Annotated in this window: 110 protein-coding genes, 1 tRNA gene and 1 pseudogene (1 of these 112 running past the window's edge); 46 read left to right on the top strand and 66 right to left on the bottom strand. The window is 68.1% G+C overall.

From position 1 onward, the window contains the following. Positions 1–308, top strand: partial view of a response regulator gene (locus EDC64_RS12620; protein ID WP_132031823.1) — the 3' portion only. The gene continues 103 nt to the left of window position 1, outside the view; 308 of the gene's 411 nt are visible here — the last part of the coding sequence; its start codon lies beyond the left edge, outside the window; its stop codon occupies positions 306–308. Between the two features lie 16 nt (positions 309–324). Here the strand turns inward: EDC64_RS12620 and EDC64_RS12615 are convergent, their stop codons facing one another. Both EDC64_RS12615 and glmM read right to left on the bottom strand, forming a co-directional pair. After that, positions 325–999 carry an outer membrane protein gene (locus tag EDC64_RS12615; protein ID WP_132031821.1) on the bottom strand — a complete coding sequence of 225 codons (675 nt, stop codon included), beginning with the start codon at positions 997–999 and terminating at the stop codon, positions 325–327. Positions 1,000–1,105: 106 nt separating this feature from the next. Continuing rightward, on the bottom strand, positions 1,106–2,449 hold the full coding sequence (gene glmM, locus EDC64_RS12610; protein WP_132031819.1) for a phosphoglucosamine mutase: 1,344 nt from the start codon (positions 2,447–2,449) through the stop codon (positions 1,106–1,108). Positions 2,450–2,669: 220 nt separating this feature from the next. Between glmM and EDC64_RS12605 the strand changes: the two genes are divergently transcribed. Together EDC64_RS12605 and EDC64_RS12600 are read left to right on the top strand one after the other, a co-directional pair. Next, a complete protein-coding gene (locus tag EDC64_RS12605) occupies positions 2,670–3,671 on the top strand; it encodes an adenosine kinase (protein WP_132031817.1) in 1,002 nt (333 codons plus the stop codon). Next, a complete protein-coding gene (locus tag EDC64_RS12600; RefSeq protein ID WP_245504675.1) occupies positions 3,668–4,957 on the top strand; it encodes an ATP-dependent DNA helicase in 1,290 nt (429 codons plus the stop codon). Before EDC64_RS12605 ends, EDC64_RS12600 begins: the two co-directional genes overlap by 4 nt. Before the next feature lie 3 nt (positions 4,958–4,960). On the opposite strand, the gene EDC64_RS12595 is transcribed toward EDC64_RS12600, so the two are convergent. Next, complete coding sequence (locus EDC64_RS12595; RefSeq protein WP_245504674.1) at positions 4,961–5,314, bottom strand: MliC family protein; 354 nt, start codon at positions 5,312–5,314, stop codon at positions 4,961–4,963. A 291-nt stretch (positions 5,315–5,605) separates the two neighbouring features. On the opposite strand from EDC64_RS12595, the gene EDC64_RS12590 reads away from it, so the two are divergent. Together EDC64_RS12590 and EDC64_RS12585 are read left to right on the top strand one after the other, a co-directional pair. Then, a complete protein-coding gene (locus tag EDC64_RS12590) occupies positions 5,606–7,123 on the top strand; it encodes a sensor domain-containing diguanylate cyclase (RefSeq protein ID WP_132031815.1) in 1,518 nt (505 codons plus the stop codon). A gap of 199 nt (positions 7,124–7,322) precedes the next feature. Then, a complete protein-coding gene (locus EDC64_RS12585; RefSeq protein WP_132031813.1) occupies positions 7,323–8,807 on the top strand; it encodes a methyl-accepting chemotaxis protein in 1,485 nt (494 codons plus the stop codon). 92 nt (positions 8,808–8,899) lie between these two features. Here EDC64_RS12585 and EDC64_RS12580 read toward each other — a convergent pair whose 3' ends face one another. Beyond that, positions 8,900–9,208 (bottom strand): Dabb family protein, encoded by a 309-nt coding sequence (locus EDC64_RS12580; RefSeq protein ID WP_132031811.1) that lies wholly within the window; start codon positions 9,206–9,208, stop codon positions 8,900–8,902. A 219-nt stretch (positions 9,209–9,427) separates the two neighbouring features. Between EDC64_RS12580 and EDC64_RS12575 the strand changes: the two genes are divergently transcribed. Together EDC64_RS12575 and serA are read left to right on the top strand one after the other, a co-directional pair. Continuing rightward, positions 9,428–10,603, top strand: a complete 1,176-nt coding sequence (locus EDC64_RS12575) for a phosphoserine transaminase (RefSeq protein WP_132031809.1) — start codon at positions 9,428–9,430, stop codon at positions 10,601–10,603. 206 nt (positions 10,604–10,809) lie between these two features. After that, on the top strand, positions 10,810–12,396 hold the full coding sequence (serA, locus tag EDC64_RS12570; RefSeq protein ID WP_132031807.1) for a phosphoglycerate dehydrogenase: 1,587 nt from the start codon (positions 10,810–10,812) through the stop codon (positions 12,394–12,396). Between the two features lie 35 nt (positions 12,397–12,431). Here the strand turns inward: serA and EDC64_RS12565 are convergent, their stop codons facing one another. From EDC64_RS12565 to EDC64_RS23535, 3 genes are all read right to left on the bottom strand, one after another. Then, a complete protein-coding gene (locus EDC64_RS12565; RefSeq protein WP_132031805.1) occupies positions 12,432–13,406 on the bottom strand; it encodes a DMT family transporter in 975 nt (324 codons plus the stop codon). Positions 13,407–13,520: 114 nt separating this feature from the next. Continuing rightward, positions 13,521–14,096 (bottom strand): disulfide bond formation protein B, encoded by a 576-nt coding sequence (locus EDC64_RS12560; RefSeq protein ID WP_132031803.1) that lies wholly within the window; start codon positions 14,094–14,096, stop codon positions 13,521–13,523. Between the two features lie 11 nt (positions 14,097–14,107). Further along, complete coding sequence (locus tag EDC64_RS23535; RefSeq protein WP_165933744.1) at positions 14,108–14,263, bottom strand: DUF5993 family protein; 156 nt, start codon at positions 14,261–14,263, stop codon at positions 14,108–14,110. A 219-nt stretch (positions 14,264–14,482) separates the two neighbouring features. Here EDC64_RS23535 and EDC64_RS12555 point away from each other — a divergent pair, with 219 nt between their 5' ends. Further along, positions 14,483–16,438 (top strand): hypothetical protein, encoded by a 1,956-nt coding sequence (locus tag EDC64_RS12555; protein ID WP_132031801.1) that lies wholly within the window; start codon positions 14,483–14,485, stop codon positions 16,436–16,438. Between the two features lie 82 nt (positions 16,439–16,520). On the opposite strand, the gene EDC64_RS12550 is transcribed toward EDC64_RS12555, so the two are convergent. After that, positions 16,521–17,888, bottom strand: coding sequence for a PQQ-dependent sugar dehydrogenase (locus EDC64_RS12550; protein ID WP_132031799.1), 1,368 nt, complete (start codon positions 17,886–17,888; stop codon positions 16,521–16,523). 272 nt (positions 17,889–18,160) lie between these two features. Here EDC64_RS12550 and pqqA point away from each other — a divergent pair, with 272 nt between their 5' ends. The 4 genes and pseudogenes from pqqA (at position 18,161) to pqqE (ending at position 21,293) form a co-directional block, all read left to right on the top strand. Next, positions 18,161–18,304, top strand: a complete 144-nt coding sequence (gene pqqA, locus EDC64_RS12545; protein ID WP_132031797.1) for a pyrroloquinoline quinone precursor peptide PqqA — start codon at positions 18,161–18,163, stop codon at positions 18,302–18,304. Between the two features lie 16 nt (positions 18,305–18,320). After that, on the top strand, positions 18,321–19,205 hold the full coding sequence (gene pqqB, locus EDC64_RS12540; RefSeq protein WP_132031795.1) for a pyrroloquinoline quinone biosynthesis protein PqqB: 885 nt from the start codon (positions 18,321–18,323) through the stop codon (positions 19,203–19,205). Positions 19,206–19,213: 8 nt separating this feature from the next. Continuing rightward, positions 19,214–20,220: pseudogene (gene pqqC / locus EDC64_RS12535) on the top strand (pyrroloquinoline-quinone synthase PqqC). Then, a complete protein-coding gene (gene pqqE / locus EDC64_RS12530; protein ID WP_210234723.1) occupies positions 20,217–21,293 on the top strand; it encodes a pyrroloquinoline quinone biosynthesis protein PqqE in 1,077 nt (358 codons plus the stop codon). The pseudogene pqqC and the gene pqqE overlap by 4 nt, the downstream one beginning before the upstream one ends. Positions 21,294–21,419: 126 nt before the next feature. Here the strand turns inward: pqqE and EDC64_RS23840 are convergent, their stop codons facing one another. From EDC64_RS23840 to EDC64_RS12485, 9 genes are all read right to left on the bottom strand, one after another. After that, positions 21,420–22,412, bottom strand: a complete 993-nt coding sequence (locus EDC64_RS23840; protein ID WP_245504673.1) for an AraC family transcriptional regulator — start codon at positions 22,410–22,412, stop codon at positions 21,420–21,422. A 390-nt stretch (positions 22,413–22,802) separates the two neighbouring features. Next, entirely contained in the window at positions 22,803–22,988 is a 186-nt protein-coding gene (locus tag EDC64_RS12520; RefSeq protein ID WP_132031791.1) for a DUF3008 family protein, read from the bottom strand. Between the two features lie 169 nt (positions 22,989–23,157). Then, complete coding sequence (locus EDC64_RS12515; RefSeq protein WP_132031789.1) at positions 23,158–24,138, bottom strand: Bug family tripartite tricarboxylate transporter substrate binding protein; 981 nt, start codon at positions 24,136–24,138, stop codon at positions 23,158–23,160. A 67-nt stretch (positions 24,139–24,205) separates the two neighbouring features. Beyond that, positions 24,206–24,904, bottom strand: a complete 699-nt coding sequence (locus EDC64_RS12510; protein WP_132031787.1) for a 4-carboxy-4-hydroxy-2-oxoadipate aldolase/oxaloacetate decarboxylase — start codon at positions 24,902–24,904, stop codon at positions 24,206–24,208. Next, a complete protein-coding gene (locus EDC64_RS12505) occupies positions 24,901–25,623 on the bottom strand; it encodes a PIG-L deacetylase family protein (RefSeq protein ID WP_132031785.1) in 723 nt (240 codons plus the stop codon). Before EDC64_RS12505 ends, EDC64_RS12510 begins: the two co-directional genes overlap by 4 nt. Positions 25,624–25,646: 23 nt before the next feature. After that, positions 25,647–26,762 carry a 4-oxalomesaconate tautomerase gene (locus EDC64_RS12500; protein ID WP_132031783.1) on the bottom strand — a complete coding sequence of 372 codons (1,116 nt, stop codon included), beginning with the start codon at positions 26,760–26,762 and terminating at the stop codon, positions 25,647–25,649. Positions 26,763–26,845: 83 nt separating this feature from the next. Next, positions 26,846–27,724: an amidohydrolase family protein gene (locus EDC64_RS12495; protein WP_132031781.1), complete on the bottom strand. Its 879-nt coding sequence runs from the start codon at positions 27,722–27,724 to the stop codon at positions 26,846–26,848. After that, positions 27,721–28,569 (bottom strand): DUF1932 domain-containing protein, encoded by an 849-nt coding sequence (locus EDC64_RS12490; RefSeq protein WP_132031779.1) that lies wholly within the window; start codon positions 28,567–28,569, stop codon positions 27,721–27,723. The genes EDC64_RS12495 and EDC64_RS12490 overlap by 4 nt, the downstream gene beginning before the upstream one ends. A gap of 119 nt (positions 28,570–28,688) precedes the next feature. Beyond that, a complete protein-coding gene (locus EDC64_RS12485) occupies positions 28,689–29,612 on the bottom strand; it encodes a LysR family transcriptional regulator (RefSeq protein ID WP_132031777.1) in 924 nt (307 codons plus the stop codon). Between the two features lie 86 nt (positions 29,613–29,698). Between EDC64_RS12485 and EDC64_RS23700 the strand changes: the two genes are divergently transcribed. The 3 genes from EDC64_RS23700 to EDC64_RS24085 all read left to right on the top strand — a co-directional run bounded on the left by EDC64_RS23700 (position 29,699) and on the right by EDC64_RS24085 (position 30,981). Continuing rightward, positions 29,699–29,947: a hypothetical protein gene (locus EDC64_RS23700; protein ID WP_207916050.1), complete on the top strand. Its 249-nt coding sequence runs from the start codon at positions 29,699–29,701 to the stop codon at positions 29,945–29,947. Between the two features lie 11 nt (positions 29,948–29,958). After that, positions 29,959–30,369, top strand: coding sequence for a trypsin-like serine protease (locus tag EDC64_RS24090; protein WP_165933743.1), 411 nt, complete (start codon positions 29,959–29,961; stop codon positions 30,367–30,369). A 90-nt stretch (positions 30,370–30,459) separates the two neighbouring features. Then, complete coding sequence (locus EDC64_RS24085) at positions 30,460–30,981, top strand: S1 family peptidase (protein WP_165933742.1); 522 nt, start codon at positions 30,460–30,462, stop codon at positions 30,979–30,981. Positions 30,982–31,180: 199 nt separating this feature from the next. Here the strand turns inward: EDC64_RS24085 and EDC64_RS12470 are convergent, their stop codons facing one another. From EDC64_RS12470 to EDC64_RS12440, 7 genes are all read right to left on the bottom strand, one after another. Next, on the bottom strand, positions 31,181–31,885 hold the full coding sequence (locus EDC64_RS12470) for a response regulator (RefSeq protein ID WP_132031771.1): 705 nt from the start codon (positions 31,883–31,885) through the stop codon (positions 31,181–31,183). Further along, positions 31,882–34,605, bottom strand: a complete 2,724-nt coding sequence (locus EDC64_RS12465) for a sensor histidine kinase (protein WP_132031769.1) — start codon at positions 34,603–34,605, stop codon at positions 31,882–31,884. The genes EDC64_RS12470 and EDC64_RS12465 overlap by 4 nt, the downstream gene beginning before the upstream one ends. A 19-nt stretch (positions 34,606–34,624) precedes the next feature. Next, positions 34,625–35,215: a potassium-transporting ATPase subunit KdpC gene (gene kdpC / locus EDC64_RS12460; protein WP_132031767.1), complete on the bottom strand. Its 591-nt coding sequence runs from the start codon at positions 35,213–35,215 to the stop codon at positions 34,625–34,627. A gap of 14 nt (positions 35,216–35,229) precedes the next feature. Beyond that, positions 35,230–37,272 carry a potassium-transporting ATPase subunit KdpB gene (kdpB, locus tag EDC64_RS12455; RefSeq protein WP_132031765.1) on the bottom strand — a complete coding sequence of 681 codons (2,043 nt, stop codon included), beginning with the start codon at positions 37,270–37,272 and terminating at the stop codon, positions 35,230–35,232. Between the two features lie 8 nt (positions 37,273–37,280). Next, positions 37,281–38,972 carry a potassium-transporting ATPase subunit KdpA gene (gene kdpA / locus EDC64_RS12450; RefSeq protein WP_132031763.1) on the bottom strand — a complete coding sequence of 564 codons (1,692 nt, stop codon included), beginning with the start codon at positions 38,970–38,972 and terminating at the stop codon, positions 37,281–37,283. A gap of 12 nt (positions 38,973–38,984) precedes the next feature. Further along, positions 38,985–39,074: a K(+)-transporting ATPase subunit F gene (kdpF, locus tag EDC64_RS12445; protein ID WP_132031761.1), complete on the bottom strand. Its 90-nt coding sequence runs from the start codon at positions 39,072–39,074 to the stop codon at positions 38,985–38,987. A 363-nt stretch (positions 39,075–39,437) separates the two neighbouring features. Then, complete coding sequence (locus tag EDC64_RS12440; protein ID WP_132031759.1) at positions 39,438–39,707, bottom strand: cysteine rich repeat-containing protein; 270 nt, start codon at positions 39,705–39,707, stop codon at positions 39,438–39,440. A gap of 177 nt (positions 39,708–39,884) precedes the next feature. Here EDC64_RS12440 and EDC64_RS12435 point away from each other — a divergent pair, with 177 nt between their 5' ends. From EDC64_RS12435 to EDC64_RS12425, 3 genes are all read left to right on the top strand, one after another. Further along, complete coding sequence (locus tag EDC64_RS12435; protein WP_132031757.1) at positions 39,885–40,601, top strand: response regulator; 717 nt, start codon at positions 39,885–39,887, stop codon at positions 40,599–40,601. After that, the gene (locus EDC64_RS12430) at positions 40,594–41,922 is read left to right on the top strand and encodes an ATP-binding protein (RefSeq protein WP_165933741.1); all 1,329 of its coding nucleotides are present in this window, start codon (positions 40,594–40,596) and stop codon (positions 41,920–41,922) included. The genes EDC64_RS12435 and EDC64_RS12430 overlap by 8 nt, the downstream gene beginning before the upstream one ends. A 70-nt stretch (positions 41,923–41,992) precedes the next feature. Next, entirely contained in the window at positions 41,993–42,619 is a 627-nt protein-coding gene (locus tag EDC64_RS12425) for a Spy/CpxP family protein refolding chaperone (RefSeq protein ID WP_132031753.1), read from the top strand. A 127-nt stretch (positions 42,620–42,746) separates the two neighbouring features. Here EDC64_RS12425 and EDC64_RS23525 read toward each other — a convergent pair whose 3' ends face one another. The 4 genes from EDC64_RS23525 to EDC64_RS12405 all read right to left on the bottom strand — a co-directional run bounded on the left by EDC64_RS23525 (position 42,747) and on the right by EDC64_RS12405 (position 46,719). Continuing rightward, positions 42,747–43,265 carry a chromate transporter gene (locus tag EDC64_RS23525; protein WP_165933740.1) on the bottom strand — a complete coding sequence of 173 codons (519 nt, stop codon included), beginning with the start codon at positions 43,263–43,265 and terminating at the stop codon, positions 42,747–42,749. Then, entirely contained in the window at positions 43,262–43,873 is a 612-nt protein-coding gene (locus tag EDC64_RS12415; protein WP_132031749.1) for a chromate transporter, read from the bottom strand. Before EDC64_RS12415 ends, EDC64_RS23525 begins: the two co-directional genes overlap by 4 nt. 7 nt (positions 43,874–43,880) lie before the next feature. Beyond that, the gene (locus EDC64_RS12410) at positions 43,881–44,795 is read right to left on the bottom strand and encodes a hypothetical protein (RefSeq protein WP_132031747.1); all 915 of its coding nucleotides are present in this window, start codon (positions 44,793–44,795) and stop codon (positions 43,881–43,883) included. Positions 44,796–44,985: 190 nt separating this feature from the next. Then, the gene (locus EDC64_RS12405; RefSeq protein WP_207916048.1) at positions 44,986–46,719 is read right to left on the bottom strand and encodes a CocE/NonD family hydrolase; all 1,734 of its coding nucleotides are present in this window, start codon (positions 46,717–46,719) and stop codon (positions 44,986–44,988) included. Positions 46,720–46,926: 207 nt separating this feature from the next. On the opposite strand from EDC64_RS12405, the gene EDC64_RS12400 reads away from it, so the two are divergent. Continuing rightward, entirely contained in the window at positions 46,927–47,970 is a 1,044-nt protein-coding gene (locus tag EDC64_RS12400) for a Bug family tripartite tricarboxylate transporter substrate binding protein (RefSeq protein ID WP_132031745.1), read from the top strand. 33 nt (positions 47,971–48,003) lie between these two features. Here EDC64_RS12400 and EDC64_RS12395 read toward each other — a convergent pair whose 3' ends face one another. The 8 genes from EDC64_RS12395 to EDC64_RS12360 form a co-directional block, all read right to left on the bottom strand. Continuing rightward, positions 48,004–48,774 (bottom strand): ABC transporter permease, encoded by a 771-nt coding sequence (locus EDC64_RS12395; protein ID WP_132031743.1) that lies wholly within the window; start codon positions 48,772–48,774, stop codon positions 48,004–48,006. Beyond that, positions 48,771–49,550, bottom strand: coding sequence for an ABC transporter ATP-binding protein (locus tag EDC64_RS12390; protein ID WP_132031741.1), 780 nt, complete (start codon positions 49,548–49,550; stop codon positions 48,771–48,773). The genes EDC64_RS12395 and EDC64_RS12390 overlap by 4 nt, the downstream gene beginning before the upstream one ends. Positions 49,551–49,654: 104 nt before the next feature. After that, entirely contained in the window at positions 49,655–50,671 is a 1,017-nt protein-coding gene (locus EDC64_RS12385) for an ABC transporter substrate-binding protein (protein ID WP_132031739.1), read from the bottom strand. A gap of 494 nt (positions 50,672–51,165) precedes the next feature. Further along, entirely contained in the window at positions 51,166–51,864 is a 699-nt protein-coding gene (locus tag EDC64_RS12380; RefSeq protein WP_132031737.1) for an ABC transporter ATP-binding protein, read from the bottom strand. Next, positions 51,851–52,639, bottom strand: a complete 789-nt coding sequence (locus tag EDC64_RS12375; RefSeq protein ID WP_132031735.1) for an ABC transporter ATP-binding protein — start codon at positions 52,637–52,639, stop codon at positions 51,851–51,853. Before EDC64_RS12375 ends, EDC64_RS12380 begins: the two co-directional genes overlap by 14 nt. Continuing rightward, positions 52,636–53,583, bottom strand: coding sequence for a branched-chain amino acid ABC transporter permease (locus EDC64_RS12370; RefSeq protein WP_132031733.1), 948 nt, complete (start codon positions 53,581–53,583; stop codon positions 52,636–52,638). Before EDC64_RS12370 ends, EDC64_RS12375 begins: the two co-directional genes overlap by 4 nt. Then, complete coding sequence (locus tag EDC64_RS12365; RefSeq protein WP_132031732.1) at positions 53,583–54,455, bottom strand: branched-chain amino acid ABC transporter permease; 873 nt, start codon at positions 54,453–54,455, stop codon at positions 53,583–53,585. Before EDC64_RS12365 ends, EDC64_RS12370 begins: the two co-directional genes overlap by 1 nt. Positions 54,456–54,708: 253 nt before the next feature. Beyond that, positions 54,709–55,866, bottom strand: a complete 1,158-nt coding sequence (locus EDC64_RS12360) for an ABC transporter substrate-binding protein (protein ID WP_132031730.1) — start codon at positions 55,864–55,866, stop codon at positions 54,709–54,711. Positions 55,867–56,178: 312 nt separating this feature from the next. On the opposite strand from EDC64_RS12360, the gene EDC64_RS12355 reads away from it, so the two are divergent. After that, positions 56,179–56,871, top strand: a complete 693-nt coding sequence (locus EDC64_RS12355; RefSeq protein ID WP_132031727.1) for a TetR/AcrR family transcriptional regulator — start codon at positions 56,179–56,181, stop codon at positions 56,869–56,871. A 12-nt stretch (positions 56,872–56,883) separates the two neighbouring features. On the opposite strand, the gene EDC64_RS12350 is transcribed toward EDC64_RS12355, so the two are convergent. Next, positions 56,884–57,240 (bottom strand): ArsR/SmtB family transcription factor, encoded by a 357-nt coding sequence (locus EDC64_RS12350; protein WP_132032032.1) that lies wholly within the window; start codon positions 57,238–57,240, stop codon positions 56,884–56,886. A 50-nt stretch (positions 57,241–57,290) separates the two neighbouring features. Between EDC64_RS12350 and arsH the strand changes: the two genes are divergently transcribed. After that, positions 57,291–58,037 (top strand): arsenical resistance protein ArsH, encoded by a 747-nt coding sequence (gene arsH / locus EDC64_RS12345; protein ID WP_245504672.1) that lies wholly within the window; start codon positions 57,291–57,293, stop codon positions 58,035–58,037. Between the two features lie 19 nt (positions 58,038–58,056). On the opposite strand, the gene EDC64_RS12340 is transcribed toward arsH, so the two are convergent. The 3 genes from EDC64_RS12340 to EDC64_RS12330 all read right to left on the bottom strand — a co-directional run bounded on the left by EDC64_RS12340 (position 58,057) and on the right by EDC64_RS12330 (position 61,205). After that, the gene (locus tag EDC64_RS12340; RefSeq protein WP_132031723.1) at positions 58,057–59,400 is read right to left on the bottom strand and encodes an MmgE/PrpD family protein; all 1,344 of its coding nucleotides are present in this window, start codon (positions 59,398–59,400) and stop codon (positions 58,057–58,059) included. A gap of 14 nt (positions 59,401–59,414) precedes the next feature. After that, positions 59,415–60,326, bottom strand: coding sequence for an NAD(P)-dependent oxidoreductase (locus EDC64_RS12335; protein ID WP_132031721.1), 912 nt, complete (start codon positions 60,324–60,326; stop codon positions 59,415–59,417). 96 nt (positions 60,327–60,422) lie between these two features. Continuing rightward, the gene (locus EDC64_RS12330) at positions 60,423–61,205 is read right to left on the bottom strand and encodes an SDR family NAD(P)-dependent oxidoreductase (RefSeq protein ID WP_132031719.1); all 783 of its coding nucleotides are present in this window, start codon (positions 61,203–61,205) and stop codon (positions 60,423–60,425) included. A 598-nt stretch (positions 61,206–61,803) separates the two neighbouring features. Here EDC64_RS12330 and EDC64_RS12325 point away from each other — a divergent pair. The 6 genes from EDC64_RS12325 to EDC64_RS12300 all read left to right on the top strand — a co-directional run bounded on the left by EDC64_RS12325 (position 61,804) and on the right by EDC64_RS12300 (position 67,130). Next, the gene (locus tag EDC64_RS12325; protein WP_132031717.1) at positions 61,804–62,208 is read left to right on the top strand and encodes a carboxymuconolactone decarboxylase family protein; all 405 of its coding nucleotides are present in this window, start codon (positions 61,804–61,806) and stop codon (positions 62,206–62,208) included. A gap of 87 nt (positions 62,209–62,295) precedes the next feature. Then, complete coding sequence (locus tag EDC64_RS12320) at positions 62,296–63,012, top strand: GntR family transcriptional regulator (RefSeq protein WP_132031715.1); 717 nt, start codon at positions 62,296–62,298, stop codon at positions 63,010–63,012. A 208-nt stretch (positions 63,013–63,220) separates the two neighbouring features. Further along, positions 63,221–64,222 (top strand): Bug family tripartite tricarboxylate transporter substrate binding protein, encoded by a 1,002-nt coding sequence (locus EDC64_RS12315; RefSeq protein WP_132031713.1) that lies wholly within the window; start codon positions 63,221–63,223, stop codon positions 64,220–64,222. Between the two features lie 47 nt (positions 64,223–64,269). Further along, positions 64,270–65,700, top strand: coding sequence for a 3-isopropylmalate dehydratase large subunit (gene leuC, locus EDC64_RS12310; protein WP_132031711.1), 1,431 nt, complete (start codon positions 64,270–64,272; stop codon positions 65,698–65,700). 1 nt (position 65,701) lies between these two features. Beyond that, complete coding sequence (leuD, locus tag EDC64_RS12305) at positions 65,702–66,313, top strand: 3-isopropylmalate dehydratase small subunit (protein ID WP_132031709.1); 612 nt, start codon at positions 65,702–65,704, stop codon at positions 66,311–66,313. Positions 66,314–66,344: 31 nt separating this feature from the next. Beyond that, on the top strand, positions 66,345–67,130 hold the full coding sequence (locus EDC64_RS12300) for an SDR family oxidoreductase (RefSeq protein WP_132031707.1): 786 nt from the start codon (positions 66,345–66,347) through the stop codon (positions 67,128–67,130). Between the two features lie 70 nt (positions 67,131–67,200). On the opposite strand, the gene EDC64_RS12295 is transcribed toward EDC64_RS12300, so the two are convergent. Then, on the bottom strand, positions 67,201–68,175 hold the full coding sequence (locus EDC64_RS12295; RefSeq protein WP_132031705.1) for a Bug family tripartite tricarboxylate transporter substrate binding protein: 975 nt from the start codon (positions 68,173–68,175) through the stop codon (positions 67,201–67,203). A gap of 179 nt (positions 68,176–68,354) precedes the next feature. Beyond that, positions 68,355–69,143 (bottom strand): hypothetical protein, encoded by a 789-nt coding sequence (locus EDC64_RS12290; protein WP_132031703.1) that lies wholly within the window; start codon positions 69,141–69,143, stop codon positions 68,355–68,357. Between the two features lie 323 nt (positions 69,144–69,466). Between EDC64_RS12290 and paaX the strand changes: the two genes are divergently transcribed. After that, positions 69,467–70,318: a phenylacetic acid degradation operon negative regulatory protein PaaX gene (gene paaX, locus EDC64_RS12285; RefSeq protein WP_132031701.1), complete on the top strand. Its 852-nt coding sequence runs from the start codon at positions 69,467–69,469 to the stop codon at positions 70,316–70,318. 116 nt (positions 70,319–70,434) lie between these two features. Continuing rightward, positions 70,435–71,574 (top strand): iron-containing alcohol dehydrogenase, encoded by a 1,140-nt coding sequence (locus EDC64_RS12280; protein WP_132031699.1) that lies wholly within the window; start codon positions 70,435–70,437, stop codon positions 71,572–71,574. A 53-nt stretch (positions 71,575–71,627) separates the two neighbouring features. Here EDC64_RS12280 and EDC64_RS12275 read toward each other — a convergent pair whose 3' ends face one another. Continuing rightward, positions 71,628–72,626 carry a LysR family transcriptional regulator gene (locus tag EDC64_RS12275; protein ID WP_132031697.1) on the bottom strand — a complete coding sequence of 333 codons (999 nt, stop codon included), beginning with the start codon at positions 72,624–72,626 and terminating at the stop codon, positions 71,628–71,630. Between the two features lie 297 nt (positions 72,627–72,923). On the opposite strand from EDC64_RS12275, the gene EDC64_RS12270 reads away from it, so the two are divergent. The 4 genes from EDC64_RS12270 (at position 72,924) to EDC64_RS12255 (ending at position 76,250) form a co-directional block, all read left to right on the top strand. Next, positions 72,924–73,421: a TRAP transporter small permease gene (locus EDC64_RS12270; protein ID WP_165933739.1), complete on the top strand. Its 498-nt coding sequence runs from the start codon at positions 72,924–72,926 to the stop codon at positions 73,419–73,421. Next, positions 73,418–74,695: a TRAP transporter large permease gene (locus tag EDC64_RS12265; RefSeq protein ID WP_132031693.1), complete on the top strand. Its 1,278-nt coding sequence runs from the start codon at positions 73,418–73,420 to the stop codon at positions 74,693–74,695. Before EDC64_RS12270 ends, EDC64_RS12265 begins: the two co-directional genes overlap by 4 nt. An 18-nt stretch (positions 74,696–74,713) precedes the next feature. Beyond that, positions 74,714–75,703, top strand: coding sequence for a TRAP transporter substrate-binding protein (locus tag EDC64_RS12260; protein ID WP_132031691.1), 990 nt, complete (start codon positions 74,714–74,716; stop codon positions 75,701–75,703). A gap of 76 nt (positions 75,704–75,779) precedes the next feature. After that, positions 75,780–76,250: a hypothetical protein gene (locus EDC64_RS12255; protein ID WP_132031689.1), complete on the top strand. Its 471-nt coding sequence runs from the start codon at positions 75,780–75,782 to the stop codon at positions 76,248–76,250. 114 nt (positions 76,251–76,364) lie between these two features. On the opposite strand, the gene EDC64_RS12250 is transcribed toward EDC64_RS12255, so the two are convergent. The 8 genes from EDC64_RS12250 to EDC64_RS12215 all read right to left on the bottom strand — a co-directional run bounded on the left by EDC64_RS12250 (position 76,365) and on the right by EDC64_RS12215 (position 87,208). After that, positions 76,365–77,729 (bottom strand): sulfatase family protein, encoded by a 1,365-nt coding sequence (locus EDC64_RS12250; RefSeq protein ID WP_274594949.1) that lies wholly within the window; start codon positions 77,727–77,729, stop codon positions 76,365–76,367. Between the two features lie 42 nt (positions 77,730–77,771). Then, positions 77,772–78,380, bottom strand: coding sequence for a sulfotransferase family 2 domain-containing protein (locus tag EDC64_RS24105; protein WP_132031685.1), 609 nt, complete (start codon positions 78,378–78,380; stop codon positions 77,772–77,774). A gap of 193 nt (positions 78,381–78,573) precedes the next feature. Further along, the gene (gene glgX, locus EDC64_RS12240; RefSeq protein WP_132031683.1) at positions 78,574–80,688 is read right to left on the bottom strand and encodes a glycogen debranching protein GlgX; all 2,115 of its coding nucleotides are present in this window, start codon (positions 80,686–80,688) and stop codon (positions 78,574–78,576) included. Between the two features lie 139 nt (positions 80,689–80,827). Beyond that, positions 80,828–82,087, bottom strand: coding sequence for a threonine/serine exporter family protein (locus EDC64_RS12235; RefSeq protein WP_245504671.1), 1,260 nt, complete (start codon positions 82,085–82,087; stop codon positions 80,828–80,830). A 37-nt stretch (positions 82,088–82,124) separates the two neighbouring features. After that, positions 82,125–83,750, bottom strand: a complete 1,626-nt coding sequence (locus EDC64_RS12230; RefSeq protein WP_132031681.1) for an NAD-dependent malic enzyme — start codon at positions 83,748–83,750, stop codon at positions 82,125–82,127. 98 nt (positions 83,751–83,848) lie between these two features. Then, positions 83,849–85,258 carry a class II fumarate hydratase gene (gene fumC, locus EDC64_RS12225; RefSeq protein ID WP_132031679.1) on the bottom strand — a complete coding sequence of 470 codons (1,410 nt, stop codon included), beginning with the start codon at positions 85,256–85,258 and terminating at the stop codon, positions 83,849–83,851. Positions 85,259–85,473: 215 nt separating this feature from the next. Further along, positions 85,474–86,394: a polyphosphate kinase 2 gene (gene ppk2 / locus EDC64_RS12220; protein ID WP_132031678.1), complete on the bottom strand. Its 921-nt coding sequence runs from the start codon at positions 86,392–86,394 to the stop codon at positions 85,474–85,476. A 130-nt stretch (positions 86,395–86,524) separates the two neighbouring features. After that, positions 86,525–87,208 carry a S1 family peptidase gene (locus EDC64_RS12215; protein ID WP_274594951.1) on the bottom strand — a complete coding sequence of 228 codons (684 nt, stop codon included), beginning with the start codon at positions 87,206–87,208 and terminating at the stop codon, positions 86,525–86,527. Positions 87,209–87,236: 28 nt separating this feature from the next. Between EDC64_RS12215 and EDC64_RS12210 the strand changes: the two genes are divergently transcribed. From EDC64_RS12210 to paaE, 8 genes are all read left to right on the top strand, one after another. Beyond that, positions 87,237–87,815, top strand: a complete 579-nt coding sequence (locus EDC64_RS12210) for a hypothetical protein (protein WP_207916045.1) — start codon at positions 87,237–87,239, stop codon at positions 87,813–87,815. Continuing rightward, complete coding sequence (locus EDC64_RS23520; RefSeq protein WP_165933738.1) at positions 87,812–88,033, top strand: hypothetical protein; 222 nt, start codon at positions 87,812–87,814, stop codon at positions 88,031–88,033. The genes EDC64_RS12210 and EDC64_RS23520 overlap by 4 nt, the downstream gene beginning before the upstream one ends. Positions 88,034–88,093: 60 nt before the next feature. Continuing rightward, the gene (locus EDC64_RS12205; protein WP_132031672.1) at positions 88,094–89,887 is read left to right on the top strand and encodes a sulfatase family protein; all 1,794 of its coding nucleotides are present in this window, start codon (positions 88,094–88,096) and stop codon (positions 89,885–89,887) included. 295 nt (positions 89,888–90,182) lie between these two features. After that, entirely contained in the window at positions 90,183–91,181 is a 999-nt protein-coding gene (gene paaA, locus EDC64_RS12200) for a 1,2-phenylacetyl-CoA epoxidase subunit PaaA (protein WP_132031670.1), read from the top strand. Positions 91,182–91,191: 10 nt separating this feature from the next. Next, positions 91,192–91,479, top strand: coding sequence for a 1,2-phenylacetyl-CoA epoxidase subunit PaaB (paaB, locus tag EDC64_RS12195; RefSeq protein ID WP_132031668.1), 288 nt, complete (start codon positions 91,192–91,194; stop codon positions 91,477–91,479). 135 nt (positions 91,480–91,614) lie between these two features. Next, positions 91,615–92,391 carry a 1,2-phenylacetyl-CoA epoxidase subunit PaaC gene (gene paaC, locus EDC64_RS12190; RefSeq protein WP_132031666.1) on the top strand — a complete coding sequence of 259 codons (777 nt, stop codon included), beginning with the start codon at positions 91,615–91,617 and terminating at the stop codon, positions 92,389–92,391. 77 nt (positions 92,392–92,468) lie between these two features. Next, positions 92,469–92,942 (top strand): 1,2-phenylacetyl-CoA epoxidase subunit PaaD, encoded by a 474-nt coding sequence (gene paaD, locus EDC64_RS12185; RefSeq protein WP_132032028.1) that lies wholly within the window; start codon positions 92,469–92,471, stop codon positions 92,940–92,942. Between the two features lie 11 nt (positions 92,943–92,953). Beyond that, a complete protein-coding gene (gene paaE / locus EDC64_RS12180; RefSeq protein WP_132031664.1) occupies positions 92,954–94,153 on the top strand; it encodes a 1,2-phenylacetyl-CoA epoxidase subunit PaaE in 1,200 nt (399 codons plus the stop codon). A gap of 221 nt (positions 94,154–94,374) precedes the next feature. Here paaE and rpsU read toward each other — a convergent pair whose 3' ends face one another. From rpsU to aroA, 3 genes are all read right to left on the bottom strand, one after another. Beyond that, on the bottom strand, positions 94,375–94,605 hold the full coding sequence (gene rpsU / locus EDC64_RS12175; protein WP_132031662.1) for a 30S ribosomal protein S21: 231 nt from the start codon (positions 94,603–94,605) through the stop codon (positions 94,375–94,377). Positions 94,606–94,771: 166 nt separating this feature from the next. Continuing rightward, positions 94,772–95,404, bottom strand: a complete 633-nt coding sequence (cmk, locus tag EDC64_RS12170) for a (d)CMP kinase (RefSeq protein ID WP_132031660.1) — start codon at positions 95,402–95,404, stop codon at positions 94,772–94,774. After that, positions 95,401–96,771, bottom strand: a complete 1,371-nt coding sequence (aroA, locus tag EDC64_RS12165) for a 3-phosphoshikimate 1-carboxyvinyltransferase (RefSeq protein ID WP_132031658.1) — start codon at positions 96,769–96,771, stop codon at positions 95,401–95,403. Before aroA ends, cmk begins: the two co-directional genes overlap by 4 nt. A 155-nt stretch (positions 96,772–96,926) precedes the next feature. On the opposite strand from aroA, the gene EDC64_RS12160 reads away from it, so the two are divergent. Further along, entirely contained in the window at positions 96,927–97,337 is a 411-nt protein-coding gene (locus EDC64_RS12160; RefSeq protein WP_132031656.1) for a TIGR02300 family protein, read from the top strand. 112 nt (positions 97,338–97,449) lie between these two features. Then, positions 97,450–97,525: transfer RNA gene (locus EDC64_RS12155), tRNA-Ala, on the top strand. A 140-nt stretch (positions 97,526–97,665) separates the two neighbouring features. Here the strand turns inward: EDC64_RS12155 and EDC64_RS12150 are convergent. The 10 genes from EDC64_RS12150 to EDC64_RS12105 form a co-directional block, all read right to left on the bottom strand. Further along, positions 97,666–98,583, bottom strand: a complete 918-nt coding sequence (locus tag EDC64_RS12150) for a phosphoenolpyruvate carboxykinase (ATP) (RefSeq protein ID WP_132031654.1) — start codon at positions 98,581–98,583, stop codon at positions 97,666–97,668. Between the two features lie 139 nt (positions 98,584–98,722). Then, a complete protein-coding gene (gene cnbZ / locus EDC64_RS12145; protein ID WP_132031652.1) occupies positions 98,723–99,469 on the bottom strand; it encodes a 2-amino-5-chloromuconate deaminase CnbZ in 747 nt (248 codons plus the stop codon). Positions 99,470–99,472: 3 nt separating this feature from the next. Continuing rightward, on the bottom strand, positions 99,473–99,991 hold the full coding sequence (locus EDC64_RS12140) for a (2Fe-2S)-binding protein (RefSeq protein WP_207916043.1): 519 nt from the start codon (positions 99,989–99,991) through the stop codon (positions 99,473–99,475). Then, positions 99,988–100,824: an FAD binding domain-containing protein gene (locus EDC64_RS12135; RefSeq protein WP_132031650.1), complete on the bottom strand. Its 837-nt coding sequence runs from the start codon at positions 100,822–100,824 to the stop codon at positions 99,988–99,990. The genes EDC64_RS12140 and EDC64_RS12135 overlap by 4 nt, the downstream gene beginning before the upstream one ends. Further along, positions 100,821–103,187 (bottom strand): xanthine dehydrogenase family protein molybdopterin-binding subunit, encoded by a 2,367-nt coding sequence (locus tag EDC64_RS12130; protein ID WP_132031648.1) that lies wholly within the window; start codon positions 103,185–103,187, stop codon positions 100,821–100,823. The genes EDC64_RS12135 and EDC64_RS12130 overlap by 4 nt, the downstream gene beginning before the upstream one ends. Beyond that, entirely contained in the window at positions 103,184–103,909 is a 726-nt protein-coding gene (locus tag EDC64_RS12125; protein ID WP_165933753.1) for an ABC transporter ATP-binding protein, read from the bottom strand. Before EDC64_RS12125 ends, EDC64_RS12130 begins: the two co-directional genes overlap by 4 nt. Then, entirely contained in the window at positions 103,909–104,673 is a 765-nt protein-coding gene (locus EDC64_RS12120; RefSeq protein ID WP_132031644.1) for an ABC transporter ATP-binding protein, read from the bottom strand. The genes EDC64_RS12125 and EDC64_RS12120 overlap by 1 nt, the downstream gene beginning before the upstream one ends. Beyond that, positions 104,670–105,608 (bottom strand): branched-chain amino acid ABC transporter permease, encoded by a 939-nt coding sequence (locus EDC64_RS12115; RefSeq protein ID WP_132031642.1) that lies wholly within the window; start codon positions 105,606–105,608, stop codon positions 104,670–104,672. Before EDC64_RS12115 ends, EDC64_RS12120 begins: the two co-directional genes overlap by 4 nt. Beyond that, the gene (locus tag EDC64_RS12110; RefSeq protein ID WP_132031640.1) at positions 105,605–106,471 is read right to left on the bottom strand and encodes a branched-chain amino acid ABC transporter permease; all 867 of its coding nucleotides are present in this window, start codon (positions 106,469–106,471) and stop codon (positions 105,605–105,607) included. The genes EDC64_RS12115 and EDC64_RS12110 overlap by 4 nt, the downstream gene beginning before the upstream one ends. Positions 106,472–106,621: 150 nt before the next feature. Further along, positions 106,622–107,818 carry an amino acid ABC transporter substrate-binding protein gene (locus tag EDC64_RS12105; protein ID WP_132031638.1) on the bottom strand — a complete coding sequence of 399 codons (1,197 nt, stop codon included), beginning with the start codon at positions 107,816–107,818 and terminating at the stop codon, positions 106,622–106,624. Between the two features lie 145 nt (positions 107,819–107,963). On the opposite strand from EDC64_RS12105, the gene EDC64_RS12100 reads away from it, so the two are divergent. The 3 genes from EDC64_RS12100 to EDC64_RS12090 all read left to right on the top strand — a co-directional run bounded on the left by EDC64_RS12100 (position 107,964) and on the right by EDC64_RS12090 (position 111,266). Beyond that, complete coding sequence (locus EDC64_RS12100) at positions 107,964–108,866, top strand: LysR family transcriptional regulator (protein WP_132031636.1); 903 nt, start codon at positions 107,964–107,966, stop codon at positions 108,864–108,866. Positions 108,867–109,003: 137 nt separating this feature from the next. Continuing rightward, positions 109,004–110,698, top strand: a complete 1,695-nt coding sequence (locus EDC64_RS12095; protein ID WP_132031634.1) for a PDC sensor domain-containing protein — start codon at positions 109,004–109,006, stop codon at positions 110,696–110,698. A 7-nt stretch (positions 110,699–110,705) separates the two neighbouring features. Then, a complete protein-coding gene (locus EDC64_RS12090; RefSeq protein WP_132031632.1) occupies positions 110,706–111,266 on the top strand; it encodes a hypothetical protein in 561 nt (186 codons plus the stop codon). Between the two features lie 22 nt (positions 111,267–111,288). Here EDC64_RS12090 and EDC64_RS12085 read toward each other — a convergent pair whose 3' ends face one another. Beyond that, positions 111,289–111,798: a hypothetical protein gene (locus tag EDC64_RS12085; protein ID WP_132031630.1), complete on the bottom strand. Its 510-nt coding sequence runs from the start codon at positions 111,796–111,798 to the stop codon at positions 111,289–111,291. Positions 111,799–111,872: 74 nt separating this feature from the next. After that, the gene (locus EDC64_RS12080) at positions 111,873–112,106 is read right to left on the bottom strand and encodes a hypothetical protein (RefSeq protein WP_132031628.1); all 234 of its coding nucleotides are present in this window, start codon (positions 112,104–112,106) and stop codon (positions 111,873–111,875) included. Positions 112,107–112,520: the final 414 nt, after the last annotated feature.

The raw sequence follows: 112,520 nt of genomic DNA, 5'->3' as shown, positions 1-112,520 counted from the left end.
GCTATCAGGTGGTCGAGGCGGCGTCCTCGGACGAGGCGCGCGCGATCCTCGAACATGGCGACCCTGCGGTGGACACGCTGCTGATCGACATGGGCGCGCCCGGGACATTGACCGGCTTTTCCTTTGCCCGCGAGATGCGCACCCGCTTTCCCGCGCTGGACGTGGTTCTCGCGGGGACGCCGAGCAAGGCGGTGAACGAGGCATCGGATCTCTGCGAGGAGGGGCCCCATCTGGCGCGGCCCTATGAGCCGCAGCTCGTGCTCGACGAAATCAAGCGGCTTGCCGCCGCGCGAACGCGCAAGGCCTGAGCCGGCGGCGGACGGTTCAATTGAGAGCGTAGCGAAAACCGATGCGCACTTGGTGCGCCTGGCGTCCAGACAGCGACACCCCCCAGAGCGCGGGCATCGAATTGGAGGGCGTGCCGAAATCGAGGAAGCGGTAACCGGCGTCGAGGCTGACCTGCGGGGCCGGCGTCCAGGCGATGCCGGCGGAGACATTCCAGCCAAAGCTCCAGCCGTCCACATCGAGAGGTGCGAAGGCGAAGCCGTTGGACTTCGTCCACCCGATCCCCGCACCGGCTCCGACATAGGGTGTGAGGCCCGCCACAGTGGCGATGTCCCAATAGACATTGCCCATCAGGGAAAGGGCCCGCGCCGAACCTCCTGTCAGATAGTCCAACGTGAGGTCGGTGCGGATGTGCGGCACGACCCGATATCCGACGCCCGCGCCGGCGGTCCATCCCCTCTGGCCGTCGGGAGCGCCGAGGCCGGCTTGGTGGACGGCGTCGCGGGACACGAAATTCGCGCCGATATCCGCCCGCAGATACCAGCCGGCCAGCGCCGCGCCGGCCTCGTCGAGTTCGGGTGCCGCGAGCGTAAAATCCCCCGGCCGGCCGAGTTCCGACAGGATCGGATCAGCAGCCCGGGCAGGCGCGCCCGCGCCCGCAACGGTGGCAATCAACACGGCGGCGGTGGAAAGACGGGGGTGAAGCGGGGGCATGGCGGCGTCCGGTGCCGCATCTGGGCGGCGAGGGCGAACGCTCGCACGGCATCCTTAAGCCGAGGTTAACCCTAACAGAGTCTTTCGCGTCGCGCCGGCCGCAGGCTCAGGCGGCGACGCGCTGCAAAGCGTCGATCACCTCGTCGACCACGGCCTCCACCAGATCGCGATCGTCGCCTTCCCCCATCACCCGAATCACCGGTTCGGTTCCGGAGGGGCGGATCAGAAGCCGCCCGTGATTGGCGAGCCGCAATTCCGCGCCGGCGATGGCGGTGATGACCCCGGCATCTTCGAGCGGGCGTCCAGAACGGTATCGGACATTCTTCAGCACCTGCGGCAACGGATCGAACCGGTGGCACACTTCCGAAACCGGGCGGTTGCGGCGGGCCACCACCGCGAGGACCTGGAGCGCCGCGAGCAGGCCGTCGCCGGTGGTGGAATAATCCGACAGGATGATATGTCCCGATTGCTCGCCGCCGACATTGTAGCCGTCGCTGCGCATCCGCTCGAGCACATAGCGGTCCCCGACCGCGGTGCGGGCGAGGGTGAGCCCGACATCGCGCAGATGCCGCTCCAGCCCGAGATTGGACATCACCGTCGCGACGATGCCATCCCGCGAGAGGCGTCCGTCTTCCTTGAAGCTCTCCGCCACCACCGCCATGATCTGATCGCCGTCGACCACATGGCCCCGTTCATCGACGATGATGACGCGGTCGGCGTCGCCGTCCAGCGCGATGCCGATATCGGCGCGCACCTCGTGAACCTTGGCGGCGAGCGCAGCGGGGGAGGTCGATCCCACGTCGCGGTTGATGTTGAGCCCGTCCGGCTCGGTTCCGATCGCGACCACATCCGCCCCGAGTTCCCACAGGGCTTCGGGCGCGACCCGATAGGCGGCACCGTTGGCGCAGTCGACCACCACGCGCAGGCCGTCAAAGGACTGGTTCCGCGGCAAAGTGCGCTTGGCATATTCGATGTAGCGGGCATGCACGCCTTCGAGCCGGCGGGCTCGGCCGATCTCGGCGGGCTTGGCGAGCTTCTTCGACAATTCCTGGTCGATCAGTTCCTCGATCTCCTGCTCGATCGCGTCCGACAGCTTGAAGCCGTCGGGTCCGAACAGCTTGATCCCGTTGTCGTCGAACGGATTGTGCGAGGCCGAGATCATCACCCCGAGATCGGCCCGCATCGAGCGCGTCAGCATCCCCACCGCCGGGGTCGGCATCGGTCCGAGCAGCAGCACGTCCATGCCGACCGAGGTGAAGCCCGCCACCATTGCATTCTCCAGCATGTAGCCGGAGAGCCGCGTATCCTTGCCGATGACGACACGGTGGCGATGTTCGCCGCGCCGGAAGACGAGGCCGGCGGCCATGCCGACACGCAGAGCGAGATCGGCCGTCAAGGTCGCATTCGCGCGGCCGCGCACGCCGTCGGTGCCGAAATACTTTCGCGCCATACTCTCATTCCCCTCGGGACCCGCCCCAGCAGCGCCGGAAAATGACCGATTCCCAGCATGCGCGCCGCTCAAGTTTTATAAGCGAACGTCACATTGCGGGGCGTCGGCGCCTTTTCAAGGGAAATATGCCGGCGAATGTCGCGACGTCCGGTGCGCGCGTTGCGGCAGCCGGGCGGAGGGTGCTAGGGCTGCGCGTCCTCATCCCCGGAGAAACCGGCCCGTGTCCACCGCTCGCCTCGACGTTCTCACCATCGGAAATGCCATCGTCGACGTCCTTTCGCGGGCGGAGGAAGACTTCCTCGCCGGGCACGCCATGCCAAAAGGTTCGATGACGCTCATCGACGAGGCCCGTGCGGTGGCGATCTACGACGCGATGGGGCCGGGCATCGAGGTGTCGGGGGGCTCCGCCGCCAATACCGCAGCAGGCATCGCCTCGCTCGGCGGCAAGGCCGGGTTCGTCGGTCTGGTGCGCGACGATCTGCTCGGCACGGTATTCGCCCACGATATTCGCGCCGCGGGCGTCGCGTATGCGACCGCCGCCGCGAGCTCCGGCCCGGCGACCGCCCGCTGCCTGATCCTGGTGACGCCGGACGGCGAGCGCACCATGAACACCTATCTCGGCGCGGCACAGAATCTCACGACCGACCATATCGACCGCGCGACGGTCGAGGCGGCGACGATCACCTATCTCGAAGGCTATCTGTGGGATCCGCCGGCCGCCAAAGCGGCGTTTCTGGACGCCGCCGGCATCGCCCATGCCGCCGGCCGCCAGGTCGCGCTGACCCTGTCCGACGCCTTCTGCGTCGGGCGCTATCGCGACGAATTCCTGGATCTGATGCGGCGCGGCGTTGTCGACCTCGTCTTCGCCAACGAGGCGGAGGTGAAGGCGCTCTATTCGACCGCCGATTTCGACGACGCTTTGGTGCAGTTGCGCGCCGACGCGAAGCAGGCGGTGGTCACGCGCAGCGAGAAGGGCGCCCTGTTCACGGCGGCGGGTGCCACCGTGACCGTGCCGGCGCATCCGGTGGCCGAAGTGGTCGACACGACGGGTGCCGGCGACCTGTTTGCGGCCGGCTTCCTGTTCGGCCATGCGCGCGGCATCGATGCGGCGACTGCGCTGCGGATCGGCGCGCTCGCCGCGGCCGAGGTGATCTCGCACATCGGCGCGCGGCCACAGAAGACGCTGGCGGACCTTGCCGCCGGAGCCGGCCTGATCCGGTGAGCGCGCTTCCCGATCCCGCCGACGGCGTATCGCGGGCGCGGCGCCACATCGCGGCGGGCGCCGGGACCGTCATGGTCCTGGGCGGGGCCGGCACGGGAAAGACCACCTTCCTGCACGATCTGCGCAAGACCGGAGGACGCCAGGTCTTCCTTGCGCCAACCGGGGTCGCCGCGTTGCAGCTCGGCGGGCAGACCATCCATTCCTTCCTCGGCATCCCGCCCCGCATCCTCAATCCCGACGAGGTCAAACCGCGGGTCCAGGTCCGGCGCCTGGTGAAGCGGCTCGAACGTCTGGTGATCGACGAGATTTCCATGGTGCGGGCCGATCTGCTCGATACCGTGGACCGCACGCTGCGCCTCGCGCGTGACGTCGATGCGCCGTTCGGCGGGGTGCAGATGGTGCTGGTGGGGGACTTCTTCCAGCTTCCGCCCGTGGTGCCGTTCGCCGAACAGGAGATGCTGGCCCGCATGGGCTATGGCGGACCGTTCGCCTTCGACGCCAAGGTCCTCGCCGAGCGCGCGCTGGCCCGCGTGCCGTTCACCCGGGTGCACCGGCAGTCGGATCCGGCGTTCATCGCCATGCTCGGCGCGCTGCGCTCCGGGCTCGGGCTGCGCGACGCGATGGAGGCGCTGAACGAGGCTTGCGTGCGGCCGCACCGGCCCGGTGTTCAGCCCGTCCTGCTCACCCCGACCAATGCGCGGGCCGACGCCTACAATCAACGCGGCCTCGCCGCGCTCGGCGGGGAGGAGCGGGTGTTTTCCGGCCTGCTGAAGGGCGAGTTCGGGCTCGAGGGCGACCGGCTGCCGGTGCCGGAGCGGCTCGCTTTGAAGCCCGGCGCGCGGGTGATGGCGCTGCGCAACGATCCCTCGCGGCGCTGGGTGAACGGCTCGGTCGGCACCATCATCGGCATCGGCGCGCACGCCGCCTTGGTGCGGCTCGATGCCGGACCCACGGTCGAGATCGAGAGCTTCACCTGGGAACGGCTGCGGTATGGATGGGACGAGGCCGCCGGTCGGATCGAAGCCCAGGTGGTCGGCACCTACAGTCAGCTCCCCCTCGCCCCCGCTTGGGCCATGACCATGCACAAGGCGCAAGGCCTGACGCTGGAAGACGTCCGCATCGATTTCGAGAGCGGCGCCTTTGCCGCCGGCCAGGCCTATGTGGCGCTCTCGCGGGCGCGTTCCCTCGAAGGTCTGTCGCTGGTCCGGCCCGTGCGGCCTTCGGACATCCGCTTCGACCGCAGGGTCGCGGCCTTCGTCGCGGCGTTCGAAGCGGCGACCGACTGACCGTTATTGGCGCTCGCTGCACTGGATCGGCGCCGCCTCCTCGCCCTTGCGCAGATCGTGCAGCGCCGCGGTTGTTCCATTCGTCCACCAGACATAGGGGCCGGCGGCATAGCGCGCGCCGGAGGCGGCGAGGACGTTCACGAAGACGAGCGGCTTGCCGTCGACCGGCAGAAGGGCCAGCGCCACGTCACCGGCATTGATATAGTCCACCGTCACCGGACCGAGGCCGACGCACTGATAGCTGGCCTTGAGACTTTGAACTTTGGTGCCCTTCGGAATCGGCAGGACGATAGTCTCGGCGTGGGCGGGGAGGGTGGCGACGGCCAACGCGGCGCTTGCGAACAAGATGGTCTTCACAGGGCCTCCCGCGCCGCACGGCGCTCGGACTCGAGGACGGTCGGATCGCGCGGACGATCGCCTTTCGCGGAGGATATCGCAAGCGCGCGCCGCGGTTCCCCCGAGGCGGATGGCTGTCAGCCAAGCCCCAAGCGAGGAGACTCTGTCGATAGGTATCATCGGCTGCCGCGGTCGAGCCCGGTTTGTGCCAAACTCACGCCACGTCACGCTGAAGAGAACGGCGGTCGGACGGTGGTTCAGCAGCCGTTCGAGGTCCCGATCTCGCGGGCTCCAGCGGCGGGAGAGGTTCAAGTGTCGCGATCGGCGCCAAGAGGTGCGGCGGAGTCCGAATTCGACAAGCCGGCGACGCCGCGGATCGCGCATCTGCTCGTCATCGGCACGGTTCTCGCCTGTTTGGCGATCCTCGGCGTCGTCGGAGCGACGCTGCTTCAGGCGCGCAACGACGTCTGGCAGCGGGCGGCCCAGACCTCGGAGAACATGCTGCACGGCGTTGTCGGACATATCGACCGGCACATGCGGCTCTATGCCTTCGGCCTCGGCCTCGCTGCCGATGCGCTCGCCGACGCGGAAGTCAACGCGATGACCGAGTCCATGAAGCAGCGCATGCTGACGACGATCGCTCGCAGCATCGATTTCGTAGGATCCATGCTGGTGCTCGATGCAGCGGGCGATATCGTCCTCGATTCCGACACCACCGAGCCGCGCCGGGGAAACTTTGCCGACCGCGACTATTTCACAGTTCACCGTACGGGTTCGGAGCAGGGAACTTACGTCAGCCAGCCTTATCGGAGCCGGCTGCGCAACAACGATCTCAGCGTCGCTCTGAGCCGGCGTCTCGAAAACCCGGACGGCAGCTTTGCGGGTGTCGTGATGATTGCGATCCGCCTTGCATATGTCGATGCCTTCCTCTCCGGGATGGAGGTGGGGTCAAACGGAAAGCTGGAATTGCTGAGCGGGGAGGGACGGCTGCTCGCGCACGTGCCGGTGGAGGCTGGCGGAGACATCGAATCGTCCGTCTCGGCCGGCCCGCTGTTTCAGCGCATGCGGCAGGAGGAGGCGGGCACGTACGTTGCGACCGATCCGGCCGATGGCGTCGAACGCCTCTTCACCTTCGCCCGTGTGCCCAACGAAATGCTCATCGCGGTGGTCGGTCTGTCGACCCACGATCTTTTTGCGGATTGGTGGCGCCGCTCGCTGGCCATCGGCGCGATCACCCTCGTTGCCTGCGCGGCGATGCTGATCCTGGCGCTGATCCTGCACCGCGAGTTGCAGCGCCGCGCCGTGGCGGAGGCAGACCTTGCCTTTCTGTCGGTGACGGATGGGCTCACCGGTCTCGCCAATCGCCGCCGCTTCGACGAGGTGATCCAGCGGGAATGGCGGCGCACCGGTCGGGCCGGCGCCTCCCTTGCGCTGCTGATGATCGATGTCGACCGCTTCAAGAGCCTGAACGACCGCCACGGCCATTCGCGCGGCGACGAGGTGCTGAAGGCGTTGGCGCGGGTGATCGACGGGGCCATTCGCCGTCCCGGCGATCTCGGCGCGCGCTATGGCGGCGAGGAATTCGCCGTGATCCTGCCCGACACCGACAACAATGCCGCGATGGGGATCGCCGAGACCATCCGCGCGCGCTGCGAACTGCTGGAAGCGGCGGGCGACGGGGTAAAGCTGCCGAAATTCACGGTGAGCATCGGCGTCGCCGCGCTGCGCCCCTCGCCCGCTGCGTCGCTCGACGCCATGATCGATGCCGCCGACGCGGCCCTGTACCGCGCCAAGGCGGAAGGACGGAGCCGGGTCGTCCTGGCGGTGTGACAGGTCCGCATCCGACGTCAAATGCGGTCCCGCGGCGTTCGCGTGGCCTCGCATCCGGATTTGCGCGGCTTGCTCAAGGCGCGCCCGGTCCGAGCGGGCCGGTCTGGCGCCCCGGCTCCGGGGGAACCGGCCAAGCCCCGCGCAAGCTTGCACGCGCACGGTCTTTGGCGTGATCCGTTTCATGCCAAGGACTTGATAGATGACAGCCAAGCCGCTCGCTACCGCTCCGCGAGGGGCCGTGGTGCCCTCGATCGACACCCGCCTTCTCGACCACCTTCCGGTGGCGGTCCTGCTCTGCGACCCGCTCGGTCTCGTCGTCTCCTATGCCAACGCGGCGGCCGTCGCGCGCCTTCGCCATCTCGACCCTCTTCTGCCCGTCACGTCGGCTTCCCTGACCGGCACGTCGCTCGAACTGTTCGACAAGAAGATCAGGCAGGCTCTGCGCGGCTTCGACACCAACGCGGCCGGCCGGGCGCTCGCCTTCGAGATCGCCGGCGAAAGCTTCGAGGTCCATGCGAGCCCGGTGCGCGATGCCCGCCAGCGTCTCGCCTTCGTGCAGTTGACCTTCGCGGGGCATTCGCGCGCCGAGGCGGATGCGGACGTGCGCACGCAGCGGCTGCTCCAGATGGTCGACGACATGCCGATTAATGTCATGACCTGCGATCCCCACACCTTCACGATCGACTATGCCAACAAAGCGAGCATCGAGACGCTGCGGCGGATCGAATCGCATCTGCCGATCCGTGCGGACCAGCTCGTCGGTTCCTCGATCGACGTGTTCCACAAGCACCCCGCGCACCAGCGTGCCATGCTGGCGGATCCGAAGAATCTGCCGCATTTCGCCCGCATCCGGGTCGGTCCCGAGACGCTCGACCTCCGGGTCAGCGCGATGCGCACCGCCGATGGCGGCTATGCCGGCCCCATGCTGACCTGGTCGCTGATGACCGAGAGCGTCGCGATCGCCGCGAGCGTGACCGAAGTCGTCGAGGCGATGACGCTGACCTCGCAGACCGTGCAATCCTCGAGCGAAAGCCTGCTGACGCTGACCGAGCGGTCCGAGCAGATGGCGTCCGGCGTGTCTGCGGCGGCGGTCGAGATGTCGGCCTCGTTCGATGAGATTTTCAGCCGGATCCGCGATGCGAGCGCGATGTCGCGCGACACGGCGGAGCGCGCCGGCGTCACCGACCGCCTCGTGGGAGGCCTCTCCGAGAGCGTCGAGAAGATCGGCACCGTGACCGCTCTGATCGAAAAGATCGCGTCGCAGACCAATCTGCTCGCGCTCAATGCGACGATCGAGGCGGCGCGTGTCGGCGAGATGGGCAAGGGCTTCGCCGTCGTCGCCCAGGAGGTCAAGGCCCTGGCGCTTCAGACCGCCAAGGCCACGCAGGACATCCGCCTGCAGATCGAGGCGGTGCAGGGGGCGAGCGGCGCTGCCGCCAAGGCGGTTTCCGACATCACCCAGAATGTCGCCACGATGAGCGAAGTGTTCGTCGCGCTGTCCGCCGGCATGGAGGAGCAGTCCGCCACCAGCCGCTCGGTCAGCGCCAGCATCACCGGGGTCTCGCAGGCCTCCGGCCAGATCCGGGATGCCGCTCTCGGGGTGCGCGGCATCGCCACCGAAGTCTCCGGCTTTGCCGAGCGCCTGCGCGGCGAGACCGCCAATCTGGTGAGCCGCCGCTCGTAGAGCGCGGCAGGTTCCGGCGGGCGCATCGGCGCCCGTATCCGCCCGTCCCATGTCCCAAGGGCGCCCTCCACAAGGGCGCCGGGCAGCCCGGGTCAGTAAGCGAAGTCCGCGACCGCCAGTCCGTCCGCACCGCCGACGGTCACGGCGAGGAGCCGCGCGGCGGCGGCTTTGTGCGCGGGATGGTCGAGATAGACGTCCCGTGCCGCTTCGTCCGGGAAGTCGCACATGAAGACGTGGCTATAGCCGCGGTCGAGGTGCTCCGGGCTGACATTGCGGCCCCGGACGAACCCGGTCATCCCGGGTACCACCCCAGCCAGCTCCGCCAATTGGGCGAGAACAGCTTCGATTTCGGCTGCGTCGACATCCTCCCGCATGCGAACGAACACAATGTGGCGGATCATGGGGTGCCCCGGTTTTGCGATGGCGGCGAGGCCGCGCCCGCAAGGTAGCGCAATCCGCCATCGGCGGGGAGCCGTGCCCGCCCGGAACGGCGCGGAGGCTTGGTGCAGGAGACCGCTGCCGCTTTTCCCCGCCCTTGCTTTCGCATGTCCCCGGGCGTATACGCCGCAGCGGGACACGCCTCCCCAACGAGGCGCGCCCATCTGTAAGGATGGACTGACATGACGATGAACGATGCTCCGGCGACCCGCCCGGAGAACCCCAATTTTTCCTCGGGCCCCTGTGCCAAGCGTCCCGGATGGACGCTCGACGCGCTCCGCGATGCGCCCCTCGGCCGCTCGCACCGCGCGAAAGTCGGCAAGGCGAAGCTGAAGGAAGCCATCGATCTCACCCGCGACGTGCTGGAAGTGCCGGCGGACTACCGCATCGGCATCGTGCCCGCCTCCGACACCGGCGCGGTGGAGATGGTGCTGTGGTCCATGCTGGGCGCGCGTCCGGTGGACCTCCTCGCGTGGGAAAGCTTCGGCGAAGGCTGGGTGACGGACGTCGTCAAGCAGCTCAAGTTGGCCGATGCCCGCGTCCTCACCGCCCCCTACGGCGAATTGCCGGACCTGAAGGCGGTCGATTTCAGCCGTGACGTGGTCTTCACCTGGAACGGCACCACCTCCGGCGTGATGGTGCCGGATGCGGAGTGGATCCCGGCGGACCGAGCCGGCCTCACCATCTGCGACGCGACCTCGGCGGCCTTCGCCCAGAAGCTCGATTTCGCCAAGCTCGATGTCGTCACCTTCTCCTGGCAGAAGGTGCTCGGCGGCGAGGCGGCGCACGGCATGCTCATCCTCTCGCCGCGCGCGGTGGAGCGGCTCGAAACCTACAAGCCGGCCTGGCCGCTGCCGAAGATCTTCCGCCTCACCAAGGGCGGCAAGCTGATCGAGGGGATCTTCCAGGGCGAGACCATCAACACGCCCTCGATGCTGTGCGTGGAGGATTATCTCGACGCGCTGCATTGGTCGAAGCGGATCGGCGGGCTCGCCGCGCTGCAGGAGCGCTCGAACCGCAATTTCGAGGCGATCGCCCAATGGGTGCATGTCACGCCCTGGGTCGATTTTCTCGCGACGGATCCGGTCACCCGCTCCAATACCAGCGTCTGCCTGAAGGTGGTGGACCCGCAGGTTCTCGCGCTGCCGGCTGACGCTCAGGCGGCCTTCGCCAAGGCGATCGCTTCCGGCCTGGAGAAGGGCGGCATCGCCTACGATATCGGCTCGTACCGCGACGCCCCCGCGGGCCTGCGCATCTGGTGCGGCGCGACGATCGAGCGCGCGGATGTCGAGGCGCTGACGCACTGGCTCGACTGGGCCTATGGCGTCGCCAGGGGCTCGCTGTCCGAAGCGGCCTGAGGCCTTCTCCCTTCCCCGCAAGGGAAGGGGCCGCCTGTGGCGGCACCGATTTCCCGCACCTCATCGCCGTCATGCCGGGATTGTCCCGGCCGTCCACGGGGACGCCGAGGCAAACGCCGACGCGCAGCCCCGCAGGCCCGGCCAAGCCGGCGTGACGGGCGAACGAGGCGGCGGTTCCCAGATCCCTCTCATTCCGGAGCCCCATCATGGCCCCCCGCGTCCTCATCTCCGACAAGCTCTCCGCCGCCGCCGTCCAGATCTTCAAAGACCGCGGGGTGGAGGTGGATTTCCAGCCCGACCTCGGCAAGGACAAGGAAAAGCTCGCCGAAATCATCGGCAATTATGACGGTCTCGCCATCCGTTCGGCGACCAAGGTGACGCCGAAGATCCTGGAGAAGGCGACGCGCCTGAAGGTGATCGGCCGTGCCGGCATCGGCGTCGACAATGTCGACATCCCGGCGGCCACCGCCAAGGGCGTGATCGTCATGAACACGCCGTTCGGCAATTCCATCACCACCGCCGAGCACGCCATTGCCATGATGTTCGCGTTGGCGCGCCAGATTCCCCAGGCGGACGCCTCTACGCAGGCCGGGAAATGGGAGAAGAACCGCTTCATGGGGGTGGAACTCACCGCCAAGACGCTCGGCATCATCGGGTGCGGCAATATCGGCTCGATCGTCGCGGAGCGCGGCGTCGGTCTGAAGATGAAGGTGATCGCCTATGATCCCTTCCTCTCGGCGGAGCGCGCCCTCGATCTCGGCGTGGAGAAGGTCGAACTGGACGATCTGTTGGCTCGCGCCGACGTGATCACGCTGCATACCCCGCTCACCGAGAAGACCAAGAACGTGCTCTCGGCCGAGAACATCGCCAAGGCCAAGAAGGGCGTGCGGATCATCAATTGCGCCCGCGGCGGCCTCGTCGACGAGGTCGCGCTGCGCGCGGCGCTCGACAGCGGGCATGTCGCCGGCGCCGCTTTCGACGTGTTCTCCGAGGAACCCGCCGAGGCCAATCCGCTGTTCGGGCATCCCAACGTCGTCTGCACGCCGCATCTCGGCGCCGCCACCAGCGAGGCGCAGGAGAATGTCGCCCTTCAGGTGGCCGAGCAGATGAGCGACTATCTGCTGTCCGGCGCCATCTCCAATGCGGTGAATTTCCCCTCCATCACGGCGGAAGAGGCCCCCAAGCTGAAGCCGTTCGTGGAACTGGCGGAAAAGCTCGGTTCGTTCGCCGGCCAGCTCACCGAGACCGACATCAAGACCGTCCGCATCACCTATGAGGGGGCCGTGGCGGACTTGAAGGTGAAGGCGCTCACCAGCGCCGCGGTCGCAGGCCTGCTGCGCCCGGCGCTCGCCGATATCAATGTCGTCTCCGCGCCGAGCGTTGCGAAGGAGCGCGGCATCGTGGTGGAGGAGACCACCCGCGCCGCCACGGGCGATTTCGACAGCCTGATCACCCTGACCGTGGTGACGGACACCTATGAGCGCTCGGTGTCGGGCACCGTCTTCGCCGATGGCCACCCGCGCATCGTCTCGATCAAGGGGATCAAGGTGGACGCGGAATTCGCCCCCTCGATGCTGTATGTGACCAATGAGGACAAGCCCGGCTTCATCGGCCGGTTCGCGAGCCTTCTGGGCGATGCCGGAATCAATATCGCGACCTTCGCTCTCGGCCGGGACCGGCAGGGCGGCGATGCGATCGCGCTCATCGAAGTCGATGGCGCGATGCCGGCCGAGGTGCTGACCGAGGTCCAGTCGCTGCCGCATGTGAAGCAGGCCCGTCCGCTGCGCTTCTGAGCGCAGCGCCCCGCCGGCTCCGGCCGGCGGGGTCGTTACGTCTTCGGGTCCGGTTTCGGGGCGGGGATCGGCTTGGTCGATGCGCTCTTGGCCGATGCGCTCTTGGCCCGGGTCGCGGTCACGATGCCGGCGATCACCAGGGCATAGCCGACGCCGTGGTACCAGGCGAAGATCTCGCCGAGGAACAGGATGGCGAGGGCCGAGCCGAACACCGGCATGAGATGGAAGAAGGGGGCGGCACGGTTCGCTCCGACCAGTTCGACCCCGCGATTGAAGCACAGATAGGCAACCAAAGCGGGAAAAATGCTGACATACAGCACCACGGCGCCGTTGAACGGCGTGAAGGCGAACGCCTGCCCGCTGGCGGCTTCCCAGAGCGCGAACGGAATCAACTGAATCGCGCCGATTCCCATGGTGACGGCGAGAAAGGACAGCGGGCCGAGTGGCGGGCGGATGCGCAGGATCGCGGCATAGAAGCAATAGATGATCAGCGCCAGCAACAGCCAGAGGTCGCCGACATTGGGCTTCAGGTGCAACAGCACGTCGAGGTCGCCGCGGCAGATGATCACCGTGACGCCGAGCAGGGAGAGCAGAATCCCGGCGATCTGGCCGCGCGATAGCCGATCTCGGAACAGGACCAAGGTCCAGAGGGCGATCAGCAGCGGCGAGCTCGACTGGATCAGGAGCCCGTTCAATGCCTGGGTATATTGCAGGCCGTAATAGCTCATCGCATTGTAGCAGGCGATGCCGGTCGCCGCGAGCAGGATGAGCGCGGGGATATTGCGCAGGATGATCGGGGCATCCATGGACAGCTGCCGCCAAGCGAAGGGCAGGATGAGCAGCGTCGCGAGCGCCCAGCGCAGGCACGCCAGCGTCAGAGGCGGAATGTGTCCGGCCACATAGCGGCCGAGGACCATGTTGCTGGCCCAGAAGAACGCGGTGCAGGTCAGAAGAAGGTAAGGCGCGTCGTAGAGGCGGCGGCCGAGCCGGGCGAGCGGAGAGACGGACATGGCATTTCCTGGCGTGAAGGCGGTTTAGCCGCCGCCGCCGCGCCAGAGAAGCCAAAGTTTCGGGGGGGACTCATCACGAGCTCTGATCAATCCGCATGGCAGCGGGGCTGAATCCTACCGCGCCGGGCCGGTTCCGCCCCGCCAGGCGTCCAGCAATTGGTACGAGGTGGGATTGTCGGGGCACAGGCCGCCGCCGCATTCGAGCACGGTGGACGCGCCGTTTGCGAAGGCCATGAGCAGGGCGAGACCGAGGCTCGCGAGCGCCAGCGCCGACAGGCGGGCGGGCACCTGAGGCGGCGTTTCGAACTGCCGGTCGAACAGCAGCATGACCGCGCCACCGACCACGATCACCGCGAACAAGGTCGCCGCCCAGGCATAGAAATGCAGGCCGAAAAAGGCGTCGCCATACGCACCTTCGCCGGGGACGATGTGCAGCAGGGTCTGGCGCGTGGCCATCACGCCGCCGGCGACCGCGCCCAGAATCAACATCGCGTAATGGCTCGGCCGCGGGCCGAACTTCACGTTGAGCGCGAGCCCGAAGCCGCAGACGACGAAGCCGGCGCGTTGCAGCAGGCAGAGCGGGCACGGCAGGTCGCCGAACACCAATTGGTCGAAGAACGCCGCGATCAGGACCGTGGAGACGGCGAGAAGACCGAGCGCATTGAGCGTGCGCGAGAGGGCGGGGGTCATGGGTGCAGCCCTCACAACGCGATATTGAGGGGGTCGGTCGCGTGCAGCTTGAAGAGCACGAGCAGCATCACGAACGAGGCGCCGAACACCACGATCGAGGCGGTGCGGCGGCCCGCCATCACCAAAGCGAGCGCGAGAAAGATCCCGAAAAACGGCAGGCTCATCATGTGGCAACCCCCAGCGCCCGGACGAATCGCCCAACATTAGGCGCGGGATGCCGGCGAGGTCATCAAAAAATGCCAAGGTCCCAAGGCCTTGCGATGGTGCGCCGCGGCAAGGCGGGGGGCGACCGGGCTCGATCGTTTCAGCGGTTTGTCACCGCGGCGGCTCAAATCCGGCTATAGTTGAAGTCGCAACTCTTGCGATAACAAAAAACGCCGGATCCCATGGCATCGGTTGCATCCGTCTGTCTGAGTGCCCTGGTGGCGGTGGCGATGTGGACCGGCGTCGGCTGGGCCATCGGGCGTCGCCTCGGGTTGCCGGCTGTGCTGGTCCTGCCGGTGGCGCCGACGCTCGGCTGGGCGGTGCAGACCGTCGCGAGCCTGACCGCCGCGAGCGTCTTCGGCCTCGATGGCTGGACCGTCCTTCTCCCGGTGGTCGCGCTTCTCCTTCTGGCCGCCTTGCCCAGCCGGCGCATCCCAGCGCGGCAGAAGGTTCTCGGCGCTTGGACCTATCTCGCGGTCGCCGTGCTGGCAGCCGTTCCCGCCGCGGCGATCCTGCCGAAGGTGACGGCGGAAGGGGTATTTCTCGCCGCGCCGATTTTCGACCATGCCATGATCGCCTTGGTCGACGAAATCGTGCGCGACGGCGTCCCTCCGGGCAATCCCGTGTTCGGGCAGGGTGGCACGGCGGGGGCGGTGGCCTATCCTTATCTCTGGCATTTCGGCGCGGCTCAACTTGCGCTCCTCACGGGGGCGTCCGGATGGGAGGCGGACGCCGCAGCGACCTGGTTCACGGCCTTCGCCTCCCTCCTTCTGATTTGCGGCCTTGCCCGGCATTTGTACGGGGCGTGGTGGACAAGTCTGTTTGTCCTGATCCTCTCGGTCGGCGGGTCGCTGCGTCCGGTGATCGGCCTTCTGATCGGGGCGCCGCAGATGGCGGCTTGGCTCGAGCCGCCGACGGGGTTTGCCAGTTGGGCGTTTCAGGCGAGTTGGAGCCCGCACAACGTGCAATCGGCCGCCTGCGTCTTGATCGCCGTGCTGCTGATGGTGCGGCTCGCCGTGCGGCCTGCGCTCGGCCCCTCGCTTGGGCTCGCCTTCGTGCTCGCAGCCGGCGCGGAAAGCTCGCTCTGGATCGGTGGCGTCGGAGCGGTGCTGTCCGGCACGATCGTGGCCGCCCTCCTCATCGCCCGGATGGACGGGCGGCGCCTCGGCTTTGTGCTGGCCTGCGGGGGGGCCGCACTCTGCGCGGCGGCGCTCGCGTCCCCGTTCCTCAGCGATTTTGTGCATCGGGCCGGGGTCGCACGCGACGCCTTCCCGATTGGTTTGCACCTCTTCCCGGTGCTCGGGCCGGGCGTGCCGGACACGGTGCGCCGCGTCCTCGACCCGCCGGCCTATTGGCTGATTCAACTGGTCTTGGAGTTTCCCGCCATCGCCCTCCCGGGCGGGTATTTTCTGATCCGGATGCTCCGCCGCGCCCGCGGCGAGCGCGCCTTGCTTCTCACGGCCTTGGCCGGCCTTGCCGGGGCGAGCCTCTTCGGCGGCTGGGTGCTTGCGAGCACGGCGGGACAGAACAACGATCTCGGCTGGCGGATCGTGCTGCCCGGCATTTTCGTGCTCACCGCCTGCTCCGCCGCGGGGGTGGCGCGGGCGCTCACGCGCGGCGGCCCAGCGCCGGTCGCGGTGGTGCTGGTGCTCGCCATGTTTGCCCTGCCCGCCGGGACCCAGCTTGCCGCGTCGAACCTGACAGGCCGCGCCAACCCTCAGGCCTTCGCCTTTACGCAGGCGCCGGAGGTCTGGGCCGCCGTGCGCGCCCACACCCCCGTCGATGCGCGGGTCGCCAGCAATCCGCGTGCCTTTGCCGAGATGACCCCCTGGCCGATCAACATTTCCTGGGCATTGATGGCGGACCGCCGGTCGTGCTTCGCCGGCATTGAAATGGCGCGGGCCCTCGCCCCCCTGTCGCCGGTGCGGCGGACGGAGCTTTCCGCGCAGTTCGACCGGGTGTTTTCTGGCGAGGGCGGTCCGGCCGATATTTCCGAACTGCGCTTTCTCTACGGGTGCCGGGTGGTCGTGGTGACCCCGGCGGACGGAGCCTGGACGCGCGACCCGTTCCGGGCGAGCCTTCTCTACCGCCTGGTGGACGAGCGGGCCGATGCGTGGCGGATCTACCAGGCGAGGTAACGCGCCCTTGCGCGGGCAGTGCCGTTACCTGCCCCACGCTCTTTCTTTGCAGCGCCCCAGTCGACCTCGGCGCGAGCGGATCTCAACGTGCCGTGGACCCGGGCGACGACACGGTCGCTGCCTGCGTATCGGCGCGCACCCGCCAGACCACATTGCCGACATCGTCGGCCACGAGGAGACCGCCGCGGGAATCGGTGAGGACGCCGACCGGCCGCCCCATGGCCTCGCCCTCGGAATTTACGAACCCGGTGAGAAGGTCCTGTGGCATGCCCGAGGGCGCACCGTCGACGAACGGGACGAAGATCACGCGGTAGCCGGAAGGCGGATCGCGGTTCCAGGAGCCATGCTGGCCGACAATGACGCCCCCCGCATAAGCCGGCGCGAATCGCCCCTCATCCACAAACGTCAGGCCGAGCGAGGCGGTATGCGCGCCGAGTGCGTAATCGGGCTTGATCGCCTTGGCCACGAGGTCGGGTGCCGGCGGCTCCACCCGGGTGTCGACATGCTGGCCGAAATACGAATAGGGCCAGCCGTAGAATCCGCCCTCCTGAACCGAGGTCATGTAGTCCGGAACCAGATCGTTGCCGATCTCGTCGCGCTCGTTCACCGCCACCCAGAGCTGGCCGGTGGCGGGATTGAAATCCATGCCGACCGGGTTGCGCAGCCCGCCCGCATAGATGCGGGTGTCGCCGCTGGCCGCATCGATCTCCAAGATGGCCGCTCGGTTTTCCTCTTCCGCCATGCCGTTCTCGGCGACGTTGGAGTTCGAGCCGACGCCGACATAGAGCTTCGCGCCGTCCGGGCCCGCGACGAGGCTCTTGGTCCAATGGTGATTGCGACCCGCCGGAAGGTCAGCCACCTTTTCGCCGGGCGCGGTGATTTGCGTTGTCCCCGGCTCATAGGGAAAGCGCATCAGAGCATCGGCGTTGGCGACGTAGAACGTGTCGCCCACAAGCGCCATTCCGAACGGGGACGTGAGGTTTTCCAGAAACGCCGCGCGCGTTTCCGCGACCCCGTCGCCGTCGGCGTCGCGCAACAGGGTGATCCTGTCGGCGCTCGGCACACGGGCGCCCGCTTCCGCCATCACCAGACCCTTGATCCAGGCCTTGATGCCGCCCTCTTTGCCCTCCGGCTTGGGCGGTGCGTTGCTTTCGGCCACCAGGATGTCGCCGTTCGGCAATTCGTAGAGCCAGCGTGGATGGTCGAGCCCCTTGGCGAAGGCGGTGACTTGCAATCCGTCCGCCGGCCGGGGGGTGCGGTCCTCGGGCCAGCCCACGGCCGGCGCGATATCCATGACCGGGATCCAGGACGGATTGGGTTCGGGGAGCTGCGGATTGGGGCCGTACCCGGCTTGCTCGGGCAGGGCGGTCTGGTCGCAGGCGGCCAGCAGCAGCGACAAGCTGGCCAGCACGAGGATGGGGGCCGTGGGGCGGGCGCAGGATCGGGGCATCGAATCTTCCTCGCAGCGAGCTGTCTTCCGCAGTCAACGCCCAGCGCCGCATTGGGTTCGTTCACGCCCATGTGGGGTGCGTCGGCAGCCGTCGCCGGTGCAGGATCACCGTGGCCCTTCGGTCCGACCGATCAGGTGAATTTGCTCTTCACGGCAAGTTTCACGGCAAATTGTCCTCCGGCGGTGAACCCGCCGGACGGTGGGTCGTTGACCTCGGACATCCGTGTGGGGCGTCGCATGCGCCCGCCTGCGGCGCTTTTAAGGAGAGATCCATGACCGACATCCTCGTCCGCGATATCCCCGCCACCGAGTCCGGGACGGCTGCGCCGGCGTGGCAGGCGCCTGTCCTCGAAGAGATGCGGGTGGGGATGGAAGTGACCAGCTACGAATCGGCAGATTTCCCGCTGGAGCATTGAGCGCCCCGCGCCATTCATGAAGATCATCGTGCTCGGGTCCGCCGCCGGCGGCGGGGTTCCCCAGTGGAACTGCCGCTGCCGGGTGTGCGAATTGGCGCGCGCGGGCGACCCGCGCGTGCGTGCCCGTTCCCAATGCGGCCTCGCGGTGAGCCGCGACGGGGAAGACTGGCTGCTGGTCAATGCCTCGCCGGACCTGCGCACGCAGATCCTCGCGACACCCGCACTCGCGCCGCGGGCGGGATTGCGCTCCAGCCCGATCGCGGCGGTGGTGCTGACGAATGGCGAGATCGACCATGTCGCCGGCCTTCTGGCGCTGCGCGAGCGCCAGCCGTTTCATCTGTGTGCCACGCCCGGCGTGTTCCGGCTGCTCGATGCCAATCCGATGTTTTCCGTTCTGTCCCCGGATGTGGTGCGGCGCATCGAATTGGTCGGCGACCTGCCGTCCGATCTCTGCGGCCTTCGGGTGACGCCCTTCGGCGTGCCGGGCAAGATGCCGCTTTATGCCGAGGGCGAGGGGCCGATGGAGGAGGAGATCCTCGGGCTCGACATTTCGGCCGACGGGGGGCGATGCCTCGTCGTCCCGAACTGCGCCCGGATCGATCCCGCTTTGTGCAAGAGGCTTGATGGGGCCGACCTTCTCTTGTTCGACGGCACCACCTATAGCGACGACGAAATGATCCGCCTCGGCCTGTCGGAAAAGAGCGCGGCCCGCATGGGCCATGTCGCGATGGCGGGAGAGGGGGGCGCCCTGGCGGGCCTCGCCGGAGTCTCTGCCAAGCGTAAGGTGTTCATCCACATCAACAACAGCAATCCCGCTTTGATCGAGGACGGGCCGGAGCGCCGCTGCCTGCGCGCCGCCGGCTGGGATCTGGCGCAGGACGGGATGGAGATCGATCTGTGACCGAAGCCATGGCCGCAGCACCGCTGTCCCGCGCCGAGCTGGAGGTCGCGCTCCGTGCGATCGGGGCCGAGCGCTACCATAATCGCCATCCGTTCCATCGCCGGCTGCACGGCGGAGACTGTTCCAAGAGCGAGGTCAAGGCCTGGGCGCTGAACCGGTATTTCTATCAGGCCATGATCCCGGTGAAGGACGCGGCGATCCTCGGTTCCATGCCGGACCCCGCGCTGCGGCGGGAGTGGCGGCGGCGGATCGCGGACCATGACGGCAGCGCGGCGGGGGAGGGCGGCATCGCGCGCTGGCTCGCCTTGACCGACGCCCTCGGGCTCGACCGGGACCTCGTGGTCTCGACCCGGGGCATCCTGCCCGGCACCCGGTTCGCGGTGGAGGCCTATGTCGCCTTCTGCCGGACCCGTCCGCTCCTGGAGGCGATCGCCGCCTCGCTCACCGAACTGTTTTCGCCGGCGCTCATCGGCGAGCGGGTGGCGGGGATGCTGGCGCATTACGATTTCGTGGACGCGGGCGCTTTGGCCTATTTTGCCGCCCGGCCGCCCCAGGCGGCCGAGGACTCGGCCTTCGCGCTCGCTTATGTCCTTGATCATGCACGAACTTCCGAGGCGCAGCAGGCGGCTTTGGCGGCGCTGCGGTTCAAGACGGACGTGCTGTGGGCGCAGCTCGACGCGCTGTGGCTGGCTTATGTCGATGGCCGGGTTCCGCCCGGGGCCTGGAGGCCGGAGCCATGAGCGCGGCCATTCCAGCCGCCGCCCGTCCCCGCCTCGCGCGCGGGGTGCGGCTGCGCGAGGATCCCCGGCGCGGCTGGATCCTGCTGGCGCCGGAAACCGTGTTCGCGGCCAAAGGCAGCGCGGCGGACATCCTCGCTCTGTGCGACGGGACGCGCACCTTCGGCGATCTGGTGGCCACGTTGAGCACGCGATTTTGCGTGGCGCCGGAACGGGTTGCGGCCGATGCGGAGGCGCTTTTGGCGCGCCTGCGAGACCAGAGGCTCGTCGATCTTTGACCCCGGCGCCCGTCGGCCTGCTCGCCGAACTCACCCATCGCTGCCCTTTGGCCTGTCCCTATTGCTCCAACCCTCTGGACCTGGACCCGAAGCGCAACGAGCTCGACACCGCGGCCTGGCAGCGGGTGTTCGCGGAGGCGGCGGGGCTCGGGGTTCTGCACGTCCATCTCTCCGGGGGAGAGCCGGCGGCGCGGCCGGATCTCGAGGCTTTGGTCGCGACATGTGCCGCGAACACGCTCTATTCCAACCTGATCACGTCCGGAATCGGCCTATCTCCCGCACGTATTACGGCGCTGGCCGCGGCGGGGCTCGACCATGTCCAGCTTTCGATCCAGCACGCCGACGCGGCGCCCGCCGACCGCATCGCCGGTTATCGCGGCGCCGCGGCGCGCAAGGCGGAGGTCGCGCGCGCGGTGGTCGCGGCCGGGCTGCCGCTGACGGTGAACGTGGTGCTGCACCGGGCCAATCTCGAGGCCGTCGCGGAGATCGCCGCGCTGGCCGAGCGGATGGGCGCCCGGCGGCTCGAACTCGCCCATGCGCAATATTACGGCTGGGGCCTCGCCAATCGGGCGGCGCTGCAGGGGCCGCGGGCGAAGGTGCTGGCGGCGGTGCGGGAGGTCGAAGGCCTGAAGGCCCGCTATGCCGGCCGGCTGGTGATCGACCATGTCCTGCCGGACTATTTCGCCCGCCACCCCAAGGCCTGCATGGGCGGGTGGGGGCGGCGCAGCCTGAACGTCACGCCCTCCGGCAAGGTGCTGCCCTGCCATGGCGCGGAACGCATTCCCGGGCTCGACGTCTGGTCGGTGGCCGACCATGCGCTCGGCGACATCTGGACCTCCTCGCCGGCCTTCAACGCGTTTCGCGGGACGTCCTGGATGCAGGAGCCCTGCGCGTCCTGTCCGCGCCGCGAGGTCGATTTCGGCGGCTGCCGGTGTCAGGCGCTCGCGCTGGCCGGGGATGCCCGCGCCACCGATCCGGTCTGCGTCTATTCGCCGAAGCGGGCGGAGATCGACCGCCTCCTCTCGCAGGAGGCGCAGGCCCCGCCGCCTTACCGGTACCGCGCCCGCGTCTGAGGCTTTGGAGAACGCGCCGATCAGCCCGCATCGCAAGCTGATCGGAAACCGCGTTCTCCAACAAATGATGAGAGAGCGATCCCCCGATCAGGGCGATTCACCCTGATCGGATCAGGCTCGAGCCCTTCAGCGGCCGATGGTTTCGGACGGCAGTTCGCCGTATCGCGCCTTATACATGCGGGCGAACTCGCCCATATTGCTGAAATACAAGCCGGCGATCGACGTTACAGTCTCGCCCTGCTGGGCGGAGAGGAGCTTCTGGTGCACCACCTCCAGCCGCCGCTCGATAATCCATCGTGTCGGCGTCCTCCCCATGACCGTCTGGAAGGAATATTGCAGACTGCGTGCGGACAGGCCGCTGAGCTTTTCCAGTTCGGTCAGCGTGATCTTGCGGGTCAGATTGGCGTCGATGTAGTCGCAGATCTGGCTGACCCTGGCCCTTACCCCGTTCCGGCCCTCGGAGCCGGCCTGAAAGAGCAGAGACGGGGCCAGCAGCATGACCATTGCGCGCAGGATCATCTCGTCGAGGCCGGAGCGCTCGATCGAAGCCGGGTCGCCGCCCATCGCGTTCACCAGCGCGAAATGCTGCTGGAAGAGACACTCGAAATCCACGCCGTTTCGGCCGAGCCCCAAGGCCCGCGGCGCCTCAAGGTCGAGCGGACTGTCCTCTTCGAGGTCGGGTCCCGCCATGGCGCGCGCGATGTCTTGCAGGCGGCCCGCCTCGACGTCGATCGCGACGGCCAAGCGGGCCTTGCTTTCGCCCCGGGAGCCGCCGGGCGGTAGATAGAGCGCGCCTTGCCCGCGTCCCCATTCGATCCAGGTTCCGTTCGAGCGGGTGATCGTGCTGCCCGCCAGGGGAATGATGATGACGCCTTTGGGAAAATCGGACGCGGAGAATTGCATGGCCGAATTGGCCGCCGCCACCATTCGAAACGACTCCGCCCGTACCTCGGAAAGCGCCATTTCGAACAAGGGCTGAGACTTGGCGGCAATATATTCGAGTTTCGCCGCGCCGCTTTCCGTCAGACGCTCGGAGATGACCGCAGCATCGGTGAAGCGAACGGCGCGCTCGCGCCCGAACGGCAACAGCGGGATCATGGATCCGGATGGTCGCGCCATGATCGGCCCCAAACCCCCAAGGCGAAGGCTGCTTCTCTCTCTTCACGTGTATGCGTGTGTGGTGAGATTGCACCGTTCACACCTTAGGTCAAGCCAAGCCCGTCGGCGTCGTTGCGCCACCGCACCGGCGGGCAGGGATCCGGCGCTGCGCGTCCTCCGACATTCGGATGCGGTTCGCGCTTGGCGCGCCCCGCCCGGCCCGTGCCGGAAGATCATTCCGCCCCGACTGTCGCGCTTTGACAAGAATCTTTTATCAATCAATGAATTGAGAGAGATCCGCAGGTCGTTCCGGCCGCCGTGATCGGACCGGGCGCTCCGTCCAGAGCATGTCGGCGAGCGGATCCGATCAGATCGCTGCGACCCGATCGGATCCGGGTCGGGGGCGGCGCCTCACGATTTCGAGATGTGCTCGGGCTTGGCCTTGCGCTTGGTCGAGGCCATCTCGTCGAGCTGGTCCTCGGTCATGGAGAGCATGGATTTCGAGGCGCCGCGAAGCTTGCTCTTCGGCGTGTCGCCGCGTTTGGCGGCGAGGGCCGCACCGGCGGCCTTCTGCTGGGCAGCGGACTTTGCAGGCATAGGAGGTCTCCCTTGGCGGGCCGCCGCGCCGATCGGCGGCGGCATCCGACGTGGCGCGGCGGGGCCGAAGCATCGACCGCCGGGTGCGCGACGTCTCCACCCAGCAACGTGCCGCCGGGCGCCCGGTTCCGGGAGCGGTGCCGGGCGCCTCGCGACGCCCGGAGCCCGATCACTGCTTCTCGATGTTCGCCTTGGTGATCACCGCCGACCATTTGGCGATGTCGGAGGTGAGGCGGTCTTCCAGTTCCTGCGGCGTGCTGGCTTTCGCCTCGATGCCGAGTTCGAGCAGGCGCTTCTTGACGTCCGGCATGGCGAGGACGTCGCGGATCGCGGAATTCAGGGTTGCGACGATCTCCTTCGATGTGCCGGCCGGGGCGAAGATCGCGTTCCAGGAGGTGACCTCGAACCCCTTCACGCCGCTCTCGTCCACTGTCACGAGATCCGGCAGCACCGGCGAGCGCGTCAGGCCCGAGGAGGCGAGGGCGCGGATTTTCTTGTCCGCCAGCATCGCCTTGGCCGAGGCATAGCTGTCGATCATCAGGTCGACGTCGTTGCGGGTGGTGGCGAGGACGAGGTCGGGCGTGCCCTTGTAGGGGATGATGGTGAAGTCGATTCCGGCCATCGACTTGAACAGTTCGGCCGAGAGGTTCTGGCTGGAGCCGACATTGACCGTGCCGACATTGAGCGCGCCGGCATTGGCCTTGGCGAAGGCGACCAGTTCCGCGACCGACTTGTATTTCGACGCGCCGTTGGTGAGGAAGAGGAAGTCGAAATAGCCGAGGCTGGAGACCGGGGTGAAGTCCTTCACCGGGTCGAAGGGCAGCTTCTTGAACAGCGGCACCGAAATCGCCGTGCCGTTGGAGAGCAGCGCCAGCGTATAGCCGTCCGTCCCGCCCTGGATCGCGGCGCGGGCCGCCGTGATGCCGCCGGCCCCCGGCTGGTTCTCGATCACGAATTGCTGGCCGAGCTTTTCGGTGAGCTTCTCGGCCACCACGCGCACCGTGATGTCGGCGATGCCGCCCGCGCCGAACGGGACGATGATGCGGACCGGCCGGGTCGGGTAGGCGGTCTGGGCTGCGGCGGGGAGCAGGCTCGCCCCGAGCGCGAAGGCCAGCGCGCAGCCGGCGGCGAAGGTTGCAAGACGTTTCATGGCTTTCCTCTCTCGATAAGGGACGGCGCCGGTTCCCCCCGGCGTCCGGTGACGCGGAACTTGCGGGTCACGTCTCGTCGTCGGGCAGGTCGTCGACATAGACGAGCCCGGCCGCCGCGAGAGGGTCGCGCATCTGGTACATGTCGAGGCCGAGCACGCCGGAGGCGAGCTTGGCGCGTTTTTCGCCTTCATTGGCCTCGCGCGCGGCCGCCTTCGCGGCGACCTCCGCGGCGCGGCCACGCGGCACGACGACGACGCCGTCATCGTCCGCCACCACCACGTCGCCCGGCCGGACCAGCGCTCCGGCGCAGACCACCGGGACGTTCACCGAGCCGAGCGTCGCCTTCACCGTCCCCTTGGCGGAGACGGCGCGCGGCCACACCGGAAAGCCCATTTCGGTCAGCACCTTCACGTCGCGGCAGCCGGCATCGATGACGAGGCCGACCGCGCCGCGCGCCTTGAAGGAGGTGGCGAGCAGATCGCCGAACATGCCGTCGGTATTGTCGGCGGTGCAGGCGACCACCACGAGGTCGCCCGGCCGGATCTGCTCGGCGGCGACGTGCAGCATCCAATTGTCGCCCGGCTGGGCGAGAACCGTGATCGCGCTGCCGGCGATCTGTGCGCCGGGATAGATCGGCCGCAGATAGGTCTTCATCAGACCGAGGCGGCCCATCGCCTCGTGGACGGTGGCCACGCCGAAGCCGGCGAGGGCGTCGATCACGCTCTGCTCGGCCCGGCGGACGGTGCGGACGACGAGGCCGGTCATGCCAGTTCCTCCACGATCATGGGGAACACCCGCTGATAGGCCTCGCCATAGGTCATGGCGCGTCCGGAATTGCGCCCGCCCTGGACGCCGCGATTGAGCGCGACGCGGGTGTAATAGTCCCAGAGATGCTTCTGGGCCGCGAGCACCTCGAAGGCCTTGCGCTTGGTCTCCCAGACGTCGGTGATGTTGAGGATGACGTTGGGCTTGAAGTCGCATTGCTCGGGCTGGTGCGGCTCGAACAGGAAGACCGGCGGCGCGGAATAGGCCCGGCTCGGGTCCGGCTTGTGGCCGGCGGCCTGGGCGATGATGCGGGCGTCCTGGGCGAAGCGGGTCGCCTCCGGATGGTCCATATTGTAGGGGTCGGCGAGCGCGTGGGTCAGCACGAAAGCCGGCTTCTCCTCGCGATAAATGTCGACCATGCGGTCGAACATCGCCTCGGTGAGCTTCAGCGGATAGTCGCCGGCATCGAAGAATTCGATCGACGCGCCGAGGATCGCGGCGGCCTCCTCGGCCTCCGCCTTGCGCTGGGCCTTGACCTCGTCCATCGCGACGCCGGCGGTCTTCCAGGCGAATTGGCTCTCGCCGCGCTCGCCGAACGACAGGCAGACGATTTTCACCCGATACCCTTTGCGCACATGCAGCGCGATGGCGCCGCCGGCGCGCCAGACGAAGTCGCCGGGATGGGCGGTGACGATGAGGGCGGTCTTCTGGTCGGACATGATGGCCTCTTTCCTCGAAGTCTCTATTCGGCCGCGATGCGCCCGGCGTCCTGCGCCGCGACCCGCGCGGGCACGAGCACGCGGCCGTCGAACAGCGCGCGGGCGGTGCGCAGCAGGCCGGCGCGTTCGACCATTGGGCGCTCCGGCGTGCCGCCGAGCTCGATCCGCACAGTGAATTCCCCGGTCGGATGCTCCACCGACAGCGTCTTCTCCCGGCCCTCCGGCAGCACCGCGACCCGGTTGGCGGGCGAGCCGGGCAAGGTCGCGGCGGTCGCCACCGTCACGGCCGCGAACACGCCGATCGAGGCGTGGCATTCGTGCGGGATGAAGGAACGGGTGGAGAGGTGGCCGCCTTTGGCAGGGGGCGCCACCAGGATCATTTTCGGCACCACCTTGGCGGCGACATCGCCGAGATTCATCAGCGGGCCGGCGGCGCGCCGGATCTCCTCCAGGCGGGCCTTCAGCGCAGCATCCGTGTCGAGTGCGTCGCGGCTCTCATAGCCGGTGCGCCCGACCGCCTGCGCCGCCAGCACCACGCAGGGCATGCCGTTGTCGATCAAGGTGACCTCGACGCCCGCCACCACGTCCACGGCATTGCCGGTGGGCAGCAGTGCGCCGCAGACCGAGCCGGCGGCGTCGAGGAAGTCGATCGGGATCGGCGCCGCGGTTCCGGGCACGCCGTCGATCCGCGCGTCGCCGTCATAATCGACCGCGCCGTCGGGGGTCCGCACGGTGAGTTCGGCCAGCGTGCCGGTATTGAGCGTGCGCACCTTGACGCGGGTTTCCTCGCCGGTCGCGGCGAGAAGCCCGCGCTCGAGCGCGAAGGGCGCCACGCCGGCGAGGATATTGCCGCAATTCGGGGTGGTGTCGACCAGCGCCTTGTCCACGACCACCTGGCAGAACAGGAAGTCGATATCGCAGCCGGGGAGGGTGGAGCGGGAGACGATCGCGACCTTGCTGGTGAGCGGATGGGCACCGCCGACCCCGTCCACCTGGCGCGGATCGGGCGAGCCCATCGCGGCGAGCAGGATCGCGTCGCGCGCGGCGGGATCTTCCGGCAGATCGGATGCGAGGAAATAGGCGCCCTTCGACGTGCCGCCGCGCATCAGCATGCAGGGGATCGAAACCTGGCGGGCCATTCGCGCCTCCTTCTCAATCGACGTCCGCAACGGGCGGGAGCCGCCGCGTCCGGTCTGAAGCTTCCACGCACGCGCCGCGCGGCTCAGGGCAGATCGAACCCGAACAGCCGCGCCGGGTTGGCGACCAGGATCTTGTGCTGAAGCTCCGGTTCCGGCGCGAACAAAGGGATGATGTCCACGAGGTCGCCGTCGTTCGGCATCACCTTCACATTGGGATGCGGCCAGTCGGTGCCCCAGATGATCCGGTCGGGCGCGGTCTCGGCCAGCTTGCGGGCGAACGGCACGGCATCGTGGAACGGCGCGCCAGCAGAGGAGACGCGCTCCGCGCCGCACACCTTCACCCAGCATTTCTCGTCCGAGGCGAGCAGGTCGACCAGGATGCGGAACGGCTCCTGGTCGAGCCCGTCCGCGGCCTTCACCCGGCCCATATGGTCGATCGTATAGGGCAGCGGCAGGCGCGCCAGCATGGGGGCATATTCGGGCAGATCGATCGCGTCGAAATGCAGGTCGATGTGCCAGCCGAGCGGCGCCACCATGGCGACGAGGCGGTCGAACACCTTCATGTCCGGCACGCCGCCGAGATGGCGCACGAAATTGAAGCGGCAGCCGCGGAAGCCGCCTTTGTCCAAAGCCTCCAGGCCCTTCTCGTCGATCGTGCCGTCGAGATTGGCGACCGCGCGATAGGCCCCGTTGCTCTGGGCGATGGCGTCGAGCGCCACCCTATTGTCGGTGCCATGGACGCTGGCATTGACGATCACGGCCCGCCCCACGCCGATCTTGGCGTGCAGCGCGCGGAACATGTCGAGCGGCGCGTCCGGCGGCGTGTAGGAGCGCTTCGGATCGTAGGGATAGAGATGGCCCGGCCCGAAAATGTGGCAGTGCGTGTCGCAGGACAGCGGCGGCAGCGTGAAGGTGGGGGTGCGCGTGTCCGGGTCCGGCCCCGGAATGGTCCTGATCGTCATGCGCGAACGGCTCTCTCTTGCGGTTCGGAAGGAAGGGCGGAGGCCGCGCCGCGCGCCTGCGCCGCGGCCACGGCGCGCACCAGAGCGGGATCGAGGCCGAGATCGGCGACCATGTCGGCGGCCTCCCGCATCTCGGCCGCGCGGCGCACGCCGTGCTGGCGCACGCGCCCCGCCATGGTCTGCGCGAGCTTGGCGAAATCGACGCCGGGGAAAGTGTCCTCCAGCGAGGCATAGACCTCCGCCTCGACGTCGAAGGCGGCGGCGGCGCGGGCGCAGTCGAGCATCAGCGCCTCGATCCCCTTGATCATGATCGAGCGGCAGAGCTTCATCGCCGAGGCGCGGCCGTGGACGTCCGAGACCGGCCGCAGCCGCATGCCGAGGGCGTTGAGCAGATCCGCCGCCGCCGCCGCCTTCGGTCCGCCGGCGAGGATCGGCACGGCGAGCCGCGGCCCGGTGATCGGCGCCATGACCGCGCCCTCGACATAGTCCGCGCCCGACGCCTCGACCGCGCGGGCGGCGGCTTTCTTGGTCTCGGGGGAGGCCGAATTGACGTCGAAGAAGATCTGTCCCGGGGCGAGATGCGGCGCGAGCCCTTCGGCGACCGCCAGGACCGCATCGGCGGTCACCGCGGAGACGACGAGGTCGCAGCCGGACGCGGCGTCGGCGGCGGAGGCGGCGAGCCGCACGCCGGCGGCCTGCGCCTTGGCGCGCAGCGCCGGGGCGAAGCGGGGATCGTCCAGCTTGATGTCGTAGGCGGCGAGGGCGGCCGCGCCGGCGCGGAGAAGATCGGCGCCGAAAATGCCGCCCACCTCGCCATATCCGATCAAAGCGATGCGGATCGCCATGCCTGTCCCTCCCGGGTCCCATTCTGTGTTGGGGGGACCATGGGGCGGGCGAACTCATGAATCAAATGACATGAATTCAGAGTTATATGAATTTCATGCAGGTATGGGCGGCGCCCGGCTCAGCCCCGCAACTGCGCCTTCACCAGTTTCAGCAGCAGTTTGGCCGGCTCCGACAGAGAATGGCCGCGCCGGGTGATGACGCCGAGCGAGCGCGTGACGCTCGGATTGCGCAGGCCGAGGGCGACGAGGCCCGGCGTGCCGCCGATGCTCATGGCGAGCTTCGGCACCACGGTCAGGCCGATGCCCTCGGCGACCAGGCTGGCGGCGGTCTGGACGTGCTGGACCTCGTAGCGCCAGTTGAGGCTTTCGCGCCGGCTGCCGAGCGCGTCGTCGATCAAGGCGCGGTTGCCGGCCTGGGGGCTGATGCGGATCAGCGGCGCGCCTTCGATCTGCGACCAGTTCACCGCGCCGAGCGTGGCGAAGGGGTGGTCGCTCCGGCACAGCAGCACGAACGGCTCCTTGCGGATCGGCGCGATGTCGAGATCGAAGGCATGGACCGAGACGATGCCGATGCCGAACTCCGCCTCGCCACGCTGCACCAGAGCGGCGATCTCCGAGGCGGAATTGTCGAACACCTTCACCGCGACGTCGGGATGGCGGTCGCGGAAGGCGGAGAGCGCGCGCGGCAGATGATAGGCGGCGATGGTCGGCAGGCAGCCGAAGGCGACGCGCTCCTGCCGCGCCTCCGCCTGGCCGCGCAGCGCCGCGATCGCGCCGTCGAGTTCGGCCATCAGCCGGCGCGCCTTGGGCAGCAGGTCCTGGCCCGCCGCCGTCAGGCTGATCTGGCGCGTCGTGCGGGCGAGCAATTGGACGCCGAGATCCTCTTCCAGCTTGCGCATGCGGTGGGAGAGCGCGGTCTGGGACAGGTTGAGATAGGCGGCGGCGCGCAAGAAGGAGCCGCGCTCGGCGATCGCGACAAAGGCCTCCAGCCCCAGGAAATCGACGCGCATGAAGTCCGACCCGCGAAAGTGCCTGATCCCCATCCTCGTCTACTCCATTCGGGGGACGACGCGCATCTCTCTCCCGGCTACCGGTTCACGGCGGGAGAGCGCAGATGGGGAGAAGGCAGATGAGAGGTCTGGCGATCGCCGGCGTGGTGACGGCTGCGATGATGCTCCCAGGCGCCGCGATGGCGCAGGGAGCGCCTTGGGCCTCGGGCTGCCAATTGTCCAATGGACGGATCGTGTGCGAGAATTACGGGGGCATCAATGCGCCCGCAGGCTGTCAATTCGGCAGCCGCTTGCTGTGCACGATGAGCGCCTGTGCCTTCACCGCTTTGTTCGATGTCCGCGACAAAAGCATTGTTTGTCGTCGGTAGGGGCGCCGGCAGTGAAAGCTGGAAACTTCAAACATAAACGCGCGTTCCGTCGCGCTCTTTTCGCCGTTGGTCTTTGTTTCCCCGCTGCAAGTCTGTTTTTGGATGCGCCAGCCCAGGCTTTCAAGTCTGGCCATTTAACCGCTCAAGCGAGCAATGGGGCATCGGCTGCGCCCTTTGCGCAGGACGTCCTTTACAAATCAAAGACGATTCAAAGCGATAAAACTCGCCAGAAGGCCTTGTTTCTGGTGCAAATGGAAATCAAGAAAAGCGACGGTGTCAGTTATCGCTGTACGGGCGCGCTCATAACGCAAGACGTTGTCCTGACCGCGGGGCATTGCTTGGTGGATGCGCAGGTCGTGACCGTTCTCGTCATGCAGAAGTTTTCGCCCCTGAAGCAGCAGCGCATCGAAGCGGAAAAGTGAGTCTATCATAAAGACTATAATGGGGGCTACGAAGTCACCGACAAGGAACCGACTTTAAAACGTTTGGCGCCTCACACGGCCGATAAATTTGTGGATCTTGGCTTGATTTCTCTGCCATTCAAAGTCGAAAACAATCCTCCGATGCGTTTTTCCAGCATTAATTTGGATCCAGGTGCCGGAGATTACTATATTTATGTTTTCGGCTTGGGCCGAAAGAAAGATTTCGAGATCAATGATCAACTTCATTACATTCCGCTTGACCATTCGGAGCGGGTCGCAAAATCCTCGCTTTACAGCGGGGATATCCCGCTCGGCAGCGGCTGGTGTACCGGCGATTCGGGCGGCCCGGTGAGCGTGATTTTTTCGCCTCCCGAAGAGCCTAAAAAAATTTACCATTATCTGATCGGCGTCGCGTTTTCTTTCATAAATCTGATCAACGAGCGCAACACCAAAGCAATGGCCGAAATTTGGGGCGGGGCTGAGAACGTGCCGCGCTGTGGGAATAAGATCTATTATACCCGGGTCACGCCCTACATTCCCTGGATCGAAGAGCAAATCAAAGTGTTGTTTAATGACAATGAAAAACGTGAGCTAAATATATTTGTCGAATAAGGATCGTTTTCGTCTGACGGGGGAGAGAAGAGGCACTCTTGCCGCGCCGATTGCGCCTGCGGTGGCGGAGTGCGGTCCGGGACAGGGTGAGATCGGCGGCGGCGCGCAAGACGGCGCCGCGCGCGGCGAACGCGACCAAGGCCGCGCGGCCGAGAAAATCCGCCCGCATCGCGGCCTGTTCCGCCCGGCGGGGCGCCGCTCACCCCTCCACCAGCCGATAGCCGACCCCTGGCTCTGTGATGATGAAGCGCGGATCGGCGGCATCGTCGCCGAGCTTGTCGCGGATATGGCCGATGGCGATGCGCAGATAATGCGTGTCCTCGGCATGCGCCGCGCCCCAGACCGTGGTGAGGAACTGGCGGTGGGCGATCAGCCGGCCGGGATGGCGCGCCAGCAGCGCGAGCACGTCGTATTCCTTGCGCGTCAGCTTCACCTCGCGCCCGTCCAGCGTCACGGTGCGGCTGGCGAAATTGACCGTGAGCGGGCCGATCGCCTGGACCGCCGGCTCGCGTGTCCGGTCGAGGCGGCCGCGCATCAACGCCCGCAGCCGCGCCAGGAGTTCGCCGGTCGCGAACGGCTTGGTGACGTAATCGTCGGCCCCGGCATCGAGCGCGGCGATCTTCTCGGCCTCCGCGTCGCGCACCGAGAGGACCAGGATCGGCACGCGCGACCAGGCGCGGATTGCCGCGATCACCGCCTTGCCGTCCATATCGGGCAGGCCGAGATCGAGCACGACGCAATCGGGGGCGGCGGTGGCGGCCAATTCGATCCCGGTCCGCCCGCGCTCGGCTTCGAGCGTGGCGAAGCCGGCGCTGCCGAGGGCGATGCGCAAAAAGCGGCGGATCGGCGCGTCGTCCTCGACCACCAGGATGCGCGGCGGGGCGGCGGTCTCGGGCGCGCTCATGGCTCCTCGCTCAAGGACGGGGCGGCAAGCGGAAGGGTGAGGACGATGGCCGCGCCGCGTCCGTTCGGCCCGGCCTCGGCCGAAGCGGTGCCGCCATGCGCTTCAACCAGGCCGCGCACGATGGCGAGGCCGAGCCCGGTCCCGGCAGGCCGCGCATCGCCCTGCGCGGCGCGGTGGAACAGATCGAACACGCGTTCGCGCTCGCCCTCCGGAATGCCCGGCCCTTCGTCCGACACTTCGATCCGCGCCTGTCCGCCGCTGGCCGCGGCGGCGATGGTGATGGTGGAGCCGAGCGGGGCATATTTGGCGGCGTTCTCCACGACATTGGTCAAAGCCTGGCCGATCAGCACGGGGTCGACGTCCAGCATGGGCATGTCGCGCGGGATCGTCACCGCCACGCGATGGCCGGCGAGGGTGCGGGCGAGGTCGGCGCGCACCCGGCCGACGATCTCCCGCAGCTCCACCGGCGCCCGGCGCAGCCGCAGCGCGCCATGGCCGAGCCGCGTCATGCCGAGCAGATTCTGCACATAGCGGTCGAGCCGGCGGGCTTCGTCGAGCGCGGTCGTGGCGAGGTCGCGCCGGTCTGCGGCGGCGAGCTCGCCGTCGTCCTCGGCGAGAGCCGAGACGGCGCCGATCACCGTGACGAGGGGCGTGCGCAGATCGTGGCTGACGGAATTCAGCAGCGCCGCGCGCAGCCGCTCGCCCTCCGCCGAGACCCGCGCATCCGCCAGCTCCTCGGCGAGGCGCGCGCGCTCCACCACCACCGCCACCTGATCCTCGACCGCGAGCAGCAGCCGCCGGGTCTCGGGATCGAGGCTGCGGCCGGGATCGGCGAAGCGCACCCCGATCACGCCGAGCGGCCGGTCGCCGGTGGCGAGCGGCACGAACAACCAGTCGCTGGTCGGCAGGGTCGCGGTGCCGGCCCCGGCCGGCGCATTGCGCTCGAACGCCCAGCGCGCCGCGCCTTCGGCGCGCGCGTCCAGCTCCTCGATGGAGGGATGGCCCTGCACCTGATCGAGCCCGCCCTCGGCGTTCGGCATCAGGATCAGCGACCGGCAGTCGAGCGTCGCCGCGATATGGAAGGCGGCGGCCCAGAGCACGTCGTCGGTATTGTTGGCCGAGGCGATCTTGCGGGCGAAATCGTAGAGCGTCTCGGTCCGGCGCTGGGTGGCGCGCATGCTCTCCACCTGCGCCTTCAGCCGGCCCGCCAGCGTGCCGGTGAACACCGCGCCGACGAGGAAGACGAGGATCGAGACGACGTCCTCGGGATGGCTCATGGCGAGGGTGTAATAGGGCGCGGTGTAGAAGAAATTATAGGCCGCCGAGCCGAGCAGCGTCGCCACCAGCGAGGCGCCAAGGCCGTGCCGTGCCCCCACCACCAGAACCGCGGTGAGATAGATGGCCGAGATCGCGCCGCCGGGCACGGCCTCCCAGGCGCCGATCGGCCAGGCGAGGAGGGTGGCGGCGGCGATCGCGGCGAGCGCCGCCGCATAGCCGCGCCAGGCGGGGCGCAGATCGAGCCCGGCGTGCCAGGCCTGCGCCGCCGGCTTGGCCTGGGCGGTCACGACGGTCACCTCGAAATCGCGCGCGGCGTCGAGCAGCCGGTCGGCCACCGGCTCGCGCAGCAGACCAGCGATCTTCCACCAGAACCCGCCGCCCGCGCGCGGCCGGCCGATGACGAGGCGGGACGCGTTGCGGCTGCGGGCATAGCGCAGGATTTCGGCGGCGGCGTCGGATTCCGCGTGCAGCGTGACGGTTTCGGCGCCCAAAGTCTCGGCGAGCCGCAGCGCCTCCATGGTGGCGGCGCGGGCCCCGGCCGGCAGGGTCTCGTGCCGCGGCGTCAGGACGGTGACGACGATCCAGGGGATGCGGGCGCGCTCCGCCATGCGCTTGCCGGCGCGCACCAGGCTTTTCGCCACCGGCGCCTCGTTGATGCAGACCAGAAGGCGCTCCTCGGTCGGCCAGGGGCCTTTGACCGCATTGGCCTGCATGTAAGCGAGCATTTCGGCGTCGACCCGGCTCGCGGCGGTGCGCAGCGCCAGTTCGCGCAGCGCCGTGAGGTTGCCCTTGCCGAAGAAATTCTCGAGCGCCTGGCCGATCTGCTGGCTGACATAGACTTTGCCCTCCTTCAGCCGCTTGATCAGTTCCTCCGGGGGCAGATCGATCAGTTCGATATCGTCGGCGCGCTGGAGCACCTGGTCGGGCACCGTCTCGTGCACCCGGACCCCGGTGATGCGGGCGACGATGTCGTTCAGGCTCTCGATATGCTGGATGTTGAGCGTCGTGGTGACGTCGATGCCGGCCTCCAGCACTTCGAGAACATCCTGCCAGCGCTTGGGATGGCGGGAGCCGGGGGCATTGCTGTGGGCGAGCTCGTCGATCAGAGCGAGCTGCGGGTGGCGGGCGAGCAGCGCATCGAGATCGAGTTCGCTCAGCCATTGGCCGCGATAGGCGACCGGACGGCGCGGCATTTGCTCCAGCGAGCCGAGCAGCGCGGCGGTCTCGGCGCGGCCATGGGTCTCGACCAGCGCCACCACCACGTCGACGCCCGCGCGCTGGCGCGTGCGGGCCTCCTCGATCATCGCATAGGTCTTGCCGACGCCGGGCGAGGCGCCGAGGAAGATCTTCAGCCGCCCCGGGCTGCCGCGGCCGCGCGCCTCGGTGCGGGCCTCCTCCAGGAAGGCTTCGGGCGCGGGGCGCTCCTCAATGCTGCCGACCATTCCGATTGGAGCCTTTCCCTCACGGCGCCCGGCCGTCCAGCGCGAGGTTGAGCGCGAGGACGTTGACGCGCGGCGACCCGAGAACGCCGAACAGACGCGGGCTGACGTGCCGGTCGACAATGGCCTGAACCTGCGCCGGCGTCAGCCCCCGCGCCTGCGCCACGCGCGGCACCTGGAAGGCGGCCGCTGCGGGCGAGATGTCGGGGTCGAGGCCCGATGCCGAGGCGGTCGCGAGGTCGGCCGGCACCGGCCCGCCGCCGAGCGCCGCGACCCGCGCCGCCACCGCTTCCTGCAGCGCCGCCGCGCTCGGGCCGAGATTCGACCCGCCGGAACTGGCCGCATTGTAGGGCTGCGCGATGCTTTTGGCGGGATCCTGCGGATCGGCGCCGGTCGTGGCGGAGGGGCGGCCGTGGAAATAGCGCGCCGCGGTGAAGGACTGGCCGACCAGGCTTGAGCCGACGACCTGCCCGGCCACGACGACCGGCGAGCCGTTGGCGGCGGCGGGGAAGGCGGCCTGGGCGAGGCCGGTGACGAGGAGGGGATAGAGAAGGCCGGTGAGCGCCGTGAACAGCGCGAGCAGCACGACGGCCGGACGCAGATAGGAGGTCATGGCAGGCTCCGACTTCAGGCGAGATGGAGGAGATCGACCAGCAGGTCGATCAGCTTGATGCCGACGAACGGCGCGAGAAGGCCGCCCAGCCCGTAGACCAGCAGGTTGCGCGACAGCAAAGTGGCGGCCGAGGCCGGGCGGTAGCGCACCCCCTTCAGCGCGATCGGGATCAAGGCGACGATCACCAGCGCGTTGAAGATGATCGCCGACAGGATCGCCGATTGCGGCGAGCCGAGCCCCATCACGTCGAGCGCGGCGAGGCCGGGATAGGCGCCGACGAACAGCGCCGGCAGGATGGCGAAATATTTCGCCACGTCGTTCGCCACCGAGAAGGTGGTGAGCGCGCCGCGCGAGATCAGCAATTGTTTGCCGACCATGACGATCTCGATGAGCTTGGTCGGGTCGCTGTCGAGGTCGATGAGATTGCCCGCCTCCTTGGCCGCCGCCGTGCCGGTGTTCATGGCGACGCCGACATCGGCCTGGGCGAGAGCGGGGGCGTCGTTCGAGCCGTCGCCGCACATCGCGACGAGGCGGCCAGCGGCCTGCTCCTTGCGGATCAGCTCCAGTTTCTTCTCCGGCGTCGCCTCGGCGAGCACGTCGTCGACCCCCGCCTCGGCGGCGATGGCGGCGGCGGTCAAGGGGTTGTCGCCGGTGATCATCACGGTGCGGATGCCCATGCGGCGCAGTTCGGCGAAGCGTTCGCGGATCGCCGGCTTCACCACGTCCTTCAGATGGATGACGCCGAGCACCTTGCGGTCCTGCGCCACCACCAGCGGCGTGCCGCCGGACGAGGCGATGCGCTTGACGATCTGGTCCACCGCCGGGGCCAGCGGCGCGCCGGAGAGCGCGGCCATCGCGTCCGAGGCGCCCTTGCGGAGCGAGACGCCGCCCGGCAGATCGACGCCGGACATGCGGGTATGGGCGCTGAAGGGCACGATATGGGCATCCTTCGCCGCGTCCGGCGAGAAGCCGAAGCTGCGCAGGGCGAGGTCGACGATCGACTTGCCCTCCGGCGTGTCGTCCGCCAGCGAGGCGAGGAAAGCGGCCTCCGCCAGCATGCGCGGGGCGACGCCCGGCGCCGGCTCGAAGGCGTCCGCCATGCGGTTGCCGAAGGTGATGGTGCCGGTCTTGTCGAGCAGAAGCACGTCGATGTCGCCCGCCGCCTCGACCGCGCGGCCGGATTTCGCGACCACGTTCGCCTTCACCAGCCGGTCCATGCCGGCTATGCCGATGGCCGAGAGCAGGCCGCCGATCGTGGTCGGGATCAGGGTCACGAACAAAGCGGCGAGATAGATGACCGGCAGCGTCGTGCCGGACCAGGACGCGAAGGCCGGCAGGGTCGCCACCACCAGCAGGAAGACCAAAGTCAGCCCGGCCAGCAGGATATCGAGGGCGATCTCGTTCGGCGTCTTCTGGCGCCGCGCGCCCTCGACCAGAGCGATCATGCGGTCGAGGAAAGTCTCGCCCGGCTTGGCGGTGACGCGCACCACCAGCCAGTCGGAGACGAGGCGCGTGCCGCCGGTGACGGAGGACCGATCGCCGCCGGATTCGCGGATGACCGGGGCGGATTCGCCGGTGATCGCGCTCTCGTCGACCGAGGCGACGCCCGCGACGACGGTGCCGTCGGTGGGGATGGTGTCGCCCGCCTCGACCAGGATGAGCTGGCCCGGCTCGACCTGCGCGATGTCGGTCGGCCGGGTGCGGCTGCGGTCTGCGGGATCCTCCAGCAGCTTCGCCTTGGCGGAGGTGCGGGTGCTGCGGAACGCATCGGCGCGCGCCTTGCCGCGCCCTTCGGCGACGGCTTCGGCGAAGTTGGCGAACAGCACGGTGAACCAGAGCCAGATCGCGATCTGGAGGCCGGTCCAGACCGCCGGACCGCTTTGCAGCGCCTCGCGGGCGACGAGGACGGTCGAGAGCAGGCTGACGAGCGCGGTGGAGAAGATCACCGGGTTCCGCGCCAGGCTGCGCGGATCGAGTTTGCGGACGGCCTGACCGATGGCCGGGCCGAGGATGCGGGGCGACATAAGGCCGATTTCGGCGGGAGGATGCTTGCTCATGGGAAGCCTCAGAAGGTCCGGCCGGCGGCGAGCGACACCTGCTCGGCGATCGGACCGAGGGCGAGGACCGGAAGGAAGGTGAGGGCGCCGACGATCAGGATCGTGGCGAGGAGGAGGGTGACGAACAGCGCGCCGTGCGTCGGGAAGGTGCCGGGGCCGGCGGGCGCGGCGGTCTTGCCGGCGAGGCTGCCGGCGATCGCCAGGATCGGCACGATGTAGCCGAACCGGCCCAGCATCATGGCGATGCCGAGGGCGATGTTGTGCCATTCGGTATTGGCGGAGAAGCCGGCAAAGGCCGAGCCGTTATTGCCGGTGGCCGAGGAATAGGCATAAAGCAGCTCCGACAGGCCGTGCGGCCCCGGCGTCAGGACCGCGGTTTCGGCGGTGCCGGCGAGGATCGATGCGGCGCTCGCGACCAGCACGCCGAGCGGCATGACGAGCAGCGTCAGCGCGGCGAGCTTGACCTCCCGCGCCTCGATCTTCTTGCCGAGATATTCCGGCGTGCGGCCCACCATGAGGCCGGCGAGGAAGACGGTGAGGACGACGAACAGCAGCATGCCGGTGAGCCCGACCCCGACGCCGCCGAACACCACTTCGCCGAGCTGGATGTTCAGCATGGCGACGAGGCCGCCGAGCGGGGTGAAGCTGTCATGCATGGCATTGACCGAGCCGTTGGACGCGGCCGTTGTGGCCGCCGCCCAGAGGGTCGAGCCGAGCACGCCGAAGCGCACCTCCTTGCCCTCCATATTGCCGGTGCCCGGATCGACCAGCCCGGCCTGGAGCGGGTTGCCGGCGGCCTCCGCCGCATAGATCGCGGCGAAGCCGGCGAGGAACAGCAGCCCCATGGCGGCGAACAGCGCGATGCCCTGGCGCCGGTCGCCGACCATGCGGCCATAGGTGAAGCAGAAGGCGGCCGGGATGGCGAGGATGGCGAGGGTCGAGAGCAAATTGGTGAGCGCGGTGGGGTTTTCCAGGGGATGGGCGGAATTGACGTTGAAGAAGCCGCCGCCATTGGTGCCGAGCTGCTTGATCGCGACCTGGCTCGCCGCCGGGCCGACCGCGATGGTCTGGGTGCCCGCGTCGAGGGTCGCGGCGTCGAACGCCGCGGCGAGGGTCTGGGGGATGCCGGAGGCGGCGAAGACCAGCGCCAGACCCAGCGCGCCGGGCAGGAGGATATAGAGCGTCGCCCGGGTGAGGTCGGTCCAGAAATTGCCGAGCACACGGGTCCGCCGCGCCGCCAAACCCCGCGCCACCGCCGCCGCGACCGCCATGCCGGAGGCGGCCGAGACGAAGTTCTGCGTCGTCAGGCCGACCATCTGGCTGAAGTTCGACATCGTCGTCTCGCCGCCATAGGCCTGCCAGTTCGTGTTGGTCACGAACGAGAGCGCGGTGTTGAAGGCGAGCGGGGCGGAAAGCCCGTCGAAGCCCTGCGGGTTGAGCGGCAGCAGGTTCTGGAACCGCAGAATCAGGAACAGCAGCACGAAGCCCGCCGCGTTGAAGGCGAGCAGCGAGAGGGCGTAGGCGGTCCAGCGCTGGTCCTGCCGCACCGCCGCCCCGGCACCGGCGGCAAGCGCCCGCTCGACCGGCGCGAGGAAGCGCACCTCGCCGGCGAACACCGCCGCCATATAGGCGCCGAGCGGCACCGCGACGGCGATGAGCAGCCCGGCGAAGAGCGCGAACTGAAGGAGATCGTCGGTCATGACGCCGCTCCCTCAGAACAGTTCGGGGCGCAGCAGCGCCACCAGGAGATAGGCGAACAGGCCGAGCGCGGTGGCGAGGCCGAGGGCGAGATCGAGCGGCATGGCTGCGCCCCTCACAGCAGGTCCGCGGCCAGCACGGCTACGGCGCAGAGGGCGAACAGGCCGAGGCCGCCGCCGAGACAAACGAGATCGGGGATCATGACCAACTCCGGTTCAGACCGGAGCGTTTGTCGGCCTGCCGGGCATAAAGTCGCCATGCGCAAACGGGCCTGGGCCGTAAAGCGGGCGTAAAGGGCGGGGGCCGGGAACGGGTTTGGACTTGGACCCCCCTCGGCCGTGGGCGGGCCGAAGGGGGCCATCCGGTGGGCGCCACAGCAACCGACGGGGGCGGTGCCGGGGCTGGACGCCCGCCGGAATCCGATCCGGCGCCGTGTCAGGCGGCGCCGGGGACGGATCGGGGATCGGTCATTGCGCGGCGCGGGCGGCGGCGAGGCTCGCCATCACGTCCTTGCAGGGCGGCGAGACGGCGTCCGCATTGGCCCGCATGCAGGCGACGATGCGGCCTTCGCCCGGCTGCACCCCGGCGCAGAGGCGGCGGATGTCGGTGCGGCAGGCGGTGCGCACCGCCTCCATCTGCTGCGGGGTGATGGCGGGCGCCGCGGCGATCTCGGCACGCGGGACGAAGCTCGCAGCGAGGAGCAGCAGGCCGCCGGCCGGGAACAGAAGTCGGGTCATCCGGGGTCTCTCCGTCTGGGGGCCGGCCGATGCGGCGAACCGATCGGCCGGCGTATGAGACGGATCCTGCGCGCGCCGTTTTGCTGCGATGTTTCGGGAAGGGCGGCGCATATTACAGTTTGTTGCCGCGGATCGGATGCCGTTGCGCGGCGCTGGCGGAGCCGGCATGAGCGGAGCATGGACACGGCCACTGTTCTCATCGTCGAGGATGACGGCGAGATTCGCTCGCTGCTGATCGACCTCCTCAACCGCAACGGCTATCTCGCCGAGGGCGTCGACGGCGGCGTCGCGCTGGACCGCCGGCTGCGCGCCGGCATGCCGGACCTCATCGTCCTCGACATCATGCTGCCGGGCGAGGACGGCCTCTCCATCTGCCGCCGCCTGCGCGCCCGCTCCGGCGTGCCGATCCTGATGCTCACGGCGCGGTGGGACGAGGTGGACCGCATCGTCGGGCTCGAAATCGGCGCCGATGACTATCTCGGCAAGCCGTTCAATCCGCGCGAATTCCTCGCCCGCGTCCGGGCCATCCTGCGGCGCGCGAAGCTGACCCGCGATAGCGCCACCGAAGCGCGGCGGCGCAAGCGGGTCGGCGGCCTGCTGATCGACATCGACGCGCGCACCGTGACCGACCCCGCGGGCGCGCCGGTGAAGCTGACCACCGCCGAGTTCGACCTGCTGCTGTGCTTTCTCGATCGGCCGCGGCGGGTGCTGTCGCGGGACCAATTGCTCGACTGGACGCGGGGGCGCAATGCCGACCCGTTCGACCGTGCGGTCGACGTCACGGTCTCGCGCCTGCGTGCCAAGCTCGCCGCCTGCCTCGGCCCGGATGCGAGCCCGATCACCACGGTCCGCAATGCCGGCTATCTGTTCGCGGTGGATGTCGAAGATGCGTGACCGGATCCCGCCGCTCGGCCTGCTGGCGCGGATCCTCTTGATCGTCGCGGCGGCGATCCTCGCCTTCCAGGCGGCGGCGGTCGTGGTGTTCTTCGGCTTCCAACGCCCCAAGCCGCCCGACGAGCCGAAAGGGTTCTCGGGGCATGTGGCGGCGCTGGTGCTGCTGCTCGACGCGGTGACGCCGGCCCGCTGGGACACGGTGTTCGCGGCGCTGCCGCCCGAAGGGCCGACGGCGACCATCGTGCCGGCGCTGCCGCCGGACCTTCCGGCGGTCACCGGGATGGTGCGCATCGAGACCGGGATCGCGGCGGCACTGCGCTCCGCCGGGGTGTCGGGCCGCACGATCCGCGCCGTCCCGGACGGCGCCGGCGAGATGCGGGTGTTCGTCGAACTCGCGTCCGGGGCCTTTCTGTCGTTCCGCTTCGCCGATCCCGTGACGGTCCATCTGCTCGGCATCCCGATCGGCTTCTTCGCCGGCCTGCTCGGCATTGCCGTCGGCGTGGTGGCGCTGATCGCCGTGGCGCGCGAGACCAAGCCGCTGACGCGGCTCGCCCAGGAGCTCGACGCGCGCGGCACGCGGCTCGATCCGCTGCCGGTGCCGGCGCGCGGCGCGCGCGAAATCCGCATTCTGGTGCGCGCCATCGGCGCGATGCAGGGGCGCATCGCCGACCTCGTGAACAGCCGGACGCTGGCGCTCGGCGCGATCTCGCACGATTTGCGCACTTCCCTGACCCGGCTGCGGCTGCGGCTGGAACTGATGCCGGACAGCCCGCAATGCGCGCGGGCGGTCGCCGATGTCGAGACCATGCAGCAGCTTCTGGAGGAGGCGCTGGATTTCGCCCGGGTCGCGACGGCGCCGCGCGCGCCCGGCGGGGCCGATCTCGGCGCCCTGCTGCGCGAGATCGTCGCGGAACGCGGACGCGATGCGCCGATTTCCCTCGAGCCCATGCCGCCGCCGCCGCCGGTCGCCTTGAGCGGGACCGCGCTGCGGCGCGTGGTGAAAAATCTGATCGACAACGCGCTGCGCTACGGCAACCGGGCCGACATCCGCGCCTGGCGGGACGGCGATTGCGTGCTGCTGCGGGTCGAGGATCGCGGGCCGGGCATCCCCGCCGAGGCGCGGGTGCGGGTGTTCGAGCCGTTCGTCCGCCTGGAGACCTCGCGCAACCGCGACAGCGGCGGCACCGGGCTCGGCCTCACCATCGTCAAGCAGATCCTCGACATCCATGGCGGGGCGGTGGAGATCGCCGACCGGCCGGGCGGCGGCGCCTGCGTGCTGGTGCGCCTGCCGATCGAGACGGGGCCGGCCGTTACAATCTGAAATCTGCCGACCGACGCGTGCAAACCGCGCCGCCTAGGGTCGCCCGGTCGATCACGACAGGGAGATCCCCATGACCAGAGCTTTTGTCGCCGGCCTCGCTGTGAGCCTGCTTCTCGGTACCGCCTGGACCGCGCCCGCCGCCGCCCAGCCCGCGCCGCCGCCGCCCCGCGCCGAAATGGCCCCGCCCCCGCCGCCCCCCGGTCCGCCGCCGGGACCCTTGGGCGGCTTCGCGCCGGGCGGCCCCGGCGGCTTTCCCTGGGGTGGTCCCGGCGCCTGCGGCCATGTCCCGGGCGACATCGCCGACATGTACAATCCCGCCCGCGCCCGCCTGATCGTCGCCATCCTGCTCGGCGGCCAGGAGATCGCCATCGGCATCACGCCCGAACAGTCCGCCGCGTGGCGCGCTTACACCGATGCGGTCATCGCCATGCTGCCGACCGGGGCGCGCCTCGCGGCGTTCCAGGCGCGGGAGCACGACGCGCCGGCCACGCCGTTCGCTTTGCCCGAAGCGGTGGCCGACGCCATTCTCGCCAATGCCGACGCGGCGCGCCGCCTGAAGGATGCCGTCGTCGCTTTGCGCGCCACGCTGACGCCGGAGCAGATGGCCCGCGCCGAGCTGCCGCGCGAGCTGATGATGCAGCGCCTCGCCGCCACCCTGTCCGACCGCTTCGCGCCGCCCGACTGCGCCGCCTATTGAGGCGGTCGCTCGAGAGGCGAGAAATCGGGCGCACGCTTCGTTCAGATGGCGCCGCCGTCGGGACGGAGCGCGCTCCGGAGCAGGCAGGACGCATGTGCCTGCGCGGTTCCATTGCGCACTGGCCGCTCTAGAAAGCGAGATAGCCGGCGATCGCGGCGACCAGGATCAGCGGGATCGGGTTGATCCGGGTCGTGACCAGGGTGGCGAACATCGCGGCGGCGATGGCGATGCTGGCCCAGCCGATGAGCGCGCCCTTGGAAATGCTGATCGCCCCCGCCAGCAGCAGGCCGATCGAGACCGGGGCGAGGCCGCGCTGGATCGCCGCGCGCCAGGGCCAATGGTCGAGCCGCTTCCAGAGCCGGCCGACCCACAGGGTGAACAGGCCGGTCGGCAGGAAGAAGGCGATCACCACGACCAGCGCGCCGACCGGCCCGGCGACCCATTGGCCGATCCCGGCGATCATCATCATGTTCGGGCCGGGGGCCATCTGGCCGATGCTGTAGAGATGGATGAGCTGGGGGAAGGTCATCCAATGGTGGGTGTCGACCACCAGGCTCTTCATCTCCGGGAACGCCGCCATGCCGCCGCCGACGGTGAGCAGCGAGAGATAGGCGAAGACCGCGATCAGGCCGGGAAGCTGGCTCACGGGGCACGTCCGGTCTCGGGCGCGCGGCGCGGCCGGTACCACCAGATGGCGAGCGCACCGACCACCGCGAGCACCAGGAGGACCGACTGGTGCAGGACATTGACGCCGATCACGGTGAGGATGACGAAGGCGAAGTCGGCATAATGGATGAGCGTCTTGCGGCCGAGCTGGAAGGTGACGGCGAGCACCAGCCCCACCGCGGCGGCCGAGACGCCGTGAAGCACCGCATTGACGGCGGTGCCGCTGCCCTGCGCGGCGGAATAGGCGCTCGCGGCGGCCACCATCAGCAGCGCGCCGGGCAGGCAGATGCCGGCGAGCGCCACCGCGGCGCCGGCGGTGCCGCGCAGCCTGTCCCCCACCAGAATCGCCATGTTGGAGGCGTTGAGGCCGGGCAGGGTCTGGCAGATCGACAGCAATTCGACGAAGGTTTCGTCGTCCACCCAATGGCGGCGCCCGACCAGTCCGGAGCGCAGATAGGCGACGACGCCGCCGCCGAAGCTGGTGGCGCCGATGACCAGGAAGCCCCAGAAGATCGCCGGCAGGCTCACCCGGGGCGGCACGCTCGGCGCGGGCGCCGGCGCGGGGGGCGGCACGGCTTCGTCATGCATGGCTTCGTCATTCATGGCTTTGGGGCGGATTGCCCTTCAGCCGGTAGACCGCCCCGGTCTTGGTGGTGCCGAGCGAGATCCAGTCCTTCGCCTCCTCCTGCAGCGCGCGGAAGAAGGTGTCGGCGCGCTGCAGCGCCTTGGCGTTGAGGTCCTCGCGCTTGAGGAAGCGCACCTGATAGGAGAATTCGCCGACCAGCTGGTTCTGGTCGCCGCGGGTGCGCCAGACCGAGACGTTGCAGGGCGCGATCAGGCCCTTGCCGAAATCCAGCATGCCGAGCTGCTGGAGCACCTCCTCGACCGCGGTCCGGTTCACCAATTGCACGTGCTTGCGGGTGCCCGACAGAACCGGGCCGAGGGCGGGGAAGACGTGGATCAGGGTGGATGCAGCGGTCGGATCCATCACGCCGCGCGGATGGTATTCGAACTCGACATTGTGCGAAAACAGCGCGCGCACGCCGCCGAGCCGGTCCTTCAGCGGCAGTGCCTCTTCCTTGAACTTGATGCGGTAGTCGCCGGGGATCTGGGGACGCACGTCGAGCGCGGCGGCGGTGTCGCGGTCGGGATGGCGGAACTTGAAGACGATCTCCGGATTGCCGACCGGGAAGCCGTCCTCGTACATGATGCGCCGGCGCAGGATGAAGGAATGATTGTAGAGCAGGAAGTCCTGGGTATCCAGGAACAGGACTTCGCGGATCTGCGGGCGGACGCCCTTGGCGGTGTGCGGCTCGAAATCGACCTCGCAGCGCTTGGCCACGCGGGCGACGATCTTGGCGAATTCGAAGAAGCTCTGAACCGAAGTGAAGCGCAGACCGCTCAGGATGATCTTCGATTCGATGTAGTGCACGTCATCCAGCGGATGACCGTCGGCATAGAGGCGCTCCGGCGCCGTGCTGCCGGGCGATTGGGTCCCGTCCTCAGCCACGCATCTCTCCCCACGACGCCTTGGTCCGGCTCCGGCGGTCTGCTCGACCCCCCGGACTCATTCTTGCGTCCGGAAACCACTCGACCATATCCGTCAGCGACTTGCAAAGCGGACGTGCGCGGGGCGCCGCACGCCCGCCTGCGCGGCGGGGACGACGGCCCGCGCGGGGTGCGCGCGGGCCGTGCGGCGGTCAGGCCGGGATGATGGGGAGCAGCAGATAGGGCTCGCGGCCGGCTTCGAAATGCAGCGTGTTGCGGCCGCCGAACACCTCTTTCGGTCGATCCTCCGGGATATCGTGGAGGAACGGCCCGATGCCCTTCATCGGATACATGGCGTTCGACACCCCGGCCTCGCCGAGGCCGTGGTCGTAATCGTTGCCCTTCACCGTCACCGCGATGCGATAGCCCTTCGGCACCACGATCGAGGTCGGCCAGATCTCGACGTCGAGATCGACCGGCGCGCCGGGGGTGAGCGGCTGCAACTCGTCATGGCTGTGATAGGGCCGGTAGGGCTGCGACTTCGCCGGGTCGAGCTTGCGGTGCGAGGCGCGCAGCCAGCCGAGGCCGACCGGCACGCGCGGATCGTTCGAGCCGATGAACAGCACCTCCTGGCCCGCGGGGTCGAACACCCGCAGGGCGACGAACACGTCGGCATCGGTGGTGTCGGAGGACAGGGTCAGCCGCGCCGCGACCGGGCCGGTGATCTCGATCTCCTGCGCCAGCGGCCCGGTCGTGAAGGTCACGCCCTCGCCGGTGGTCTCGTAGGTGACGGCCTCGCCCGCCGCCGCCTCGGGGCCGAAGCCGCCGCCGGGCGTGAGGTAGTATTTGGTCCATTTCGTGCGGGCGAGGGGCCATTCGTTTTCGGCGCGGGCGACGAATTTTTCGCCGGGATGGCGGACCTGAAGCTCGACCTTCGGACGCGCGGTCCAGCCGTTCTGCTCGCCCTTCAGATAATAGCCGAGGAACTGCTTCTGGAGCGCGACGCCGGCATCCCGGTAGAAGGGCGAGAAGTGGGAATCGCCGTGCACTTCCAGCCATTTCTCGGCGCTCGCGGCGCCCAGATAGCCCTCGAAATTGCCGCGCGGATGCAGGCCCATGCCGCCCCAGTTCGCCGAGGAGAGGAGCGGAGTGACGACCTTCGACAGATCGGCGGTGCGGGAGCGGTAATAGTCGTCCTCGAGCGGCCGGGCGAGGATCTCGATGCCGGGATCGACCCGGTTCTGCGCCAATTCCTCCTTCGACAGGGTCGGCGGGCCGGCGACCGTCTCCCCGGTCACCGGGGAGCGGAAGCCGTTATCGCCGACGCCGTGCTGCACCCGGGCCACCTGGCGGTTGAACCAGGCGGTGAGGAAGCGGCAGAGGATGCCGCCATGGCGGGAGAATTCCCGGTAATAATCGTGCGCGCCTTCCCAGACGCAGATCGCCGCGAGATGCGGCGGCTGGAGCGCCGCGACGTGCCATTGGTTCATGGCGTAATAGGAGATGCCGTTGATGCCGACCTTGCCGTTGGACCAGGGCTGGACGCCGGCCCATTCCACGCATTCATAGAGGTCCTGGGTCTCGCGCGGCGACCAGACGTCGAGGAAGCCGGGGGAGCGGCCGGAGCCGCGCGAATCGATGCGCAGGCAGACATAGCCGTCCGGCACCCATTTCTCGGGATCGACCAGTTCCCAATTCTGGTACTTGTTCGTGGTGCCTTCCATGATCTCCGGGAAGGCGGCGACCATGCGGTCCCAATTGCCCTTGAAGCCCTCCTGGAAGGACAGGCCCTTGGCATAGGGGCCGTGGCTCAGCACCACGGGATAATGGCCGTCGGCGATCGGCCGGAACACGTCGGCGCGCAGCACCACGCCGTCGCTCATCTCGATCGGCACGTCCCAGTCGATCCGCATGCCGTCGGCGACGACGCTCTGCTCCTGCTGCATGGACTTCCTCCTCGCTGCGTCCCTGACGCCGTCCATCGGCGCGGGACCATTTGATCTTGACGTATTCAAACGTTTGTTTACGAATAAACATTCGTTTGTATATGTCAATCGGGGTCGCGCGCCGCAGCGGCGGGTCCGGTTGAACCAACGATTGATCAGTCCAGGTCAACGAAGCAAACGTGGGGTAACGGTCAAGGAGAAGGTGAAATGACGATGTCGAATGCAGTCGGTCTCCGCGAGTCTTACGCAAAATCCAACCACGCCGTGCGCTTTGGCGCGGCGTTTGCTGTCGGACTGTCTTGCCTGTTCGCAGGCGTTACAGGCGTCGCGGCGCAGGAGCCGTATCCCAACCACACGATCAAGATCGTCATCCCCTTCGCCGCCGGCGGTCCGATCGACTCGGTGGGGCGCCCCGTGGCAGAGGTGATGAGCAAGGATTTCGGCGTTCCGGTCGTGATCGAGAACAAGCCGGGCGCCAACGGCATCGTCGCCGCAGGCGGGGTCACCCGCTCCGCCCCGGACGGCTACACCCTGCTGCTGACGACCGGGTCCCACACCGCCAATCCGAGCGTGGTGAAAGACCTGCCCTATGACCCGATCAAGGATTTCACGCCCGTCAGCCTGCTGGCGGAGGCGCCCTATGGGCAGGTTCTGGTGGTGCGCAACTCGCTGCCGGTGAAGAGCGTGGCGGACCTGATCGCACTGGCCAAGAAGGAGCCGGGCAAGATCCTGTTCGGCCATGCCGGGGTCGGCAACGTCACCCACATCACCGGCGAGATGTTCCAGCACGCCGCCGGCGTCACCTTCCAGCCCGTGCCCTATCGCGGCACGCCGCTGATCATCACCGATCTGATCGGCGGGCATGTCGATGTCGGCTTCGTGCTGACCTCGGCGGCGGTGCCCCTGATCAAGGACGGCAAGATCCGCGCGCTCGCCAATACCGGCACCAAGCGCGCCCCGGCACTGCCCGACGTGCCGACCTTCACCGAGATCGGCCTGCCCGGCGTGGTGATGACCGGCTTCTTCGGCTTCCTGCTGCCGGGCAAGGCGCCGCAGGAGATCGTCGACAAGCTGGCCAAGGAGGCCGCCAAGGCGGTGCACCAGCCGGAGGTGGTGCGCGCTTTCACCCTCAACGATCTCGTGCCGGTCGGCTCGACCCCGGCGGAGTTCAAGGCCTATCTGGAAAAGGATCTCGCCTATCAGCGCGAACTGACCCAGCGCATCGGTTTCAAGCCGATCGCCATCCAATAGGCCGCGCCGGCCCTCCGCCGTCGCGGCGGAGGGTCAGCCCGCCGCGCTCATGGAGGAGCGGAAGGCCCAGCTCACCATCCGCTTCTCCATCACGGCGAACACCGCGTACATCAGGATGCCCTCGATCGCGAGCGCCATCAGGCCGGCGAACACCAGCGGCATCTGGAAGTTCGAGCCTGCCTGGACCATGAGATGGCCGAGCCCCGCATTGGCGCCGATGGTCTCCGACACCACCGCGCCGACAAAGGCGAGGGTGATCGCCACTTTCAGCGCGCCGAACAGATAGGGCCCGGTGCGCGGGATGCCGACCTTGCGCATGATGTCGAGCTTGGAGGCGCCGAGGGCGCGCAGCACGTCCTCCAGTTCCGGCTCGGTGGTGGCGAGGCCGGTGGCGACATTGACCACGATCGGGAAGAAGGAAATCAGGAAGGCGGTCAGGATGGCCGGGATCTCGCCGATGCCGAACCACATGATCAGGATCGGCACCACCGCGACCTTCGGGATCGAGTTGAAGCCGATCATCACGGGATAGAGGCCGCGATAGATCGCCCGCGACCAGCCGACGACGACGCCGAGCCCGATGCCGAAGGCGACCGCGAGCAGGAAGCCCGCCGCCGTGGTCCAGAGCGTGACGAAAGAATTGCGCAGCAGCGGCCCCCAATACTGCACCATGGCGGCGAAGATCTGGCTCGGCGCCGGCAGGATGAAGCTGTCGATGCGGAACAACAGGCAGGCCGCTTCCCAGAGCACGAACAGCGCCACGGTGAAGGCGACGGGGGTGATGTCCTCGGCCGCGATTTTCATGCCTGCCTGACCTCGGCGATCTTGTTGCGGAGCGAATGGACGAGGTCCGTGAAGGCGGGGTCGTAGAGCACGTCGAGCGGCCGTGGCCGCGGGAAGGCGACGCGGCGGGTCTCGACGATCTGGCCGGGGCGGGCGCTCATGACGTGGATCGTGTCGGCGAGGAAGCCGGCCTCGCGCAGGTCGTGGGTGACGAGGACCACCGTGAAGCCGAGGCGCTGCCACAGATCGCGCAGCACCACCCACAATTCCTCGCGGGTGAAGGCGTCGAGCGCGGCGAAGGGCTCGTCGAGCATCAGCAGTTCCGGCTCGTGGATCAGCGACCGGCAGAGCGAGGCGCGCTGCTGCATGCCGCCGGACATTTCCCAGGGATAGCGGTCGGCGAAGTCGCGCAGGCCGACCACGCCGAGCAGATCGAGGGCGCGGGTGCGGTACGCGTCCCTCTCGCGCCCGAGCCGGCCGCGATGCGGCGCGACGATTTCGAGCGGCAGCATCACATTGTCGAGCACGCTGCGCCAGGGCAGGAGATTGGCGGCCTGGAACGCCATGCCGGCGATCTTGACCGGCCCCGTCACTTCGGCCCCGTCCACCTCCACCTTGCCCTTGGTCGGGCGGATGAGGCCGGTGACCAGCTTCATCAAGGTGGATTTGCCGCAGCCCGAGGGGCCGACCACCGCCGCGAACTCGCCCTTGCCCACGGCGAGGGAGGTGTGGGCGAGCGCGGTAACCTCGCCGGCCCGGCCGCGATAGGAGAGGGTGACGTCGTGGAGGCGGATCACGGACAGGCCCTTGCCGCTGGGGTGCGCCGAAACATGCTGCCGGTTTCGACCGCGCCCGTCCCGGCAAGCAAGGAAGGGCGCGGGGCGTCAGGGGCGCCGAGCCGTCACTTGAGCTTTCGCTCGGCGGCGGGGGGCAGATAATCGGAGACGAAGATGTCGACGGCCGCCGGCTTCGGACCCTTGAAGTCGTAGGTCACGGCGATCTGCTCGATCGCCTTGGTCATGCGGTCGCGGTCGATGCCGCCGATGCCGTTGGCGGTCACCCATTCGGTGGCGATATTGTCCTTGATCGCCATTTTGAGCCGCGCCAGCTCGACCTTCTCGTCGCCGGTCTCGTTGCGCTTCATCACCGATTTGATCGCGTCCTCGGGATTGGCGACGGTATAGGCGATGCCCTTGATGGTGGCGCGCACGAAGCCCTCGACCGCCTTCGGATTGGCCTTGGCCCAGGTCTCGTTGACCACGACGGCATTGCCGTAGAGGACGAGGCCGTAATCGGCCATCAGCATCACCTTGATCTCGTCGGGCTTGATGCCCTTCTGCATCAGGTTGAAATAAGAGGAGAAGGAGAAGCCGGTGATGGCGTCGACCTTGCCGTCGGCGAGCATCGGCTCGCGCACCGGGAAGCCGACATTCTCGATCTTCACCTTTTCGGCCTCGATGCCGTTCTCCTTCACGAACGCCTTCCATTGGGCATAGGCGCCGTCCGGGGCCGGAGCGCCGAGCACCTTGCCTTCCAGATCCTTCGGCTTGGCGATGCCGGTCTTGGTCAAGGTGACGATGGCGAAGGGCGGCTTGTCATAGACCATCAGCACGGCCTTGACGCCCTTGTCGGGATTCTGGTCGCGGAACTTGACCAGCGAATTGATGTCGAAGAAGCCCAGCGGATAGGTGCCGGCGGCGATCCGGGCGATGCCGGCGACCGAGCCGGGCCCGGAATCGATCGTGACGTTCAGCCCCTCGGCCTTGTAGAAGCCCTTGTCGATGGCGACGAAATAGGGCGCGGACGGCCCCTCGAACTTCCAGTCCAGCGCGAATTTGATGTCGGTGTCGGCCCGCGCCGGCACCGCGACGCCCATCAGCGCGACGGCGCCGGCCACGGCGGAAATCCAGGACCTCATGGTGCTCTCCCTGTTTGGGAAAGACGAAGCAAGCCATGTGCCAGCGATTGCGTCCTGCCCCCGCGCACCCTTCCCCAAGGGAGTGGGTCCGCTTTGCTCAAAAAAGCGCCAATCCGCGCGCTGCGCGGCGTTTCCGGAGGCGGGGGGATGGAGGGCGATGGCGGGTCTGACGCGGGGTGTTCGGGGAATCGCGCGCATAAGATTTTTTTCACGCAGGTCATGCTGCATCCGCCTCCCGGAATCTTCCCACCTCCCGTGCTTCCCCTTCCTCCCGTGCTGCCCCCTGCCTCGCCCTCTCCCGCTTGCAGGGGAGGGGGAAGGCACAGGCCTCCGCGCGCGCCCGAAAACCGTCCCGGCCGCACGTCGACACATGCGGCCACCCCATCATGCATCGTGATATAGGAATTATATCCGAAACCCTCTCGCCCTCCTCCATCCCTGCGCAGGCGCACGGACGGTGAAAGGCGGCGTTGTCGGACGCGCGGTCGGCGGCGTCACAGGCCGAGATAGGCTTCGCGCACCTTCGGATCCGCCAGCAGGGCGGCGCCCGCGCCTTCCAGCACCACCCGGCCGGTCTCCAGCACATAGCCGCGATCGGCGATGGCGAGGGCGGCGGAGGCGTTCTGCTCGACCAGCAGCACCGTCATCCCTTCGGCCTTTAGGCGCACCACGGCGGCGAGGATCTGGTCGACCAAAAGCGGCGCGAGGCCGAGCGAGGGCTCGTCGAGCAGAAGCAGCTTCGGCGCCGCCATCAAAGCGCGGCCGATGGCCAGCATCTGCTGCTGCCCCCCCGACAGGCTCATGGCGGGGATGTGCCGCTTCTCCTTCAGAACCGGGAACAGGTCGAAGACGCGGGCCAGGGTGTCGCCGTGCGGGCTGCGGCGGCGATAGGCGCCGAGCGCGAGATTGTCGGCGACGCTCAACGGGCCGAACACCTGCCGGCCCTCGGGCGACTGGGCGATGCCGCGCGCCACCCGGACATGCGCCTCCAGCCGCTCGATCGGCGCGCCCTCGAACAGGATCCGGCCGGACGCGGCCGGCTGAACGCCCGACACGGTGCGCAGCAAGGTGGTCTTGCCGGCGCCGTTCGAGCCGACCAAAGCGACGATCTCGCCGGTCTTCACCGCGAGCGAGACGTCGTGCAGGGCGACGATGCGGCCATAGGCCGAGCAGAGCCGGTCAAGCGCCAGCACGGTCGGCCTCCCGTGCGCCATGGTCGCCGAGATAGGCGGCGATCACGTCGGGATTCTCGCGCACGTCACGCGGCGGACCCTCGGCGAGCCGCCGGCCCTGGGCGAGCACCAGAACGCGGTCGGAAATCTTCATCACCAGCTTCATGTCGTGCTCGATCAGCACCACGCCGACGCCGCTTTTGGCGATGTCGGCGATCAGATGGTCGATCGCCTCGGTCTCGACCGCGTTGCAGCCGGCGGCGGGCTCGTCGAGCAGCAGGACTTTCGGCTCGGCGGCGAGGGCGCGGGCGATTTCCAGCCGCTTCAGCGCGCCATAAGGCAGCGCGCCGGCGAGCGTGTCGGCGACGGCGCCAAGCCCGACCCGTTCGAGCAGCACCCGGGCGGCATCGCGGGTGGCGCGGTTCTGCCGGCTCGAGGCCGGCAGGCCGAAGAGATCGGAGAGCAGCGAGGTCCGCTCCGACAGGTGCCGGCCGACCATCACGTTCTCGAGCGCCGTCATGCGGAAGAAGATCTGCAGGTTCTGGAAGGTGCGCGACATGCCGCGCCGCGCCAGAAGGTGGGGGGCAAGGCCCGTCAGGGTCTCGCCCGCCATGGTCACGCGCCCGCGGTGCGGCGTGTAGATGCCGGTGACGAGGTTGAACAAGGTGGTCTTGCCGGCGCCGTTCGGGCCGATGATGGAGAAGACCTGGCCCGGCTCGACGCGAAAGCCGACGCCGTCCACGGCGATCACGCCGCCGAACGAGATGCCGAGATCCTCGACAGCGAGCAGGCTCATGACAGGCGCTCCAGCAGCCATTTGCGCAGCGTCGGCACGATCCCGGCCGGCAGGAAGATCATGAACACCATGATCAGCAGGCCGAGCACCGCCTGCTCATATTCCTGCAGGACGGTCAGCGCCTGGGGCAGGACGACCAGGAAGGCCGCGCCGACCACCGCGCCCAGCACCGAGCCGAGGCCGCCGATGATCACCATGGCGACGAGTTCGATGGAATGCATGAAGCTCGCGGCGTCGGGCGTGATCAGCCCGTTCATCGCCGCCAGCAGGCCCCCGGCGAAGGCGGCATAGATCGCGCCGATGACGAAGGCCGCGAGCTTCTTGCGGCCGACATCGATGCCGGCCCCGGCCGCCGCGACCTCGCTGTCGTGCAGCGCCTTCAGCGCGCGGCCGGTCGGGCTCGCCTCGATATTGAGGGCGAGGAAGGCGCCGATCAGAAGCGCGCCGGCCGTCACCCAATACCAGGTCGCGGCGCCCGCGAGCCGCGTGCCGAACACGGTGACGCGCGCCACCGCCATGCCATCCGGCCCGCCGGTCCAGTCGCTCTCGCTGTGGAACACCAGAGCGAGGATGACGCCGAAGCCGAGCGTGGCGATGGCGAGATAATAGCCCTTCAGCCGCAGGATCGGCCGCCCGACGAGAAAGGCGAGGGCGCCGGCGAGCGCCGCGCCGAGGAACAGGCAGAGCACCGGGTCGAGCCCGAAGCGCGCCGGGCCGATCGCCACCGCATAGCCGCCGAGGCCGAGAAAGCCGGCATGGCCCAGGCTGACCTGCCCGGCATAGCCCATCAAAATGGTCAGGCCGAGCGCCGCGAGGGCGAACACCCACACCACCGCCGCCACCCGCAGATAGAAAGCGGAGGGCGCGAGATAGGGCACCGCGATCATGATCGCGGCGAGGAGGAAGAGGGTCGCGTAGCGCGCGCGCAGCAGCCGGCCGAGCATCACACCCGCTCCACCGTACGCCCGCCGAACAGGCCGCGCGGCAGGAAGAACAGGACCAGCAGGATAACGACGAAGGCCACCGCATCCTTATAGGTCGAGGAGATGTAGCCGGCGCCGAAGGCTTCCAGCAGGCCGATCAGCAGCCCGCCCACCACGGCGCCGAGCGGATGGCCCATGCCGCCCACCATGGCGGCGGCGAAGCCCTTCAACGCGAACAGGGTGCCGACATCGTAGCGGGTCAGAGTGATCGGGGTGACGACGACCCCGGCGATCGCGCCGATCGCCGCCGACACGCCGAAGGCGAGTGCCAGGATGATCGTCACATTCACCCCGACGAGCCGCGCGGCGAGGCGGTTCGCCGCCGTGGCGCGCAGCGCCTTGCCGAGAAGGGTCTTCTCCAGGAACAGATAGAGCGCGACGAACAGCGCCAAAGCGACCCCCATCACCCACAGGCTCTGCGGCAGCAGGGTGGCGCCGCCGAGCGCGATCGGCGCATCGCCGGAAAAGGCGGGGAGGGAATGGAACTGCTTGTCGAACACCAATTGCGCCACGCCCTTGATGAAGATGGAGGCGCCGATCGTGATCATGATGAGCGCCACCGGCGAGGCGCCGCGCGCCGGCTCGATGGCGAGGCGGTGCAGCAGCAGGCCGACGATCACCGCCGCGACGATCGCCATCAAGGCGGCGAGCGGCAGCGCGATCCCGGCTGCGGCGAGGAACACCGTGCCCATGCCGCCGATCATGACGAAATCGCCCTGGGCGAAATTGATCACGTCGGAGGCGTTGTAGATCAGGGTGAAGCCGAGCGCGACCAGCGCATAGACCGCGCCCACCGTCAGCCCGGAAAACACCAGTTGCAGGAACTCGGCCATCGGTGCGTGACATCCTGTTGGAAGCGGATGAGGGGAGCCGGAAGCGACAGGGCACGCGCGACGCGGGGCGTTGCGCCGGGCCTCGCAATGTCTGGCGGGTTCCCCTCTCCCGCTTGCGGGGGAGGGCCGGATGGGGCGGCCCGGGGACAGGCCCGGAGAGGCAGGCGCCGCGCCCGGCTCTTCCCCTCCCCAACCCTCCCCCGCTTTCGCGGGAGAGGGAGTTTTCGCGCCCCGGCCGCCAGCCTCGAGGCCGCTATTTGGCTTCCATCACCCAGTCGCCGCCCTTGATCTGGAGCATGCGGAAGCTGTCCGTGCCGAGGCCGAGATGGTCGGTGGGCGACATGGTGTAGATGCCGGTGACGCCGACATAATCCTTGGTCGCCTCGATGGCGTCGCGGATCTTCTGCGGGTCGGTCGACTTGGCGCGCGCGATCGCCTGGGTCAGGATCTGGATGCCGTCGAAGCCGTAGCCGCCGAAGGTCGAGACCGGCTGGCCGGTGGCCTTCTCGTAGGCGGCCTTGTATGCGCTGCCGATCGCCTTCTGGCGGTCGTCGGCGGGGAGCTTGTCGACCACGAGCAGAGCGGGGGCGGGCAGACGGACGCCCTCGGCGGCGGGGCCGGCGAGTTCGACATAGCTCTTGGAAGCGACGCCATGGCTCTCATAGAGCGGCAGCGCGATGCCGAGCTGGGCATAATTGCGCGTCACGATCGCCGGGCCCTGACCGAAGCCGGGATTGAGCACCGCCTGGATGCCGGCCGTGTTCTTGATCTTGTTGAGCTGCGGCGTCATGTCGGAATCGGTCGCGCCGTAATTCTCGTCGGCGAGGACCGTGATGCCGTATTCGCCGATCACCTTCAGGCACTGATTGCGCATCGACTTGCCGAAGCCGTCGGTGCCCGAGATCATGCCGATCTTGGTGATGCCCTTGGCCTTCATGTCCTCGAAGATCTTCTGGCACGCGGTCTTGTCGGTGTGCGGCGTCTTGAAGACGAAGGCGCGCATCGGCTCGACGATCTCGATCGCGCCGGCGAGCGAAATGAACGGGATCTTGGCGTCCTCGAACACCGGGATCATGGCCATTGTGGTGCCGGTCGTGGTGCCGCCGACCATGGCGACCACCTTATCGTCCTCGATCAGGCGGGTGGCGAAGGTGCGGGCCTTGTTGGCGTCGCCGCCATCGTCATAGAGCACCAGCTCCACGGGGCGGCCGAGCAGCCCGCCTTTCTTGTTCAGTTCCTCGACATAGAGCTTCAGCGTCTTCGCCTCCGGATCGCCGAGAAAGGCGGCGGGGCCGGTCGCGGAGACCACCGAGCCGATCTTGACCGGGTCGGCGGCGAAGGCGGCGGACGTCATGAAGGCGGCGAGGGCGACGGCGCGCAGCGCCCACCGTCGGGAGACGGTCGTTCCCATGTGGCGTTCCTCCCAAAAGGGTGCGGTCGATGAGGAGCGGGTTGGCCCGCCTCCGTCCGTCGCGGACCTTACGGAAGCGCGGCGGCAGAGGCAATCTATGATTAACCGACCGATTGGTCAATCTTATCCTGGCGCGGTGCGACGGGCGGGGTTAGATTGATCGACCAACCGGACAATCTTTGATATTCCGGACCGATATCGGCGACCTTGGAGCCCGCTCGGTCGAATTGCATCGCGGTTCGACCGGCTTGCGCCTCCAGGCGCGCCACGCGGGGAGGCCCTCGCCTCGCCCGCGAAGCTGGATGGAACAGGATGGCTCGCACCCGCGCTCAGGATTACGACACCAAGCGGCTCGCCATTTTGCACCGATCGGCGGAGCTGTTCGCCCAATACGGCTATTCCGGCACCTCGATCACCATGATCGCGGACGCCGTCGGGGTCTCCAAGGCGCTGCTCTACCATTATTATTCCGACAAGGAAGCGGTGCTGTTCGACATCATCTCGACCCATCTCGAGGAGCTGATCGCGGTGGTCGAGGCGGCGGCGGCCGGCGCCTCGGACGCCGAAGACCGCCTCTACGCCATTTCCGCGGCCTTGCTCGAAGCCTATCGGAACGCCGACGCCGAGCATCAGATCCAGATCGCCAATCTGAAGCTGCTGCCCGAGGAGCGGCAAAACGTGCTCCGCGACATGGAGCGCACGCTGGTCGTGCTGTTCTCCGACGCGATCGCCGCGGCGGTGCCGGAGATCGGCCGGGGGCCGCTGCTGAAGCCCGTCACCATGTCGCTGTTCGGCATGCTGAACTGGCACTATCTGTGGTTCCGCGAGGGCAAGGGCCTCACCCGCGCCGAATATGCCCGCCTCGTCACGGCGCTGATCGCGGGCGGCGCGGCGCAGGCGGTGGCGGCGGTGGGCGCCGAGCGGGAGGGCGCCGCGAAATCCGCGCGTCGTCTGGCCAAGCAAGAGTCCGACGCGTCCAAGGCAAAGATTTCGGCGAAGATGTAAGCGCGTCTCGGCTCAGCCGGGCGGCGGTTTGGACGGGCCGGCGCAGGTCGGAACCGCCAGGGCGGCGGGCGCGCAGACCTCGGGATGCCCCTGGCAGCAATCGCGCATCAGGAACCCGACGAGATCGCCGAGCGCGCCATAGACCGCGCGGTAGATGATGGACCGGGATTGCCGGCGGGACTGGATCAGCCCGGCGCGCTCCAGCTCCTTCAGGTGAAAGGACAGGTTGGACGTGGAGGCGTCGACCGCCTGCGCGATCGCGCCGGCCGCCATGCCCTCCGGCCCGGCCTCCACCAGGCGGCGCACGATGCGCAGGCGCGTCGCTTGCGACAAAGCGGCGAAGGCGGAGAGGGCTTGCGGTTCGTCGATCATCGGTTCAATATTTCAATAATTATTGAATGATAGGCGACGAAGCGACCGTGAGCAACACCCCTCCCAGCCCCTCCGATGGCTTGCCCAATCTGGTATCGCCGGTTTTCGAGGCGCCCACGCCCGACCGGTTCGCCGGCGCCGGCACGCGCCGCCATGCGCCGCGCTTCCTGATCCTCTACGGGTCCCTGCGGCCGCGCTCGTTCAGCCGGTTTCTGGCCTATGAGGCCGCCCGCCTGCTCGCCCATATGGGGGGCGAGGTGCGGATCTACGACGCCCATGGACTGCCCCTGCCGGACGATGCCGCGCCCGACCATCCCAAGGTCCGCGAATTGCGCGACCTTTCGCTCTGGTCGGAAGGGCAGGTCTGGGTGAGCCCCGAGCGTCACGGCACCCTGACCGGGGTGATGAAGAGCCAGATCGACTGGATTCCGCTGGCGGAGGGCGCGGTGCGGCCGACCCAGGGCCGCACCCTCGCCGTGATGCAGGTCTCGGGCGGGTCGCAATCCTTCAACGCGGTGAACGCCATGCGGGTGCTCGGCCGCTGGATGCGGATGATCACGATCCCCAACCAGTCCTCCGTGCCGAAGGCCTACGAGGTATTCGACGCGGACGGCCGCATGAAGCCCGGCCCGCTGTACGACCGGGTGGTGGACGTGTGCGAGGAATTGTTCAAATTCACGCTGCTCACCCGCGACCATGCCGATTATCTGGTGGATCGCTACAGCGAGCGGAAGGAGCGGGCGCCCGAGAGGCTGGACGCCGTCGCCGCCGACATCGGCTTTGTGAAACGCTGAGGCCGCCCTTCCGGCCGGCTCAGGGGCGGGCGTGGGCCATCAGGGCGCCGGCGTCCGCGGCGCGATCGAGCGACCAGACGGCGCCGATCAATGCTTCGGCGTCGATACCGGTGACCTGCTTCGCCAGCACGCGCAGCTTGGCTTCGATATCGGCATCGCTGAGCGGGTTGGTCTCGCTGCCGAAGGCGGTCTCGACCAAGGTCTCCAGCACGCGGCCGTCCTCCAGCGTGATGGCGAGGCGCGCGGCTTCCACCGGCATAAACGGGTCGTCGCGCACGCCGACCTTGGCGCCGAGCGCCTTGACCACGGGATCGTTCACCCGGGCGTCGCTATATTGCGCGAGCCCCGCCGCGCCGTCGATCAGGGCCGCGGCGACGGTATGCTGAAGGCTGACCTGCGCCTCGCGGCCGGTCCGCACGTCGGGCCGGTCGGTGCGCTGGCGCAGAAGCGGATGGCCGGTGGCGAGGATCGCGCGGATGCGGGAGACGTCGAAGCCGTCCTGCCGGCGCAGGATCAGGCACGCGTCGGTGACGGGATGCAGCACCACGCCGGAGGGATAGGGCTTGTAGGTGTTGCGGGCGAATTCCCAGCTCTCGCCGAGCCCGTCGGTGATCTTGCCGAAGTCCGGATCGTCGGCGGTGACGGTGGCGAAGCCTCTGATCCCTTCCAGCGGGCGCGCCGGGCCGCCGATGCCGTGCGCCGCGCCGAGTGCCGCGACCAGGCCGCCGCGCGCGGCATTGCCCACGCCGAGGCTTTTCGCGCCGGTGCCGAGCGCTTCCACCAGCCCGCAGGACTGGGAGGCGGCATTGCCCAGCGCATCGCGCACGCGCCGGGCGTCGAGGCCGAGGATCTTGGCGACGGCCACTGCCGCGCCGAACACCCCGCAGGTGGCGGTGATGTGCCAGCCGCGGGCATAATGGCCGGGCGAAACGGCATTGCCGATCCGGCACTCCGCCTCCGCACCCAAAATGAAGGCGTGGATCAGGTCCGCGCCGCGCAGGGGCCGGGTCTCGGCGAGCGCGAACAAAGCCGGGGCGACCGGGGCGGTGGGATGGATCACCGTGCCGGGATGCGTGTCGTCATAGTCGAACACATTGGCGCTGATGGCGTTGAGGAACGCGGCGCCGAGGGCGTCGGTGCGCGCGCTGCGGCCGATCACCGTGGAGGTCGGCGCACCGGCGAACGGCGCCAGCGTCGCCACCGCGGATTCGATCACCGGATCGGTGGCACCCGCCAGCGCCACGGCGAAGAAGTTCAGCAGCGAACGCTTGGCCTCGTGCCGGACCTTTTCCGGCACATCCTCGATCCGCGAGGCGGCGATGAACTCGGCGAGCGTCGTGCTCGCCCCGACCGGGTTCGTCATGGAATGTCTCCCGCTCAGGCCTTGTTCGCCGCTTTGCCGCGCACCTCGACGCCGGCCCAGTTCTCGACCGTGCGGATCATGCTGGTCATGTCCGCCTCGGGTCCGAACAGTTCGCGGGTGATGGTCAGCATCTGGCGCACCGCGCTGCCCACGACCATCGGGACGCCCATCGCCTCGGCCTCTTCCAGGCACAGGCGGGAATCCTTGGCGGCCAGGCCGACGGCGAAGCCGAAGTCGAAGGTGCGGGGCAGGACGAAGTTGGGGATCTTGTCGGCGGAGGCGCTGTTGCGCCCGCTGCCGGCATTCAGGACTTCGATCATCACGTCGGCATCGAGCCCGGCTTTGGTGCCCAGCACCATGGCCTCGGAGGTGATCGCGAGCGCCGCGACGGACACCATATTGTTGATCAGCTTCATGGTCTGCGCCTGGCCCGGCTTCTCGCCGACATAGGTGACGCGGCCGAGATGGGCGAACACCGCCTTCAGCGCCTCGAACACCGCCGGCGTGCCGGCCGCCATCATCGCGAGCTTGCCGGCCTTGGCGCCCGCCACCCCGCCGCTGACCGGGCAATCCACCATCTCGATGCCCTTTTGGGCGAGACCGGCCGCGACATCCGCTTCCACGCGCGGGCCGGTGGTGGAGAGGTCCACGAACACCTTCACGGATGTGCCCTCGGCGACGCCGTTCGGGCCGAGCGCCACCAGCTTCACGACGTCGGGGGTCGGGAGCGAGGCGAGGACCCATTCCGCCGCCGAGGCGACCGCCTTCGGCGAGGCCGCCGCCTTCGCGCCCTTGGCCACGAGTTCGGCGATGGCGGCGGCGTTGGTGTCGCACACCGTCACGTCGTAGCCGGCCTCCACGAGGCGCCCGGCCATGGGAGCGCCCATCCGGCCGAGGCCGATGAAGCCGATGCTTGGTTGGGTCATGATGTCTTCCTCGGGTGGTCGCGCCGGTCGGGCGCGCAATTCGGCTTGCGGGTGTCGGGTTGCGGGTGTCGGGTTGCGGGTGTGGGATTGCGGGGGTCAGCTCGCGGTCCAGGCCGCGTCCACGGGCAGGGCGGCGCCGTTCACGTCGCGCGCCTCCGGGCTGCAGAGATAGAGCAGAAGGCTGGTCACGGCGTCGTAGGAGATGAAGCGTCCGCCCGGCTGCCGGTCGGCGAGATATTCCCGCGTCGCCTCCGCGTCGGAGACGCCCTTTTTGGCGGCGATGGCGTCGATGCGGATCTGGATCGCCGGGGTCGGCAGGGTTCCGGGGCACAGCGCGTTGCAGGTGATGTCGGTGCCCGACAATTCCAGCGCGATGGCGCGCGTCATGCCGATGATCGCGGTCTTGCTGGTGATGTAGTCCACCCGGTTCGGGGCGCCGAAGAAGCTGTGCACCGAGCCGAGATTGACAATCCGGCCCCAATTCTTCGCGCGCATCCCGGGCACCGCGAGCCGGATGAGATGGAACGGCGCGGAGATATTGACCGCCAGCGCCTCGTCCCACCGCGCCGCGGGAAACGCCTCCACCGGCGAGAAATGCCGCACCACCGCATTGTTCACGAGAATGTCGATGGGACCGAGACGCGCCTGCGCCTGCGCCATCATCGCCTCGATCGCGGCGACGTCGCGCAGGTCGGCGCGATGATAGACGGCGAGGCCCGGCCCCGCCGAGAGGCGGGCGATGGTCTCGGCGACCTCGTCCTCCGGCGCGATGCCGCTGATGACAACCTTGCAGCCTTGGGCGACGAGGCGTTCGGCGATGGCGAGGCCGAGCCCGCCGGTCGCGCCGGTGACCAGCGCCGTGCGCTCTGCAATGCTCATGTCGGCGTTTCCTCTAACACGTCACGCGGGAGAAGGTCGGGGCCGTGCCGTGACGCACGGCGATGCCGGCCAATGCGGCCGACCCTGCGGGACAGAGCCGCATCACCGGCAGGGCATGGCCCGGGATCGCAGGGGCGGGCGACCCCGCCGGGCGGTCGCCCAGGGGCAGCCCGCCGGACATATTCGCGTCTCGGACCGCAGTCAGCTCGAACGGTTCCATGCCGGTTGCGCCCCATCCCCTATCGTTCTTGAAGGCGTTCTGAAGTCGAGAGTCAGGCGGGAAAATCGTATGATGATACGACTATCATACAATTTTGTTGACCGTCAATGTCGGGCGCCTTATGAGCATGAGACGCCTTTGGCGGGATATCCGAAAGGGCCTTCATTGCCGTCTCGGCCGCAGATTTGAACCGTCGCGATCAACGGCATCCAGCCTTTTCACCGATGCCCCATCCGCGGCCGCGTCACGGGGGCCTGCAAACGAGTCCGGCGGCTCCGGAGACCGACCCGGCCGCGGCCCCTGGCGCGGGCCGGCCGACCGCTTCCCCGGATGCGCCGGTGCGGCGCTCCTCCCCTCCATCCGACACGAGAGGCTTCCATGGCAACGCGCCCCGAATTTGAGACCGAACTGTTCGAGAAGGGCGTCGCGATGCGGCGCGACGTGCTGGGCGCGGCCCATGTCGACCGCTCGATCGCCGCGGTGGACGATTACAACGTGCCGGTCCAGAAGCTCGTGACCGAATGGTGCTGGGGCGAAGTGTGGAACCGGCCGGGGCTCGAGCGCCGCACCCGCAGCTTTCTCAATCTCGCCATGCTGATCGCCCTGAACCGCCCGCATGAATTCCGCCTGCACGTGCGCGGCGCGCTCAATAACGGCATCACGGCCGAGGAAATCCGCGAGGTCGTCCTGCAGGCGGCCATCTATTGCGGCGTCCCGGCGGCGCTCGACGCCATGCGGAACGTGACGGAGATTTTGAAGGAAGAGGGCGTCATTCCCAAATGAGCCGGCCATGACGCGAATCGGCGCGCATGCTAATGTCGCGGCGGCATGCGGCGGGGTGGTCCGCGCCGTGGAGGTGTCGGTTCGAGCATGGACGACAGGGTCGTGAAGCCTAGCGCAGCGTTCGAGCACGATTTCAAGGTGGCGCGCCTTGCCGCCCCCTTGCGCCACAGCGTGGTCGACAGCATCCGCAACGCCATCGCGGTGGGTCGCTTCAAGGTGGGCGAGCGCCTGCCGGAGCGGGGTCTGTGCGAGATGACCGGGGTCAGCCGCACCTTGGTCCGCGAGGCGCTGCGCCAGCTCGAATCCGAAGGCCTCATCACCGTCGTGCCGCATCGCGGGCCGGTGGTGGCCGGCGTCACCCCCGAGCAGGCGGAGGGCATCTACCAGGTGCGCGCGCAGCTCGAGGGGCTGGCCTGCGAGCTGTTCGTCGCCAAGGCCACGGACGCCATGCGCAAAGCGCTGAAGGATGCCTATAAGCAGCTCAAATCGGCCATGATGTCGAACGATCCCAGCATCCGGGTCAATGCCAAGAACCGCTTCTACCAGTGCCTGATCGAGGGCGCCGGCAACGAGGCCCTCGGGCAGACGCTGCACCTCCTCAACTCCCGCATCACCGTGCTGCGCGCCACCTCGCTTCAGGTGCCGGGGCGGGTCAAGGTGAGCCTGCGCGAGCTGAACGACCTGGTTGAGGCGCTGATGGCGGGGGACGGTCCGGCCGCGCGCGCCGCCGCGGTCCATCACGTCGCCATGGCCGCCGAAGCCGCCATCGACATCCTGCGCCGCGAGCAGGCCGCCGGCGCCTGAAGGGCGTTCCCCGCGGCTCCGGAACGTCCGCGCCGTCCCTGCGAAACCTCCCTCTCGATCCGGATCTGCGCCGCCGGCCCGCGGGCCGCACACGTGCGTCTTGATCTTTTCGTAGGATTGTATGACAGTCATATCGGTGGCGCGCTCCCCGGGGGGCGCCATCGTCGAACGTCCGGTGAAGACACCGACGTCTCTCAAGGGGAGAGCCATGAACGCCAGCACCAAGTTTTTCGGCAAGGCCGCCCGGCTTGCCGCGGTCGCCGCGGCCGTGTCGGCGGCGGCCTTCGCCGCTCCCGCGCACGCGCAGACCTATCCGGACCGTGCGGTCACGATCGTCGTCGGGTCGCCTCCGGGCGGCGGCTCGGACCTTGCGGCGCGCCTCGTGGCGGCCGGCCTGCAGAAGGCCCTGGGCCAGACCTTCGTGGTCGAGAACAAAGGCGGCGCGAGCGGCAACATCGCCAATTACCAGGTCGCCCGCGCCCCGGCCGACGGCTACACTTTGCTGCTGGCCTATTCGGGCTATCAGGTGGTGAACCCCGCGCTCTTCCCCAAGACGCTGCAATGGGATCCGATCAAGAGCTTCGCCCCCGTCGCCATGGTGATGAAGGCGCCGCACATCATCGTGGTGAAGAGCGCACTTCCGGTGAAGACGCTCGCCGAGCTGGTCGCCTATGCCAAGGCCAATCCGGGCAAGCTGAATTACGCCTCCGTCGGCCAGGGCTCGCTGAGCCATATCGGCGGCGAGATGTTCGACGAGAAGACCGGGGTGAAGATGGTCCATGTCCCCTATCGCGGGTCCGGCCCGGCGGTGACGGATCTCGTGGGCGGCAATGTCGACGTCTTCATCAACACCCCCCAGTCGCTGGTGGGCTTCCTCCAGAGCGGCGCGATCCGCGGCCTGGCGGTCACGAGCTCCTCGCGCCTGCCCATGGTGAAGGACCTGCCGACCGTGGGTGAGGCCGGGCTTCCCGGCTTCGACCTCGAGGCCTGGTACGCCCTCTATGCCCCCGCGGGCACGCCCCAGCCGGTCGTCGACAAGCTCGCCGCAGCCGTCAAGACGCTGGTGGAATCGCCGGAATTCAAGGCCACGGCGGAGCAGAACGGCGCTTATGCGGTGTATATGGGCCCGAAGGAGCTGGCCGGCTTCACCGCCGAGGAGCTGAAATTCTGGGCGGATGCGGTCAAGAAGGCCAACATCACGCTGGAATGAGACGCGGCGGCCGCCCTGCGGCGGCCGCGCGCCATCGGAAGATCATCATGGCCGACGCCCCCGCAGCGCCCCGTCCCCGGACTCTCTTCGAGAAGATCTGGGACCGTCACGTCATCCGCCGTTTCGACGACGGTGCGTGCCTCGTCTATATCGACCGTCACTTCGTCTTCGAGGTGACGAGTCCGCAGGCGTTCGAGGCGCTGCGGGAGGCCGGCCGGCCGGTGCGCCGGCCGCAGGCGACCTTCGCGGTCGCCGATCACAACATCCCCACCACACGCGGCCGCAGCGACCTCTCGGGCGAGGAGGACGGGCGCGCCCAGTTGAAGCTGCTGCGCGAGAACACCCGTGCCGCCGGCATCAGCTATTTCGACATGCGCGATCCCCGCCAGGGCATCGTGCATGTCATCGGCCCCGAGCAGGGGCTGACCCAGCCGGGCCTGACCATTGCCTGCGGCGACAGCCACACCCCGACCCACGGCGCCTTCGGGGCCTATGCGGTGGGCGTCGGCACCTCCGAAGTCGAACATATCCTCGCCACCCAGACCCTGCTCCAGCGCGCCCCGCGCACCATGCGGATCTGCGCCGAGGGACGCCTGCCGCTCGGCGTCACGTCCAAGGACCTTATTCTCTCGATCATCGGCAAGATCGGCATGGCCGGGGCGACCGGATGCGCGGTCGAGTTTGCCGGCGCGACCATTCGCGGCCTCTCGATGGAGGGCCGCATGACCGTCGCCAGCATGGCCATCGAGGCGGGCGCGCGCGCCGGCCTGATCGCGCCGGACGCGACCACCGCCGCCTATCTCGCGGGGCGTCCCTTCTCGCCCGCCGGCGCCGACTGGGATCGCGCGCGGGCCTATTGGGACACGCTGTTTTCGGATTCCGACGCGGCCTTCGACGTGGAGGTTGCGGTCCGGGCGGAGGATGTGGAGCCCATGGTCACCTGGGGCACCAGCCCGGACGACGTGGTGGCGGTGACCGGGCGCGTGCCCGACCCCGCCGCCGTCGCCGATCCCGGCAAGGCCGAGGGCATGCGGCGCGCGCTCGATTATATGCGCCTCGCCCCGGGCCAGCGCATGTCGGACATCCGGCTCGACAAGGTGTTCATCGGCTCCTGCACCAACGGGCGCATCGAGGATCTGCGCGGCGTCGCCGAAGTGGTGCGCGGCCGCCGGGTCGCCGCCCATGTCACCGCCCTCGTGGTGCCCGGCTCGATGCAGGTGAAGGCGCAGGCCGAGCAGGAGGGCGTCGCCGATATCCTCACCGCCGCCGGCTTCGAATGGCGCGAGGCCGGATGTTCCATGTGCATCGGCCTCAATGCCGACCGGCTCAATCCCGGCGAGCGCTGCGCCTCGACCTCGAACCGCAATTTCGAGGGCCGCCAGGGGGCGGGCGGGCTGACCCATCTCGTCTCCCCGCCCATGGCCGCCGCCGCCGCGATCAACGGGCACTTCGTCGACGTGCGGAAACTGGCAGGCTGACATGCGCGCCTTCGTCAATGTCCGCGGCACCGCCGCCCCGATCCCGCTCGACAACGTCAATACCGACGTCATCGCGCCCAAGGAGCTGATGCGCGCGGTCACCCGCAAGGGGCTCGGCTGGGGCCTGTTCCGGCCCTATCGATTCGCGGCGGACGGCACGCCGAAGCCCGATTTCGTGCTGAACCGGGCGCCGTGGAACGCCGCGCGTATCCTGGCGGCGTACGAGAATTTCGGCTGCGGCTCCTCGCGCGAGCACGCCGCCTGGGCGCTTGCGGACTTCGGCATCCAGAGCGTGATCGCGGTGTCCTTCGCCGAGATCTTCGCCAACAATTGCATCAAGAACCGCATCCTGCCGGTGGCGCTGGAGCGGGATGCCGTCGCGCAGGTCATGGCGTGCGCCGAGGCGGGGCTGGAGGTCGAGGTCGACCTGCCGAGCCAGAGCGTGCGGCTGCCGGACGGCCGGTCCTTCGGCTTCGCCATCAGCGAGCGGGTGAAGCACCGCCTGCTCAACGGCATCGACGACATCGCCGACACCATGGCCTATGAGGACGACATCCTCGCCTTCGAGGCGCAGCACCTCTCAGGGCTCCCCTGGCTGCGCGGGACCGGATGAACGGGCGCCGAGGCGCCAGGGAGACAAGCCAATGGATCTGGGACTTTCTGGCAAGGCGGCCGTGATCACCGGCGGCAGCCGCGGGCTCGGCGCGGCGATCGCCGGCGTGCTGGCGCGCGAGGGCATGAACCTCGTGCTCATGGCGCGCGACGGCGCCGCCCTCGCCACCACCGCCGCGACGCTGGCGCAGGCGCACGGGGTCGCCGTCACGCCGGTCAGCGCCGACCTCAGCGCGGCCGACGCGGTCGCCCGCGCCGCCGATGCCGCCGTCTCCGCGCTGGGCGGGGTGGACGTGCTGGTGAACAGCGCCGGAGCGACCAAGCGCGGCAATTTCTTTTCGCTGACCGAGGCGGATTGGGAGAGCGGATACGACCTGAAATTCTTCTCGGCCGTGCGCATGAGCCGGGCGTTGTGGCCGAGCCTGAAGGCGCGCCAGGGCGCCATCGTCAACATTGTCGGCATTGGCGGGCGCATGCCGGCGGCCGATTTCACCATCGGCGGCTCGGTGAACGCGGCGCTGCTGAACTTCACCAAGGCGCTCGCCGAGGTCGGCACGCAGGACGGCGTGCGGGTCAACGCGGTCAATCCCGGCTTCTTCCGCACCGACCGGCTCGCCCATTCGCTGCGCTCGCTGCGCGAACAGACCGGCTGCTCGGCCGAAGAGGCCGAAGCGACGCTGCTGGCGCGGCTCGGCGTGCGGCGGTTCGGCGAGGCGCGCGAGGTCGGCGACCTCATCGCCTTCATGATCTCGCGCCATGCCGATTATCTCAACGGCGCGGCCATCGAATTGGACGGCGGCACCCGGCGCGGCATCTGACGGCGCCATGCCTCTCGGGGGAGGGGATGACGTCGGGACGGACGGGGCCGTGACGGCCCCGTCCCTGCATTCACTCGACGACGACGTTCGCTTCCTTGGCGATGGCCGACCATTTGGCGACGTCGTCCCTGATGAAGGCGCCGAACTGGGCCGGCGTGTCGCCCACGGCTTCGGTGGCCTGCGCCGCCAGAAGCGCCTTGGTCTCCGGCTCGGCGAGCACCTTCGCGATGGCCGCGTTGAGCTTGTCGACGATGGCGGGCGGGGTTCCGGCGGGGGCCAGAATGCCGTGCCAGCCGACCGCGTCGAAGCCGGGATAGCCGCTCTCGGCGATGGTGGGCACGTCGGGCGCGACTGCCATGCGGTCCTTGCCGGTCACCGCGAGGGCGCGCAGCTTGCCGGCCCGCACGTTCGGCAGAGCGGAGAAGGGGTCGCTGAACACCATGTCGAGCTGCCCGCCCATCAGATCCGCCACCGCGGGCGCGGTGCCGCGATAGGGCACGTGCAGCATCTTGATGCCGGCGGCCATTTCGAACATCAGCGCGACGAGATGGTTGGCGCCGCCGATGCCATAGCTGCCATAGGTGACGCCGCCCGGCTTGGCCTTCGCCATCGCCACCAGATCCTGCACCGTCTTGGCTTTGAAGTCGGTGTTGACGACCAGGATGTAGGGATAGTTGGTGAGCCGCGAAACCGGGGCGAAGTCCTTGACGGGATTGTACTTCAGATCCTTGTAGACGGCCGGATTGATGGAGATCGGACCGGACTGGCCGAGCAGCAGCGTGTAGCCGTCCGGCTCCGCCTTGGCGACGGCCAGCGTGCCGATGATGGCCGCCGCACCGGTGCGGTTCTCCACCACGACGGGCTGTCCGAGCGGCTCGGCGATTCGCTGCGCGACGATGCGCGCCACCGCATCCGCGCCGCCGCCCGGCGCGAACGGCACGACCAGCTTGATCGGCCGCGTCGGATAGTCCTGCGCCGTCGCCGCGCCGCCCAGCAGCAGCCCCACGGCGGCAAACGCGGCCGCAATCCCAGTCCGAATCCGCATGTCGTTCTCTCCCGTTCCGTCCCGTGGCCGCACCCGGCGGCCTTATCGATCATATCGTATGTCAATCATACAATATTTCGATTTGCAACGGGCGAGCGTCCGGCGGGGCCTGCGGCGGGGGGTGTCGGAGCGGGACGATCGGCGGGCGGGAGGAGAATCCGAAAGGCGCGCGGCGGGCGTCAGAAACAGTCCTTGAACCGGTCCCAGCCGTCCTCGGCCATGATGGTCTCCACCGCCGCCGTCATGGTCTTGCTGTCGCGATAGCCCTGGGTCCACTTGCCGGAAAGGAGAAAGATCGTCGCCATGGCCGCAAGGCAGCCGCCTTTGGCGGAGGCGACCATTTCCCGGCAGGTCTTCTCCTTCGGCCGGGTTTCTCTGAACAGCTTGGATTTGATCTTTTTCCCCGCCGAATGGATCGCCTTGAACAGGCCGGAGACGCCGACCGTGCCGACCGCCACGGCGACGAGGCCGACATTCCGCTCCTTCTTGTCGATGATGTACTGGATGTTGGCGGCGCACAGGGCGCAGGTGCAGGAATAGCGGGTCGGGCCCTTCCTCGCGCTGCGGGCATCGTCCCGCAAGGCATAGAGATCGAACACTTTGCTCGCCTGCACCGCGACCGTCGCCATGCCGATCCAGGCGGTGAGCGCGGCGCCCAGAGGGCCGATCGCCGGGAGGACATGGCCGACCATGTTCACGCTCGGGCCATAGGTCAGGCCGCTATGGACGATATGGCTCGCGGCGCCGCTCGCCCCCTTGCTCAGGCCGATTTCGACGCCCTTCTTGGCCCAATGCGTGCCTTTGTCCGCGGCCTTATCCGCGAACGAGCGGACCGTCGGGGGCGGCGGCGTGTAGCCGGGCCGCGCCATGTCCCGGAGCTGCGCCTCCAGGCCCTGCCGGCTTCGGTGGTTCTCGAATGCGATGAGGCGGGCGAGTTCGGCCAGCATGTCGGGGGAGGGCAGGCCCATCGATGTTTCCTCGTCCGCGGAATTTATGGGTTTTCGTCGGGCGCGGGCGCGCGTTCCCGGAAAAATTTATTTTGCAGGTCTGAGGAAGATTCGCCGAATTCAATATTCAGGATGAAAAGATCCGAATTCGACGATGCTGTTACATTTATGTCATTTCGGGAGACGTGGCAAGCGCATCAAAAGACGCGAGACGTGCCGGATGGAAACTTGCGGTGCGCCGGGATGCAGGGCGCCGTCCTCCCGCTCGGCGCGCGTCTCGACCCTGCCGCGGCGACCGGACGGGGGGCTTTCGCCGACGCCGTCCGCGCTTTATGCATCGGCGCATGTCGCGCGCCCTCGCCCCGATCCTCGACCATGTCCGAGCCGAGCCCTCGCGCACCTGGTCGATCATCGTCACGATCTATGGCGATGCGATCGTGCCGCGCGGCGGCAGCGTGTGGCTCGGCACGCTCGCCGCCATCTTCCAGAGGATCGGGCTCTCCGACGGGGTGGTGCGCACCGCGATGTCGCGGCTCGCCTCGGACGGCTGGCTGGAGCGCACCAAAGCCGGCCGGAACGCCTATTACCGGCTGGCGGGGAAAGGGGAGGAGACCTTCCGCCGCGCGACCGCGCAGATCTACAGCCGCACGGCGCCGCCCTTCGCCGGGCATTTCGAGATGATCCTGGCCGAGCCGGCCGCCCGGCCCGCCCTGGAGGCGGCCGGCTTCGGCAGCCCGGCGCCGGGCGTGTGGGTGGCGCCGGGCGGGACCGTGCCGCCGGACGGGCTGGAGGGCGCGGTGCGCCTTTCGGCGGGGGGCGATGCCGCGGCGAACAGGGCGCTCGCCGCCCGCGCCTGGCCGCTGGATGCCACCGGGGCGGCCTATGCGCGCTTCCTCGACGCCTTCGCACCGCTGCGCGCGGCGCTCGATGCGGGGCAGACCCTCGCGGATCTCGATTGCCTCGTCGCCCGGGTCCTGATGATCCATGAATACCGCCGCATCGTGCTGCGCGACCCGGTCCTGCCGGCCGAAATCCTGCCGCAGGATTGGCCCGGCACGGCGGCGCGGGCGCTCTGCGCGCAGGTCTATGGCGCGCTCCTCCCCGGCTCGGAGCGCTGGCTCGACCAACATGCGGTCGACGCCGACGGCGCCCCGCTGCCGCCCGGCCCGGAGGTCTGGCGCCGTTTTGCCGCCTGAGGCGGCGCGTTCAAAGTTTGATACCGGTCTAACCTTTCGGATTGCTACAACCATCGCTACCGGGGCGCGGGCGGCGGACGCAGCCCCGTACGCAATGAAGGACCGGGGAGGACATCATGGCCGTCATCACCTACATCACCACCGTCCAGTTCGATTTCGGCGCGGTGGCGCTGCTGGCGCAGGAATGCGCCCGGATCGGCATCCGGCGCCCGCTCCTCGTCACCGATGCGGGCGTGCGCGCGGCGGGCCTCGTCGACCGGGTGCTGGCCGGGCTCGCGGCGCCGCACGAGGTCCCGGTGTTCGACGGCACGCCCGCCAACCCGACCGAGGCGGCGGTGCGCGCGGGGCTCCAGATCTATCGCGACGGCGGCTGCGACGGCATCGTCGCGCTCGGCGGCGGATCCCCGATCGATCTCGCCAAGGGCGTGGCGTTGCTCGCGGCCCATGACGGCCCGCTGCAGGATTATGCCGCCATCGCCGGCGGGGTCGCGCGGATCACGCCGGCGGTGGCGCCGGTGATCGCCATCCCCACCACCGCCGGGACCGGCAGCGAGGTGGGGCGGGGCGCTATTCTCATCGTCGAGGACGGCCGCAAGCTCGGATTTCTCTCGCCGTATCTGGTGCCGAAGCTGGCCATCTGCGATCCCGAGTTGACGCTTGGTCTGCCGCCGTATCTGACGGCGGCGACCGGGATGGATGCGATCTCCCATTGCATCGAAACCTTCCTCGCCAGCGCCTTCAACCCGCCGGCGGACGGCATCGCGCTCGATGGCCTGTGGCGCGGCTGGGCGCACATCGAGCAAGCGGTGCGCGACGGCGGCGACCGGGAGGCGCGCAAGCACATGATGGCGGCCTCGATGCAGGGCGCGATGGCGTTCCAGAAGGGCCTCGGCTGCGTTCACAGCCTCAGCCATGCCATCGGCGGGCTCGACCCGCGCACCCATCACGGCTCGCTCAATGCCGTGCTGCTGCCGACGGTCCTCGCCTTCAACGCGGACGCGCCCAATGTGCGGGCCGAGGGCCGCATGGCCCGCCTCGCCCAGGCGATGGGCCTTGCCGATCCGGCGGCGCTGCCGGACGCGGTGCGCGCGCTCAACGCCCGCCTCGGCCTGCCCTCCGGCCTGCGCGCCATGGGCGTTTCCGAGAGCCTGTTCCCGCAGATCATCGCGCGGGCGCTGCAGGACCACACCCACCTGACCAATCCCCGATTGGCCAGCGCCGACGATTACGACGCGATGCTGCGGGCCTCGCTTTAGCGCCGGACCCGATCAGGTCGAAACGACCCGATCGGAAGGTGCGCGCGCGGCGCTCAGGCTGGGAAGGCGGCCACTCCGGCGCCGAGGAACGGCGCCGGTCCCGGTTGGTCGCCCGGGGTCTCGCCGGCGCCCGGATCCCTGATGAAGGCCTCGGCGAGCATCTGGGCGGCGGGGGACAGGGTGCGGTCCCGCCGCATCACGAGATGGTACGGATCGCTGCGCGAGCGCAAGTGCAGCGGCAGGACGCTGACCATCTGAAAGCGCTGGAAGAAGGCCGCGACGTCGCTCGCCATCAGGGCGACCATGGCCGGGTTGCGGTGGATCAGGGACAGGGTCGCGAAGGCGGAGGTGGTCTCCACCAGGCCGGTGGGAAATTCCAGGCCCAGTTCGTGGAACTCGCGTTCCAGATAGCGCCGCATCGGCATGTTGGCGGAGTAAACGATCCAGGGGCAATGCGCCAGCTCGGTCAAACCGAGCCCGTTCATCGTCGCCAGCGGATTGGCGATATTGGCGACCACCGCGAGCTGTTCCTCGCGCACCTTGATGCTCTCATAGGCCTCGCGGTGGTGGCTGATGCCGGGCCGGCAGACCGCGAGGTCGAGGCGCCCGTCGTCCAGAAGCTGGAGCAGCCGGGCGCTGGTGTCCTCGACGATCTGGACCGAGAGGGCGGGCTGCTTGGCCATGAGCTTGGTGATCATTTCGCTGGCGGCGGGCACCGCGCCCATGATCATGCCGATCGAGACTCGCCCGCCATACCCCTCCATTATGCCGGCCATCTCCTCCCGCAAATGCGCGAGGTCGGTATAGATCAGCCGGGCATAGCGGATGACGCAATCGCCGAGTTCGTTGGGATTGAGGCCGCGATTGGTGCGCACGAACAGGGTTTCGCCCAAGGCCTCCTCGATCTCCTGGAGCGCCTTGGTGGCGCCCGGCTGGCTCAATGCCACCTGCTTGGCCGCCCGTAGGATCGAGCCCTCGTCGTCGATCGCGACCAGAAGGCGGATGTGCTTGAGGCGCAGGCGGGACGCGATAAAGCTCAAGGAGGGGAGCATCTGATATAGCCTTTCCTGATATCGCTATCAGCAGCCGTTATTTTGCAGAGCGTAGCTTTTTCCATAATGTGCGTCATCGACGAGCGAAAACTCAAGTCGATAAATCCATTTCGCCAATCCAGCGACTTCCGGAAATATTCGACAAATAAGATTGCGTGATACATAAATAAGATCGCGTAACTCGATCCTTCTCCGCGCAGAATTTGGCCAGGGACGCGCAGATCGAGACAAAACAAAAGATAAAAATAAAAGATAAAAATAATTTAGGGAAGACGCATGTCAAGGCTAGGCTTTGCAGTGTCCAGGATCCTGGAAGTCCTGATCGTCGCCGGAATGGCGGCGATGAGCGCCATGGTGTTCCTCAACGTGGTGCTGCGCTATGCGTTCAGTTCCGGGATTCCCTTCTCGGTCGAGATCTCCCGGCTGATCTTCGTCTGGCTGATCTTCCTCGGGACGATCCTTGCTCTCAAGGATGGCGCGCATCTGTGCGTTGATACGCTGGTCCGCCGCCTGCCTCGTGTGCCGAAATTCCTGTGTTATTGGGCGAGCCATCTTTTGATGCTGTGGTGTTGCTGGCTGCTCTGGGAAGGCAGCTGGATCCAGACCGCGATCAATTGGAGCAATGCCGCCCCGATCTCCGGCATTTCCGTGGGCGTCATGTATGCCGCCGGCCTCGTCGCGGCGGCCGCCATGGGCGTTACCCTCATCGGCAATCTCTGGCGCTCCTTCGCCGACTTCGCCGGTGGCCGCGGCTCCCCCGCCGACGCGGCCGATGAGGAAGGGGAACGGCCATGACCGTCCTCGTCTTCATCGGCTCCCTGATCGGCGCCATGAGCATCGGCATGCCCATCGCCTTCGCGCTCTTGGTCTGCGCGATGGCGATCATGCTCCAGATGGACAATCTGAATGCGCAGATCCTGGCGCAGAAGCTGATCGACGGCGCCGACAGCTATCCCCTGATGGCCATTCCGTTCTTCCTCCTCGCGGGGGAGTTGATGAATGCCGGCGGCCTGTCCCGCCGCATCGTCAATGCCGCCATGTGCCTGTTCGGGCATATGCGGGGCGGCCTCGGTTATGTCGTGATCGGCACCGGCGTCGCGCTCGCGAGCCTGTCGGGTTCCGCCATCGCCGACACCGCGACCCTCGCGGTCATGCTGACCCCGCTGATGCGGCAGGCCGGCTATCGGGTCGACCGATCGTGCGGCCTGATGGCGGCGACCGGCATCATCGCGCCGATCATTCCGCCTTCCGTGGGCTTTATTCTGCTCGGCGTCACCGCCAATCTCTCCATCACCAAACTGTTCCTCGCGGGCATCTTTCCCGGGCTGATGATGGGCCTCGCCCTGACCATCGCCTGGTGGTGGCTGTGCAGCCGCGACGACCTCGTGCCGATGCCGAAGAAGAGCCGGGCGGAGACCTGGCGGGTGCTGCGCGGCGCCGGCTGGGCGCTGGTTCTCCCGGCGATCATCGTCGGCGGGCTCAAGTTCGGCGCCTTTACGCCGACCGAAGCCGGCGTCGTGGCCGCCGCTTATGCGCTGGTGATCAGCGTCGCGGTCTATCGGGAATTGTCGCTCGCCGGCCTCTATGCCGCTCTGCTCGGCGCCGGAAAGATGACCGCGGTGATCATGATCCTGGTCGCCGCCTCCATGGTCTCGGCCTGGCTCATCACCGTCGCCAATGTGCCGATGCAGGTCGCCGCCCTGATGCAGGGGCTGATCCAGACGCCGATGCTGCTGATGCTGGTCATCGTCGCCGTCATCTTCGTGGTGGGGATGGTGCTCGACTTCACCCCCTCGATCCTGATCCTCGTTCCGGTTCTCATGCCGGTCATCACCCTCGCCGGCATCGACCCGATCTATTTCGGGGTGATCTTCATCATGGCGGCTGCGATCGGGATGATCACGCCGCCGGTGGGGGCGGTGCTGAACACCGTTTGCGGGGTGAGCCGGATCTCCATGGAGCAGGCGGTGCGGGGCGTGCTGCCGTTTCTCTTCGCCGAGATCTGCGTCCTGCTGCTGCTGGTCCTGTTCCCGGCCTTGGTCAAAGTCCCGGCCGCCTGGTTCCACTAAAAAAACGGGAGGAAAAACATGCGTATTCTGACAGCTGCCGCCGCGCTCGCCATCGCGGTCTGCGCAACCTTCGACATTGCCGCGGCCGACACCAAGCTCGGCTATGTGCCGGCCGAGGGGCATCCCGTCGGCCAGGGCGTCAACCGCTTCATCGCTTTGGTGAAAGAGAAGAGCGGCGGGCGCATCGCCATCACGCCCTATTCCGACGGCAAGCTCGGCAACGAACCGCAGATGCAATCCTCCATCCAGGGCGGCTTCCTGGAGATCATGGTCGGCCCGACCTCCAATCTGGTCGGCGCGGTCAAGGAATTCGGCATTTACGACCTGCCGTTCTTCTTCGGTAACTTCAAGGAAGTCGACGCGGTCTTGGACGGGCGCGTCGGCACCGCCCTGTTCGAGCGCCTGAAGCCGCTCAACGTGATCGGCCTCGCTTATTGGGACAACGGCTTCCGCCACATGACCAACAGCAAACGCAAGATCGAGAAGGTCCAGGACATTGCCGGCCTCAAGATCCGGGTCATCCCCAACCCGCTGTTCATCGACACCTTCTCCGCGCTCGGAACGAACCCGGTGCCGCTGCCCTATCCGGAACTCTTCAACGCGCTGGAGAACCGCACCGTCGACGCGCAGGAGACACCGGTCGGCCTGATTTATGCCAGCAAATTCTATGAAGTGCAGAAGTATCTGACCTTGACTGGCCACGTTTATACCCCCTTCGTCCTGCTCGCCAGCCGGAAATGGTTCGACAGCCTGCCCGAGGCGGACAAGAAGATCGTGATGGAGGCGGCCCGGGAATCGGCGGTCTATCAGCGCGCACTGTCGCGCGACGCGGCCGACACCATCGCCAACGTGCTCCTGGTCAAAGCCGGCATGGACGTGGCCAAGCTGCCGCCCGAAGAGCAGGCCAAGCTGCGCGAGAAGGTCCAGCCGGTCGTGGAGAAATACACCAAGATCCTCGGCGAAGACCTGGTGAAACAGGCCCGCGAGGACATGGCGAAGGCCAACTAGATCCCGACCGCCCGGCGCCGGCTCCACCGGCGCCCGAACGTCCGTGTCCGGCCGGGATCCCCGGCCGGACACCCCTTTGCGCGCCGAGGGCGGACGTCCCTCGGATGGCGGGCCGGGCGTGCAGTCCGAATGGTTCTACACGGGCGACGGCGCCGTCGTGGTGCGGCCCTGGGCGGATTATCCGGTGCCGGCCTTCGCCGACGATGCGGGCGAGGAGCCGGAGGTCGCCGGGGCTCGACCGGTCGGCCCGGACGGCATGACCTCGCGCCTCGGCTTCGCGATCGGCAATGAGGCGACCGATCACGTGATGGAGAAGAAGGCCTATTTCTACCTCTCCCATTCCAAGCTGCGCCGCACATATGGGCCGGAACCGGTGCTCGGACGGTTGGCGGCGCGTGTCGAGGGCACGACACGGATCCGGCGCGGCGGCGCGGTGATCTGGGAGAAGCCGTTTTTGGGTGTGGAGGAAAGTGCTACGCTAAATCATGCTAATGTCTTTATTATTCTTTGCTGTATAAAATTGAACCTGAATTACCAAAGTTTTTAATAAATACTGCCGCCATTATTCAGGCGTGTCCCGTATAGCATTTCATTTGAATGGCGATCACCCATTCTGCCGAAAGTCTTCAGGGTTTTTGAACGCTACCGTCTTATAAATGACTTACTTTAAGTCGCCGACAGGAAGGTCTTCCGGCATCCGGCCGAAGCACATCATGCGTTTGGCCAGCCTTTGCATCAGCTCTAACTTGAGCTTGACCAGCTCCGGATCGTCAAAGCGATTGGTAGTTTCGAAAGGGTCGGCCTGCAAGTCATATAGCTCGCCGCGATCTTCAGCATAGAGACAGATCTTCCATTCGCGTGTCCGCAACATCGAGCCGGGTCCGAAGGGTGTCGGAGCCATGGCCCCTTTAATGCGCAGACCCGGAATGGGATCGGCGGGTTGCCGCACGAGCATGCCTGCGTCGGCATAAACCTCAGTGCGTGGCGCGCCTCCGGCGGCAGCCGAGCGTGCATGGGAGCCTGCAGGCTGAGGCAGCCCACATAGATCGAGCACCGTTGCCATACCATCCATCAGCTCGGTCATTTCCTGATGGACGCCTCGTGGGACGCGACCCGTCGGATCCCAAAGCACCAAAGGAACACGAATTAAGCACTCAAAAAAGGCAGGAATTTTGTGTGTAACTCCGAAGTCTCCCATGAATTCTCCATGGTCGCTCCAAAATAAAATAATTGTATTATCTAATACATTTAGATCTCTTAGAATATCTATTATTCGACCGACTTGATCGTCGACGTAGCGAATTTGACCACAATAAATTGCCATTGCCCTTTTGAGGGAGTCAATTGGCATATTTATCTCGTTGCTATGAATCCTCCAGTGGGTCAGGCGCCGAATTTCGCCGACGGCAGGTCCGCGCCTAAAATTTTCGGAAAGTTCAAACTGGTCTGGATTAAAAATAGATGAATAAGGTTCTGGACAAGTAAAGAATGGATGGGGATCTTGATAGTTAAATGTAACAAAAAATGGTCGATCTGAATTGGCGTGCTTCTTGATAAAATTAATTCCGGCATCTGTCAGCCTCTTCGTTATGTTCCATTCTGAGGCTGGGTCAAGGCTCGCGCTGTCCCAAGCGTTGATGTATAAAGGGTGCTTGCTCATAATTCCAAGGCAAATATCCTCACCCTCATCATATAGTCGACCGATTACATCGCCTTTGAAGCAATGGTCTTTCCCCCAAAGGCCGCGTACATAACCGGCATTTCCAAGTATACTTAGAGCGTTCGGGAGGGCAGGGTCATAAGTCCCGCCATATTGTCTGATCCCGTGCTCCAGCGGATATTTCCCTGTGAGGAAGCTTGTTCTGCTCGGACCGCACATGGGGGACGCAGAGAATGCCCGCTCAAAACGCGTTCCGATCGCTGCAAGTCGATCGATGTTTTTCGTCTCTATAAAGGGGTGACCATAGCAAGACGCGTAGTCCCAGCGCATCTGGTCCGGATTTATGATTACGATGTTTGGGCGCACGGCATCAAGACTCCATTATATATTTTAAATTATTTAAATTAATTAAAATTCAAATTTAAATCTTTTTATTTCTTCATTAAATTTATTGTAGACTAATTCTATTACTTCATTTGATTTGTAGTAAAATCTATAATCTTCATGATTTGATTTGTTGTGAACGGGTAGGGTGTGGGATTTAATTCCAATTTTACTGCATAAGTCAAAAAAGTTCTCGCTGAGTTTCTCAAATCTCAAAATATAATCTATATTATCAAACGGGTCCTCATCTTGGCCGGTTAGGCGTAGGTAATCTGATTGGGGGCGGACGGATCGTTCAATGAAATCTGAAAATGCGGTCAGAGACCATTCAACTCGACCACGGTGGGGCGAAAAGAAAAATGAAACACAACGGTCCCACGGATTTCGAACGCACGCAAACTTGAATAACCTAGAGAAGCTGTCGTGTGAAATTTGTCTTCGATAATCTTCTAATGTAGAATGTTTATGAATATCTAATTTACTTGAGCGTATTTCAAAACGATCAATCCCATCGTGATGCGGTCCTGTTAGTGCCATGCAATCATCGCTGAGTGGGAGCAGCACCCGCTGAATCGAGTTCCCTCCTGTCTTCGGAATATGAATAAATAAAAAATTGTGCTTTGTGGAAAGCATATCGATGCCTTTTCATCGCGTAGGTCCACGCATAGCAGATTAGCTGTGCATCTTATTGCACCGCCATCATCACGTGTCTTCACCCAACCGCATATCAAACTAAAGTGAGCACCCATCGGCATCACAGGTAAAAGCCTCCTCAGTTTATATGATTCGCCACCGTCGGAGTATCTGGTGCCTTCCACCCTCCCCCTCACCCCACCCCAAACAGCAGGACCGAGCGGCCGGTGACGTCGTACGTGGTGCCGGGGGCGAAGGGCACCGTCTCGTTGTCGGTGAGGTTGGTGTCGAGCAGGCGGTGCCAGTCGCCGCCGCCCGGGCTTTCGGGGAGCTGGAAGGTGACGAGGTCGTCATGGCCGTTGATCACCAGGAGGACCACGTCGCGCGCGGCGTCGGCGCCGAGCTCGGGGCTCGCGGCGACGTTGAGCAGCATGCCGAAGCATTTCGCGCCTTCGTCCCATTCGGATTGGGCCATTTCGCCGCCGCCGGCGCTGACCCAGACCAGATCGCGCCGCCCGGTCTCGTCCGGCGCCCCGGTCAGGAAGCGGCGGTGGCGCAGCGCGGGATGGGCGGCGCGCAGCGCGGTCAGGGTTCTCACGAAGGCGATCAGCCGGTCGCCCTTCTCCGCGATCGCCCAATTCAGCCAGCTGATCTCGCTGTCCTGGCAATAGGCATTGTTGTTGCCCTGCTGGGTGCGGGCGAATTCGTCGCCGGCCAGCAGCATCGGCGTGCCCTGGGAGAGCAGCAGGGTTGCGAGGAAATTGCGGATCTGCCGCTCCCGCAGCCGGTTGATCTCGGGATCCTCGGTCGGCCCCTCGGCGCCGCAATTCCACGAGCGGTCGTGGTCGGAGCCGTCCCGGTTGTCTTCGCCGTTGGCCGTATTGTGCTTCTCGTTGTAGCTGACCAGGTCGTTGAGGGTGAAGCCGTCATGGGCGGTGACGAAATTCACGCTCGACCAGGGGCGCCGGCCCTGGTGGTTGAAGATGTCGCCAGAGCCGGACAGGCGCGGCGCCAGGGTCTGTGCCGAACCCTCGCCGCGCCAGAAGTCGCGCGCGGTGTCGCGGAACGTGTCGTTCCATTCCGACCAGCCGGGCGGAAACCCGCCCACCTGATAGCCGCCCGGGCCGCAATCCCACGGCTCGGTCACGAGCTTCACCGTCCCGAGCACCGGGTCCTGGCTGCACGCCTTCAGAAAGCCGCTCTGATTGTCGAAGCCGTTCGGCTCGCGGGCGAGGATGGTGCCGAGATCGAAGCGGAAACCGTCGACATGGGTCTCCTCGACCCAATAGCGCAGGCTGTCGGTGACCATCTGCAGCACGCGGGGATGCGAGACGTTCAGCGTGTTTCCGGTGCCGGTGTCGTTGATGTAGAAGCGCGGCTCGTCGGGCAGCAGCCGGTAATAGCTCGCATTGTCGATGCCCTTGAACGACAAGGTCGGGCCGTTCTCGTTGCCTTCGGCGGTGTGGTTGTAGACCACGTCCAGAATGACCTCCAAGCCCTCGGCATGGAAGGCCGCGACCATTTCCTTGAATTCGCGCAGCGTCTGTTCGCGCTCGAAGGCGTAGCGCGGATCGGGGGCGAAGAAGCCGATGGAATTGTAGCCCCAATAGTTCCGCAGGCCCTTGGCCAGAAGATAATCGTCGTGGGGGAAGGTGTGCAGCGGCAGGAATTCCACCGACGTCACGCCGAGCGCCTTGATATAGCCGACGACGTCCGGATGGCTCATGCCGGCATAGGTGCCGCGCAGCTTTTCGGGCACGGCCGGATGCAGCTTGGTGAAGCCCTTGAGATGGGTTTCGTAAAAAATGGTGCGGTCCCACGGCGTGAAAATCCGGCCCGGCTCGCCCTTCCAGTCGAAGCCGGGATCCACCACGACCGATTTGGGCACGAAGGGCGCGCTGTCGCGGGTGTCGAAGGAGAGGTCGCCGTCGGGGTGGCCCTGGATGTAGCCGAAGACCGCCGGATCCCAGACGATCTCGCCGGTATGGCCGCGCGCATAGGGGTCGAGCAGCAGCTTGTTGGGATTGAAGCGGTGGCCGGCATCCGGGGCATAGGGGCCGTGGACGCGGAACCCATAGACCTGGCCCGGCCCGACGTCCGGCACGAAGCCGTGGAAGATCTGGTCGGTATATTCCGGCAGCGCGATGCGCGCGGTCTCCCGCTCGCCTGCGGCATCGAACAGGCACAGTTCGACCGCCGTCGCATGGGCCGAGAACAGGGCGAAATTCACCCCTTCGCCGGTCCAGGTCGCGCCGCGTGGAAACGGCAGACCGGAGCGGACGCCGCTGGTGACGGGTTTATGAAGCACGGGACCACCAACATTCGAAGGGCCGGCACAAGGCGGGATCGTGGCAGCAACGGCGGCGGGCGGCCTTGGTTTCACGCAAGCCGAAGATTTCCCCGGGCGGGGCCTGCGCCGGTGCGGCACCGCGCGCGTCCCGCCTCGCTCACGGCAGCGTGGGTGGGAAGAGCCGTTCCAGGATCACCTTGGGCAGGATCAGGCCGAGCGCCATGGCGACCAGCACCGCCACCGCCGTCGTCGCATCCTCGATCGCCGCGATCAGCAGCGCCGGCTGCGCGGCGGGGGCCGCCGCGCCCATGCCGATGAGCGCGTCGGACATCCGGAACAGGAAGGATCCCGGCATCAGCGAGACCACCGAGGCGAAGGCGACGGCGGCGAACGGCAGGCGCATGCGGTTGGCGAGCGGGGTGACCACCGCGCCCACCAGGAAGCAGGTGGCGAAGGTCGCGGCGGTGAGGCCGGCGCCGACCGCCAAAGTCGCCCAATGCACCGCGTGGCCCGCCATGCCGACCGCCATGGGGAAGGGCAGCATGCGCCAGGGCATGGAGAAATAGGTGCCGAAGGCGGCCACCGCGATCCCCGCCGCGATCACGTCGATCGCCAGAGGAACGGCTGCGCCGCCGCTGAGCGGCAGGCTGGCCGCGCCGAGCGAGAGGCCGGCGAGAAGGCCGATGCAGATCATCAGGATCAGCAGCGCGGCATAGCCGAGCCGCGCACCGCCGAGCGGCAGACGCATGCGCGCGAGGTCGAGCGCGCTGTTGAGCAGATGCGGCCCCGGCACCAGGATCATGCAGGGGCACAAGGCGATCACGAACACCACCGAGGCCGGAAAGATGTGCGAGGCGGCGGCCGCGACCAGGCCGGCGAGGAAGGAGGCCGCGAGCGGCTGGGGCAGGGGATTGGGCGCGACATGCGACAGCCAGCGCCGCACGCAGGCGCCCCCCGCCGCGCTCGCGAAGATGAGCAGCAGGGTCACCGGGTCGACCGCGCCGAAGATCACCGCGAGCGCCGCCGCGCCCGCCCCCGCGAAGGCGGCGAAGCGCAGCAGCGAGATCGGCTTCAGATGGTCGATCGCGTCGAGCGCCGCGCGCGCCTGCGCCGGCGCGAGCGTGCCGAGGCACACCTTGTCCATCACGTCGAGGGTCTCGGTGACCTTGTGCATTTCGACGCCGGCCGGGGTGACGGCGATCACCTCCAGCCGCGCCGGCAGCGAGGGCCCCGAAACGCGCAGGTCGAGTTCGCCCCAGCGCGCGGCGATCTCCACCGTGAGCCCGAGGCAAGCGCCCAAATGGACCACGCTGTCGATGCAGCGCCGCGTCGTCTGGCCGTTGGCGAACAGCAGGCGCGCGCTGATGCGGACCAGCGCGAGCGCCTCCTCCGGGGCAATGGGGGCGGGGGTCGCCACGGTGGCGTGCCGTCGGGGCTGGGGCCGCAGCGCCGCCTCAGACCGCCGGATAGACCGGCAGATAAGCGAGCGCCTCGATATGGGCGGCGATGTCGTCGGGACGGGGGACGCGGGCGAGGCCGTTGTCGAAGATCCGTTCCGCGACCCGCGCCGCGACGTGCAGCGAGGCGGTGCGGATGTCGTGCTGGGGCGGGTAGATCAGGCCGCGGTCGAGATCCTCCTGCGTCACCTGCTCGGCCACCGCCTGGGCGGCGACGATGAACATGTCCTCGGTGACGCGGGTGGCTTCGGTCGCCAGCACCGCCATGCCCATGGCCGGGAAGATGTAGACATTGTTGCCCTGGCCGGGGACGAAGGTCTTGTCGCCCAGCGTGACCGGGGGAAAGGGGCTGCCGCTGGCGAAGATGGCGCGGCCGCCGGACCATTTATAGGCCTCCTCGGCGGTGCATTCCGAGCGCGAGGTCGGGTTGGAATAGGGGAAGATGATCGGCCGGTCGTTGATCTCGGCCATCGCCTCGATCACCGCCTGGTTGAACAGTTTGGGCACGGTGCTGACGCCGACGATGCCGGTCGGCTTGATCTGCTTGATCGCGTCCACGAAGGAGGTGAGCGGGGCGTGGTCGTGGGCGAAGGGGGCCTGGAACCCGGCGATGTCGGTGCGCGACTTCACCATCAGGCCGTTGACGTCGAACAGCCAGTTGCGCGCCCGCGCCTCCTCGATCGTGGCGCCTTCGAGCACCATGGCCTGGCTGATCAGTTCGGCGATGCCGGTCGCGGCCGAGCCGCCGCCGAGGAACAGGAAGGTCTGGTCGGTGAGCTTCTGCCCCGAGATCCGCAGCGCGCCGTAGATGCCGGCGACCGCCACCGCCGCGGTGCCCTGGATGTCGTCATTATAAGTGCAGGTCTGGTCGCGGTAGCGCGCGAGGATCGGCACGGCGTTGATATTGGCGAAGTCCTCCCATTGCAGGCAGCATTTGGGATAGAGCTCCATGATCGCCGAGACGAATTCCTCGATGAAGGCGTCGTAGTCCGCGCCGCGCACGCGGTGCTGGCGCAGGCCGAGATAGAGCGGATCTTCCAGCAAAGTCGCGGTGTTGGTGCCGACATCGAGCGTGATCGGCAGCGTGAGTTCCGGCGGCACGCCGGCGCAGACGGTGTAGAGCGCGAGCTTGCCGACCGGAATGCCCATGCCGTTCACGCCGAGATCGCCGAGGCCGAGGATGCGCTCGCCATCGGTGACGACGATGAAGCGCACATCCTTCTGCGGCCAATTGGCGAGCAATTCCTTCAGCCGGCCCTTGGCGGTGATCGGCAGATACATGCCGCGCGCGGCGCGCAGCACATGGTCGAACTTCTGGCAGGCCTCGCCGACCGTCGGGGTATAGACCAGCGGCATGAAGACCGCCGGATCGGACATCAGCACGGCGTAGAACAGGGTCTCGTTGCGCGCCTGCAGATCGCTCAGCAGGAGATATTTCTGCAGATCGTTGTCGAGCGTGCCGAGCTGGACATGGACCCGGGCGACCTGGGTTTCCAGCGTATCGGCGACCGGAGGCAGGAAGCCCTCGATGCCGAGCCGGGCGCGGTCGGCGGCGGCGAAGGCGCTGCCGCGGTTGAAGGCGGGATCGTGCAGCAGAGCGGGGCCGGCAAGGGTCGCGGACATGGCGTCGAACTCCGAAAGAGGCGGCCCGCGCGGCGGGGCGGGCGGAAAGGCGGGCGGGCGGAAAGCGGCGGGGCGGAAGGCGGGTGTCGCGCCGCCCCTCAGCCCTCGGACTTGGCGACGTAGGGCTTCACCATCTTGGCGGGGTCGACGACGCGCATGAACTCCTCCTCGGTGACGAAGGCGAGTTCGAGCGCGGCCTCCTTCAAGGTGAGGTCGTGGTCCATGGCATGATGGGCGATCTTGGAGGCCTTGTCGTAGCCGATGACCGGGGCGAGGGCGGTGACCAGCATCAGCGAGCGGTCGACATAATCCTGGATCTTCTTCAGGTTCGGCCGCGTGCCCTCGACCAGGAATTTGCGGAAATTGGTGCAGCCGTCGGTGGCGATCGCCATCGAATGGCAGATGTTGAAGATGATCAGCGGCTTGTAGACGTTCATCTCGAGATAGCCGCTGGCGCCGCCGAAGCCGACCGCGACGTCGTTGCCCATCATCTGGACCGCGATCATGGTCAGCGCCTCGGCCTGGGTCGGGTTGACCTTGCCGGGCATGATGGAGGAACCGGGCTCGTTCTCCGGGATGATCAGCTCGGCAAAGCCGGCGCGCGGGCCGCACGACATCAGGCGGATGTCGTTGCCGATCTTGTAGAGCGAGGCCGCGAGCGTGCGCAGGGTGCCGGAGAAATGCACCAGCGCGTCGTGCGCGCCCTGGACGGTGAACTTGTTCGGCGCGGTGATGTAGGGCAGGCCGGTGAGATCGGCGATCTCGGCCGCCACCGCCTCGGCGAAGCCGGGGGCGGCATTGATGCCGGTGCCGACCGCGGTGCCGCCGAGGGCGAGCTGGTAGACGCCCTTCAGCGCGTCGTCGAGCCGGGCGAGGTCGTCGGTCAGCATGCCGGCATAGCCGGACCATTCCTGGCCGAGGGTGAGCGGCGTCGCATCCTGCATGTGGGTGCGGCCGATCTTGACGATGTCGGCCCAGTCCTTCGCCTTGGCGTCGATGGCGTCGCGCAGCGCCGCGACGGCCGGGATCAGCCGTTCCGTCGCGTTCACGCCGACCGCGATATGCATCGCCGAGGGGAAGCTGTCGTTCGAGGATTGCGACATGTTGACGTGATCGTTGGGATGCACCGGCGCCTTGGAGCCGAGCGCGGTGCCGGCCAACTGGCAGCAGCGGTTCGAGATCACCTCGTTGACGTTCATGTTGAACTGGGTGCCGCTGCCGGTCATCCAGACGTGCAGCGGGAACATGTCGTGGTGCTGGCCGGCGAGGATTTCGTCGCAGGTCTCGGTGATCAGGCCGAATTGTTCGTCCGGCAGCCGGCCGCCTTTGTGATTGGCCGCGGCGGCGCCCTTCTTGAGGGTGGCATAAGCGGTGATCATCTCGCGGGGAATCAGATCCTTGCCGATCGAGAAATGCTCCAGCGACCGCTGGGTCTGCGCGCCCCACAGCTTGTCGGCCGGAACCTGGACTTCGCCCAGGCTGTCGGATTCGGTACGGATCTCGCTCACGGTGCCCCCCAGTTCGGTTCTGTCGCCTGTCCCCTAAGCCCCGGATGCAACTCCTTCACGACGCCGGAGGCAAGGGGGAAAGCGGGGGATCGGAGGGATTGGCGAATGGGGGGAGGGGGATGTGGGGGAGGGGGTGAGGGAAAGAATGCGGTCTGAATGCGAGGCTTAGGCGGACGGGCTGAGACGGCGGCGGCCGTCTCAGCCCCCCGCCCGCCTCAATAGCGGTCGGGCACGTAGAGTTCCGGCGGCAGGGTGCGGCGTTCGTAATTGGGGTCGAAGACGCGCTCCGGCAGGGTGATCTCCTCGTGCGGGACCTCCTCATAGGGGACGACCGAGAGCAGATGCGCGATGCAATTGAGGCGCGCCCGCTTCTTGTCGTTGCCCTCGACGATGTGCCACGGCGCCTCGGGGATGTTCGTGCGCGCGAACATGTCTTCCTTGGCCTTGGTATAGAGTTCCCAGCGGACCCGCGACTGAAGGTCCATGGGCGAGAGCTTCCACTGCTTGATCGGGTCGTGGATGCGCATCAGGAAGCGCAGCTGCTGCTCCTCGTCGGTGATCGAGAACCAGTATTTCACCAGGATGATGCCGGAGCGCACGAGCATGCGCTCGAATTCCGGCACGTCGCGGAAGAAGTCCTCGACCTGGGCTTCCGAGGCGAAGCCCATCACGCGCTCGACGCCGGCGCGGTTGTACCAGCTGCGGTCGAACAGCACGATCTCGCCCGCCGCCGGCAGATGCGGCACGTAGCGCTGGAAATACCACTGGGTCTTCTCGCGGTCGGACGGCGCGGGGAGCGCCACCACCCGGCAGGTGCGCGGGTTGACGCGCTGGGTGATGCGCTTGATCGCGCCGCCTTTGCCGGCGCTGTCGCGGCCCTCGCACAGGACCACCAGCTTCAGCCCCTTGTGGCGCACCCAATCCTGCAACTTCACGAGCTCGCCCTGGAGGCGCAGCAGCTCGTTGAAATAGAGCGTGCGGTCGATGCTGCTCTTTTTGCGGTTCTCGAGCAGGGCGCGTAGCTCGGGCGGGACGCGGGTGTCGTCGACCGCCTGTTCGAGCTCCTCGTCCATATCGTCTTCCAGCTCGACCTCGAGCCAGTTGCGCTCAGCCGTTTCGTTCGTGTGATCGTCCATCTTTCCAACCCTCCTGCCCATCCGGACTTACGCGCAACCTGATGCGATTTGGTGACAATGGCGCCGATGGGCGGGGGAAGAGCGCCCCGCCGCCCCGGGCCCCCGGTGCGGGACGCCCGCGGAGGCGGTCTCAGTGCGGCAGGTCGCACTCGATGCGCACGGTGAACTCGCGCGCGAGATCGGCGAGGGCGGGACCCTCCAGCGGCGTCGACCGCAGCTTCATGTTGGGCTCGACCCCGTTCGCCTCCAGGAAGGTGATGGCGGCCGAGGACTTGATGGCGAAATTGGCGTTTTGCGGCGGCGGCCCCTGGCCGCTCTTCTCGTCCTGCGTCGGCAGCAGGACCGAGACCACCACCGCCATGACATTGCCGTTCTGGTCGAGCACCGGCCCGCCGCTATTGCCCGGCTGGACCGGGGCGGAAAACTGCAGGCGGCTGGTGTCGTCGCCGACCCCCGCCATGCCGCTCACGGCGCCGGTGGTGAAATTGCCGGTCGAGGCGAGACGCTGGGTCAGCGGGAAGCCGTAGATGAAGACCGATTGGCCGATCCGGGCGCGCGGCACGAAGGCCGGAAGCTCCCGCGTGCGCAGCGACACCTGGAGCAGAGCGAGGTCGTTGGTCGGATCCACCGAGACCAGGCGCGCGGGAACCGGCGGGGCGCCGGGACGGACCGCTTCCAGCACCTTGCACTTTTCCACGACGTGATGGTTGGTGAGGATGTAGCCGCTCCAGGAGACGAAGAAGCCTGTCCCGGTGCTGCTCTTGGGCGTGTTCAGCTCGGCCATCAGCTTGGAATAGTTGGACTGGCACTTGATGACATGGGCGAGCGCGGAGGGCGAGGCGGTGAGCGGAAGCTTCGCGATCGTCTTGTTGTCGAGGAGAAACTCGATCGATTCGGAGCGGGCCAGCGCCCCCCATCATCTCGTCCTTGAGGTCGGTGACGAGGAAGCCCTTCTCGTCATTGCCGCGCACCACCCCGATCGCCTTGCCGCGCCAGCCGACCTGGGCCGGCGTCGCGATCCGCATGTCATAGGCGCGGCCGGGCTGGATCTGGTCCCAGGCCGGATTGGTGAGGACGATGAAGCCGCGCTCCTGCGCACCGCCGAGGCCCAGCCAGAGCAGCGTGTCGTCATCATAGCTCGCGCCCGCGAAGCAGCCGCGGAGCGCGCTGCTGAGGCCGATCGCCCAGCCGTCCACATCCCCGATGACCTCATCCACCGTGATCGCCGGCGGCTTTGCCGCGGCGGCGGGCGCTGCGGGCGCGGCCGCGGCCGTCTGCCCGAACAGAACCGCCGCGACGAATGCCGGCCCGCAGCGGCGCAGCGCGCCGCACAGTCGCGATCCTCGAACGTTGTTCATTCCGTCTCCTTTCGGCGGCCGGCTTCCCGGGCATCGAACCATTTTTCGGGGACACGGGCATGAAAGCCGGTTCCTCGGGTATTCCGGTCGGCGCGGAAAACGCGCGCGGCCATGGCTTCCGCGTACTGGAAATCAAGTCGAATAAGAGATCAAGACGCCTCGCGTGCCGGTGCTGGAAAACCACCGGTACAATAGCCGGCGATGAAGTGGAGGGCGGCGATGTCAAAGCGGTAAATCGCAGCGACGCGCCCACCCGATCCGGACGGCATTCCTGTGCGTGAAGGGTTGCAACGCGCGGCGACTCCAATTTAATGTTTGGCGTTCATTGTTAGGGGGGGGCTATGCAGAAGAAGCCGGACTCTAAGGTAGAACCTTCGCGCCGTGATCTGATCTCGTCGGGTGCGGCACTTTTCGGGGCCAGCCTTCTTCCGAAGGCGGCGCAGGCGGAAGGGACCGTCGCGGCCTCGCCGATCAAGGCGCCGGACGCGCCGCCCGGCGGTTACAACATTCTTTTTATTCTGGTTGACCAGGAGCATTTCTTCGAAAGCTGGCCTTTTCCGGTGCCGGGCCGGGAATGGATCAAGAAGAACGGGATCACCTTCACCAACCATCAGGGCGCGTCCTGCGTGTGCTCGCCGGCGCGCTCGACCCTTTATACCGGCCTGCACATTCCCCACACCGGAATTTTCGACAATGCCAATTCCCTCTGGCAGGCCGACATGTCTACCGACGTGAAGACCATCGGCCATCGCATATCGCAGCTCGGCTACCACGCCGCATACCAGGGCAAATGGCATCTGTCCGTCAATCTCGACCAGGTGAGCGCGGCGATCGACGCGCCGTTTCTTGAATACCGCAAGATTATCGAGAGCTACGGTTTCGATGACTTCTTCGGCGTCGGCGACATCAACGACACCACACTCGGCGGTTATAATTACGACGACACCACGACGGCGTTCGTGACGCGCTGGTTCCGCACCAAGGCGCTGGACCTCGCACAAGAGGGCAAGCCCTGGTACCTGGCGGTCAATTTCGTGAACCCGCACGACGTCATGTTCATCAATTCCGACCTGCCCGGCCAGACCGTGCAGGGCAAGAGAACGGCGATGCCCATCGCCCGCCCGCCCGGCAACGATCTCTACAAGGCGACCTGGGACGAGGTGCCGCTGCCCAGCACGCGGACGCAGGCATGGTCGGCCCCCGGACGGCCGAAGGCGCATCAGATCTATCAGGAAGTGATGGACGTGCTGGTCGGCCAATGGCCCGACGAAGACCGCCGCTGGCGGGTGCTGCAGAACTATTATTTCAATTGCATCCGCGATTGCGACCGCCAGGTGTCCCGTGTGCTGGATTCGCTCCGGGAGAACGGTTTCGACAAGAACACGATCATCGTCTTCACCGCCGATCACGGCGAGCTGGGCGGCCACCATCAGATGCGCGGCAAGGGCAATTGCACCTATCGCCAGCAGGTTCATCTGCCGCTGATGATCGTTCATCCGGCCTATCCGGGCGGGATAACCTGCGATGCGGTGACGTCACAGGTGGACCTCACCCCGACCCTGCTGGCACTGACGGGGGCGAGCCCCGAAAAACTGAAGACGGTCGGGGCCGGCCTTGTCGGGCGTGATTTCTCCCCCCTCATGACCAATCCGAAGGCGGCGGCCGTCGACACGCTCAGGCCGGCCTCGCTGTTCTGCTACGACATGCTGTCCTACCAGGACGCCAAGTGGGCCACGCAATTCGACGTCTATATGGACGATAAGAAGATCCCGCTCGCAGGGAAATTGGTGGAGCTGCAGAAAAACGACCCAAATTTCAAAAATCGCTGCAGCATCCGAAGCGTGTTCGACGGGCGCTACCGCTTCAGCCGGTATTTCTCTCCGGTCGGGTTCAATACGCCGACCACTTATGAGAACCTGATCGCCAACAACGATCTCGAACTCTACGATCTCGAGAGCGATCCGGATGAAACGGTGAACCTTGCGATGGACGCAAAGACCAATGGCGATCTGATCATGTCCATGAACGCCAAGATGAACGGACGGATTGCCGAGGAAGTGGGCGTCGACAATGGTGCCTTCCTGCCGATCCGCAACGGGAAATGGTATTTCCCGCCGGCGAGCGAACGCGGCTAGCGCCCGATCCGATCAGATTGAAGCCATCTGGTCAGTGGCTTGGTCTCTGCATTGTCGATTGCACGCGCGATCCCATCGTGCGTGCGATCCGATCGACATCGCTTCGCTCTTTTACGCGCACAGGGGCGTTCCACCTGATCGAACCGGGCGGTCCGGCGTCATCCCGTAGGGGAGGCGCGCAGGTCATGCCGCCGGGCGGCCTGTCTGAGGCTTCTGCCTGGCTAAATATGTTACAAAATTATCTTGTCTATGGAATTTTCGTCACATATAATCCTTCCAAGATAGGGAGGCGCTTATGTACACTCAGGCCCTCAACGCCAATGCGGAGGCCGGGGAGCGGACGCTGGAGGATGCGGGGCTCGCGGCCCGGTTCCAGGAGCGGATCGACGCCGAAGAGCGGATCGAGCCGAACGACTGGATGCCCGCCGCCTATCGCAAGACCCTGACCCGGCAGATCTCCCAGCACGCCCATTCGGAAATCGTCGGCATGCTGCCGGAAGGCAATTGGATCACCCGCGCGCCCTCGCTGCGGCGCAAGGCGGCGCTCCTCGCCAAGGTGCAGGACGAGTGCGGCCACGGCCTCTATCTCTACGCCGCCGCCGAGACGCTCGGCGCCTCGCGCGAAGAGCTGGTCGACCAGATGCTGTCCGGCAAGGCGAAATATTCCTCCATCTTCAATTATCCCACCCTCACCTGGGCGGATATCGGCGCGATCGGCTGGCTGGTCGACGGCGCGGCGATCATGAACCAGATCCCGCTCTGCCGCTGCTCCTATGGCCCCTATGCGCGCGCCATGATCCGCGTGTGCAAGGAGGAATCCTTCCACCAGCGCCAGGGCTACGAAATCATGGTGACGCTGGCGAAGGGCATGGCGGAGCAGAAGGAGATGGCGCAGGACGCGCTGAACCGCTGGTGGTGGCCCTGCCTCATGATGTTCGGCCCGCCGGATGCCGCGAGCGAGCATTCCGACGCCTCCACCCGCTGGAAGATCAAGCGCTTCTCGAACGACGAGCTGCGCCAGAAATTCGTCGATGCCACCGTGCCCCAGGCGCATTATCTCGGCCTGACCCTGCCGGATCCGGACCTCGTCTTCGACGAAGCGACCGGGCACTGGAGGTACGGCGCCATCGACTGGGAGGAGTTCAAGCAGGTGCTGGCCGGCAACGGCCCCTGCAACCGCGATCGGCTGGCCGCCCGCCGCAAGGCGCATGACGACGGCGCCTGGGTGCGCGAGGCGGCGCAAGCCTTCGCCGAGAAGCGCCGCGCCGCCAAACACGCCGCGCAGGCGGCCTGAGGAGGATCAGATGGCCACGCCCCCGACCCCGCTCTGGGAAGTCTTCATCCGTTCGCGCAACGGCCTCGCCCACAAGCATGTCGGCTCGCTGCACGCTGCCGACGCGACCCTCGCCCTCCAGGCGGCGCGCGACCTCTATACCCGGCGCGGCGAAGGGCTCTCGATCTGGGTGGTTCCCTCGAACGCCATCACCGCCTCGGATCCCGCCGACAAGGGCATGATGTTCGAACCCGCCGAGAGCAAGATCTACCGCCACCCGACCTTCTACGAAGTTCCGGACGAAGTCGGCCACATGTGAGCGGCCCGCGCCCCGCTCCCGCGAGCGAGGTGAGGGACGGGGCCGGTGGACGGCCATGGCACAGGGCGCGGCGTCATCGCCCGGTCCGGCCGCCCCGGCACGCCGGGTGAAACAGAATTCGAACGAGGAAACACCATGGCCGAAGGGTCGATCAAAGTCGCGGAGACGCCGCTCGTCCGCTATCTGCTGCGCCGTGCCGACGACGCGCTGATCCTCGGCCATCGCCTGTCCGAATGGTGCGGCCACGCGCCGATGATGGAAGAGGACATGGCGCTCGCCAATATGGGGCTCGACCTCATCGGCCAGGCGCGCACGCTCTACACCTATGCCGCCGAGGTCGAGGCCGCGGGCCATGACGAGGACGCCTATGCCTATCGCCGCGACGTGCGCGGCTACGGCAATCTGCTCCTGGTCGAGCAGCCGAACGGCGATTTCGCCCGGACCATGGTGCGCCAATTCTTCTATTCCGCCTTCATGGATCCCTATTGGCGCGCGCTGATGGCCTCGCCCGACGCGACTCTCGCCGCCATCGCCGCCAAAGCGGAGAAGGAAAGCGCCTATCATCTGCGCCATTCCGCCGAATGGGTGATCCGTCTCGGCGACGGCACCGATGAAAGCCATCGCCGCGCTGCGGAGGCGGTGGCGCATCTGTGGGCCTTCACCGGCGAGATGTTCGAGGCCGATGCCGGCGAGCGGGCCTTGATCGCGGACGGCGTCGTGCCCGATCCCGAGAGTTTGCGCGCCCCCTGGCGCGCCGCCATCGCCGACGTGCTGGCGCAGGCGACGCTCGCCGTGCCCGAAGGCGGCTGGATGCAGAAGGGCGGGCGCTCCGGCGCCCATTCCGAGCATCTCGGTCATCTCCTGAGCGACCTGCAATATATGCAGCGTGCCTTCCCCGGGGCGCGCTGGTGAGCAATCCGGCGCCGCCCCTCGTTGCGGCGCCCGGCGCCGCCGTGCCGGGCGCCGGCGCGCCCGAGGATGCCGGGGCGCTGGAAGATCGCGTCCGCGAGATTGCCGGGGGGGTGGTGGATCCGGAAATCCCGGTCCTGACCATCGCCGATCTCGGCGTGCTGCGCGCGGTAAGGGTCGGCGGGGGGAGGGTCGAGGTCGACATTACCCCGACCTATTCCGGCTGTCCGGCCATGAACATGATCGCGCTGGAAATCGAACTGGCGCTGGACAAGGCCGGGTTCGGCCCGGTCAGCGTCAAGACCGTCTTGTCCCCCGCCTGGACCACCGACTGGATGACCGAGGACGGCCGCGCGAAGCTGCGCGCCTACGGCATCGCCCCGCCCGCCAAAGGCGGCGGCCGGCGTGCTCTGTTCGGCGAGGACACGGTCGCCTGTCCCCATTGCGGGGCGACCGACACGGCCGAGATCGCCGCGTTCGGGTCGACCTCCTGCAAGTCGCTGTGGCAGTGCCGCGCCTGCCGCGAGCCGTTCGACTATTTCAAATGCCATTGAAGGGGGACGCCATGCCCGCCGAGACCGCCGCCGCCGATATCCCCGCCGAGACTCCGCCCTTCGCCGGCCCGCCCTCGGCGGACACCGCGCCGAATCCGGGTGCGCCCAAGGGCGCGCCGCGCTTCCATGCCTTGCGGGTGCGCGAGGTGACGCGCGAGACCGGAGACGCGGTGTCGATCGCCTTCGATGTGCCGCCCGACCTCGCCGATGCCTATGCCTTCGCGCCGGGCCAGTATCTGACGCTGCGCGCGACGCTCGACGGCGCGGATGTGCGGCGCTCCTATTCGATCTGTTCCGGGCCTGACGACGGCGAATTGCGGATCGCGGTGAAGAAGGTCGAGAGCGGCCTGTTCTCGGCCTGGGCCAACAGCGCGGTGAAGGCCGGCGACGTGCTGGAGGTGATGACCCCCACCGGGCGGTTCGGCCTCGGCGAGGGCTTCGGCGACGGCCGGATGCATGTCGGCTTCGCCGACGGCCGGCTGCATGTCGGCTTCGCGGCGGGATCCGGCATCACGCCGATCCTCTCGATCGTGCGCGGCGTCCTGGCGCGCGAGCCGGCGAGCCGCTTCTTCCTGTTCTACGGCAACCGGTCCACGACCGACATCCTGTTCCGCGGCCAGCTCGAGGAGCTGAAGGACCGCTTCATGGACCGGCTCTCCGTGTTCCACGTCCTGTCCAAGGAGGAGCAGGATGTGCCGGTGCTCAACGGCCGGCTCGACGGCGCGAAGGTCCGCCTTCTGCTCACCGCCATGGTTCCCGCCGCGGCGGTCGACCACGCCTTCGTGTGCGGTCCGGAGGGCATGATCGACGAGCTGGAAGGGGTGCTGAAGGCGCTCGGCCTGCCGGAGGAGCGCATCCATGCCGAGCGCTTCGTTTCGGCGCTGGGCGGGGCGCCCCGGCCGAAGCCCGCGGTGCGGGCGGACGCGCCGCCGGCCCATGTCGCCGCCCTGATCGTCGACGGCAAGCGCCGTGAGGTCCCGGTGGCGGAGGGCGAGGCGATCCTCGACGCCGCCTTGCGCGCGGGCCTCGATCTCCCGTTCGCCTGCAAAGGCGGCATGTGCTCCACCTGCCGCGCCAAAGTGGTGGAAGGCGCGGCGGAGATGGACGTCAATTATTCGCTGGAGCCGTGGGAGCTGAAGGCCGGTTTCGTGCTCACCTGCCAGGCCCATCCCACCACCGCGCGGGTGGTCATCGATTTCGATCAGATGTGAACGCGCACCCCCGCCGCCGGCGGGGGCGCTGCGGGGCTGCGCGCCGCGCTTGCGCGGCGGTGCCTCTGCGCCACGCCGTATGCGGGGTGTCCCGAAACACGAAAAATCCGCGCAGCATCGCCACGCGGACCTCGGCAACAGGATCGGCTCTCAAACTGGGTTCCGCCGCACGTCGCGGCGTCCGCCTCTGCAGGCGGCCGCGCCCCGGCGGTCCGGATCGCTCAGCGCGGCGGGCGCGGCTTGGTCGGGATCAGACCTTCGCGCTGGGCGCGCTTGCGGGCCAGCTTGCGGGCGCGGCGCACGGCCTCGGCCTCTTCGCGGGCCCGCTTCTCGGACGGCTTCTCGTAATGGCCACGCAGCTTCATCTCGCGGAAGATCCCCTCGCGCTGCATCTTCTTCTTGAGCGCCTTGAGGGCCTGATCGACATTGTTGTCGCGGACGAGAACTTGCACGTGTTGCCTCTTCGAGCTGTTGCGCCGATCTAACTTCGCACTGACTTGAAACGGATCCGGAGGGGCGGGGCGTGCTTTCGCACCCGAAGCCTCGTCCGGAAGGAGCGCTCTCTTATCAGACCCGGTGGAGCTTGTCCACATGCCGGCCGGAGGTCCGCGAGGCCCCTCAGGCGCGTCGTTTTCCGGCGATCAGCGCCATCGCGGCGGCGAACGCGGCCTCGATGTCGAGGTCGGTGGTGTCGAGCCGCAGCGCGTCGGGCGCCTGCAGGAGCGGCGCGGCGGCGCGGCCGGAATCGCGGGCGTCCCGGGTGCGGATGTCGGCCAGGACCGCGTCATAGGTCGCCGGCGCGCCGCGCCCCAGGAGCTCGTTCAGGCGGCGCCGCGCCCGCACTTCGGGGGTGGCGGTGACGAACAGCTTCGCCGCCGCGTCCGGGCAGATCACCGTGCCGATGTCGCGGCCGTCCAGGACCGCGCCGCCGGGCTGGGCCGCGAAGCGACGCTGCAGGTCCATGAGCGCCGCGCGCACGCCGGGCCGCGCCGCGACGACGGAGGCGGCCGCGCCGATTTCCGCGCTGCGCAGCGCCTCGGCATCGAGGCCCGTGACTTCCAGCGCCCGCGCCGCGGCGATGCTCGCCGCCTCGTCGTCGAGCCCGCCCGCGGCGAGGCAGCGCGCGGCGACGGCGCGGTAGAGCAGGCCGGTGTCGAGATGCGGCACGCCGAAGGCGGCGGCGATGCGCCGGGCGAGCGTGCCTTTGCCCGAGGCCGCCGGCCCGTCGATCGCGATCACCCCCGCGCTCATGCGATGTCCGCGCCGAGGCCGCGCATCATCGGCAGGAAGGCCGGGAAGGAGGTGGCGATGAAGGCGGTGTCGTCGACGCGCACGCCGTCCCGGCTGGCGAGGCCGAGGACCAGAAAGGCCATCGCGATGCGGTGGTCCATATGGGTCGCGACCGGGCCGCCGCCGCGCACCGGGCCGCCCTCGACCAGAAGATCGTCGCCCTCGACGGCGTGGCGGACGCCGCAGGCGGCGAGGCCGTCGGCCACGGCGGCGAGGCGGTCGCTCTCCTTGACGCGCAATTCCGCGAGGCCGTGCATGATCGTCGTCCCCTCGGCGCAGGCGGCGGCGGCGGCGAGCACCGGATATTCGTCGATCATGGCCGGAGCGCGCTCCGCCGGCACCACGACGCCGCGCAGGGCCGAATGCCGCACCCGCAGGTCGGCGACGGTTTCGCCCCCCTCGGTGCGCTGGTCCAAAATCTCGATGCGCGCGCCCATCTCGATGAGGGTGGTGACGAGGCCGATGCGCAGCGGGTTCATCATCATGTCGGCGATGACGATGTCCGAGCCGGGCACGATCAGGGCCGCGACCAGAGGGAAGGCGGCGGAGGAGGGATCCGAGGGCACCACGACCGGCGCGCCGCGCAGCACGGGCCGGCCGGCGAGGGTGATTTCGCGGCCGTGGGCGCCAAAAGGCGCGACTGCGATCTCGGCGCCGAAATGCCGAAGCATCGCCTCGGTATGGTCGCGCGTCGCCTCGCGCTCGCGCACCAGGGTCGTGCCGCGCGCGGCAAGGCCGGCGAGCAGCACGGCGGACTTCACCTGTGCCGAAGGCACCGGGGTCTCGTAGCTGAAGGCGGCGAGATCGGCGAGGCCTTGCAGCCGCAGCGGCAGGCGCCCGCCTTCGGCGGTCTCCAGCACCGCGACGCCCATCTGCGTCAAAGGATCGAGCACCCGGCGCATCGGCCGTTTGCGCAGGCTGGCATCGCCGTCGAACGTCGCGGCGATCGGATTGCCGGCGACCGCGCCCATCATCAGCCGCGCGCCGGTGCCGGAATTGCCGAAATCGAGCGGTGCCGCCGGCGCGCGGAAACCACCGACGCCGACGCCGCGCACCCGCCAGGCGCCGTTGCCGGTGCGCTCGACCACGGCGCCGAGCTGGGCGCAGGCCTTCGCGGTGTTGAGCACGTCCTCGCCCTCGAGCAGGCCGGTGATGGCGGTCTCGCCATGGGCCAGCGCGCCGAGGATCAGGGCGCGGTGCGATACCGATTTGTCACCGGGCGCGCGCACCCGCCCGGACAGCGCCGGGGAGACGCGCGCGGTGGCCGGGGAAGGGGCGCCGCCGCCATGCGGGCCAGGGGGCGGGATCGGCATCGGGGCGCTGGACATGAGCGGCCTTCGCAACGTCTCGGGGAGGGAATGCGCCTGCCTCTATCATGGGCCGGCGGAAATGACCAAGGCACCCACGCCGATTCGGCTTGACACGGCCATGGGCATTGGCCAATTGAGCACCCTCCTTTTCGCAGCCACCGAAGGGTCTTGCCGTGGCGAAGCCTGAACTCGGCACTAAGCGGGTCTGCCCGGTGACGGGCCGAAAATTCTACGATCTCAACAAGGACCCGGTGGTTTCGCCTTATACCGGCGAAAGCTATCCGCGCTCCTTCTTCGAGCCTGTCGCCCGCGCCGGATCGCGCAGCGAGGCCCGTGTGGTACCGGCTCCGGTGGAGGCGGATGCCGACGAGACGCCGGACGTCGAGGTGATCAGCCTGGAGGAAGCCGACGAAGAAACCGCCGGCCCCACTCCGGTGGTCGCCGATGACGATATCGACGTCGACGAAGACCTCGCCGCCGATGGCGACGACGACGACGACACTTTCCTCGAAGAAGACGAGGATGATGGGGACGACGTATCCGATTTGATCGGAGAAGGCCTCGAAGACGACGAAGAGGCTTGATGACCGGAGCGGCCTGTGCTTAAAGGCCGCTCTCGCCCGGGCAGCCCCCGGGCAGATCCCTTCCGCGGGACTTCCCGAGACGCACGCAGGTGCGTCCATCCCGCGGGCCGGTGGGGCCATAGCTCAGTTGGGAGAGCGCTTGAATGGCATTCAAGAGGTCGGCGGTTCGATTCCGCCTGGCTCCACCAAATTTAAACCCCGACAGATCGGTTCGATGCCGCGCCGCGGCGTGACGGCACCGCCATCGGGCGAATCACCCGCACGACTGTTCGACCGCACGGTCTTCATCGGGGGCGCACATCCGGCGTGACCGCGCAAAAGCCGCCGCTCAAAGCGCAGGGCGGGCGGCGGGCGGGGATGCCTGAGCCACCGGCAAACGGGTGAAATGACGTTCCAGCCGGTCGATCTCGTCGCCGAGATGCGCAAGGCCCCAGAGGCGGCCGCAGGCGAACACCGGCAGCGTGCGCCCGATCGCGACGCAGGTGGCGAAATGCGCCGGCCCGCAGCCCAGCGGCCCGGCATAGCCGGGGCGCTGGCTGTTGGCGATCAGGGCCGCGATGGCATGAGCGGGGGCCAGCGGCGCGGGACCGTCGGGCGCCGGCTCCTCCAGGAGATAGAGCGCGGCGAGGCGATGGGGCGCATGCGGCGCCGGATTGCGCGCGGGCACATGAAACTTATCCGCCCCGTGCAGCACCGGTTCGAATCGCTCCGCGGCGAGGCCCGCGAATGCGACCGACGTGTCCCACAGCTTCAGACGCGGGATCGCCGTCCAGCACACCGGACCTTCCGCCCCCGCCTCCACCCCCAGGAGATCGTCGGCGATCACGGGATAGCCGCGCTCGGCGAGCAGATGCGCGAGCGTCGACTTGCCGGCGCCGGAGCGCCCGGCGAAGGCGATCACCCCGCACGGGGCGAGGACCGCGCTGGCATGCAGCGGCAGCAGACCCCTCTTATAGAGCAGGGCCGCCATGACGCTGCCGAGCAGATAGGCGCGAATGTCGGTCGGCGGCGCCTGCGGAACGCTCTCCACCTCGATGCGCGCATCGCCGAGGATGCGGAAGCGGGCGAGGTCGGCGATCGTCAGATCGAACAGGTCGGGCGTCGCGGCGAGGCCGGACGGCAGCGCGCCGTCGAAGGTCGGCGCATGCCGGATTGCGATTCGCGGCCGGCCGGCCTCCGCCCCGGCGCAGAGCTCGGGCAGGGCGATGTCGGAGCCGAAGCTCAGGCCGAAGGCGCGATAATCCATGCCGTCTCGCATCGCGCGACCGGGATTGTGCGGACGCGGTTTGAACGAGCGGCACTTTCAAGTCGGGTGCGGCCATTTGCAAGCGGCCGCGCACGCCCCTTCCCCAAATGGTTGTATCGTTCCGCGGCCCGGGTATCCCCTACAGAACCCGCTCGGTCGAAATGCCGCGGCAATCCATCTCATATTCCAGCCCCGCCACCGGCGGCCGGTTGAAATGCCAGGTCAGGCCGCCGCGTGCCGCGCCGCGCGCGACGATCTCGTCGGCGAGGAAGGGGTAGAGGTCGTGCACGGTATAGACCTGCGCCGCCGTGGTGTCGGCCCAGCCGAAGCCGAGCGCGGCCATCCGGCGCTCCATTTCGCCGAGCACGTAGCGCGCCTTTTCGCGCAGCGCGTCGGGACCGGTCTCGCCATAGCGCACGGTCGCCTCGCGATAGGTGGCGAGACCCTCGCGCGCCTCGCCCGAGCCGGCGACCTGGAAGGACGGCGCGGCGTCCGCATCGGCGACCGTATAGGTGAAGGCGTAGAAGGACGGCACCGGCGGGGGATCGATTTCGGGGCAGACATTGCTGCGGGCGACCGGGTTGGTGGCGCCGTCCAGCAGGCCCCAGTGATCGAGCGTACCGGCATAGACGCGGTTGAAGGCGAGGAAGCCGTCTTCCGTGAACGGCGCGGGCGAGCGCAGCTCGCAGGCGGCGAAGGCGGTCAGAGGCCGGCCGAGCGCAGACAGATGCGCCGCGATCGCGGCAAAGCCGGCTTCGAGCGGCAGCGGCGTGCGGAACCGGGCGCGCTCCAGCCGGAAGCCCGGCGCGGCGGCGACGCCGCCGGAATATTGGAACACGGCCGGGATGAAGCGATAGCCGCCGGGCGAAAAGTCTTGTGTGGACACGTGTCAGGCGCTCCTGGGATGGGATCGGGCGGCAGCTTCGACCGCGTCGACGATGGCGTGGTAGCCCGTGCAGCGGCAATAATTGCCGGACAGGGCGTCGCGGATCTCGCTGCGGTCGGGCCCGCCGCCGGCATCGAGAAATTCGGCGGCGGTGAGCAGCATGCCGGGGGTGCAGAAGCCGCATTGCAGGCCGGCGCGGGTGACGAATTCGGCGCGCAGCGCATCGAGCCGGCCGCTGGCGGTGGCGCCTTCGATGGTCTCGATCTCGGCGCCGTCCGCCTGCGCCGCCAGCAGCAGGCAGCCGCGCACGCACCGCCCGTCGAGCACGATGGTGCAGGCGCCGCAGACGCCGTGCTCGCAGCCGACATGCGACCCTGTCAGCCCGAGGCCGTGGCGCAGGAAATCCACCAGCGATTGCCGCACCGGAACCCGCGCCGCGACCGTCTCGCCATTGACGCGGCAGGAGATGTCGACGCTGTCTTTCGTGTCGAGGCTGTCGGGCATGCCGGTGCGCGCGCTCATGCGGGGGCTCCGAGCGCGGCGGCGGCGCGGGTCAGAAGGGTGCCGAGCACCTGCCGGCGATAGGCGGCGGGATAGTCCCCACCGCCGAGCAGATCGAGGTCGGCGAGGGTGGCCACCGCCGCGTCCGATCCACGCGCGGTCAGCGCCGCCTCGGCCGCCGCGAGCCGCAGGGGGCGTTCGGCGACGCCGAACGCGACCAGACGCGCGGCTGGAGCCCCGGTTGCGCAAAATCCGGCGGCGAGCCCGGCAATGGCGAAATCGCCCTGGCGCCGGGCGACTTCCAGGCAGGTCCAGCGCCAATTCGGGTCGGCGGGGGGAAAGCGCACTGCGGCGATCATCTCGTCCTCGGCGAGCGCGGTCTCGTAGATGCCGCGAAAGAAGGCTTCCGCGCCGATCCGGCGGGTCCCGCGCGGCGAGACGAGGTCCAGCTCGGCATCGAGCGCGACCGCGCAGGCCGGCAGTTCGGCGGCCGGATCGGCGAGCGCCAGCGATCCGCAGACCGTGCCGCGGTTGCGGATTCCGGAATGGGCGATCAAAGGCAGCGCCGCCGCGAGCAGAGGATGGCCGCGCCCGGCCGCGCAATGCCGCAGCAGATCGGCATGGCGCACCAGCGGGCCGAGGGTCAGGCCGTCCGCATCCTGCCGCAGCACGGCGCCGTCGGCGATCCGGTTGATGTCGACGAGGAGCGCGGGCTGGGCGAGGCGGAAATTCAGCATGGGCATCAGGCTCTGGCCGCCGGCCAGGATGCGCGCCGCGCCGGGCTCCGCGCCGAGCAGCGCGACCGCTTCGGCGAGCGTGCCGGGACGGGCATAAGCGAAGGGGGCGGGCTTCATGCCGCCTGCCTCCGGGCGAGGGCGTCGAGCACCAGGACCGGCGTGACCGGAAGTTCGGCGATCGCCGTGCCGAACGGGGCGAGGGCGTCGTTCACCGCATTCAGCACCGCCGCCGCCGCGGCGCAGGTGCCGGCCTCGCCCGCGCCTTTGGCGCCGAGCACGGAGCCGGAATAAGGCGTCTCGACATGCGCCACCGCGATGTCCGGCATCTCCGCCGCCATGGGGAGGAGATAGTCCGCCAGCGTGCCGGTCAGAAGCTGGCCCTCGCCGTCATAGCGGCACGCCTCATAGAGCGCGGCGCCGATGCCCTGGACGACGCCGCCCCGGATCTGCGCGTCCACCAGGAGCGGGTTGAGGATGCGCCCGCAATCCTCCACCACCCAATGGCGGCGGCAGGCGACGAGGCCGGTGCCGGGATCGATCTCGACCAAGGCCGCCTGGATGCCGTTGGTCGGCACGGCGCGGTCCTGGGCGCGGCCGTGCTGGTGTGCGACGGCGAGCTGCGGCAGCCGTCCGCCGGGAAATTCGTGGCCCCGGAACAGCGCCGCCTGGGCGAGGGCCGCGAGCGTCAGGCGGGGGGCACCGGACGCGTCGACGATCGCGCCGTCCGCGAGGTCGAGCGTCTCGGGCTGCGCCTGGAGCAGCGCCGCCGCGCCTGCGAGGATGGCGGCGCGCAGCCGCGCGGCGGCCCCGAGCGCCGCCTCGGCCCCGATCGCGGCCCCGCGCGAGGACCAGGCGCCGCCGCCGTGCGGCGCGCTGCGGGTGTCGCCGGTGGCGATGCGCACCTGGTCGGCGGGCAGCGCCAGCGCGTCCGCCACCACCCGCGCGAGGGTCCCGGCAATGCCCTGGCCGATTTCGCTGACGCTCGCTTCGCCCTTCACCGTGCCGTCCGGCTCCAAAGCGAGCGTGACGCTGTCCATCGCCGCGACAGCCACCCCGCCCGCGCCATAGGCCTCGCTGCCCGAGGCGGTGAGCTCGACGAAGGCGGCAAATCCCAGTCCCGGCAGGCGCCCGCGCGCCCGCGCGTCCGCCATGTCGCGCCGCACCGCGTCGCGGTCCATCAGCGCTTCGAGCCGGGCGTGGCAGGCGGCGTGGGACAGGTCGATCAGCCGCACGCCGGCCGGATTGGTGAACGGCAAGGCTGCGCCGGGCGTGTAGTTGCGCGCCCGGAACGCGAGCGGATCCTCGCCGCGCGTCCGCGCCGCCTGGTCCACCAGCGCCTCGGTGACGGTGCAGGCGATGGGATGGCCGACCGAGCGGTATTGGCCGATCAGGCTCTTGTTCTGGAACACCGCCTGCATCCGGGCGCGGAACGCCGCCATGGCGTAGGGCGCGCCGATGGTGCGCACCGCCGAGACCGTCTCCATGGTGGAGGAGCGCGGGAACACGGTATAGGCGCCGAGCCCGTGGCGGTCGGCGACGTCGAAGGCGGTGATGCGCCCCGCCGCGTCGAGCGCCATGCGCGCATCGACCACATGCTCGCGGGCATGCACGTCCGCCGCCATGGATTCCAGCCGGTCGGCGATGAACTTGACCGGGCGGCCGAGGAGACGGGCGGCGGCGCAGACCGCCACTTCGTCGGCATAGACGTGCATCTTGATGCCGAAGCCGCCGCCGACATCGGGGGCGATCACGCGCACCCGGGTCATCGGCAGGCCGAGCAGATCGGCGAGATAGACCTGCAACTGGTGCGGCTGCTGGTGCGAGATCCGCACGTCGAGCTGGCCTGAGGCGCGGTCGAAGGCGGCGATCAACCCGCGCGGCTCGAGCGTCACGCCGGTATGGCGGGTGAAGCGGAAGGTCTGCGCCACCACCAGCGCCGCGTCGCGGAACGCGCCGTCGACATCGCCGCCGGAAATCTCGCCCGCCCAGCACAGATTGTCGGGGAGGTCGGGATGCGCCTTGGGCGCGCCGGGATCGAGCGCGGTCGCGGCATCGGCGGCGGCGGGAAGCGGGGCATAGTCGATTGCGATCGCCTCCAGCGCATCCTCGGCCAGCGCGCGGCTCGCGGCGAGCACCAAGGCGACCGGTTCGCCCTGATAGGCGACGCGCCGGTCGGCGAGCGGCGGCTGGGGCGGGCTGACGAGGCCGGGAAAGCCGGCATGGCGGGTCTGGAGCGGCGTCACGACGCCCGCGAGGTCGTCCCAGAACAGCACCGCCGCGACGCCCGGCAAAGCGCGCGCGGCCGTCGCGTCGTGTCCCAGGATCGCCGCGTGCGGGTGCGGGCTGCGCAGGAAGGCGGCGTGGAGCTGGCGCGGCAGATCGACATCGTCGACATAGGCGCCGGCGCCCGATGCCAGGCGCGCGGCTTCCGGGCGGGGCGCGGGCTGTCCGATCAGGCGGGGCGGCCGGACGGCCGTCATCCGGCGAGCCCGCCCATATAGGCTTCGCGGATCGCCGGATCGTCGGCCAGCGCGGCCGCGGGACCGGAGAGGGTGACGCGGCCGCGGTCCAGAACGAAGGCGCGGTCGGCGAGTTCGAGCGCGTTCATCACGTCCTGCTCGACCAGGAGCACGGCGACGCCCTCGGCATTGACGCGCCGCAGGCCGTCGGCGAGCAAATCCACCATGCGCGGGGCGAGGCCGAGCGACAATTCGTCGATCATCAGCAGGCTCGGCCGGGCCATCAGGCCACGGCCCACCGCGCACATCTGCTGCTCGCCGCCGGACAGCGTGCCGGCATCCTGTTTCTGGCGTTCGGCAAGGCGCGGGAACAAAGCGTAGACCTTCTCCAGATCCTCGGCGATGCCGGCTTTGTCGGGCCGGAGATAGGCGCCCATCAGCAGATTGTCGCGCACGCTCATGGCGCCGAACAGGCGGCGGCCCTCCGGGACGTGGGCGACGCCGGCCGCGACCATGCGCGCCGGGGTGGCGCCGGTGAGATCCGCGCCGTCGACCGCGATCCGTCCCGCGCTCACCGGGACCAGCGCGGAGATGGCGCGCATCAGCGTCGTCTTGCCGGCCCCGTTCGAGCCGACAATGCACACCATTTCGCCCGGCTTCACGTCGAGCGTGACGTCCCACAGCACCTGCACGTCGCCATAGCCGGCCTGGAGCTGCGTCACCGAAAGCTTGGGCGCGTCCATCATGCGCCCTCCGCCGGCCGCGCCCCGGCAAGGCGTGCGGCATATTTTTCGCCGAGATAGGCTTCGATCACGCCGCGGTCGGCCAGCACCTCGCGCGGCGTTCCCACCGCGATCAGCGCGCCGTGATGGAGGACCGCGAGGCGGGTCGAGACCGAGACCACCACCTTCATCAGATGCTCGATGACGAGGATGGTGACGCCGCGCTCCGCGATCCTGCGGATCATCGCCAGCGCCTCGTCCACCTCGGACGAATTGAGGCCGGCATTGACCTCGTCCAGCATCAGGAAGCGGGGATTCATGGCGAGGCCCTTGGCGAGTTCCAGCCGCTTGCGCTGCGCGAGCGTGAGCGTCGAGGCGGGCTTGTCGGCGATCTGCGCGAGGCCGGTGAAGGCGAGATGCTCGCGCGAGAGGCGCAGGCCCTCCTTCAGCGAGGGGGCCGCGCCGGCGAACACCGCACCGGCCGCAACATTTTCCAGCACGCTCATGCGCGGGAAGGGCTGGACGATCTGGAAGGTGCGGGCGAGGCCCTTGCGGGCGATGCGGTAGGGCTTCAGCCGGGTGATGTCCTCGCCCTGGAGCAGGACCCGGCCGGCGGTCGCGGGATGCACCCCCGTCACCACATTGATCAGCGTCGTCTTGCCGGCGCCGTTGGGGCCGATGAGGCCCAGGATCTCCCCGGCCTCGACCGACAGGGTGACAGTGTCCAAGGCGGCAAGGCCGCCGAAGCGGCGCGACACGCCTTCGAGCGCGAGCAAAGCGGTCATGGCTTCGGCCCCGCGGGGCGCAGCCGCGCCAGTCCGGACCGGACGAGCGCGAGCAGACCGTTCGGCATGAACAGGACCAGCACCACGATGATCCCCCCGAGCATCGCCGCATGGATGGTGAGGAAGGAGCGCCAGACCAGTTCCTCGAAAGCGATGAGCAGGAAGGCGCCGATGATCGGGCCGAATACGGTGCCGATGCCGCCGAGCAGCACCATGACCAGCGGCTTCACCGCCAGCAGGATGTCGAACACGTCGGGCGGCTCGATATAATGCACCCAGGAGGCGTAGATCGCCCCGGCCATGCCGGCGAACACCGCCGAGAGGCAGAAGGCGGCGGTCTTGTAGCCATAGGCATTGACGCCGAGAATGTTCGCCGCGTCCTCGTTCTGCTGGATGCAGCGCAGGCCGAAGCCGAGGCGCGAGCGCTGGACGATGATGGCCGCCGCCGTGGTCAGCGCGGCGAGCGCGAGCATGGAAAAATAGAAGGTCTGCGCGGCGGCGGCGACCGAGAGCTTCGGCACCGGCAGGTTCATGCCCATGCCGCCACCTGTCAGATCGGGCGTCGTATTGACGACTTCGCGCAGCACTTCGCCGACCGCAAGACTGGCGATCGCGAAGTAATGCCCCTTCAGATGCAGGATCGCGCCGCCGATCAGCGCGGCGAACAGGCAGGCCATGCCGCCCGCCGCAGTCCAGGCGAGGCCGGTCGGCGCGCCATAGGAGAGCAGCACCGCCGAGGTATAGGCGCCGAGCCCGAAGAAGGCGGCGGTGGCGAAGGAGGGATAGCCGGCGAGCCCGCCGATGAAGTTCCACGACTGCGCCAGCACCGCATACATGGCGACGATGGTGCCGAGCCGCAGGACATAATTGTCCCCGGCGAGCGGCAGCAGGCTGCAGGCCAGGGCGAGAAGGAGGAGAAGCAGCCAGTCCCTCATTCGTACCCCCTCTTGCCGAGGATCCCGCTCGGCCGCACGAACAGCAGCACCAGCAGGATAGAGAAGGACAGGGTGATGGCGTGCTCCGGCCCCAGCCAATAGGCGCCGAAGCTTTCGATCAGCCCGAGCGCCACCCCGCCCACCATGGCGCCGGGCACGCTGCCGAGCCCGCCGAGCACGCACACCACGAACGCCTTGCCGAGGAACAGCGAGGAATTGAGCGGCGAGATCGGATAGATGATCGAGAGCAGCGCGCCGGCCGCCCCCGCCATGAAGGCGCCGAGGCCGAAGGTGATGGCGTTGATGCGCTTGACGTCGACCCCCATCAGCGCCGCCGCCTCGCGATCCATGCGCACCGCGATGATGGCGCGGCCGATGCGGCTGTCGCGCAGCACCCGGTAGAGCAAGGCGGTCAGGAGGAAGGCGAGCACCATGGCCGCCACCCGGTCGCCCGGCAGGAAGATCGGGCCGAGTTCCAGCGAGCCGAGCGGGTGCGCGAGATTGACCTTGCGGTAATCCGCGCTGAAGGCGAGCAGCATCGCATTGTTGAGGATCAGGTCGAGGCCGAAGGTGAGGATCAGGGTGATCAGGACCGGCGCGGCGATCACCCGGTTCACCAGGCCCGCTTGGACCACATAGCCGAGCGCGAACAGGGCGGCGCCGGCGATGCCGGCGGACAGGAAGGGGTGGATGCCGAAATAGGCATAGGCGAAGAACGCCACGTAGGAGCCGAGCACGATGAACGAGCCGTGCAGCAGATTGATCACATTGAGCACGCCCCAGACCAGCGAGAAGCCCACCGCGATCGCGGCATAGAGCCCTCCCAGGACCAGGCCGTTGGCAAGCACCTGAAGATAGATCATGGGGTGCCGATTTCCTGAAAGCGCGGGGGCGCGGTCGATGCCGCCGCGCCGGAACGGGGCCGGAACGGTTGCGCCGGACGGACAGGCCCGGCGATGTCGGGCGACGGCCGCCGGAGGGCGCGGTGCGCGCGGCGGCCGTCCGATGCCGGTCTATTTGCCGAAGATGAAGTCGGCCTGCTTTACCGCGGCCGGGAACACCACGACCGGCTTGCCGCCCTGGATCTGGAACACCGGCGGCTCGAGCGAGGTGATCTGGCCGGTCGGGCCGAACTTGACCGGGCCGTAGAAGGTGACGAGGTCCATCGCGGCGAGCGCGTCGCGCACCTTGGCGGGATCGAGCGTGCCGGCCTTCTCGATCGCGAGCTGAAGGATCGCGCCGGCCGCCGCCGCGGAGGCCTCGGCATAATCGGGCACGACATTGTACTTCTTCTCGAAGGCCGCGTTGAACGCTTCCGTCGTGCCGAACAGGTCGACGCCCTTGTAGCGCACCGCCGGATGCCACCAGGAGGCGCTCGAGACGTTCTCCGCCAGCGGACCGGTCGCCTCGGTGAATTCCTTATAGGCCGGGCCGGCGATCATGGTCAGGACCTTCGGGCTCACGCCCTGGTCGGCCATCTGCTTGCGGATCAGGATCAGGTCGTTGATGTAGCCGGTGGCGAACACCCAGTCCGGCTTGGCGCCGCGCATCTGGGTGATGGCGGAGGCGTGGTCCATCGTGCCGATGGCGTAGCGCTCCATCATCACCACTTCGAGGCCCTTCGCCTTGGCGGCGGCCTGCATGAGATTGGCGAGCGACAGCGTGAGCAGATCGTTGCGGGCGAGGATCGCGACGCGCTTCACCGCGGGATCGCCCTTGGAGACGATCTCGGTCAGGGGATCGATCAGGGTCTCGTTGGGCGTGAAGGTGCCGAACAGGAATTTGTAGCCCTGGTCGTAGACTTCGCGCGAGGAGGCGGTCGCGGCGATGGTCGGGATGCCGTATCGCTCCGACACGCCGCTCGCCGCCTTGGCCGCGCCCGAGCCGAACGGCGCGAACAGGAAGTTGGCCTTGTCCTCGGTGATCAGCCGCTCGGCCACCTGGACCGCGCGCGGCGTGTTCGAGGCATAATCGACATAGACGATCTCGACCTTGTAGGGCTTGCCGCCGACCTTGATGCCGCCGGCGGCATTGGCGGTCTCGGCCCAGAGATTGTAGCCGCGCTGCTGCTTTAGCCCTTCCGGCGACAGCGCGCCGGTGAGCGGCAGCGGCGCGCCGACCTTGATGACGTCCTGGGCACGGACGGCGGACGTGGAGGCGAACAGGCCGAGCGCGAGCGCAGCGGCGAAAACGGTGCGGACGGCTTGCATGGCGCGTCTCTCCTCTGAAGGTGGGAAAAGAGTGAGGGCAGGTCTGCGTTGCGACAAGCGCTAATTTCAGCCTAAGCTGTTCGCAAAATGGCAACGCAGGGCGCGCCCTTGTCCGCGGGCCGCCTCGCGCCATCCGGATGCCGCCATGTCGTCCCTGAACCAGGTCCGCTATTTTCTCGAGGTCGCGCGCGCCGCCTCGATCCGCGAGGCGAGCGAGCGGCTCAACATCGCGCCGTCGGCGCTGAGCCGGCAGATCCAGACTCTCGAAGCGAGCCTCGGCATGCCGCTGTTCGAGCGTCGGCCGCGCGGCATGGTCCTGACCCCGGCCGGCGAGGTCTATTCCCGCTATGCCCAGGCGATCGCGCTCGAATCCGACCGGGTGCGCACCGAGCTCGAGGAGCTGCGCGGGCTGCGGCGCGGCCGGGTGCGGGTCTACACCGTCGAGGGGATCGTCGCCGACATGCTGACGCGGCTGATCGGCGAATTCCACGAGAAGCTGCCCGGCATCAGCTTCCGTTTGGTCACGACCGGCACCGACGACGTGGTGGCGGCGGTGCGCGAGGGGTTGGCGGACATCGGCATCTCGTTCAATGCGCAGCCGGATACGGCGGTGCGGTTCGTGCGGCGCTTCTCGGACCCTCTGGTCGCCCTGGTCCATCCCGCCCATCCGCTCGCCGACCGGGGCGCGGTGCGGTTCCGCGAAATCCTGCCCTTTCGGCTCGGCGTGCCCGAGCCGGGCTTCGGCATCCGCCGGCTGATCGACGATGAATGCCGGCGGCTCGGCGTGTCGATCCTGCCGGCGCTCGAAACCAATTCGATCGAGGCGCTGCGCGGCTTCGCCCGCTCGGGCGCCGGGGTGACGCTGATGTCGAGCCAATCGAGCACGCGCGAACTGGCGCAGGGGCTGGTCTGCAAGGTCGGGCTCCAGGAGCCCGCTTTGCTGCGCTCGACGCTCGATGTCGGGGTGCTCGCCGGCCGCCGTCTGCCGAACGCGGCGAGCGAGTTCCTCGCCGCCCTCGACCGCATTTTTTCGGGGCATGGGGGATAGAGGAATTGGACAGGGACCGGGTCCGTGGCCTTTTTCTGGCCGCGGCGCGGGCATAGATCCTGGCGTAGTCAGCATAGCCGCGGGATGTAGAAGCCTGCTATCGTGCGGCTTTGGCGTCTCTCGGGGGCGGGACGGACATGGGGACGGCTTTCGCGCGCGTTCGGCGAGCCCTGTCGGAGCGGGGCGGGTTTCGCACGCGTGCAATTCTCATCGCATGTGCGCTCGCGCCGCTGGTCCTGTTCGGCATCCTCTCCTGGCTGGATTACGACACGACGCTGCGCCGGGCGCGGCAGGACGCGATGGCGAACGCCTATACGCTCGCCGAGCATGCCGACCAGGTGTTCGGCGCCGTCGACGTCGCCCTGTTGCAGATCGAATTCGCGCTCACCGACCGGCTGCTCACCGAGATCCGCACGGATGGCGAGCTGCACCGCATGCTTTCGGGCATCAACCGTCGTCTGTCGGCGCTGGAATCGGTCTTTGTCGTCGACGGCGCGGGGAGCATCGCGGCGTCGAGCCGGGCCTTCCCGATGCCGCCCTACGATGTCCAGAGCCGCGAATATTTCGTCGCCGGCAAGAACGGGCATGACGGCCTGTTCTTTTCGGTCCCGTTTCGCGGCCAGTTCTCGCGCTCGATCGCGTTCACCGCAAGCCGGCCTCTGCAGCGGGACGGCGCGTTCCACGGCCTGCTCGGCGTCACCATCTTTCCGGAATATTTCCATTCGCTCTATCGTGGCGCCTTCCTTCCGGACACCCATGCGGTCGCCGCTCTCATGCGGCGCGACGGAACCCTGATCTTCAAGTCGCCGGAACCCCGGACGGGATCGGACAATGCCACCGCCGATCCCGCCCTCGTGGCGCTCGCCGCGGGGCAGAATTCGGGCCTGGTCGAGGGCAGGGGCATGCTCGATGCACGGCCGAGCATCACCGCGTTCCGGGCGCTGCCCAATGTGCCGCTGGTCATGGTCTATGCGGTGAGCGAGGCCGATGTGCTTGCGGGGTGGCGGGTGCGGTTCGCTGGCTATGGTGTCGCCGCGGCCTGTGCCGGCGTCCTGTTCACCATCGGTGGCGCCTTGATCCTGGCCCGACCGGCCATACCGGGTGGTCCGCCGCAGGAAATGCGCGGCGTGGCCGAGCGGGCCCGGACGGAGGGCGAGCCGGCGAGCCGCACCGAGCGCGGCGCGGACACCGTGCTCTCGACCGTCATCGCCGCGCTCGGCCTCGCCCGACGGCTGGTGCCGGACGACGCGCCGCCCGCCGCCGGGGCGCCGGACGCGCGTCTGCGGGAAGCGCTGGAAGGCGCAGTCCACGGCGTCTTTACGGTACAACGGCTGATCGTGGGCACCCGCTCGCGCGCCGCCGATGCCCGCATCGTCAATGTGAACAGTGCCCTGGACAGCCTGCGCAAGTTGTTGCTCGGCACGATGTGGCCGGCCATCGAAGTGATCGAGGGACATGCCGAGCGCTCGCTGGACGTCTTCGTCGACCCGGCGCGGTTCGATCTCGCACTGCTGGATCTCGCGCTCGGTCTCAACGAGGCGGCGCCCGGCGGCGGCCATCTCCGCGTCGAGGCGACCCGCCGGGCCGTGCGCAACGGCGAGCCGCAGGGGATCGCGCCCGGCGACTATGTGGCCATCGCGTTCTGGCGCGATGCGGGGGAGCGGGCCACGGGGGAGAGCGGCATCCGGATCGAGACCCGGTTGCGTCTGGTCGCGCAGTTCGCCACACAGAGCGACGGCGTGATGACCCGGCAAGAGCGCGCGGGCGCCGTGATCGGCGCCACGCTCTGGCTTCCGGCCGCTTTGGTCCGCCGCGCGCCGCGCAAATCGTGAGGTCCCGATGCCGATGTCCCGTCCGATCGCGTCTTTGCTCCTCGTCCTCCTCGCCGGAGGCGTCGCCGAGGCCGCCGCGCCCCGGCCGAAATGCCTGGCGGCGCCCGGTCTCCAGGTGGTTTATGCGGAGCGGGCGGACAGCGTCGGCAGCACCATCCTGGTGCAGAGTCTGAAGCCGGGGGAAACCCGGCCGTGCGGGTTCCAGAAGCGGGCCGGGGACTATGCGGTGGGCGGGCCGGACGATGCCGATTACGTGCTCGGCCTCGCCGGGAGCATCCTGGTGCTCGACCAGGGCACAGGGCCGGACCGGACGCTCGCGCTCTACGACCTCGCCGCGCGGCGCGTCGCGCTGACGCGCGCTTACGATTCCGACGCCCCGGTGGCGATCACGCCGACCCAGATCAGCTTTGCCGGCATCGTCGGCCCGGCCACGGCCGCGACCTGTCCGGCCTTTCGCGAGTATAAGAAGAACGGCCTCGAGGCCGTCCTGGTGCGCGAGGTGACGGTGCGGCTCCCGTGCCTTGCGGAAACCGCCGCCGGCGCCCCCCGCTGCATCCCCCAGCAATAAACCGGTCCGGCGCCGGCCGGGATCAGCGCTGGGTGAAGAAGGTGAGCAGCACTTTGCCCCCTTCCCCGGCGAGGCAGAGGAAGCGGTGCACCTTGTCGGACTGGTCGCGCTGGATATAGGCCTCGCCCATGACGACCATGGTGATCTTGGTGTCCTCGACGGCGAGATCCGCCTTCGCGACCGTAATCCCGTCCATGTCGATGAAGATGTCCTCGATCGATGGCGAGCGTTGCTTGAGCAGCGAGAGCGCGCGCTGCTTGCAGGCGAGGACGAGGTCGGTCTCCGCCTTGCCGTCGGCTTCCACCTTGGCCGCCGCCGCCGCGGCGGCGGGGGAGGGCGGCGGGCTCTGTGTCGAAGGCTGCACCTGCGGCGATCCCGTCGGCGCCGGAGCGGGCGGCGCGTCCTGCTGCGGTGCGGCCGGCGCCTGCGCCGCGGGCGCGCCGGGGGCGCGCTGCGGCATCGGTGTCTGGGCAAAGGCGGGCGCGGCGGCGACGAAAAGGAGCGCGATGGCGGTGGCGGCGGAGCGGATCATGGAGCCCTCGTGGCTGTGTCTCCCTCAGCAACGCTCGCGGTCGCATTTTGTGCCAACGACGAAGCTTGCAGGCGTCAGGCTTCCGCGTCGGCCTCGTCGGAGGGCGCGATCAGCCGGTCGAGCGCCGCCATCAGCACGTCGCCGATCTCTTCGACTTCGGTGCTGGTGAGGGCCGGGTTGCACGGCAGGACGAAGCGCTGCTCGCCTTCGTCGGTCGCGACATCCAGGATGAGTGCGCTGCCGAGGCCATCGGGATGCAGGAAATTGACCCTGAGGCCGGTGAGGATTGCGGCGGGAATCTCGGCCATGGAGGGCTCCTTGGTGCGGGCGGCGCGCCCGGGCGGCGCCGTGTCGGCATCGGAAGGTGGGGCCGCCGGCCGTGCGGGGCAAGTCCGGCGGGGCAAGTCCGGCCGGACAAGTCCGCGCGGGACGGAAGCGGCGGCGCGGATGCCGGGACGCGGGCCGCGCGGCATGGAAATCGCGCAGGCGCCTCGATCCCGCCGCAATGCCGGGGCATAAGTCTGTCTCCGGCCTCGGCGCCACGCAAACGGCGACGCAGGCAACGGACGGATGTACTCCGGGTCTGTATTTGGCTGGAAACAGGAAGCCCCGCGTCAATGCGGGGCTTCAGACCGCTGACAAACCCCTGGCGCGAGCCGGGGGTTTTTGATTCATTCGGGTATGCTGAAGAAACCCGGCCCGACCCAGACCGCTCTTGAGAT

The sequence above is a fragment of the Aquabacter spiritensis genome (assembly GCF_004346185.1).
Lineage (GTDB): Bacteria > Pseudomonadota > Alphaproteobacteria > Rhizobiales > Xanthobacteraceae > Aquabacter > Aquabacter spiritensis.
Note: the sequence above shows the minus strand (reverse complement) of the source record. Positions and strands in the feature narration are given on the sequence as shown.

Coding starts and splice junctions, on each gene's coding strand:
- EDC64_RS12560 (WP_132031803.1), bottom strand. CDS start 14,096: ATGACCCCCGCCCTCTCGCGCACGCTCAATGCGCTCGGTCTTCTCGCC.
- EDC64_RS12230 (WP_132031681.1), bottom strand. CDS start 83,750: ATGTCCGCGACCCTTGCCGGCCCCGCTCTGCTGCACGATCCCGCCTTC.
- EDC64_RS12435 (WP_132031757.1), top strand. CDS start 39,885: ATGGACACGGCCACTGTTCTCATCGTCGAGGATGACGGCGAGATTCGC.
- cmk (WP_132031660.1), bottom strand. CDS start 95,404: ATGAGCGCGGGGGTGATCGCGATCGACGGGCCGGCGGCCTCGGGCAAA.
- pqqB (WP_132031795.1), top strand. CDS start 18,321: ATGAAGATCATCGTGCTCGGGTCCGCCGCCGGCGGCGGGGTTCCCCAG.
- EDC64_RS24105 (WP_132031685.1), bottom strand. CDS start 78,380: ATGCTTTCCACAAAGCACAATTTTTTATTTATTCATATTCCGAAGACA.
- EDC64_RS12375 (WP_132031735.1), bottom strand. CDS start 52,639: ATGAGCCTGCTCGCTGTCGAGGATCTCGGCATCTCGTTCGGCGGCGTG.
- EDC64_RS12580 (WP_132031811.1), bottom strand. CDS start 9,208: ATGATCCGCCACATTGTGTTCGTTCGCATGCGGGAGGATGTCGACGCA.
- EDC64_RS12415 (WP_132031749.1), bottom strand. CDS start 43,873: ATGCATGACGAAGCCGTGCCGCCCCCCGCGCCGGCGCCCGCGCCGAGC.
- EDC64_RS12440 (WP_132031759.1), bottom strand. CDS start 39,707: ATGACCCGACTTCTGTTCCCGGCCGGCGGCCTGCTGCTCCTCGCTGCG.
- EDC64_RS12105 (WP_132031638.1), bottom strand. CDS start 107,818: ATGCAAGCCGTCCGCACCGTTTTCGCCGCTGCGCTCGCGCTCGGCCTG.
- pqqA (WP_132031797.1), top strand. CDS start 18,161: ATGACCGACATCCTCGTCCGCGATATCCCCGCCACCGAGTCCGGGACG.
- EDC64_RS12405 (WP_207916048.1), bottom strand. CDS start 46,719: ATGCAGCAGGAGCAGAGCGTCGTCGCCGACGGCATGCGGATCGACTGG.
- EDC64_RS12510 (WP_132031787.1), bottom strand. CDS start 24,904: ATGACCGGCCTCGTCGTCCGCACCGTCCGCCGGGCCGAGCAGAGCGTG.
- EDC64_RS12485 (WP_132031777.1), bottom strand. CDS start 29,612: ATGGGGATCAGGCACTTTCGCGGGTCGGACTTCATGCGCGTCGATTTC.
- EDC64_RS12320 (WP_132031715.1), top strand. CDS start 62,296: ATGGACGACAGGGTCGTGAAGCCTAGCGCAGCGTTCGAGCACGATTTC.
- EDC64_RS12495 (WP_132031781.1), bottom strand. CDS start 27,724: ATGACGATCAGGACCATTCCGGGGCCGGACCCGGACACGCGCACCCCC.
- leuD (WP_132031709.1), top strand. CDS start 65,702: ATGCGCGCCTTCGTCAATGTCCGCGGCACCGCCGCCCCGATCCCGCTC.
- kdpB (WP_132031765.1), bottom strand. CDS start 37,272: ATGAGCAAGCATCCTCCCGCCGAAATCGGCCTTATGTCGCCCCGCATC.
- EDC64_RS12425 (WP_132031753.1), top strand. CDS start 41,993: ATGACCAGAGCTTTTGTCGCCGGCCTCGCTGTGAGCCTGCTTCTCGGT.
- EDC64_RS12205 (WP_132031672.1), top strand. CDS start 88,094: ATGCAGAAGAAGCCGGACTCTAAGGTAGAACCTTCGCGCCGTGATCTG.
- EDC64_RS12100 (WP_132031636.1), top strand. CDS start 107,964: ATGTCGTCCCTGAACCAGGTCCGCTATTTTCTCGAGGTCGCGCGCGCC.
- EDC64_RS12095 (WP_132031634.1), top strand. CDS start 109,004: ATGGGGACGGCTTTCGCGCGCGTTCGGCGAGCCCTGTCGGAGCGGGGC.
- EDC64_RS12300 (WP_132031707.1), top strand. CDS start 66,345: ATGGATCTGGGACTTTCTGGCAAGGCGGCCGTGATCACCGGCGGCAGC.
- kdpF (WP_132031761.1), bottom strand. CDS start 39,074: ATGCCGCTCGATCTCGCCCTCGGCCTCGCCACCGCGCTCGGCCTGTTC.
- EDC64_RS12355 (WP_132031727.1), top strand. CDS start 56,179: ATGGCTCGCACCCGCGCTCAGGATTACGACACCAAGCGGCTCGCCATT.
- EDC64_RS12395 (WP_132031743.1), bottom strand. CDS start 48,774: ATGAAAATCGCGGCCGAGGACATCACCCCCGTCGCCTTCACCGTGGCG.
- ppk2 (WP_132031678.1), bottom strand. CDS start 86,394: ATGGACGATCACACGAACGAAACGGCTGAGCGCAACTGGCTCGAGGTC.
- EDC64_RS12360 (WP_132031730.1), bottom strand. CDS start 55,866: ATGGGAACGACCGTCTCCCGACGGTGGGCGCTGCGCGCCGTCGCCCTC.
- EDC64_RS12555 (WP_132031801.1), top strand. CDS start 14,483: ATGGCATCGGTTGCATCCGTCTGTCTGAGTGCCCTGGTGGCGGTGGCG.
- paaE (WP_132031664.1), top strand. CDS start 92,954: ATGCCCGCCGAGACCGCCGCCGCCGATATCCCCGCCGAGACTCCGCCC.
- EDC64_RS12140 (WP_207916043.1), bottom strand. CDS start 99,991: ATGAGCGCGCGCACCGGCATGCCCGACAGCCTCGACACGAAAGACAGC.
- EDC64_RS12550 (WP_132031799.1), bottom strand. CDS start 17,888: ATGCCCCGATCCTGCGCCCGCCCCACGGCCCCCATCCTCGTGCTGGCC.
- EDC64_RS12330 (WP_132031719.1), bottom strand. CDS start 61,205: ATGAGCATTGCAGAGCGCACGGCGCTGGTCACCGGCGCGACCGGCGGG.
- EDC64_RS12575 (WP_132031809.1), top strand. CDS start 9,428: ATGACGATGAACGATGCTCCGGCGACCCGCCCGGAGAACCCCAATTTT.
- EDC64_RS12490 (WP_132031779.1), bottom strand. CDS start 28,569: ATGGCGATCCGCATCGCTTTGATCGGATATGGCGAGGTGGGCGGCATT.
- kdpA (WP_132031763.1), bottom strand. CDS start 38,972: ATGACCGACGATCTCCTTCAGTTCGCGCTCTTCGCCGGGCTGCTCATC.
- paaA (WP_132031670.1), top strand. CDS start 90,183: ATGTACACTCAGGCCCTCAACGCCAATGCGGAGGCCGGGGAGCGGACG.
- EDC64_RS12470 (WP_132031771.1), bottom strand. CDS start 31,885: ATGAGCGCGCCCGAGACCGCCGCCCCGCCGCGCATCCTGGTGGTCGAG.
- EDC64_RS12400 (WP_132031745.1), top strand. CDS start 46,927: ATGACGATGTCGAATGCAGTCGGTCTCCGCGAGTCTTACGCAAAATCC.
- EDC64_RS12295 (WP_132031705.1), bottom strand. CDS start 68,175: ATGCGGATTCGGACTGGGATTGCGGCCGCGTTTGCCGCCGTGGGGCTG.
- EDC64_RS12430 (WP_165933741.1), top strand. CDS start 40,594: ATGCGTGACCGGATCCCGCCGCTCGGCCTGCTGGCGCGGATCCTCTTG.
- glmM (WP_132031819.1), bottom strand. CDS start 2,449: ATGGCGCGAAAGTATTTCGGCACCGACGGCGTGCGCGGCCGCGCGAAT.
- paaB (WP_132031668.1), top strand. CDS start 91,192: ATGGCCACGCCCCCGACCCCGCTCTGGGAAGTCTTCATCCGTTCGCGC.
- EDC64_RS23520 (WP_165933738.1), top strand. CDS start 87,812: ATGAAAGCCGGTTCCTCGGGTATTCCGGTCGGCGCGGAAAACGCGCGC.
- EDC64_RS12500 (WP_132031783.1), bottom strand. CDS start 26,762: ATGGCCCGCCAGGTTTCGATCCCCTGCATGCTGATGCGCGGCGGCACG.
- serA (WP_132031807.1), top strand. CDS start 10,810: ATGGCCCCCCGCGTCCTCATCTCCGACAAGCTCTCCGCCGCCGCCGTC.
- EDC64_RS12370 (WP_132031733.1), bottom strand. CDS start 53,583: ATGCTCGGCCGGCTGCTGCGCGCGCGCTACGCGACCCTCTTCCTCCTC.
- kdpC (WP_132031767.1), bottom strand. CDS start 35,215: ATGACCTCCTATCTGCGTCCGGCCGTCGTGCTGCTCGCGCTGTTCACG.
- EDC64_RS12265 (WP_132031693.1), top strand. CDS start 73,418: ATGACCGTCCTCGTCTTCATCGGCTCCCTGATCGGCGCCATGAGCATC.
- EDC64_RS12260 (WP_132031691.1), top strand. CDS start 74,714: ATGCGTATTCTGACAGCTGCCGCCGCGCTCGCCATCGCGGTCTGCGCA.
- EDC64_RS12505 (WP_132031785.1), bottom strand. CDS start 25,623: ATGTCCGACCAGAAGACCGCCCTCATCGTCACCGCCCATCCCGGCGAC.
- paaX (WP_132031701.1), top strand. CDS start 69,467: ATGTCGCGCGCCCTCGCCCCGATCCTCGACCATGTCCGAGCCGAGCCC.
- EDC64_RS12280 (WP_132031699.1), top strand. CDS start 70,435: ATGGCCGTCATCACCTACATCACCACCGTCCAGTTCGATTTCGGCGCG.
- EDC64_RS12125 (WP_165933753.1), bottom strand. CDS start 103,909: ATGGACGCGCCCAAGCTTTCGGTGACGCAGCTCCAGGCCGGCTATGGC.
- EDC64_RS12130 (WP_132031648.1), bottom strand. CDS start 103,187: ATGACGGCCGTCCGGCCGCCCCGCCTGATCGGACAGCCCGCGCCCCGC.
- EDC64_RS12090 (WP_132031632.1), top strand. CDS start 110,706: ATGCCGATGTCCCGTCCGATCGCGTCTTTGCTCCTCGTCCTCCTCGCC.
- paaC (WP_132031666.1), top strand. CDS start 91,615: ATGGCCGAAGGGTCGATCAAAGTCGCGGAGACGCCGCTCGTCCGCTAT.
- EDC64_RS12115 (WP_132031642.1), bottom strand. CDS start 105,608: ATGAGGGACTGGCTGCTTCTCCTCCTTCTCGCCCTGGCCTGCAGCCTG.
- EDC64_RS12515 (WP_132031789.1), bottom strand. CDS start 24,138: ATGAAACGTCTTGCAACCTTCGCCGCCGGCTGCGCGCTGGCCTTCGCG.
- EDC64_RS23535 (WP_165933744.1), bottom strand. CDS start 14,263: ATGATGAGCCTGCCGTTTTTCGGGATCTTTCTCGCGCTCGCTTTGGTG.
- EDC64_RS12520 (WP_132031791.1), bottom strand. CDS start 22,988: ATGCCTGCAAAGTCCGCTGCCCAGCAGAAGGCCGCCGGTGCGGCCCTC.
- EDC64_RS12085 (WP_132031630.1), bottom strand. CDS start 111,798: ATGATCCGCTCCGCCGCCACCGCCATCGCGCTCCTTTTCGTCGCCGCC.
- EDC64_RS12290 (WP_132031703.1), bottom strand. CDS start 69,143: ATGGGCCTGCCCTCCCCCGACATGCTGGCCGAACTCGCCCGCCTCATC.
- leuC (WP_132031711.1), top strand. CDS start 64,270: ATGGCCGACGCCCCCGCAGCGCCCCGTCCCCGGACTCTCTTCGAGAAG.
- EDC64_RS12385 (WP_132031739.1), bottom strand. CDS start 50,671: ATGAGGTCCTGGATTTCCGCCGTGGCCGGCGCCGTCGCGCTGATGGGC.
- EDC64_RS12150 (WP_132031654.1), bottom strand. CDS start 98,583: ATGGATTATCGCGCCTTCGGCCTGAGCTTCGGCTCCGACATCGCCCTG.
- EDC64_RS12275 (WP_132031697.1), bottom strand. CDS start 72,626: ATGCTCCCCTCCTTGAGCTTTATCGCGTCCCGCCTGCGCCTCAAGCAC.
- EDC64_RS12080 (WP_132031628.1), bottom strand. CDS start 112,106: ATGGCCGAGATTCCCGCCGCAATCCTCACCGGCCTCAGGGTCAATTTC.
- EDC64_RS12465 (WP_132031769.1), bottom strand. CDS start 34,605: ATGGTCGGCAGCATTGAGGAGCGCCCCGCGCCCGAAGCCTTCCTGGAG.
- EDC64_RS12365 (WP_132031732.1), bottom strand. CDS start 54,455: ATGGCCGAGTTCCTGCAACTGGTGTTTTCCGGGCTGACGGTGGGCGCG.
- EDC64_RS12585 (WP_132031813.1), top strand. CDS start 7,323: ATGACAGCCAAGCCGCTCGCTACCGCTCCGCGAGGGGCCGTGGTGCCC.
- EDC64_RS12135 (WP_132031650.1), bottom strand. CDS start 100,824: ATGAAGCCCGCCCCCTTCGCTTATGCCCGTCCCGGCACGCTCGCCGAA.
- EDC64_RS12340 (WP_132031723.1), bottom strand. CDS start 59,400: ATGACGAACCCGGTCGGGGCGAGCACGACGCTCGCCGAGTTCATCGCC.
- EDC64_RS12565 (WP_132031805.1), bottom strand. CDS start 13,406: ATGTCCGTCTCTCCGCTCGCCCGGCTCGGCCGCCGCCTCTACGACGCG.
- EDC64_RS12615 (WP_132031821.1), bottom strand. CDS start 999: ATGCCCCCGCTTCACCCCCGTCTTTCCACCGCCGCCGTGTTGATTGCC.
- EDC64_RS12315 (WP_132031713.1), top strand. CDS start 63,221: ATGAACGCCAGCACCAAGTTTTTCGGCAAGGCCGCCCGGCTTGCCGCG.
- EDC64_RS12120 (WP_132031644.1), bottom strand. CDS start 104,673: ATGACCGCTTTGCTCGCGCTCGAAGGCGTGTCGCGCCGCTTCGGCGGC.
- EDC64_RS12325 (WP_132031717.1), top strand. CDS start 61,804: ATGGCAACGCGCCCCGAATTTGAGACCGAACTGTTCGAGAAGGGCGTC.
- EDC64_RS23700 (WP_207916050.1), top strand. CDS start 29,699: ATGAGAGGTCTGGCGATCGCCGGCGTGGTGACGGCTGCGATGATGCTC.
- EDC64_RS12335 (WP_132031721.1), bottom strand. CDS start 60,326: ATGACCCAACCAAGCATCGGCTTCATCGGCCTCGGCCGGATGGGCGCT.
- EDC64_RS23840 (WP_245504673.1), bottom strand. CDS start 22,412: ATGGCGCGACCATCCGGATCCATGATCCCGCTGTTGCCGTTCGGGCGC.
- aroA (WP_132031658.1), bottom strand. CDS start 96,771: ATGTCCAGCGCCCCGATGCCGATCCCGCCCCCTGGCCCGCATGGCGGC.
- EDC64_RS12110 (WP_132031640.1), bottom strand. CDS start 106,471: ATGATCTATCTTCAGGTGCTTGCCAACGGCCTGGTCCTGGGAGGGCTC.